96 protein-coding genes, 2 tRNA genes and 1 pseudogene (1 of these 99 only partly in view) are annotated in these 115,343 nt (G+C 52.1%); 46 read left to right on the forward strand and 53 right to left on the reverse strand.

Annotation, left to right across the window (positions count from 1 at the left end; all coding sequences use genetic code 11):
• Nucleotides 1–280 carry the 5' portion of an AfsR/SARP family transcriptional regulator gene (locus ACOQPM_RS10180; protein WP_420629149.1) on the reverse strand. The gene continues 2,897 nt to the left of window position 1, outside the view, so 280 of the gene's 3,177 nt are visible here — the first part of the coding sequence; it begins with the start codon at nt 278–280; its stop codon lies beyond the left edge, outside the window.
• A gap of 205 nt (nt 281–485) precedes the next feature.
• Here ACOQPM_RS10180 and ACOQPM_RS10185 point away from each other — a divergent pair, with 205 nt between their 5' ends.
• The 4 genes from ACOQPM_RS10185 to ACOQPM_RS10200 all read left to right on the forward strand — a co-directional run bounded on the left by ACOQPM_RS10185 (nt 486) and on the right by ACOQPM_RS10200 (nt 3,438).
• Entirely contained in the window at nt 486–1,076 is a 591-nt protein-coding gene (locus ACOQPM_RS10185) for a hypothetical protein (protein WP_420629150.1), read from the forward strand.
• A 71-nt stretch (nt 1,077–1,147) separates the two neighbouring features.
• Nucleotides 1,148–1,699 carry a GNAT family N-acetyltransferase gene (locus tag ACOQPM_RS10190; protein WP_420629151.1) on the forward strand — a complete coding sequence of 184 codons (552 nt, stop codon included), beginning with the start codon at nt 1,148–1,150 and terminating at the stop codon, nt 1,697–1,699.
• Between the two features lie 14 nt (nt 1,700–1,713).
• Nucleotides 1,714–3,138: an FAD-binding oxidoreductase gene (locus tag ACOQPM_RS10195; RefSeq protein WP_420629152.1), complete on the forward strand. Its 1,425-nt coding sequence runs from the start codon at nt 1,714–1,716 to the stop codon at nt 3,136–3,138.
• Nucleotides 3,139–3,153: 15 nt separating this feature from the next.
• On the forward strand, nt 3,154–3,438 hold the full coding sequence (locus tag ACOQPM_RS10200) for an ATP-binding protein (protein ID WP_420629153.1): 285 nt from the start codon (nt 3,154–3,156) through the stop codon (nt 3,436–3,438).
• A gap of 119 nt (nt 3,439–3,557) precedes the next feature.
• Here the strand turns inward: ACOQPM_RS10200 and ACOQPM_RS10205 are convergent, their stop codons facing one another.
• The 14 genes from ACOQPM_RS10205 to plsX form a co-directional block, all read right to left on the reverse strand.
• Nucleotides 3,558–4,517: a hypothetical protein gene (locus ACOQPM_RS10205; protein WP_420629154.1), complete on the reverse strand. Its 960-nt coding sequence runs from the start codon at nt 4,515–4,517 to the stop codon at nt 3,558–3,560.
• 161 nt (nt 4,518–4,678) lie between these two features.
• Complete coding sequence (locus tag ACOQPM_RS10210) at nt 4,679–6,745, reverse strand: hypothetical protein (RefSeq protein ID WP_420629155.1); 2,067 nt, start codon at nt 6,743–6,745, stop codon at nt 4,679–4,681.
• Between the two features lie 587 nt (nt 6,746–7,332).
• Nucleotides 7,333–8,322: an ornithine cyclodeaminase family protein gene (locus ACOQPM_RS10215; RefSeq protein WP_420629156.1), complete on the reverse strand. Its 990-nt coding sequence runs from the start codon at nt 8,320–8,322 to the stop codon at nt 7,333–7,335.
• A gap of 64 nt (nt 8,323–8,386) precedes the next feature.
• The gene (locus tag ACOQPM_RS10220) at nt 8,387–9,604 is read right to left on the reverse strand and encodes a branched-chain amino acid ABC transporter substrate-binding protein (protein ID WP_420629157.1); all 1,218 of its coding nucleotides are present in this window, start codon (nt 9,602–9,604) and stop codon (nt 8,387–8,389) included.
• Nucleotides 9,605–9,697: 93 nt separating this feature from the next.
• Nucleotides 9,698–10,411: an ABC transporter ATP-binding protein gene (locus tag ACOQPM_RS10225; RefSeq protein WP_420629158.1), complete on the reverse strand. Its 714-nt coding sequence runs from the start codon at nt 10,409–10,411 to the stop codon at nt 9,698–9,700.
• 15 nt (nt 10,412–10,426) lie between these two features.
• Nucleotides 10,427–11,230 (reverse strand): ABC transporter ATP-binding protein, encoded by an 804-nt coding sequence (locus ACOQPM_RS10230; RefSeq protein WP_420629159.1) that lies wholly within the window; start codon nt 11,228–11,230, stop codon nt 10,427–10,429.
• 9 nt (nt 11,231–11,239) lie between these two features.
• The gene (locus ACOQPM_RS10235) at nt 11,240–13,024 is read right to left on the reverse strand and encodes a branched-chain amino acid ABC transporter permease (RefSeq protein ID WP_420629160.1); all 1,785 of its coding nucleotides are present in this window, start codon (nt 13,022–13,024) and stop codon (nt 11,240–11,242) included.
• A complete protein-coding gene (locus ACOQPM_RS10240; RefSeq protein WP_420629161.1) occupies nt 13,024–14,082 on the reverse strand; it encodes a branched-chain amino acid ABC transporter permease in 1,059 nt (352 codons plus the stop codon). The genes ACOQPM_RS10235 and ACOQPM_RS10240 overlap by 1 nt, the downstream gene beginning before the upstream one ends.
• A gap of 179 nt (nt 14,083–14,261) precedes the next feature.
• A complete protein-coding gene (locus ACOQPM_RS10245; protein ID WP_420629162.1) occupies nt 14,262–15,575 on the reverse strand; it encodes a branched-chain amino acid ABC transporter substrate-binding protein in 1,314 nt (437 codons plus the stop codon).
• 360 nt (nt 15,576–15,935) lie between these two features.
• Nucleotides 15,936–16,610: a phosphate signaling complex protein PhoU gene (gene phoU, locus ACOQPM_RS10250; protein ID WP_420629163.1), complete on the reverse strand. Its 675-nt coding sequence runs from the start codon at nt 16,608–16,610 to the stop codon at nt 15,936–15,938.
• An 8-nt stretch (nt 16,611–16,618) separates the two neighbouring features.
• Complete coding sequence (locus ACOQPM_RS10255; RefSeq protein WP_420629164.1) at nt 16,619–17,302, reverse strand: MBL fold metallo-hydrolase; 684 nt, start codon at nt 17,300–17,302, stop codon at nt 16,619–16,621.
• A gap of 14 nt (nt 17,303–17,316) precedes the next feature.
• The gene (locus tag ACOQPM_RS10260; protein ID WP_420629165.1) at nt 17,317–18,054 is read right to left on the reverse strand and encodes a nuclease-related domain-containing protein; all 738 of its coding nucleotides are present in this window, start codon (nt 18,052–18,054) and stop codon (nt 17,317–17,319) included.
• A gap of 8 nt (nt 18,055–18,062) precedes the next feature.
• A complete protein-coding gene (fabF, locus tag ACOQPM_RS10265) occupies nt 18,063–19,340 on the reverse strand; it encodes a beta-ketoacyl-ACP synthase II (RefSeq protein WP_420629166.1) in 1,278 nt (425 codons plus the stop codon).
• A gap of 96 nt (nt 19,341–19,436) precedes the next feature.
• The gene (gene plsX / locus ACOQPM_RS10270) at nt 19,437–20,435 is read right to left on the reverse strand and encodes a phosphate acyltransferase PlsX (protein WP_420629167.1); all 999 of its coding nucleotides are present in this window, start codon (nt 20,433–20,435) and stop codon (nt 19,437–19,439) included.
• A gap of 145 nt (nt 20,436–20,580) precedes the next feature.
• Between plsX and ACOQPM_RS10275 the strand changes: the two genes are divergently transcribed.
• The 3 genes from ACOQPM_RS10275 (at nt 20,581) to ACOQPM_RS10285 (ending at nt 22,274) form a co-directional block, all read left to right on the forward strand.
• Nucleotides 20,581–20,880 (forward strand): ArsR/SmtB family transcription factor, encoded by a 300-nt coding sequence (locus ACOQPM_RS10275; protein WP_420629168.1) that lies wholly within the window; start codon nt 20,581–20,583, stop codon nt 20,878–20,880.
• Nucleotides 20,881–20,942: 62 nt separating this feature from the next.
• Nucleotides 20,943–21,752, forward strand: a complete 810-nt coding sequence (gene arsM / locus ACOQPM_RS10280) for an arsenite methyltransferase (RefSeq protein WP_420629169.1) — start codon at nt 20,943–20,945, stop codon at nt 21,750–21,752.
• A gap of 189 nt (nt 21,753–21,941) precedes the next feature.
• A complete protein-coding gene (locus ACOQPM_RS10285; RefSeq protein ID WP_420629170.1) occupies nt 21,942–22,274 on the forward strand; it encodes a hypothetical protein in 333 nt (110 codons plus the stop codon).
• 92 nt (nt 22,275–22,366) lie between these two features.
• Here ACOQPM_RS10285 and ACOQPM_RS10290 read toward each other — a convergent pair whose 3' ends face one another.
• The 8 genes from ACOQPM_RS10290 to ACOQPM_RS10325 all read right to left on the reverse strand — a co-directional run bounded on the left by ACOQPM_RS10290 (nt 22,367) and on the right by ACOQPM_RS10325 (nt 33,353).
• The gene (locus ACOQPM_RS10290; protein ID WP_420629171.1) at nt 22,367–23,758 is read right to left on the reverse strand and encodes a WD40 repeat domain-containing protein; all 1,392 of its coding nucleotides are present in this window, start codon (nt 23,756–23,758) and stop codon (nt 22,367–22,369) included.
• Between the two features lie 272 nt (nt 23,759–24,030).
• Nucleotides 24,031–26,172 (reverse strand): TolB family protein, encoded by a 2,142-nt coding sequence (locus ACOQPM_RS10295; RefSeq protein WP_420629172.1) that lies wholly within the window; start codon nt 26,170–26,172, stop codon nt 24,031–24,033.
• Between the two features lie 67 nt (nt 26,173–26,239).
• Nucleotides 26,240–27,493: a hypothetical protein gene (locus ACOQPM_RS10300; protein WP_420629173.1), complete on the reverse strand. Its 1,254-nt coding sequence runs from the start codon at nt 27,491–27,493 to the stop codon at nt 26,240–26,242.
• Between the two features lie 16 nt (nt 27,494–27,509).
• Nucleotides 27,510–28,073: a hypothetical protein gene (locus tag ACOQPM_RS10305; protein WP_420629174.1), complete on the reverse strand. Its 564-nt coding sequence runs from the start codon at nt 28,071–28,073 to the stop codon at nt 27,510–27,512.
• Nucleotides 28,074–28,221: 148 nt separating this feature from the next.
• Nucleotides 28,222–28,839 carry a hypothetical protein gene (locus tag ACOQPM_RS10310; protein WP_420629175.1) on the reverse strand — a complete coding sequence of 206 codons (618 nt, stop codon included), beginning with the start codon at nt 28,837–28,839 and terminating at the stop codon, nt 28,222–28,224.
• A 120-nt stretch (nt 28,840–28,959) separates the two neighbouring features.
• The gene (locus tag ACOQPM_RS10315; protein ID WP_420629176.1) at nt 28,960–29,724 is read right to left on the reverse strand and encodes a hypothetical protein; all 765 of its coding nucleotides are present in this window, start codon (nt 29,722–29,724) and stop codon (nt 28,960–28,962) included.
• A gap of 63 nt (nt 29,725–29,787) precedes the next feature.
• Nucleotides 29,788–30,153 (reverse strand): response regulator, encoded by a 366-nt coding sequence (locus tag ACOQPM_RS10320; protein ID WP_420629177.1) that lies wholly within the window; start codon nt 30,151–30,153, stop codon nt 29,788–29,790.
• A gap of 8 nt (nt 30,154–30,161) precedes the next feature.
• Entirely contained in the window at nt 30,162–33,353 is a 3,192-nt protein-coding gene (locus tag ACOQPM_RS10325) for a GAF domain-containing protein (RefSeq protein WP_420629178.1), read from the reverse strand.
• Nucleotides 33,354–33,440: 87 nt separating this feature from the next.
• Here ACOQPM_RS10325 and ACOQPM_RS10330 point away from each other — a divergent pair, with 87 nt between their 5' ends.
• Nucleotides 33,441–35,861: an LVIVD repeat-containing protein gene (locus ACOQPM_RS10330; protein ID WP_420629179.1), complete on the forward strand. Its 2,421-nt coding sequence runs from the start codon at nt 33,441–33,443 to the stop codon at nt 35,859–35,861.
• Nucleotides 35,862–35,924: 63 nt separating this feature from the next.
• On the opposite strand, the gene ACOQPM_RS10335 is transcribed toward ACOQPM_RS10330, so the two are convergent.
• The 3 genes from ACOQPM_RS10335 to ACOQPM_RS10345 form a co-directional block, all read right to left on the reverse strand.
• Complete coding sequence (locus ACOQPM_RS10335; RefSeq protein WP_420629180.1) at nt 35,925–39,128, reverse strand: AfsR/SARP family transcriptional regulator; 3,204 nt, start codon at nt 39,126–39,128, stop codon at nt 35,925–35,927.
• 139 nt (nt 39,129–39,267) lie between these two features.
• The gene (locus tag ACOQPM_RS10340) at nt 39,268–39,762 is read right to left on the reverse strand and encodes a hypothetical protein (RefSeq protein WP_420629181.1); all 495 of its coding nucleotides are present in this window, start codon (nt 39,760–39,762) and stop codon (nt 39,268–39,270) included.
• Nucleotides 39,763–39,849: 87 nt separating this feature from the next.
• On the reverse strand, nt 39,850–40,107 hold the full coding sequence (locus ACOQPM_RS10345) for a hypothetical protein (protein WP_420629182.1): 258 nt from the start codon (nt 40,105–40,107) through the stop codon (nt 39,850–39,852).
• Nucleotides 40,108–40,179: 72 nt separating this feature from the next.
• On the opposite strand from ACOQPM_RS10345, the gene ACOQPM_RS10350 reads away from it, so the two are divergent.
• From ACOQPM_RS10350 to ACOQPM_RS10365, 4 genes are all read left to right on the forward strand, one after another.
• Entirely contained in the window at nt 40,180–42,342 is a 2,163-nt protein-coding gene (locus ACOQPM_RS10350) for a ligand-binding sensor domain-containing protein (protein ID WP_420629183.1), read from the forward strand.
• 124 nt (nt 42,343–42,466) lie between these two features.
• Complete coding sequence (locus ACOQPM_RS10355; protein ID WP_420629184.1) at nt 42,467–42,814, forward strand: hypothetical protein; 348 nt, start codon at nt 42,467–42,469, stop codon at nt 42,812–42,814.
• A gap of 95 nt (nt 42,815–42,909) precedes the next feature.
• Nucleotides 42,910–43,800, forward strand: a complete 891-nt coding sequence (locus ACOQPM_RS10360; protein WP_420629185.1) for a WD40 repeat domain-containing protein — start codon at nt 42,910–42,912, stop codon at nt 43,798–43,800.
• A 1-nt stretch (nt 43,801) separates the two neighbouring features.
• Nucleotides 43,802–45,196 (forward strand): WD40 repeat domain-containing protein, encoded by a 1,395-nt coding sequence (locus ACOQPM_RS10365; RefSeq protein WP_420629186.1) that lies wholly within the window; start codon nt 43,802–43,804, stop codon nt 45,194–45,196.
• 37 nt (nt 45,197–45,233) lie between these two features.
• Here ACOQPM_RS10365 and ACOQPM_RS10370 read toward each other — a convergent pair whose 3' ends face one another.
• The 3 genes from ACOQPM_RS10370 to ACOQPM_RS10380 all read right to left on the reverse strand — a co-directional run bounded on the left by ACOQPM_RS10370 (nt 45,234) and on the right by ACOQPM_RS10380 (nt 46,876).
• Complete coding sequence (locus ACOQPM_RS10370; RefSeq protein ID WP_420629187.1) at nt 45,234–45,656, reverse strand: SRPBCC domain-containing protein; 423 nt, start codon at nt 45,654–45,656, stop codon at nt 45,234–45,236.
• A gap of 81 nt (nt 45,657–45,737) precedes the next feature.
• Nucleotides 45,738–46,091, reverse strand: a complete 354-nt coding sequence (locus ACOQPM_RS10375; protein WP_420629188.1) for a DUF1801 domain-containing protein — start codon at nt 46,089–46,091, stop codon at nt 45,738–45,740.
• A gap of 2 nt (nt 46,092–46,093) precedes the next feature.
• Entirely contained in the window at nt 46,094–46,876 is a 783-nt protein-coding gene (locus ACOQPM_RS10380; protein WP_420629189.1) for a hypothetical protein, read from the reverse strand.
• An 85-nt stretch (nt 46,877–46,961) separates the two neighbouring features.
• On the opposite strand from ACOQPM_RS10380, the gene ACOQPM_RS10385 reads away from it, so the two are divergent.
• The 4 genes from ACOQPM_RS10385 to ACOQPM_RS10400 all read left to right on the forward strand — a co-directional run bounded on the left by ACOQPM_RS10385 (nt 46,962) and on the right by ACOQPM_RS10400 (nt 50,078).
• Nucleotides 46,962–47,213, forward strand: a complete 252-nt coding sequence (locus ACOQPM_RS10385) for a hypothetical protein (RefSeq protein ID WP_420629190.1) — start codon at nt 46,962–46,964, stop codon at nt 47,211–47,213.
• Nucleotides 47,214–47,229: 16 nt separating this feature from the next.
• A complete protein-coding gene (locus ACOQPM_RS10390; RefSeq protein WP_420629191.1) occupies nt 47,230–48,561 on the forward strand; it encodes a hypothetical protein in 1,332 nt (443 codons plus the stop codon).
• A gap of 14 nt (nt 48,562–48,575) precedes the next feature.
• The gene (locus tag ACOQPM_RS10395; RefSeq protein WP_420629192.1) at nt 48,576–48,959 is read left to right on the forward strand and encodes a hypothetical protein; all 384 of its coding nucleotides are present in this window, start codon (nt 48,576–48,578) and stop codon (nt 48,957–48,959) included.
• Nucleotides 48,960–49,244: 285 nt separating this feature from the next.
• Entirely contained in the window at nt 49,245–50,078 is an 834-nt protein-coding gene (locus tag ACOQPM_RS10400; protein WP_420629193.1) for an IS982 family transposase, read from the forward strand.
• Here the strand turns inward: ACOQPM_RS10400 and ACOQPM_RS10405 are convergent.
• From ACOQPM_RS10405 to ACOQPM_RS10435, 7 genes are all read right to left on the reverse strand, one after another.
• Nucleotides 50,028–50,357: a hypothetical protein gene (locus ACOQPM_RS10405; protein ID WP_420629194.1), complete on the reverse strand. Its 330-nt coding sequence runs from the start codon at nt 50,355–50,357 to the stop codon at nt 50,028–50,030. The genes ACOQPM_RS10400 and ACOQPM_RS10405 overlap by 51 nt on opposite strands.
• Before the next feature lie 152 nt (nt 50,358–50,509).
• On the reverse strand, nt 50,510–50,875 hold the full coding sequence (locus ACOQPM_RS10410; RefSeq protein ID WP_420629195.1) for a hypothetical protein: 366 nt from the start codon (nt 50,873–50,875) through the stop codon (nt 50,510–50,512).
• 125 nt (nt 50,876–51,000) lie between these two features.
• Nucleotides 51,001–53,910, reverse strand: coding sequence for a BTAD domain-containing putative transcriptional regulator (locus tag ACOQPM_RS10415; protein ID WP_420629196.1), 2,910 nt, complete (start codon nt 53,908–53,910; stop codon nt 51,001–51,003).
• A 103-nt stretch (nt 53,911–54,013) separates the two neighbouring features.
• On the reverse strand, nt 54,014–54,214 hold the full coding sequence (locus ACOQPM_RS10420) for a hypothetical protein (RefSeq protein ID WP_420629197.1): 201 nt from the start codon (nt 54,212–54,214) through the stop codon (nt 54,014–54,016).
• Between the two features lie 59 nt (nt 54,215–54,273).
• Nucleotides 54,274–54,996: a hypothetical protein gene (locus ACOQPM_RS10425; protein ID WP_420629198.1), complete on the reverse strand. Its 723-nt coding sequence runs from the start codon at nt 54,994–54,996 to the stop codon at nt 54,274–54,276.
• A 6-nt stretch (nt 54,997–55,002) separates the two neighbouring features.
• On the reverse strand, nt 55,003–56,319 hold the full coding sequence (locus ACOQPM_RS10430; protein ID WP_420629199.1) for a hypothetical protein: 1,317 nt from the start codon (nt 56,317–56,319) through the stop codon (nt 55,003–55,005).
• A 261-nt stretch (nt 56,320–56,580) separates the two neighbouring features.
• The gene (locus tag ACOQPM_RS10435; protein ID WP_420629200.1) at nt 56,581–57,018 is read right to left on the reverse strand and encodes a single-stranded DNA-binding protein; all 438 of its coding nucleotides are present in this window, start codon (nt 57,016–57,018) and stop codon (nt 56,581–56,583) included.
• A gap of 239 nt (nt 57,019–57,257) precedes the next feature.
• On the opposite strand from ACOQPM_RS10435, the gene ACOQPM_RS10440 reads away from it, so the two are divergent.
• Nucleotides 57,258–59,756 carry a transglycosylase domain-containing protein gene (locus tag ACOQPM_RS10440; protein ID WP_420629201.1) on the forward strand — a complete coding sequence of 833 codons (2,499 nt, stop codon included), beginning with the start codon at nt 57,258–57,260 and terminating at the stop codon, nt 59,754–59,756.
• Nucleotides 59,757–59,764: 8 nt separating this feature from the next.
• Here the strand turns inward: ACOQPM_RS10440 and ACOQPM_RS10445 are convergent, their stop codons facing one another.
• Entirely contained in the window at nt 59,765–60,811 is a 1,047-nt protein-coding gene (locus ACOQPM_RS10445) for a M20/M25/M40 family metallo-hydrolase (RefSeq protein ID WP_420629202.1), read from the reverse strand.
• Between the two features lie 255 nt (nt 60,812–61,066).
• On the opposite strand from ACOQPM_RS10445, the gene ACOQPM_RS10450 reads away from it, so the two are divergent.
• Together ACOQPM_RS10450 and ACOQPM_RS10455 are read left to right on the forward strand one after the other, a co-directional pair.
• Nucleotides 61,067–62,254: a PIG-L family deacetylase gene (locus tag ACOQPM_RS10450; RefSeq protein WP_420629203.1), complete on the forward strand. Its 1,188-nt coding sequence runs from the start codon at nt 61,067–61,069 to the stop codon at nt 62,252–62,254.
• A gap of 36 nt (nt 62,255–62,290) precedes the next feature.
• On the forward strand, nt 62,291–63,814 hold the full coding sequence (locus ACOQPM_RS10455) for an aminotransferase class V-fold PLP-dependent enzyme (protein WP_420629204.1): 1,524 nt from the start codon (nt 62,291–62,293) through the stop codon (nt 63,812–63,814).
• A gap of 163 nt (nt 63,815–63,977) precedes the next feature.
• Here the strand turns inward: ACOQPM_RS10455 and ACOQPM_RS10460 are convergent, their stop codons facing one another.
• The 3 genes from ACOQPM_RS10460 to ACOQPM_RS10470 all read right to left on the reverse strand — a co-directional run bounded on the left by ACOQPM_RS10460 (nt 63,978) and on the right by ACOQPM_RS10470 (nt 71,265).
• Nucleotides 63,978–65,678 carry a S8 family peptidase gene (locus tag ACOQPM_RS10460; protein ID WP_420629205.1) on the reverse strand — a complete coding sequence of 567 codons (1,701 nt, stop codon included), beginning with the start codon at nt 65,676–65,678 and terminating at the stop codon, nt 63,978–63,980.
• A 319-nt stretch (nt 65,679–65,997) separates the two neighbouring features.
• Nucleotides 65,998–68,904, reverse strand: a complete 2,907-nt coding sequence (locus ACOQPM_RS10465; RefSeq protein WP_420629206.1) for a VWA domain-containing protein — start codon at nt 68,902–68,904, stop codon at nt 65,998–66,000.
• Between the two features lie 177 nt (nt 68,905–69,081).
• Nucleotides 69,082–71,265: a GAF domain-containing sensor histidine kinase gene (locus ACOQPM_RS10470; protein ID WP_420629207.1), complete on the reverse strand. Its 2,184-nt coding sequence runs from the start codon at nt 71,263–71,265 to the stop codon at nt 69,082–69,084.
• A gap of 291 nt (nt 71,266–71,556) precedes the next feature.
• Between ACOQPM_RS10470 and ACOQPM_RS10475 the strand changes: the two genes are divergently transcribed.
• Entirely contained in the window at nt 71,557–72,045 is a 489-nt protein-coding gene (locus ACOQPM_RS10475; protein ID WP_420629208.1) for a cytochrome b/b6 domain-containing protein, read from the forward strand.
• A gap of 14 nt (nt 72,046–72,059) precedes the next feature.
• On the opposite strand, the gene ACOQPM_RS10480 is transcribed toward ACOQPM_RS10475, so the two are convergent.
• The gene (locus ACOQPM_RS10480) at nt 72,060–73,409 is read right to left on the reverse strand and encodes an ATP-binding protein (protein ID WP_420629209.1); all 1,350 of its coding nucleotides are present in this window, start codon (nt 73,407–73,409) and stop codon (nt 72,060–72,062) included.
• Between the two features lie 122 nt (nt 73,410–73,531).
• On the opposite strand from ACOQPM_RS10480, the gene ACOQPM_RS10485 reads away from it, so the two are divergent.
• The 8 genes from ACOQPM_RS10485 (at nt 73,532) to ACOQPM_RS10520 (ending at nt 81,470) form a co-directional block, all read left to right on the forward strand.
• Complete coding sequence (locus tag ACOQPM_RS10485) at nt 73,532–73,897, forward strand: DUF192 domain-containing protein (protein ID WP_420629210.1); 366 nt, start codon at nt 73,532–73,534, stop codon at nt 73,895–73,897.
• Nucleotides 73,897–75,300 carry a LysM peptidoglycan-binding domain-containing protein gene (locus ACOQPM_RS10490; protein ID WP_420629211.1) on the forward strand — a complete coding sequence of 468 codons (1,404 nt, stop codon included), beginning with the start codon at nt 73,897–73,899 and terminating at the stop codon, nt 75,298–75,300. Before ACOQPM_RS10485 ends, ACOQPM_RS10490 begins: the two co-directional genes overlap by 1 nt.
• Nucleotides 75,301–75,776: 476 nt before the next feature.
• Entirely contained in the window at nt 75,777–77,360 is a 1,584-nt protein-coding gene (locus ACOQPM_RS10495) for a hypothetical protein (protein ID WP_420629212.1), read from the forward strand.
• A gap of 29 nt (nt 77,361–77,389) precedes the next feature.
• Nucleotides 77,390–77,836, forward strand: coding sequence for a hypothetical protein (locus ACOQPM_RS10500; protein ID WP_420629213.1), 447 nt, complete (start codon nt 77,390–77,392; stop codon nt 77,834–77,836).
• Nucleotides 77,837–77,939: 103 nt separating this feature from the next.
• Nucleotides 77,940–78,644 carry a MoaD/ThiS family protein gene (locus ACOQPM_RS10505; protein WP_420629214.1) on the forward strand — a complete coding sequence of 235 codons (705 nt, stop codon included), beginning with the start codon at nt 77,940–77,942 and terminating at the stop codon, nt 78,642–78,644.
• A gap of 41 nt (nt 78,645–78,685) precedes the next feature.
• Nucleotides 78,686–78,758, forward strand: a tRNA-Arg gene (locus ACOQPM_RS10510).
• Between the two features lie 73 nt (nt 78,759–78,831).
• Nucleotides 78,832–79,815: an NAD-dependent epimerase/dehydratase family protein gene (locus ACOQPM_RS10515; protein WP_420629215.1), complete on the forward strand. Its 984-nt coding sequence runs from the start codon at nt 78,832–78,834 to the stop codon at nt 79,813–79,815.
• Nucleotides 79,812–81,470 carry an NAD(P)H-hydrate dehydratase gene (locus ACOQPM_RS10520; protein ID WP_420629216.1) on the forward strand — a complete coding sequence of 553 codons (1,659 nt, stop codon included), beginning with the start codon at nt 79,812–79,814 and terminating at the stop codon, nt 81,468–81,470. The genes ACOQPM_RS10515 and ACOQPM_RS10520 overlap by 4 nt, the downstream gene beginning before the upstream one ends.
• A 14-nt stretch (nt 81,471–81,484) precedes the next feature.
• On the opposite strand, the gene ACOQPM_RS10525 is transcribed toward ACOQPM_RS10520, so the two are convergent.
• Nucleotides 81,485–82,360, reverse strand: coding sequence for a hypothetical protein (locus ACOQPM_RS10525; protein ID WP_420629217.1), 876 nt, complete (start codon nt 82,358–82,360; stop codon nt 81,485–81,487).
• Between the two features lie 380 nt (nt 82,361–82,740).
• On the opposite strand from ACOQPM_RS10525, the gene ACOQPM_RS10530 reads away from it, so the two are divergent.
• From ACOQPM_RS10530 to ACOQPM_RS10570, 9 genes and pseudogenes are all read left to right on the forward strand, one after another.
• Nucleotides 82,741–83,379 carry a nitroreductase/quinone reductase family protein gene (locus tag ACOQPM_RS10530; protein WP_420629218.1) on the forward strand — a complete coding sequence of 213 codons (639 nt, stop codon included), beginning with the start codon at nt 82,741–82,743 and terminating at the stop codon, nt 83,377–83,379.
• Nucleotides 83,376–84,167 (forward strand): bifunctional hydroxymethylpyrimidine kinase/phosphomethylpyrimidine kinase, encoded by a 792-nt coding sequence (gene thiD / locus ACOQPM_RS10535; protein WP_420629219.1) that lies wholly within the window; start codon nt 83,376–83,378, stop codon nt 84,165–84,167. Before ACOQPM_RS10530 ends, thiD begins: the two co-directional genes overlap by 4 nt.
• A 154-nt stretch (nt 84,168–84,321) precedes the next feature.
• The gene (locus ACOQPM_RS10540; RefSeq protein ID WP_420629220.1) at nt 84,322–84,858 is read left to right on the forward strand and encodes a GbsR/MarR family transcriptional regulator; all 537 of its coding nucleotides are present in this window, start codon (nt 84,322–84,324) and stop codon (nt 84,856–84,858) included.
• Nucleotides 84,859–84,867: 9 nt separating this feature from the next.
• Nucleotides 84,868–85,394, forward strand: a pseudogene (yjjX, locus tag ACOQPM_RS10545) (inosine/xanthosine triphosphatase).
• Nucleotides 85,395–85,529: 135 nt separating this feature from the next.
• Nucleotides 85,530–86,750: a DNA double-strand break repair nuclease NurA gene (locus tag ACOQPM_RS10550; protein ID WP_420629221.1), complete on the forward strand. Its 1,221-nt coding sequence runs from the start codon at nt 85,530–85,532 to the stop codon at nt 86,748–86,750.
• 19 nt (nt 86,751–86,769) lie between these two features.
• On the forward strand, nt 86,770–87,393 hold the full coding sequence (locus ACOQPM_RS10555) for a hypothetical protein (protein WP_420629222.1): 624 nt from the start codon (nt 86,770–86,772) through the stop codon (nt 87,391–87,393).
• A 14-nt stretch (nt 87,394–87,407) separates the two neighbouring features.
• Nucleotides 87,408–89,141 (forward strand): ATP-binding protein, encoded by a 1,734-nt coding sequence (locus ACOQPM_RS10560; RefSeq protein WP_420629223.1) that lies wholly within the window; start codon nt 87,408–87,410, stop codon nt 89,139–89,141.
• Nucleotides 89,119–89,787, forward strand: coding sequence for a nucleoside deaminase (locus ACOQPM_RS10565; RefSeq protein WP_420629224.1), 669 nt, complete (start codon nt 89,119–89,121; stop codon nt 89,785–89,787). The genes ACOQPM_RS10560 and ACOQPM_RS10565 overlap by 23 nt, the downstream gene beginning before the upstream one ends.
• Nucleotides 89,788–89,819: 32 nt before the next feature.
• The gene (locus tag ACOQPM_RS10570; protein ID WP_420629225.1) at nt 89,820–90,608 is read left to right on the forward strand and encodes a lysophospholipid acyltransferase family protein; all 789 of its coding nucleotides are present in this window, start codon (nt 89,820–89,822) and stop codon (nt 90,606–90,608) included.
• 30 nt (nt 90,609–90,638) lie between these two features.
• On the opposite strand, the gene tyrS is transcribed toward ACOQPM_RS10570, so the two are convergent.
• The 3 genes from tyrS to ACOQPM_RS10585 form a co-directional block, all read right to left on the reverse strand.
• Nucleotides 90,639–91,916 carry a tyrosine--tRNA ligase gene (tyrS, locus tag ACOQPM_RS10575; RefSeq protein WP_420629226.1) on the reverse strand — a complete coding sequence of 426 codons (1,278 nt, stop codon included), beginning with the start codon at nt 91,914–91,916 and terminating at the stop codon, nt 90,639–90,641.
• A gap of 300 nt (nt 91,917–92,216) precedes the next feature.
• Entirely contained in the window at nt 92,217–93,494 is a 1,278-nt protein-coding gene (locus ACOQPM_RS10580; protein WP_420629227.1) for an MFS transporter, read from the reverse strand.
• Nucleotides 93,394–93,618, reverse strand: coding sequence for a hypothetical protein (locus ACOQPM_RS10585; RefSeq protein ID WP_420629228.1), 225 nt, complete (start codon nt 93,616–93,618; stop codon nt 93,394–93,396). The genes ACOQPM_RS10580 and ACOQPM_RS10585 overlap by 101 nt, the downstream gene beginning before the upstream one ends.
• Before the next feature lie 65 nt (nt 93,619–93,683).
• On the opposite strand from ACOQPM_RS10585, the gene ACOQPM_RS10590 reads away from it, so the two are divergent.
• Genes ACOQPM_RS10590 through ACOQPM_RS10600 form a run of 3 tightly spaced genes read left to right on the forward strand, consistent with a single transcriptional unit; the run spans nt 93,684 to nt 94,873 of the window.
• A complete protein-coding gene (locus tag ACOQPM_RS10590) occupies nt 93,684–93,938 on the forward strand; it encodes a type II toxin-antitoxin system Phd/YefM family antitoxin (RefSeq protein ID WP_420629229.1) in 255 nt (84 codons plus the stop codon).
• Nucleotides 93,935–94,360: a type II toxin-antitoxin system VapC family toxin gene (locus ACOQPM_RS10595; RefSeq protein WP_420629230.1), complete on the forward strand. Its 426-nt coding sequence runs from the start codon at nt 93,935–93,937 to the stop codon at nt 94,358–94,360. Before ACOQPM_RS10590 ends, ACOQPM_RS10595 begins: the two co-directional genes overlap by 4 nt.
• An 18-nt stretch (nt 94,361–94,378) precedes the next feature.
• Nucleotides 94,379–94,873 carry a DUF427 domain-containing protein gene (locus ACOQPM_RS10600; RefSeq protein ID WP_420629231.1) on the forward strand — a complete coding sequence of 165 codons (495 nt, stop codon included), beginning with the start codon at nt 94,379–94,381 and terminating at the stop codon, nt 94,871–94,873.
• Between the two features lie 50 nt (nt 94,874–94,923).
• Here the strand turns inward: ACOQPM_RS10600 and ACOQPM_RS10605 are convergent, their stop codons facing one another.
• From ACOQPM_RS10605 to ACOQPM_RS10630, 6 genes are all read right to left on the reverse strand, one after another.
• Complete coding sequence (locus tag ACOQPM_RS10605; protein ID WP_420629232.1) at nt 94,924–97,392, reverse strand: hypothetical protein; 2,469 nt, start codon at nt 97,390–97,392, stop codon at nt 94,924–94,926.
• Nucleotides 97,393–97,482: 90 nt separating this feature from the next.
• Nucleotides 97,483–97,556, reverse strand: a tRNA-Met gene (locus ACOQPM_RS10610).
• 45 nt (nt 97,557–97,601) lie between these two features.
• Nucleotides 97,602–98,747 (reverse strand): site-2 protease family protein, encoded by a 1,146-nt coding sequence (locus ACOQPM_RS10615; RefSeq protein ID WP_420629233.1) that lies wholly within the window; start codon nt 98,745–98,747, stop codon nt 97,602–97,604.
• Nucleotides 98,748–98,749: 2 nt separating this feature from the next.
• On the reverse strand, nt 98,750–98,986 hold the full coding sequence (locus ACOQPM_RS10620) for a hypothetical protein (protein WP_420629234.1): 237 nt from the start codon (nt 98,984–98,986) through the stop codon (nt 98,750–98,752).
• Between the two features lie 252 nt (nt 98,987–99,238).
• Nucleotides 99,239–100,171: a thioredoxin-disulfide reductase gene (gene trxB / locus ACOQPM_RS10625; protein WP_420629235.1), complete on the reverse strand. Its 933-nt coding sequence runs from the start codon at nt 100,169–100,171 to the stop codon at nt 99,239–99,241.
• A 161-nt stretch (nt 100,172–100,332) separates the two neighbouring features.
• Nucleotides 100,333–100,893: an HD domain-containing protein gene (locus ACOQPM_RS10630; RefSeq protein ID WP_420629236.1), complete on the reverse strand. Its 561-nt coding sequence runs from the start codon at nt 100,891–100,893 to the stop codon at nt 100,333–100,335.
• A 258-nt stretch (nt 100,894–101,151) separates the two neighbouring features.
• On the opposite strand from ACOQPM_RS10630, the gene ACOQPM_RS10635 reads away from it, so the two are divergent.
• Nucleotides 101,152–102,927 (forward strand): hypothetical protein, encoded by a 1,776-nt coding sequence (locus ACOQPM_RS10635; protein ID WP_420629237.1) that lies wholly within the window; start codon nt 101,152–101,154, stop codon nt 102,925–102,927.
• Between the two features lie 89 nt (nt 102,928–103,016).
• Here ACOQPM_RS10635 and ACOQPM_RS10640 read toward each other — a convergent pair whose 3' ends face one another.
• Nucleotides 103,017–106,019, reverse strand: coding sequence for an AfsR/SARP family transcriptional regulator (locus tag ACOQPM_RS10640; protein ID WP_420629238.1), 3,003 nt, complete (start codon nt 106,017–106,019; stop codon nt 103,017–103,019).
• Nucleotides 106,020–106,380: 361 nt separating this feature from the next.
• Here ACOQPM_RS10640 and ACOQPM_RS10645 point away from each other — a divergent pair, with 361 nt between their 5' ends.
• The 5 genes from ACOQPM_RS10645 to ACOQPM_RS10665 all read left to right on the forward strand — a co-directional run bounded on the left by ACOQPM_RS10645 (nt 106,381) and on the right by ACOQPM_RS10665 (nt 113,155).
• Nucleotides 106,381–106,569 (forward strand): hypothetical protein, encoded by a 189-nt coding sequence (locus tag ACOQPM_RS10645; protein WP_420629239.1) that lies wholly within the window; start codon nt 106,381–106,383, stop codon nt 106,567–106,569.
• A 517-nt stretch (nt 106,570–107,086) separates the two neighbouring features.
• A complete protein-coding gene (locus tag ACOQPM_RS10650) occupies nt 107,087–108,262 on the forward strand; it encodes an amino acid ABC transporter substrate-binding protein (protein ID WP_420629240.1) in 1,176 nt (391 codons plus the stop codon).
• 203 nt (nt 108,263–108,465) lie between these two features.
• Nucleotides 108,466–110,088, forward strand: a complete 1,623-nt coding sequence (locus ACOQPM_RS10655) for an ABC transporter permease subunit (RefSeq protein WP_420629241.1) — start codon at nt 108,466–108,468, stop codon at nt 110,086–110,088.
• 1,634 nt (nt 110,089–111,722) lie between these two features.
• Entirely contained in the window at nt 111,723–112,304 is a 582-nt protein-coding gene (locus tag ACOQPM_RS10660; protein WP_420630528.1) for an amino acid ABC transporter permease, read from the forward strand.
• An 86-nt stretch (nt 112,305–112,390) separates the two neighbouring features.
• Complete coding sequence (locus ACOQPM_RS10665) at nt 112,391–113,155, forward strand: amino acid ABC transporter ATP-binding protein (protein WP_420629242.1); 765 nt, start codon at nt 112,391–112,393, stop codon at nt 113,153–113,155.
• 67 nt (nt 113,156–113,222) lie between these two features.
• Here ACOQPM_RS10665 and ACOQPM_RS10670 read toward each other — a convergent pair whose 3' ends face one another.
• A complete protein-coding gene (locus ACOQPM_RS10670; protein ID WP_420629243.1) occupies nt 113,223–115,142 on the reverse strand; it encodes an ABC transporter substrate-binding protein in 1,920 nt (639 codons plus the stop codon).
• Nucleotides 115,143–115,343 lie beyond the last annotated feature (201 nt).

Genomic DNA, 115,343 nt, shown 5'->3' on the forward strand with positions numbered 1-115,343 from the left:
GCGCGGCGTTAGGGTCAATGCTCACCTGGTTTGCATCAGCCAGCAGGATGGGCGTTTGCAACTTCTTTTTAAGCAACGACAGCTCCCGCCGCAAATTATTACGCGCACTATCGGGTGAAAATTCCGGCCACAGCAGGCCAAGCAAGGTTTCTCGGCTTTGCGGCCGTTGGGTCATGGCGAGGTACGCAAACAGGGCTAGCCCTTTGCGGCGTCGGAAAGGAATGGGCTCGTTTTTGTGGGCAATGCGCGGTACACCAAACAGAAATAGTTCGAGCGGCATGGCGCATTTTACATGAGTTTAGGGGGAATGAAAAAGGGCGAAATTCAGCTTGCTAAACATTTAACAGGGCGAAGGAATGTTTAAGGAATGGGAAGGGAACGGCCGTTTTGTAACGTGTCCATCAACTTAATCAAAACGAGGTGTGATGCACAAAATAGCAAAACACACCCAAAATTCCCAGCTAGGGAAAAAAGGATGGTAAATCATGAACTTAAACAAAAACCGCTCTGTAAAACTTGGTGTGCTTGGCCTGTTGGTCGCTGTTATGGCCACTGTGGCTTTGCTGGCATTTGGGCAAGAGGTCTTCGCACGCCAACCGGCAATGCTTGAATTTGATGTTGCGGAAGATATGAACCGCTTCATCTTTGACCAGGATGTTGTGTACGAAGATGGTTATCCGGCAGACGGCAGCAGCTTCATCACGCGGGGCTATATTTACCCGGCAGGTACCTTGACCGACAGCAACGGCGTTAATCCAGATGGCTCTCCCGAGTTTCCCGAAAAAGTAATTGGCGAATGGATTTGCCAGGGATACATGATCAATGACGCAGGCCATGCAACCGAAGGTGTGTGGGTTTTCTCAACGCAATTCTTCCAGTTTGGCAACGAAAATGGGGCTGAAACCCTGGTAACCACTGGGTACGAATTGGCCGACATTGGCGAAGCTATCTCCCGCGCCATCACGGGTGGCACGGGCGAATACAACGATGCACGTGGCGAAAGTGAACAAACGCTGCTTGGCTTGAATGCCTCTGAAGGCGTGAACCTGCGCGTCAAGATTATGCCGAACAGGTAAAAATTACAGGCAGCAAGTTGCAGGTTGGGAATCATTCACGGCCTGCAACTTGCAATCTCAAGGAAAATATCATGACTATTTTAATTAGACATTTACAAGAAGAAGATGCAACGGCCGTTCATGAAATGTGTAGCAAGCAATCCGTAATCAATGGCACGATGCGCCTTCCCTATCAATCGTTTGCCTACACAAAACAGCGTGTTGCGCCCGTGAATGGTGTCGTTCGGCTTGTCGCCGTAGCAGATGACAGAGTCGTCGGGTATGCAGAACTCATTACTTATCCAAATGTGCCGCGCCACCGCCATTGCGGTGAGGTGAACATGATTATGGTGCATGAAGATTGGCAAAATCATGGCATTGGTCGTCAATTGATGGCGGCGCTGCTCGACTTAGCCGACCAATGGCTTCAGCTAACGCGCTTGAGCCTAATTGTATGGACGGACAATGACCGCGCGATTCATCTTTACAAGCAAATGGGCTTTCAAATTGAAGGCACCATGCCTGAATACGCCTTCCGCGCCGGTCGCTACATTGATGCGTTCCAGATGGGGCGTTTGTCACCCAGCCGTGCTGGCGTTCTGCATCACCGCGAACACAAAAACCAGCTTGAAGTTGTTTGGTGAAGGAGAAAAATCTAATGACAGTTTATTTGGAACAAGAACGTAAAAAAGTAAGCGAAACGGCCGTAATCAGTTTTGCACATGCACTAAAAGGTCGTTTAATTCGCCGAGGTTATTCAGAGTATGATGAAGCCCGCGCCGTATGGAACGGTATGATTGACCGCTATCCGTTAATGATTGCCCACTGTGCGTCGGTGGATGACGTGGTAACGGCCGTTAACTTTGCCCGCGAGCAAAAACTGCCTGTAGCCGTGCGCGGTGGTGGGCATAACGTTGCCGGGCATGCTACCTGCGACGACGGTCTCGTCATTGATCTGTCTGGCCTTAAGCAGATTGAGGTTGATGTGGATCAGCGCACAGCTCGTGCGGGTGGTGGCGTTACCTGGGGTGAGCTGGATGCCGCTACACAGCCATTTGGCTTGGCGACACCCGGCGGCGTATTTTCTGACACGGGCATTGCTGGCCTAACGTTGGGCGGTGGCTATGGTTGGCTGCGGAATATGTATGGCCTAAGCTGTGACAATCTATTGGCCGCAGAAGTTGTAACCGCAGACGGCCGTATTGTTCACGCCAGCGAGACGGAAAATCGAGAGCTGCTTTGGGGGTTGCGCGGTGGCGGTGGTAACTTTGGCATCGTTACCTCATTCACCTTCCAATTGCACCCCGTTGGGCCAGAGGTAATGTTTGTCTTTGCCCTGCACGATGGCAGTGGCGACAAGATGAAGCATGGTCTTGAATATTACCGTGAGTACACGGCATTCGCCCCCAACGAAGTGAGTACCCTGTTGGCTTTGGGCAAAGTGCCACCAGAAGAACATCTCTTTCCTAAAGCGATTCACGGCAAACCGTTTGTGCTGATGGGTGGCTTGTATGTTGGGTCGGTAGCAGATGGCAAAAAAGCGTTGCAGCCGCTGCTCGATTTTGGTGAACCGCTCATAGATTTTAGTGGCCCCACAACCTATATTGAAGCACAGCAGGCCTTCGACGAAGATTATCCCGACGGGATGCGCTATTATTGGAAGTCGCTCAACTTGTCTCATTTGGATGAGGCTGGCATTGAGACGATTGTGCGCCATGCTCAGCAACAGGTCTCTCCGTTGAGCACGGTGGATGTATGGCACATCGGCGGGGCGATCAGAGAATTTGGTGCAGAAGATGGTGCGTTTAACGGCCGTCAATCGGCCTTTTTGCTCGGTGTGGAGGGCAATTGGGAAGATGCGGCTGACGACGCAGCCAACATTGCCTGGGTGCAAGACATCATTGATGCCATGGCACCATTTTCAGATGGTAGCCGCTACCTCAACTTTGCCGGGTTTCAGGAAGAAGGGGATGCAATGATGCGGGATGCGTATGGGTCTCAATATGCACGACTGGTAGCCCTCAAAAAGCAGTATGACCCTACCAACTTCTTCAGCCTGAACCAGAACATCAAACCAGAATAGTTACACAAGAAAACAGTGCCTCGTAATTGGGGCACTGTTTTTGTGAATTGTTTGTGTACTGGGTACGGCCGTTATGCCATATTCCAGTTAGAAGCCAATGGCTACGGCATCCCCGCCGACGAGCTGCCCCACCTCTTCGACCGCTACAGCCACGTAAAAGGCCACCGTCACCTAGCCATTGGCACCGGCCTCGGTCTGGCCATCGTCAAAAGCCTCATCGAAGCCCACGACGGCGAAATCAGCGTGGAAAGCGAAGAAAACGTCGGCAGCACCTTCACCTTCAAGCTCCCCCTTACCTAATTTGGCACATAAGCCGCCCTAACGCCTAAATCAGCGGCCAACCGGAACGGAGGTTGGTCCGTCTGCATTTTTGTTTTGCATTTTTTAATGAAAATATTCTCATAAAAACATAAACCGAATTAATTTTGGCCTGCAGCATTTTCGATGTCAATTATGAATCGAACTGGGGATTGTGCGAAATCGATTTTTGCCTTCTGCCGGCTGCTGCGCACTTCAATCAAGACACCTGCGAGAGATGCAACAGCGCCAATAGCACTAGATATTGGAACCGTTGCTCCAGCTACTGCGGCCAAAACACCTGCTGTAGCACCTGTTAAAAATTTATCAGACGCAACCGCCTGAATTGCTGTCTTAACAAGTCCCGCTCCATGTTTTTCGACTGCCGCTTTGTAATCTTCCACCATTACTCCCAGCTTGTCTTCAATATACGATTTGGGCATTCCATCGAAATTTTCAAACATAAAGGTTCGCAAGCGTCGAAGTCTAAGTGCAGATTCCTCATCAGTTCGGATGTTCAAAATTTGGTTCCACTCAAGGCTTTCTGCGTCAATCAAATCGAGATTAGCAAGAACAATACATGGGTCAGATCCTTCAAGATTTGGAGTATTGTCGTTATCGATTTTTAGAGTCAGTTGCTCTACGTTAGAGCAAGTTAAATTGAATCCATTCTCCATGTGTAATATCCATTGTCTAAGTGCTCTTTCGTAAGCATCGACATCGGGCCAGACATGCAACATTAAGGCTGAGAAATTTGGACTAACTGCTTTGGACAACTTTTCTAGTTCAATAAACGCTGGTTTAGCCTTTTCAAAATCGTCTCCACTCGCAGCCATGTCACGTATAAGCAGAATAATCTGGTATATATACCATTGGAATACACTAATAACAGGTGGAATTTTAGTACCCTTGAGTTCTTTAGGCGCAAATTCAGGAAGTAGATGGTGTAGATATTCAGCTGAGGGAAGAGAGTCCTGATAAATCTTGGGTGCAAGAGGAAATACGTATTTATACAGAAGTGCCGCTGTTTTAACAGAAATGTTTTTGTGAGTCACAGCGATGTCTTTAGAGTGATACTTCATTTGTAGCCTCCCAACAATCTATTTAGTTAGTCTCTGTGTAACAAACTCGATCGCATAACGCCCGCTTCACCTGCCGCTAGGTCAGGTGCAAGCCCTGTTAGGCGGTGCTGGAAACGTTATCAAATAAAAGTAAGCTTGCCATTTGCAAGTTTTAATGTTGTTTAATCCTTTAACAAACTTTGAACAACAACGCTACGATTTCTAAATCCTGTGATAGTCGTTAATAATGGTTTTAGTAAGGCTATAGAAGAAGTTCCCCACATTATAGATTTAAGATAATCAAAAAGTGTTCCAAATGGTTTATCAATATATAAGACTGTCAATCCTGCGAGAATTGATATTATCGCTAATACAATTACAATTATTGTGTCTGTTGCTTCCACTTCCCTAAGAATTGCTGTCTCCATTTCTTCATAATTTGCTTCCTCTATTTTTTCAATAGGTTTTTGATCAACAGATTCAAATAATATCCTAATATCTCTTGTCATAACCCAATTTTTTAAGAAGGGATATCCGAGGTCAATATCCTTTACTTGAGGGAATAATTCAAGGCGATCCTTGAAATTTATTTCCGGAGGCATTTGAAAATTTGGCGAAGGCACACTAGGATTTGATATGCTTTCCAAGTCCCGCAACTTAGAAAATGTAGTCCACCATTTATTTATCATTGTCTTGAGATTAACTTCCTCATCAATTAAATCTGTTTCCCAAAGCAAGTCTAAAATTTGGTTAATTTCGATTTCAATCTTATCTAATTCAGTAGTAAATTTACCTTGATTATTATCTCTTATTTCTTTTAATTTTTTATAGGCTTCATCCAGCTTTTCGCATAAACTTAGCCATTCTGAAAACAAATCTCTTGCTCTCGCAATTTGATAATAATTTGGAAATTCCTTTTTCCTTTGATCAAAAAAGGTTAATGTTTTTTCACCAAAAACTTTAATATCAATTTTTCTTGCTTCAATCAGCCTCTTCGAATCTATGGCAAATTGAGGATGTTTATTTTTATATTTTGTTCTCATCCATTGAGGCACTTTATTCAAATCATTATCCATAGACTCCAAATAAGCCTTAATATCTTTAACATTATCTAAGAATTTTTGCCAATTTTTATTAAGAAAAATTAGTTTTTTAAATTTGCTTTTTAATGATTTGAATAATTCACTTTTCGTATTGATCTTATTCCAGCGATCATTCCTCAATTCATCTAAGCTGCTATTTAATGAAGTTGTATATATTGTGAGATCGTCTGCATAGCTAAATTCCGTTGAATCACCTTTTTTTGCGTCAAGATCCTTAAAGATTCGACTTGACTCTGAAGTTAGTAAGCGTTTTTCTCGGTGGCTATCAATATATATTTGAAATCCAACAGCGAGTATTATTCCAAACAATATTACGAGAGTTGGAAGCCAAACACTATCCTTCCTTATTAAAGTAACCGTCACTTCGCCCTTTTTGTCATCTAAAGGAAGAATATCTATTTTTCCTGAATATGTGCCAACATTCGTTGGCTCTTCAAAATTCAATAGAAGGGTATCGGCATTATTAGGATTATTAGATACCGAGATATCAACCGATCCTCCCCAATCAGTTGAGAGTGTTCCTATTGAGCCATCAGGAATGTTAAAGGGAGTTTCAGATGTCTTAACTGGCAATTGATTGGTGAGATTCCTAATAAGCCAAGTATTATCCTGTATCATCTCATAATCCTGTATCATCTCATAACTTGGCCAAAGCCTATAACTCCTGATTGTCCAAGTTGACACAAGAGGTTCTGGGTTGGAAAGCTTGTGATCTCTAACATTTATAGTTATCAAGTGATGAAGAACACCCCCCTCTTCTACGCCGACACTCAGATATCCTTTATACGTACCTGATCTTAATTGGGTGACATCAAAATCCTCAACGATGGTTAATTCAATGATTGATATTCCAGAAGCGGAGATTGTCAATTCGCTTTCAAATGCAAAAATCTCATCATTTGGAAGTTCATTATCAGAATTATTAAAAATCTGAAGTTCTTCTAAATTGATTGTTAACTTTTGCTCCTCAGATGTGTTGTTTAAGAGCTTTAAAATTAAAGGCTCGGGGGCTTCATCTTTTGGAATTTGCCAAGAAGTAGGGGCATCTGAAACTAAACTGATTTCAGTTTCCTCTGCATTGATTATAGGAGCAAGAATCAATAGAAATACAAAACATAATAACAGCGACTTTCGAATAATATACATTTTCCCTCCAAAATTTTGTTAGAAAATCTTTCTTGATAAAACCTAGAAACCTTTATTTTCAAAATTTGAATAGCCAGATAATTGGTGATTTAAACGAATTAGATAGTATGAAAAGTAAAACTGATCCAATTATGTCCGCCGTTCAGTCGCTTAAGCTGCGCGCTCGTTTCCTTTGGCGCGTCAGCTTTAAGCCTTTGTTAGGGTGGCCGTTTTGGATTTAGAATATTCACCATAGTTTTTTCATCGTATAAGGCTACCGTTTGGTTGGTTCTAACGTTGGCTTTACCTAACCTGCCGACAGGTCAGTCGCAAGCCCCGTTAGGCGAGGTTTTTATAGATCAGAATGAAAATAAATCAGGGAACTGATCTCAACTCAACACAAGGATCTTAGGCGATAGATGTGATGTTAGTGGATGCCGTGAGCGGCCGTTTCTTTTAGCACGTCAGCTTTAAGTTGTTGTTAGGACGGCCGTTTTGGTCTGTGTAGCAGGGTTGATTCACGAAAATGTTGTTTATGATGGCAAACTTTGCACGAACTATCTTAGTTGCTTGCGTGTGCAAAATCGGTATCCGCAAGCCGTATAACTTTACAAATTCGCTTCTGTGCCCAGGTTGTGCGCGATGGCGTTGGCCAGGGCGATGCGGCCGGAGATGGCGTCTTGGGCGGCGTTGCCGACCGATTTGAAGAAGGTAATTTGCTGTGGGTCGGTGCGGCCTGGCTTGAGGCCAGCGACAATTTCGCCTAGCTCGGCGTGGATGTGATCTTGGGTAATGAGGCCAGCTTGTAGCGGCTGGATGAGGTCGCCCGCTTCTTCCCAGGCGGCTTCGCGCTCATCTACCACGACGAGGGCGCGTTGGACGGTTTCGGCATCCACTTCTTGCATGGCGGGGGTGTAGGAGCCGACGCCGTTGATGTGGGTACCGGTAGCCACATCTTTGCCGTTGAAAACGGGCTGGTTGCTGGTGGTGGCGGTGCAAATGATCTCTGCGTTGCGCACGGCCGTTTCCGCATTACTCATGATCCGAATCGTGTCAGGAACAGGGCCGACGCCCCGCATCTCCCTTGCAAAGGTAACCGCATTTTCATGCGTGGGGCTGTACACGCGCACTTCCTCAATGTTTCGCACGGTGCAGACTGCCTCTAGCTGGGTGCGCGCCTGCACCCCGCTGCCTAAAATCGCCACGACGCTGGCATTGGGTCGCGCCAGCAAATCTGTCGCCGCACCAGACCCCGCGCCCGTGCGAATGGCGGTGAGGGTGCCGCCTTCCATCAGCGCCAGTGGACGTCCTGTTTCTGCATCCAGCACCAGAACGGCCGCATAAATTGTCGGTTCGCCCCGCGCATTGTTCTTGGGAAAAATAGAAACTACTTTTACTGCCAAATCATTGCTTTGGGCTAAAAATGCGGGCATCACCAGCGTGGTGCCGTCTTGCGAGGCCACATCCACCCGACCGCGTAGCGGCACGACGGCTTGCCCGGTAGAAAGCTGGGCAAAGGCTTGCTTCATCCCCTCAATTGCTTCGGCCATTGGCAGGGCACGGCGAACGTCCTGTGCGGAAAGAATACGCATTTTCATGGGGGTCTCCTTTTTGAATGGGCGAGGCAGTTGGACGTAAGGTTGTTTCCCAACTGCCTCGCCCCTACCCGTCAAATTGCCAAATGAGAGGCGGCGGCCAAAAGGCGTCGGTGCGTACGGCCGTATCCAACTCATACACACCGTACGTTGAGGCGGCACAATCTCCGGTGGGGGTGCAGCGTAAGTTGCCCGTAAGCCCGGCCAGTTCCAGCGTGGTCAAATGCTGGCGCAACGCCTCCCGACCAATAATGAGTGAGCCGTTCTGCCCGGCAATAGCCACCTCTTCAATAGCGGTTAAAAGGAGCTGCGTTGCATCGTAAGCGTACGCTGGAGCCGCATTAGTGGGCAGCGTTTCGTACCGATTCACCCAGGCCGCCTCAAAATTGTCGTAGGCCGACCCTGACAGTGACGGGCCAGTCACATAAATTGTGGTAGAGAAATCCCCAAGCTGTCCGGCAAATTGCGTGGTTCGCAAGCTGTCGCTACCCAGCAGAACTGAGCGATTCAAGCTATTGTTGTTTGCTAGCTGATTGACAATGAGGGTTCCTTCTGGCTCAAAAAGGGCCAGGTAAATCAGTTCCGGGGAGCTATCGGCCGCTTCGGTAAGCAAGTTGGCCACATCAGGTTGGCCAAGCGTTAGCGTTCCCCGGTAGATCACGTTACCGCCTAGCTGCGTGAAGGTTTCAGCGAATTGCTGTGCCAGGAGGCTGTTAAATTCGGAACTGTCAAAGAAAACGGCCGTTTCCCGCACCCCCAGTTCTTCATAAGCAAAATGGGCAGCCACGGTTGCCTGGTGCAGATGGCTGGGGATGGTGCGGAAGAAGGCTAGATTGGGTGCATTTGCCGTCAGGCTGGGGGCGGTGCTGGCAGGGGAGATGAGCAGCCAATCGTTACGACGCACAGTGGGCAAAACGGCCGTCGCCACATCAGAGCAAGCCGGGCCAATAATCCCCACTAGATCCGATTCTTCATCAAGCGTTTGGACTGCTTCTAGACCCACGTCTGGGTCGCAACCAGAATCCAGCAAGAGCAGTTCGATGTTGTGGTCTAGCAGTTCCCCACCCCGGTTAGAAAGTGCCAAATTGATGCCGCGTGTTAGTTCTTGCCCCCAAACGGCCGTTTCGCCAGAGGTGGGCAGCAGGGTGACAAGCTGAATGGGGCTGCCCGGGCGCACCACTGCACAGCCCAACGCATCCTCACACTGAATCGGATCGGTTTGGCAACCAATTACCAACCATAGCAACCCCAAACATAAAAATAGCCAACGACGTCTTACATCCATAAAAACTAAAAGCCACAGAGATCACAAAGAAAATAGAGGCAAGGAGCGTTCTCAAAAATCTCTGTGTACTCTGTGGCCAAAAAAATTTAACGCTTACTCAATCCCCAAATACGCTTTTTGCACGGTGGGGTCTTTTTGCAGCACATTAGCCTTATCGGTAAGAACAATCTCGCCCGTTTGCAGCACATAGCCACGGTTGGCAATTTGTAGCGCCATATGTGCATTTTGCTCTACCAGCAAAATGGTCATGCCGTCTTCGTTGATCCGCTCAATCGCCTCAAAAATGACATCTACCAATACTGGGGCTAGCCCCATGGATGGCTCATCCATGAGCAGCAAACGCGGTTTGGACATCAGTGCCCGCGTTACGGCTAGCATCTGTTGCTCGCCACCAGACATAGTGCCAGCCAATTGGGTGCGCCGTTCCCCCAAGCGAGGGAACATCTCATACGATTTTTCAATGTCGCCCTTGATATTTTCCTTGTCGTTGCGATGAAAAGCGCCCATCTCCAGGTTTTCTTCTACGGTGAGTTTGGCAAACACGCCGCGCCCTTCTGGTACCATGGCAATGCCCCTGGAAACCCAGGCGTGGGCAGGCTGCGTGGACACATCTTCGCCGTCAAAGATGACATTGCCGCCGCGTGGGGTCATTAACCCGCTGATGGTGCGAAGCGTGGTGGTTTTGCCTGCGCCATTCCCGCCGATGAGGGTGACAATTTCCCCATCTTCTACGTTGAGACTGACGCCTTTGAGGGCGTGGATGTTTCCATAGTAGGCATGGACATCGTTAACTTCAAGTAGTGGCATAAGGTTTCTCTCTAACTATGCTTGTGGTTCTGTGGCGGTTAAGGCGGCCGTAGCCCCTTTGCCCAAATAGGCTTCAATAACTACCGGATTGCTTTGGATTTCATGGGGCAGACCTTCGGCAATTTTACGGCCGTAATCCAGCACCGTCACTTTTTCTGATATCCCCATGACCACCTTCATGTCGTGCTCAATCATCAAGACGGTAATCTCTAGCTCGTCTCGCAGCCGCCTGATGAAATCTGTGGTTTCGGCCGTTTCGCGGGGATTCATCCCGGCGGTGGGTTCGTCTAGCAGCAGCAGTTTGGGGCGCGCGCCCAAAGCGCGGGCAATTTCCAATCGCCGTTGGTCGCCATATGGCAAATTTTTTGCTAGCGAATCCCCCATGCCCTTCAAACCGACAAATTCCAGCAGTTCCTGGGCGCGACGCACCGTATTTTCTTCTTCGCGGCGCACGCTGGGCAAGCCCAGCAGCGCACCAATCCAGGTGGATTTCAGGTGCGGTTCTTGGCCTACCATAATGTTTTCCAGTACGGTCATATTGTTAAACAGGCGAATATTCTGGAAAGTCCGGGAAATGCCCATTTGGGTGATTTCGTGCGATTCTAGCCCCACAACCGATTGCCCGTTGAATGCAAGCGTACCTTCATCAATTTGGTAAAAACCGGTGAGGCAGTTGAAAAAGGTCGTTTTCCCTGCGCCGTTGGGGCCAATGATGCTAGCAATCATGCCTTTAGGCAGGACAAAATCAAAATGGTCGGTGGCTACAAGCCCGCCAAATCGCTTTACTACTTGGTTTGCTACAAGGATGTTGTCACTCATGATTTTCACCTACGATTTAGCGGTGACGGGAACGGCCGTTTCGTCATCCCCGTTCCCCTGAATTTCACGCCGATGTACTTCTGAGGGCCATAACCCTTCCGGCCGTACCAACATCATCACAATGAGGGCAATGCCATACAGCAGCAAGCGGAACTCGGCAAATTCGCTCAGTAACTGCGGAATGCCCACCAGGGCAAATGCCCCCACAATCACGCCAGGGATACTGCCCAAGCCACCCACAATAATCAAACTCAACACGTTCACCGAGATGAGCAGCTCAAAGCTGGTAGGGAAAATGGAACCAAGTTTGGCGGCAAAGATAGCCCCAGCCAATCCGCCAGAGGCGGCACTCAGCGTAAAGGCCAGCACTTTCGCATTGGTCGTGTTAATGCCCATTGCTGCGGCCACATCCTCATCTTCTCGGATGGCCATCCAGCGCCGTCCCGTCCGCGAGTTGTTCAACCGCCGCGACACGAACAGCATGAGCAGTGAGGCCAGAATGAACAGGTAATATAGCTGTGGCGGATTCCCAAAGATAATTTCGCCTTCGCCATTGGTTGCCAAGATGCCTAGCTCAAACCGCCCTAAAAAGTTGTTGATCGGGTCTAGTACCACCCCCATTGCTTGCGCTAAAAAGCCGCTAATTTTGGCAGCGGGAATTTGCAAAATGCCCTGTGCGCCTCCAATAAATGGCTTGAGCGCGTCTGACCGAGCCAGTACACGAATGATTTCGCCAAAGCCCAGGGTGGCAATGGCCAGATAATCGCCGCGCATTTTTAATACGGGCAGAGCCAGCACAAAGCCGGTAAACATGGCGGCCACCACGCAGATGGGCACCGCCAGCCAAAATGTCCACGGTTCGGCCACGCCAAAATCGCTGTTGGAGGTGAGTAATGCCATGATGTAGGCGCCCACGGCAAAGTTGGTGACATAGCCTAAGTCTAGCAGACCGGCCAGCCCAATGGCGATGTTCAAGCCCAAGCCCATCAAAACAAAACGGCCGACTTCGTTGAAGATTTCACTCAGGTAGACTCCTAGCAAAGAGGGCAAAATCAACAAAAAGATTATAAGCAGCGAGATGCTAATGCGGCGGCTGTTTTTTTGTTGATTGGGGGTAAAGTTTTGGCGCATGGTTTGGTAGCGAGTTTGCCCACTTTGCTGCCACCAAAAGAAAACGGCCGTTAGCACCACAAACAGCACCACAAACGGTACCCACTTCAACCCTGTGCTGCCAAATAAGCTCCGAAGCGCGTCATTGCTCAAGCGCGGGCGCAAAACACCAATCAAAATGTCAGACATAATGCCACAGCCAACGCTCCACGCCAGACCCATGAAAAGCGGCCGTCTAAATCGGTTGGGTAATAACGCCAGACCAACCCCCACAAGCCCCAGCCCACCAAAAACCAGCATCAACAGCAAACCACCGACCACCACGTTTTCATTATTTAAAGTAAAAATCGCAATCAAATCAGGTTTCACATTGATGAATGAATCTCTGATGGTTTCCCAAATCAGCGTAATTAGCAAAAGGACAAAAATGGGAACCCCGGTCAAAATGCCAGCCACACCACCATGTAGTAGCCTGCTGCCAAAAGCGTCTGCTTCCAGCCGGGATATTACTAAAAAGCCAGCAATCAAGGGCATGCCAAACAACAGCAATTGACCCAGGGTAATCAAATCTGTAATAACAAAACGCTGATTAAACGCATCAATAATGCCAATCATGCCCAAGCTTAAAGTAACAGCCCCGGCAATCAATCCCATGTTTACGGTTCTTCGCAGTTGCTCGTTCATTATGCTTTCTTCTCCGATAGCCGCTCACCAATAATGCCTTGTGGACGGAAGATGAGAACCAAAACCAACATGGTAAAGGCGATCACATCTTTAAGCTGATGCGAACCGGCAACCCCCAAGCCCTCTAAAAACAGCGGTGGGCCAATCGCTTCAATTACACCTAAAAATAGCCCGCCCAGTGCCGCGCCGGGGATACTGCCAATGCCGCCCAGCACAGCGGCCGTAAACGCCTTGATGCCGGGAATGAAACCCATAATAAAATTTAGTTGCCTGAAAACAATTGAATAGAGTACGCCAGCAACGCCAGCCATCGCTGCCCCCACCATGAACGTAATCGTAATCGTACGATTCACATCAATTCCCATAAGCGTGGCGGCATCCTTGTTCTCGGCCACAGCACGAATGGCACGGCCTGTTTTGGTGCGCTGTACAAACTGCTGCAAGCCAAGCATCACTAACAAAGAAGTGACAATTACAGCAATGTCTGCCTTTTGGAAATCCAAGCCCAGGAACTCAACCTTGCCATCAAACAGTGCAAACTCTGGAAAGGGAATAAGAGAGGAACCATAAAGTCCACGGAAATAATATTGCCAGAAGAAGGAAGCGCCAATTGCAGTGATGAGCGGCACAAGCCGGGGAGCATTACGCAGCGGACGGTAAGCCACGCGCTCTGTTAACACTGCCACCCCCATTGACATTAGGATAGAGCTTATAAAAATGGCTAAAAGGCTTAATATTGGGTACCGGGCAGTAAGGCCAGCATTTTCAAGCGGTAGGGCAACCAGGACAGTTGAAGACATGGCTCCAGCCATAAAAAATTCGCCGTGAGCAAAGTTAATCATAAAAAGCACACCATATACCATGGTGTAGCCTAAAGCGATTAAGGCATACAAGCTTCCCTGTGACAAACCGGACACAAAGAAATCGAGCCAATCGGAAATGGTGTAATTATTTCCCACGCCGAGAATAAATTTACCAAACATGCCCCAGACCACAATGCCGATAATGCCAATACGAAAAAACCAAAGAACGAGGTCAATGTAGTTAAATCTTTTCAAGATTGCGTCCCCTTCTTCCTTACATTTAGCAAACAGCCTGTGAGTTGTATCACAGGCTGTCTAGAATAAAACGTATACAAACTGTAAACGAGCAGCTAACAGGCATAAAATCTGCCAGATGTCGTCTTAAAAATGAAGCCCAGCTTGATAACCAAGCTGGGCTTCACAGTGATTAACGATTACTCGTTTTCGTAATTCCAGACTGCGTTGAAGGAGCCGTCTTGAACTTGGCTCACGGCGATTTGTGGATCTGCACAGTCGCCATTCTCATCACAGGAGATGGTGCCGGTGATACCTGCCATACCATCGGTAGCGGTCAAAGCGTCTAGCAGTGCCTGACGGCCGATTAACATCGTGCCATCCTCGCCAACCTGTGCAACTGCTTCAATAGCATTCAACAGCATGTTGGTAGCGTCATAAGCGTGGGCGTGGAATGGAGCCGTCGGTTCTGTGCCATACTCTGCCTGGTAAGTTTCCAGGAAGGCGGTGTAGATGTCGTTGCCAAAGCCCAAATCTGGCCCGGAAACATACATACCGGTAGCTGCGTCACCAGAGGCATCAAGGAAGTCTGGGGATTGCACACCGTCGGCGGCTGCCAACACAATACCTTCTAGGCCATCAATTTCCTGAGCGGTTTTGGTGATTAGGGAGCCTAATGGAATGAATACCGGGTAGTAGATGATCTCTGGCCCGGCCGCTGCGATAGAGGTCAACAGCGGTTCAACGTTGGTTGCATCGGCTGCTTCTGCTTCAAAGGCAACAACCTCGCCGCCCAATTCAGTGAACGCATCGCGGAATACAGAAGCCAAACCTTCGGTGTAGGGGTCACCATCATGTACAATGGCCGCTTGAGTCAAGCCCAATTCGTTAAATACGTACTCAGCCATCGCCCGACCCTGAATCTTGTCATTGTGGGCGGTGCGGAAGTAGCAGGATTGGCGTGTTTCTGGGTCAGTCAGTACGGGCGCTGTGTTGGATGGAGAGATCATGGCGATACTTTCCGCGCACACAATTTGAGACATGGGTACACCAGCACCGGAACAGCTTGTGCCAATAACCCCAACAATGGATGGATCGGAGGCGATCTTCTGCCCAGCTGCCTGACCGCCTTCAGCGTTACAGCCATCATCTTCGGTTTGCAGCTCAATGGAATGGCCATTGATTTCGCCACGGTCAGCAATAGCGATTTCTACACCGTATTGCGAATCTAAACCGAGCGATTCGTTTGGCCCAGTGATAACCAGAGCAGAAGCTACCCGGATGGGATCGCCAGGAGCAATCTCAACACAGCCAACGGCATCCTCACAGACGAGCTCTTCCATCATCTCTTCATCCATTGCTTCGTCTTCTTCGTCCATAGCCTCATCGCCAGAATCAGCAGCGGTGTCCCCAGAATCTGCTTCTGGTTCGGCATCATCACCACTGCCACCACAGGCAACGAGCACCATGGTCAGCAACAACATCAATAAGGTTAACCAACTCAAACGTTTCATGTAATTCTCCTCCTTACGGAAAATTATGGGTAATGTATCTGTTTGCAGAATTGCAAACATCTACTTACACAACGGATAAAACCAACGCAAAAAGGCTTGCGCTGTTAACAAAATTAGGTGGCTGCTTTGGTCATTTAGCTTGATTTATATTGATTTTGGGCAACTATCACTTCCTCTTCCAAATATTTACCAGGGTGATTTGCTCATATAGTGGTTCAAAATTCTATTGGCAATGCTTATAGTTGTCAACCAGACAGTTGCTTTCAAATTCTAGGCTTGGTGTCATGCTCAAATTACCAAGTGTGTGGCAATCAAGTAACGGCCAAGAAGTTTGCAGGTTTTTTCCAAAGATTACGCAGCTCACGCATCCAGCGTGGTTGGGGTTTCTACAAATTCACCAGTGCACATAAAGATGACGCGTTCGGCAATGTTTGTGGCGCGATCACCAATTCGTTCCAAATTGTGCCCAACCCACAGTAAGAACGTGGCACGGCGAATGTAGGCGTCTTCTTTCATCTCTTCTAGCGATTCGCGGAACAGCTTGTTGTATTGTCGGTCTATTTTGTCGTCTCGCTTGATCATGTTCAGTGCAAGTTCTGGATCAGCCTGGATGAACGCATCAATCCCTTGCCGAATCATATCGCGGGCGCGTTTGGCCATTTTGGGCAGCTTGTGAAGCGTATCTATTTCGTCTTCCCCTTCCATACGCTCCACTAATCGGGCAATGCCTGAGGCATGGTCGCCAATCCGTTCTAGCTCGATAGCCAGGTGAATGGCGGCAATGACCGTGCGTAGGTCTGAGGCAGCAGGGGCTTGCGTGGCCAAAATTTGCAATGCTTTCTCTTCGACCTCGAACCGAATCTGGTTAATGGTTTCATCGTCGGCTACGACTTGATTGGCGAGCGCCACGTCGCGGTTTTGCAGGGCAAGCATGGCGCGTTCGATGCTTTCATCAGCAGCACTGCTAAGGCGTATAATGTTGTCTTTTAGTTGTGCTAAATCTTGATCTAATATAGTGCGACTGGATAATGTCATGATTTTTCTTACTCCTGGCGTAGGGTATTAAAAAGTTGCATGATTTGATCTGAGGTGTGATTGGTGGATGGTGAGCCGTGACCGGTGGCGATAACGGCGGGAGAAAGTTCTAGTAGGCGGATGGCAGAATGGCGTGCGGCCGTTTTATCGGCAGTGATGGCTGGGCGAGTGAGGTTGATACGGCCGTTTCGCGTGTCAATGGCATCACCAGCAAACAGTACACCAGCTGTGGGGCTAAAAAACGAAAAATGATCCAGCGTGTGGCCTGGCGTTGCTAACACCTGCAAACCACCCAGAAATGGTAGCGTCTCCCCATCTTTGAATACAGAGATTTTTTCCTGCGGTACCGCACCGTACTTCATAAACGTATCAATGATCCATTGAACAAGCATGGGCATGTGCTGAGGTGATTTTCCTTGACTGATAAGCTGTGCTGAAGCCGCCCCAGCCATAATTTGAGCCCCCGACGTATTGTAAAGAGCTGCCAAACTACCAACGTGATCAATGTCTGCATGGGTAATAAGAATATGGGTCAGGTCGGTTGGCTGGTGGCTCAACTGGCGTAATTTTGTAAAAATCTTGTCTTGCTGCCGCGGCGTACCGGTATCAACCAGCACCACATGTGGCGCATCAATAATCAGATACACGTTGCTGCTTGTCTCTAGCCAATGGATATTGGGCGCAATTTCCATAGGAACCGTGCGATTTACACCTCAGCCTCAACAAACTCAGGTTCGTCGAGAAGATGCGCGGCTTTTTTATCGAAGGCGGCCTGGATGGCGGCAAAATCTTCTTCCGATATGGGTTTTTCTCGTCTTTGCTGCCGCAAGTACCCTTTTATTTTGGTGTAGTGCATGGCGGGGATGGTTGATTTCTTGAGGTCAAGATTTTTATTCCCTTTGGCGGTAAACACAATCATGGCACCAATGGGAACTTCTTCAACAGAGGGTGCATTTTTGTTCAAATAGCTGGCGATGGCTTCAACACTCAGTTCTGCTTCACGCGAGGGATTGCCGAGCCGTTCCTGGGAGAAAAAGCGACGCAGCCCCAATCCGGTCTGTTTCCATTTGTCACCATCCACGGTAATGGAACCGCTTTGGTATTTGGTAACAAAGATGATAATGCCAGAGGGGATGAGCAACACGTGGGAAGCGGGGAGGAGGTAATGATAGATACGGCCGTTCCGCGCCACCTTTCTTAGCACCTCATCCAGCAACTCATCTGGCCGAGGGTCACGCACATACCGGTTGCCCAAATAAATGCCAATCTGGGACAACATCCAGCCAAAAAACAGAGCCACCAACTGGTAAAAAATCAAATTGGTGGCATCCGGCAGAAAAAGAATGAGCATACCCGCCAGCAAGATACCCATGCCCAAGAAGCTGGTAATCTGGCTAGCGCGCTTTAGCCGAGCAATTCGTTGATCGTCTCTTAAAATAACCATAACAAAATTTACACATTTTTATCATATTTGCCCAAAACCAAACAGGCATTTTGCCCGCCCAGGCCAAACGAATTAGACATTGCCACCTGCAAAGGGGCAGAACGAGGGCCATTTGCCACGTAATCCAGATCGCATTCTGGGTCTGGCGTTTCGTAGTTCCAGGTGGGGGGAATGATGCTCTGATTGAGTGCCAGCGCGCAAAAGATGGCTTCGATGGCTCCCGCGCCGCCCATAGCGTGGCCAAGCACTGACTTGCTGCTGCTGATGGGTACCTCATAGGCCCGTTCGCCAAACACCGTCTTCACCGCAAATGTCTCCGAAGAATCATTCATCGGCGTGGAGGTGCCGTGGGCGTTGATGTAATCCACATCGTCTGGCTGGAGGCAGGCATCCTGCACCGTCCACTGCATGGCGCGTACAGCCCCAGCCGCTTCTGGGTCTGGCTGGGCTACGTGGTAGGCATCGGCGGAGGCCGCGTACCCTTTTAGCTCTGCGTAGATGCAGGCGTTGCGTGCTAGGGCGTGATCTAGCCGCTCGATGATGAGTACGCCTGCGCCTTCGCTTAGTACAAAGCCATCCCGGTCTTTGTCGAAGGGGCGGCTTGCTTTTTCTGGCGTATCGTTGAAGCCTGTGGAGAGGGCGCGCATGGCTCCAAATCCGGCAATGGCAGCTTCGTGGATCAGCCCCTCCACGCCGCCGGTGATCATCATGTCGGCCCGGCCGCTGCGGATCAGTTCCATTGCTTCGCCAATTGCCTGGGTGCCAGTAGCGCAGGCGGCAGTTACCGTACTAATTGGCCCCAACGCTTTGGCCAGCAAACTAACGTGGTGGCTGGGCATGTTGGGCAAAAAGCCCGTCATGGCAAAGGGGCTGACGCGGCTGAACCCTTTGCTCCGCAGAATTTTCAGGTTTTCATCGGCCACTTCAAAGCCGCCCACACCTGTGCCCACCAGCGTGCCGACCCGCTCCGGGTTGGGCACAGGTTCTGGCAGGCCAGCATCATCTAGTGCCATGCGGGCAGCCGCAACGGCAAGCTGCGAGGCGCGGGACATGCGTCGCGCTTCTTTGAAATCCATATACTTTTTGGCAACAAATTCTTTGACCTCGCCAGCAATGCGAGAAGGTAGTCCTGAGGCATCGAAGTTGGTGATGGGGCCAATGCCGGAACGGCCGTTTAATAAACTGTCCCAGCTCTCTTCCATGGTGTGTCCTAGCGGGCTCATCACGCCGATGCCCGTAATAACAATACGCGGTCTGCCTTTGGCATCCAGAAATTGGTTATTCATGGTTATCTGCTCGTTTTCGGTGATCAGTAATCCGTATTCAGTGAGTCGGTAATCAGTTGGTTTGCCGATCACCGATTACGGATTACCGATAACTGTTTATCGATCACCGGAAATTCCAGTCGTAATTGCCTCGACCACATGATTCTCTGCCACGCGCCGGGCTTGCCCGATGGCCTGCTTGATAGCGTACGCATTGGAACGGCCGTGGGCAACAATTACAACCCCGTTCACCCCCAACAGTGGCGCACCACCTACCTCATCTGGGTCCAGATGGGCACGCACGCGCTTGAAAGCTGAGCGCGTTAGCAGCCCACCCAGCATCGAGATTGGGTTTGCTGTTAGCTCCTCACGGATAATGCCGGACATATAGCTGGCGATGGATTCGGCCGTTTTCATAATTAAATTACCAGTAAAGCCATCCACCACGCCCACTTCGGCCGCGTTTTGCATAAACTGCTTTGGTTCAATGTTGCCCACATAGTTGAGGCCACTTGCTTCCAGCAGTGGAATGGTCTCTTTGATCAACTCATTCCCTTTGCCCTCTTCTTCGCCATTAGAAATAAGGGCCACGCGCGGATTTTTTATTTTGAGTACCCGCTCCACGTACAGGCTGCCCATAATGCCAAATTGCAGCAAATAGTCGGGGCGGCAGTCGGTGTTGGCACCGTTATCAATGAGCAAAGGCCGATGCTTAGTGGGGAAGATGACACCGAGCGCAGGCCGCTTGATGCCCGGAATGCGCCCCAGCCCCACCCGGCGCAGCATAGCCACGGCCAAAATAGCCCCCGTATTGCCTGCTGAGACAAACGCATCTGCCTGCCCATCCTTTACCAGCGACAGCCCCATGTGCATAGAGGAGTTGGGCTTACTTTTTACAATTTTGGATGGCTTGTCTTCCATTGTGATGGCTTGGTTGGCATGAACAATCTCCAACGACAGGCCGCTGCTATTTTGGACGGCCAGCCGTGCTTTGATTTGAGCCTCGTCCCCCACCAAAATAATCGTGTCGCCAAATTCGCGGGCAGCGTTTACCGCTCCGGCCACGTCTGGGGCTGGATGCTCGTCACTTCCCATTGCATCAACAACAATCCGCATCTTGCTCTCTCGCTTTTTAGAGGTAGATGGCGGATTCTAGCGGTGGCAAATGGTTAAGTCAAACGGGGGAAACGGCCGTTTGACAAAATTAAATCATCGTTTATAATGCCATCATATTGACGATCTTCGATATGATGGCGAGACGATGATAGACCCAATTACCTTTGGCAAAGCAATTGCCGACGAAACCCGACAAAAAATCATGAATCACCTCTGTTGCCAATGGCTGTGCGTGAGTGACGTGGTTGATCAGTTGGGCGGCGTATCGCAGCCGACGGTGTCGCATCATCTGGCCATTTTGCGCGACGCTGGGCTGGTGCACACCCGGCGCGAAGGCAAGCAAATCTTTTACTCCCTAAATCAGGATGCGGTTGCCTCTTGCTGCGGCATTCTGATGCAAAAATACGCCCCTCAAGTGAGCATTTCTAATATAGCCGTTCAGTAGGCTCCCTTTTGCAAGGGAAAATTTTTTACCCAGACATATAGACAAATATCAATGTGAGGTGAATGATGACAACAAAAACACGTACGAACGAAGAAATTCATGAGGCAGTGCAGGATAAATACGGCCGTATCGCCCAAGACTTCCAGCCGGAGCTCAAAGTACTCAACGATACCGCAAGCTGCTGCGATCCAGCGTCTGACACAGATTATTGTGGCAGCGACCTGTACGATGTGGACGTGAGCCAACTGCCTGCAGATGTTACCGGACTTTCGCTTGGCTGTGGCGATCCCATTGCCATTGCCAGCCTGGAACCGGGCCAAACGGTGCTAGATTTAGGCTCTGGCGGCGGCATTGACTGCTTTTTGGCGGCAGAGCGCGTAGGGCCAACCGGGCAGGTCATTGGCGTGGACATGACGCCGGCGATGCTGGAAAAAGCAAATCGCAACAAGGCCAAGCTGGGTGTAGAGCATGTGGAGTTTCGCCAGGGGCAGATTGAAGCATTGCCGGCAGCTGACGACAGCGTGGACGTGATTATTTCTAACTGCGTGATCAATTTGAGCCCGGACAAAACGGCTGTATTCAAAGAAGCGTTCCGGGTACTCAAACCGGGCGGGCGACTGGCCGTGTCTGACATGGTGACGCGAGGCAAATTCACCGCGCAAGAGCGAGCCGATATGTCTGCCTGGGCAGGCTGCATCACTGGCGCGGAGGATGTGGCAGATATGGCCGCCTGGATGCGCGGCGCGGGCTTCACGCAAGTTTCCATCCAAAACAAAGAAGAGGTTGGTCTGGAATTAGCAGATGTGGAACCGCACGTTGGCTCAGCCCAAATTTTTAGTGCGCGAATTACGGCCGTGAAGCCAAACCGCTAGTGAAATCCGGGGATAGCTCACATCATTACAGCAAATGATTACAGTTGTCATGCCTGCGAAGACAGGCATGACAGTTTCTAAAAGCGCAAGTAATCTCTGAGCTATCCCAAAACCAAACAGTAATCTCAGATTACGGCCGTAAAGGCACCAAATAGTTTGTAGGTAGCTTACTCAGATAATGGAGACAGCATGACCGTACCAATTGATATGCCAATAACAGACATTCCCATCGCTTGTGACCTAACAGATGAGGCGTTGGTGAACCGACGACAGAGCATTTTTGCGTCATTGTGGCATCTTGTAGAAGAAGAACACGAACTGAATGATGGCTACGCTTTTCGCTTTCCTGGCACAGAAGAAATTGCTCAAGAAGTGATAGCTTTCTCACTAGCAGAGCGACAATGTTGTGCTTTTTTTCAGATAGAGTTGGTTTTTACGCCTGGGCAAGAGGCAATTTGGTTGCGTTTGCGGGGTGGAAGCGGCGTTAAGAACTTTATTAAATCTGCTTTGACCGTAAGTTGATCAGAGGTTGGCTCAGGTTTGAAGTCACGGGCGTAACAACAAAATGTGACAGTCATTTCGCAAAAATGACTGTCACAAAACACCCCTCCAGTTTAGCGAATTTGCCACACAAGCAGCTGCCCGTCCCGGCTGCTGCCGGCTAATTGGGTGCCATCTGGTGACCAAGCGAGGCTGTAGATCATCTTTTCATGCTCGGAGCGGTTGACGAGGGAACGGCCGTTCTCCGCATCCAGCACCACCACCTCGCCATCATCTGACCCCCCGGCCAGCTTACTACCGTCCGGCGACCAGATAAGGTAGCGTAAATCACTTTTTGCTGGGCTGTCGAACGTCTCTAGCAGTTCCCCGGTGGTCGCGTCCAAAATGTTGATGGAGGTGATGTGATAGTAGGCAATTTTGCTGCCATCGGGCGACCAGGCCAGGCTGTCCATACGGCCGTTTGGCCGCCAATTGGCCACTTCTTTCCCCGTTTGTGCATCCCAAATGATGATGTAGCCCCCGCCGACAGCGTAAGCGACTTTGCTGCTGCTAGGCGACCAGGCTAAATCTTGTCCCACGCCGCCCGCGTCAGTTTGCAGCGTGTGCAGTGCTGCACCGGTGTCGGCTGCAAAAAGCTGGATGATTTTGTTGCCAATATCGGCGGCAATGGTTTGTCCATCGGGTGACCAGTGCAGGGTGTAGGCTGTTGTGTCCATAGGTAGAGTCAGCGTTTGCAGCACGCTGCCATCGGCTGGATCGACCAGCAGCAACTTCTCTGGCAGGCTCACCCCCAGCGCCGTTTCCTGCGGAGAGATGGCCAATGAGACAATCCGCTCCTCAAATTGGGTGATGACCGTGGCCGTTTGCCCAGACCATTGTTGGAGACGGCCGTCTTCATCCCCACTCAGCAGCAAGCCAGACGACGGCTGCCAAACAACATCGCGTACCGGCGTGCTGCCCGCCTCTGCCAAAACCACACGACTGCTGCGCGACAAAATGCCGCTCACCAGCCCCAACCCAGCGGCAACCACCAGCAGGCCAATCGTCACGGTAGAAACCAGCGACCAGCCAGGAACGTGCATCCCGCGCTGCACCCAGCCTGCCAAACCGGTCAGCCCGGTGAAGATAAATAAGCTGCCCGGCAGTGCGGCCATGATGCCAGCCAGCCACTGCTGGTCACGTGCACCAATGGCCAACGCCAGTGCTACCCAGCCAATGCCCAGCAGCAAATTGCCATACCCGCCGACGAGCGCCAACGGCCGTATCGGTAGCCGCGACATGATTGCCAAACCCAGCACAACGATGGCTGCTGGCAGCAAAATGAGGGTGAAGAAGAAGGCGAAGCCTGGCCCCAAATCAGCAACGCCACTGGTGGGACGCTGTGAGGCGGGGATGAAGGCCAGCCCGGCAATGAGCAGTGCCAGGCCAATGAGTAGGGCGGGAACTGCCCCGCCGATGAGCAGGAAACGGCCGTTTGAACCGTTGCTAAGTGTGGTTGTAGTCATCTGGTTTCTCCTGTGCAAACCAGAGAAAATGTTTTGAAAAACGAAAGGCGATTGTTCTATGGTTTGCCAAGTAAAAGCCAAATTTACCCTCGATCTAATTCAAGATACCTTTTGGCTTTTACATGAAAAGCAAGTTGTTGTTTCAAGTTGTTTTCAGGATACGAATTGTGCGTGATGAAAGCGTGATTGAGGGGAACCCCCTCCCTAGCCCTCCCCCAAAAGGGGAGGGAACTGGCTCCCCCTCGCAGGGAGAGGGTTGGGGTGAGGGTGAATCAGTTGGTTGGCACCGGTGACCAGAACAGTAGCGTATCCCAATGCTGCCCGCGTAGTTCGCCGTTGGTGACGGCCGTTGGTACAAAATCTGGTGCGTCAGCCACGTAGAGGTTGGCTGGGCTTTCTGCATCAAAGAAAAGCAAGGTTGTTGTGTCTGGCACCATTTGTACCTTTCGCACCTCTCCTTCCACAATGAGCTGCACGCCTACGTTTGGATTGTTGCGATCATAAAGCCACAATCCTTCTGGTTCAGAGGCTCGGTCGTGCCAGGCGTATATGCCCCAACTGTAAGAGTTTAGCGATATCTCCGGGGGCAGGGTCACATCCTCTGGCCCGAAAACTTTGCCGCCATCTTCCGGGAAGATGAGCAGCCAACTGTCCAGGGTTTCATAGTAGAATGCGCTTAGTGATGGATCCCAATGGAGGGGTGAGATGTGGAGGGGGGATACGGCCGTAACTGGCGAAAAACTGCCATCAATTGGCGAAATGAAAAAGACGCCATCATTTTCAAAATCCTCATCACCACAGCCCGCCACCGAGCCATCGCTAAACAAAATCGTTTCACTGGTTGGCGCGTAGGCGATGTATTCGCCGCCAAAGGTGTGAGGCCACAGCGAGATGGTTTCGCCCGTGGCCACGTTGATGGCCCGCAAATTTTTGGCGCAGGGGAACTCTTCTGAATGGATGAGGATGGTGTGGTCGCCCTGCCAGCCCAAAATCGTTTCCCAACTGGATTCCGGATCGTCGTGAAGGGTCACCACGCCACCGCCATCGGCACGGGCTGACCAAGCGGCGGTCACTTTGGCCACGCCGGAGCCGAAGCTGAACAAGATGCCCTGATGGAAAATGTACTGGCCGTCCGGCGACCAAATTGGATTGGCGGCGTGGGCAGGGCCGTCGGTAAGCTGGCGCACCTGGTCATCTGCCAGGTCGTAGATGTACAGGTCACTGGTGGGGCCGTCGTATGCGCCAATGAAGGCAAGCTGGCTGCCATTGGGCGACCAAGCCATCGGCCCGACGGTGTAATATGCTTGGCAGGGGTCACTGTCCCCATCTACGCCCAGGCAATCCAACGGGGCATCTGGCGGCACAGAGATGTCGCTGATGAGCGGGGTGATGGTGCGCTCGGTTTGGCTGCGTAGTTCAATTAGTTTGAGGATGGGTTCTTCGGCAACGGCCGTAACATACGCCAACCATTGCCCATCTGGGGAGATTTCTGCCAGCAAACTGTTTTGGCCGTAAGCCACCAAATCATCTGAAAGCTGGGTGATGGCCGTGCCGTCGCCGTTGGCGGCAAAGATGCCGTTGAAGTTAGCCATCACAATCCAGGGCTGATCTTGTTGCAAGCCAGTGGCGATAGGAACCAAAGTTGCCGTTGGCTCTGGAATTTTGGTTGCTTCAACCTCTACAATCGTGTCTGGTGTAGCGGTTGCTCCAACTTCTACTTCGGGGGTAGCCGTTGGTTCTGGCGTAATTTCAATGGCGGGTCCAATTTCCACCGTAAACTGTGCGCCCCGCTCGTAAGATTCCAATTCACCTTCGGCAGAAATGACGATTTGCATGTGGCGATAGCTGTTTTCTGGCAGCATCCCGGCGGGTTCCTGCACCCACATCGTCACTTCAACGTCGCCGCTATCGCGCGTGGTGACGGTGGGTGTTGAGTACGGCAAGGCTCCCGGTTTCAGGAAATCCTCATTTTCTCTGCGAATGACGCTAAATTCTGCCATGAGTCCGTCTTCTGCCCAGATTTGCGCCAATCCTTCCCGATTGGCGGGATCGTCCCAGCCGTTGTGCAGCAGGGCGGGCTGGGTCATTTCAGAAACGGAGCCGACTTCATCAACGACAATCGCTTCTTCAAACATGCAGCCGTAGTCGTAGGCAAAAGTACCCACGATGGCTACATCATTGAGGTCGCGCACGGGCTTGAAGCAGTACTCTCCTTCATCCACTCTGTCGCGGGTGATGGCTTCATACGCTTCGTGAATGCCTTCGCTGGTGGTGAGGTCGTAACGGCCGTTTCTCGCACCCCCATCATCGTCATCGTCAGACGGCCGTGGGGTGGGTGCTGCGCTGCCAGTGCAGGCAGCTAGCAGGGCGAGCAATAGAAATATGGGAAATAGAAAGCTTGGCTGTTTGTTCATGATATTTGGTAAGTGAGTAATTGGGTAATTGGGTGACTGAGCAATTACTCAATTACCCAAATACAAATTACATAACTGGTTCTGCTAAAGGTGCTGCGCCATAAGCGGCAGCGGCAGGATTGGTGGCAAAAGGCGGCCGTTGGGCGTTGTACGTTTGGCGTGGGGCAAAATCGTTAATTTCCACCCGGCCACCGTCCAAATTTAGCCCCAAAATGGCGCGAACTTCATTTTGCCAATTGGCTTCTGGCTGGATGGCATCGGCATCCACTGTTTGTACATTACCCACCGCCAGCGGCAAGCCAGGATCAATAGAAACATTGCCTTCGGCCTCATCTACGTGCGGCACATCCTCGATGTCGTCCACGTCCAGCGGCTGCTTGCGCCCGCCTGCGGCCACAATCATGGCCACGGCGTCGGTGTACGGCTGGCCGTGCATCAGCCCGTTGCCAACGAAGTTGTTGTTGTTCACAATCAGCGGCGGCATCTTCAGGTTCAGTGCCAAAATCGCGCCGCCAAAGTTGGTATAGAAGAGGTTGTTGGTGAGCTGGATTTCATGGGCAGCATCGGCCGGACCAATTTCCAGGGCGGCGGGATTGCTGGTGTTCACATCTGGATTCAATGCCCAGTTTAGCAGGAAGCTGCACCGATTGACGACGATGCGAGCGGGTTTGTGGCGGAAGCGCGCGCTGTCCAGCTTAATCGGAATGATGTTGTTGAGGAAGATGCAGTTATCGTACCGAATTTCGGCGGCGTCGCTGGCGGCGCGGATGAGCGGTTCCATCATGCGGTGGGGCGAGTTCATGAAGACGCAGTTACTAAACTGGAGCAAATTTGTCTCAAAGTACATCAATTTGAAGAATGGGTGCGTGCAGGAGCCGTGCCCCATCAGGCTGTTGGTTTGGGCATCGTAATTGTTGGAGTTGCCAGTATCAATTACCAGGCCATCTATGACTAATGCCGCCAATTTGGAATTTTTGGCGAATTTGAAGATGGGGGCACTGCGCTCGCGGATGGTGATGATTTGGCTGGGGGTGTGGAATGGATCCCGGTTGGTGAAGCTGCTGTTGTAGCCGCCGAGGATGTGGAGACGGCCGTCCACATTATCAAATTGCGGCAACTCGTAAGCACCAGAACCGAGGTCGCCGTCATATTCGCCAGCGGCTACTTTAATTTCGACGGTGATTTCAGTGCCTTCATTGAGTGCTTCGGCAGCTTTGCGAAAGGCGCGGGTGAGGCTTTTAGCGTACTCAGCCTGCATGACAGCGGCTGCTGCCTTGCCTGTGGGTTTGTCTACAGTTACGAGGATTGTTTTGGTGGTCATTGTTTTCTCCTTGTGATCAAATTGATTTTTGTTCTAAAAATGGGAATTGATAAGTCAGTTCGTTTAGGTAATGGTGATGGCGATTGCTCAAATCTTTTTGGGCAGCGATGGCGGCGGTTAGCAGCGGCAGTCGCGCTTTGATTTCTTCACGCAAAACGGCCGTTGCCTCAATAATTCGCCCTTTTTCCCGCTGTAAATCTGCTTTGCCCTCTTTTTCAAAGCCACGATCTATGGCATAGAATAGCTCATTAAAGTTGCGAAACGAGCGAACGATTTGCACTAGAGCCTCCTGTTCAACAGACATTAGTTCTGGCGGTGGTGTGAAAGTAGACGGCCGTATCAATTTGTTGTTGGCATAGTTCCAGCCAGTGATGGCAAAGGGAAAATCTGCCTTGTCAGGATACAGATAATATTTCAGGCGACCCAGCGGCGTGTCTAACTCCTGGCCTTCGTGCGTGGGTTGCAGAGAACGGCCGTTGTGGCGCAAGTCGCCATGCTGCCCTTCGCTGCGCGTACCCGCATTGGCATAGCTAATGTGCAATATCCAGTTCTCTTCTTCAAATTGGCGTTCGCTGTTCATCAAATCCGTTGCTCACTATCGTATTTGCAATTAGTGTAGCGCCCCAACGTGATGAAAGCGTGATGTTGCGGTTTTCGGTGAACGGTTATCCGTAATCCCTAATCGGTGAACGGTAATCGGTTGGTGATGACTGATGACGGTTTACCGATTACTGATCACCGACATATGTCCAGATGGACGTGCCGTCTGCGCCGATGAACCAGATACGGCCGTTTCTGTCTGCCTGCACCGTTTCGGGGCGTATCTCGTCTATGTTCATCGGAACGTGGGTGATCTCGCCGTTGCGGTGGCGCAGCAGGCCATGATATTCTGGCCAATGGGGGCTAACCAGCCCCTGCCACGCCAAAAACCACATCTCATCCCCCAAGCCAAAGCTAACATCATCGCCAGCCACGAAGGCAAATGTTTGCCACTGCTCATTTTCCCAACTGTACAAGCCTGCTGGCGGCGACGACGCGCCGCCGATGCGATCTGCTTTGGCCCACATGATGCCTGTTTCATCCAGGTGCAGGTCGGAAACGTAGTTAATCCAGGTGTCGGAGGAGAAAAATTGGCCAGGGTCTGTGAGGGGAAGCTGCGTCCAACCGCTGCTGGGGTCGTAGCGCAGCACGCGGTGTTCGCCGTCACTGAGGCTATTTTCCAGGCTCGCCACCCAGATGCGGCCTTGTGGATCGCGCACCAAATCTAGCACGCAGCGACCCGCTGTCTCGCCTGGCCCAGCCCAGGATTCGCCATCAAACCAGCGCGCGCCATCGCCATCGCGCAAAAAGTAAGTGTCAAATTCAGGGTTAATTAGCAGGGAAGGGCAAGCACTCGCCCAGATGTTGCCAAAGGCATCCCGCGTGACGCTGGTGAAGGAAAGGTATGGATCGTAATCGCCAGACTGCTATAGTGCTTCTAAGAGTGGCGCGTAGCCAACGTCTTCACCGCGCAGGGTTTCCCACTGCTGGCTGGTAGGGTCAAAGCGGTGCAGTCCGTTACGGCCGTGGGCAATCCACACGTGCCCTGCATCATCCACCGCCAAATCTTCGATCTCATCCTCTGGATTGGTCAAGCTACTCGTATCCAAAGCTGGGCCGACGCCTTGCCACCCTTCATGTTCGCCAAAATAAGCCAGCGTGTCGCCGAGCCAAAACCAGGTTCGGGTTTCATGGTCGTTGCCCAGAATGATGGCGTGATGGGGCTGTGCTTCTTGCCAACTGCCGTCTGCAAAGGTGTAGAGAGAAGTCGCGGTCGTTACCCAGGTGCGTCCGGTAGCTGGCGATACCCACAGTTGCTCGATTGGCTGGCTGGGGAAGGTGGTGTCTTGAACGATGGAATAGGGAACGGCCGTTTCTGTTGGTGCTGCGGTTGGTTCAGGGGTAGCGGTGTTGATGGGGATTTTGGTGGAAACGGCCGTTGGCTCCTGCGTTGGCGTAGGAGTTTCGGTAGGCAATGTGGTGGCCGTTGGTTCGGTTGTTGGGGTTTGGGTGGGTTGGGTTTGAGAAATGGTTGGCGGGTTAGTGGGACTTGTGCTGAGTGAAGTCGAAGTAACGGCCGTTGCTTCCACTTCCTGGTCAGGTATAGGCGTGGGGGCTATTTCCGCTGTTGGTGTGCAGGCCACACCCAGCCAAAATAGTGCAAAAAGTACAATTCCAAATAATTTTTTCATCCTGTCACCACTCCTTTGTGTGCGTTGGTGACAGAAATCTAGCTTGCCCGCGTTATGGAACCGTTATGAGGGCGGTAAAAAAGCAGCTAACTTTTCAAACAGCAAATCCTCATTCAGTGGCTTGCTCAGGTAATCATCGCAGCCAGCTTCCCGCGCTCTGGTCTCGTCGCCGCTCATGGCGTGTGCCGTCAGGGCAATGACGGGAATATGCTTAAGCGCATCATCTGCCTTGATTTGCCGGGTTGCTTCCCAGCCATCCATCACTGGCAAAGACATATCCATCAAAATGAGGTCTGGTTGCTCCAAGGTGGCCAGTTCAACCCCCTCCTTCCCATTACGAGCCACAACCACAGCGTACTCATCTTCTAATAACTGCTCTAGCAAATCTACATTAAATTCAATATCTTCAACAATCAAAATCTTCTTCATAATTAACCTTAAGACTCCAGTTTGACAGGCAAAGTGAGCGTAAAGGCTGAGCCTTTTCCAAGCGTACTCGTAGCCGTGATGTCGCCGCCCAGCAGGCGGGCGAGCTGGCGGCTGATAGAAAGACCCAGCCCTGTGCCGCCAAATTGGCGGGTGCTGCTGTCGTCTGCCTGCTTGAAAGCTTCAAAAATAACTTCCAGCTTTTCAGGCGGGATGCCTATGCCGGTGTCCTGTACGCTAATTGCTACCTCAGTTTTCCCGACAGCCACAGCCACCTGGATCGCACCTTCATAGGTAAACTTCGCGGCATTGCTGAGAAGATTGAGCAAAATTTGTTTCGCTTTTTCTTCATCGGATGTGATGAGGATGCTATCTCTCGTGATATTTTGGTAGATGACGACATCGGGTTTGAGCAACGGCCGTATCGTCATCACACATAATTCCACCAAGGCGATCAAATCAAACTCAGTGCGCTGCACGTCGAGCTGCTGCGCCTCGATTTTGGCAATGTCCAGCACCGTGTTGATGAGCGACAGTAAATGGTCGGCGCTTACCAGCACCTTGTCCAGATTGTCTAGCTGCTTTTCTGGCAACGCCTCTTGGCCGCGTCGCTTCACGATGCGCGTGAATCCCATAATCGCGTTGAGCGGGGTACGCAGTTCGTGGCTCATGTTGGCCAAAAAGCTGCTTTTGGCTTCGCTGGCTGCCTCTGCTTCCAGGCGGGCTGCCTGTGCTTCGCTATAGAGACGGGCGTTTTCCAGAGCAACGGCCGTTTGCTGCGCCAACGCCTGTACAAAATTCAAGTCATCTTCACTAAATGGCTCCCCGCCCGTGCCGCGCCAAATAGCCATCATGCCGCTGACCTGGCTACCGGTGAAGAGCGGGGCGGCCATCAGCTTCTCTTCCACATTTTCCGGCGTGTCGGGGATGGTGCCCGCGCGAGGGTCGCGGGTGGCATCGTTCACAAATTCGGCACGCCCCTGCTGTGCCAGATGCCCAATAATGCCCACGCCCAGCGGCACCGGATGCGCCAAAATCCGGTCGGCGATGGCACCTTTGGCAACTGTGGCTCGCAAAACTTTGCCAGACGCATCCGGCAAATAAACTGCGCTGGCGTCGGCGTTGAGCAGCCGTTGGGCGTGCTCGGCAATTTGTTCCAGCACCGCATTCAAATCCAGCGTGGCGGAGATGTCTCGCCCGACGGCGTTGATGGCCGTTAGCTCCTGGGTGCGCTGTTCGAGGGCGGCGGTGCGCTCAGCAACGCGCTGCTCTAGCGTGCTGGCCCAGGTGGCGTTTTCTACGGCAACGGCCGCTTGGTTTGCCAATACCACCAGCAAATCGAGATCGTTTTGGGTGAAACGGCCGTAAATCCCCAACAAATCTGCATACAAAAGCCCCACCAGCTTGCCCTGTGCTATCAGCGGCACGCAAATGATAGATCGCTGGTTGGTGATGTCTGCTTCGTCGCCGATTTCATGCAGGATCGCCTGCCGTGAATGAATGGCCTCTTGTAAGGCGGGCTGGATGCTGTCTAGCCAGTTGGCGTCTGGCTGGGTTGTGTTTTCGGCTACCAGTCGCCATTCGTTTGAATCATCCAGCAGGTAAAGCGCGGCGCGGTCTGCACCGCACAGCTCCACAATTTCCCCCATGATGAAGCGGGGCAAATCTTGCACCTGCCGCCGCGCGTTGATGCGTACCCCAATGCGTAACATCCGCTGAAGCTGCTCTTCGATGCTGTCTTGCCGGGTGAAGGTTTGGGTGAGGGGTGTTAACGGCCGTTGCTGCGCCACCGCCTGCGCCACCCACTCTTGCAAAATAGCCGAGTTTGGCGCGGCGCGATTCAAATAGTTGCGCCGCAGCCCCTCATCCCCCAGCTTATCAATGCCTGCCAGCATCAGTGCCTGCGCCTGTTCCAAAACGTGCCAGCAGCGGGCAGGATCAGGCTGCGGCGCAGCGGAAACGACCAAATAGTGATACCACCACGCCCAGGCGGCGGGATAATCTGCTTGGGGATGGCCTTCCTCTAAAATGGTGATGGCTTGTTGGGTGGTGGCAACGGCCGTTTGCCAATCCCCCAAATGCAGCTGCACCAGCCCTAACCAGGCCAGCGCCACCGCCCGATCCCCATGAACGCTGCTGCCCAACGCCTCTGCCCCCACTTGCAAACGCTGCTGGGCGGCCACTAAATCCCCCTGCGCCACCCGCGCCTGACCCAAACCAAAATTGTAGTAGCCGATTAGCTCTTGGTGTCCCATCTCCTGCGAGATGGCCAGCCCCTCTGTAAATGCTTGTTCTGCCTGATCAACCAGTCCCAGTGCCAGACTGCTGCGCCCTAGCACGTCCAGGCTGTAGGCTAGCTCGTTGCGTGCCTCATTTTCGCGGGCATGGGCAATGGCGGGTTGAATGTAATCCAAGCATTGGCCGTACAGTCCCAAATTCAGGTAGATGAGGGCGAGGTTGTTGTAAATGATGATTTGCTTATGCCGCTTGCCGATGATTTCGTAAATGGCCAGGGCTTGTTCGTAATAGGTACGCTTTTGCGCCAGGTCAAAGGAGAGAACCCCCTGCATGTTGCGGACATCTCCCTCGCCAGAGCGATCCCCAATCTCTTGGCAAAGCCCTAATGCCTGCTCTAAAAGTTCATTGGCTCTATCCAGGCTGCCTTTGCGCGTCCACACCCAAGCAAGCTCGCGCAAGGTGCGGGCTTGGCCTGCTTTGTCTTCTGCTTGCTGGTAAAGTTGGTATGCTTGGTCAAATTCGCGTTCAGCATCTGGAATTTCGCCGCGCCGCTTGTGGATGCGCCCCATGGCAAAGTGGCCTCTGGCTAGCAGCGCACTGTCGGCAACCTGGGTCGCCAGCAGCATGGCTTGCTCCACATTTGTTTGCTCCATCGCTTGCTTGCCCAACACCCGCGCGGCAATAGCCATTTTCAACAAGGTTGCCATCTGGTTGCCCACATCCTGCTGGGTTTGGGCTAGAGAGAGCATTTGCTGCAAATCGGCCGTTTCTTCCACGTGCAGCCCTAGCGAATGATACGCTTGGGCACGCCAGGAAAGGAGTTGAAATTGTTCATCATCTGAATGGGATTCAGTCAGGGTGTGGGTAACGAGAGCAATGGCTTGTTGCCATTCAAATGTTTGGATGGCTGAGGTGATTTTTTGGTGTGAAACGGCCGTTTCTTCAGGAGCATTCTTCGTCATCATCCGGATCATTATACCAATGAAATCACGATTTCATCACACACGGTAGGTATGCTATGGGCAAACAGATATGAAAAGGAAGTTAACCCGATGCACAAACAAACCTTGCCCTTGCTCATTTTTTTGCTGCTGGCTTTTATCGTAGCCTGCACTCCAGATGCTGCACCCACACCCCGCCCGGTTGATGATGACGACGATGGCGACCGCCCCCGCACCGAGGAGGTGGAACCAACCCGCGCCGTTGAACCGACCGTGGCTGTAGATACGGCTGCTGCCATCCAGGGACGCTGGAGCTACACAGAAGCCGTGGATGAAAACTTCTCTGCCTCCTATAGCTATTTTTTTGAAGATGGCGAACTCTCGTTTGAAGGGTATCCGCCACGCTTTTGGTCTGGGAATTACGAAGTTGTAGAAGAAAGTTCAGAGCAAATTGTGCTAAGCCTCACCAACATGGATGAGGAAGGCGAGCCACTCGACGACCGTTTGATGACCATAGACATAAATTCTGATGGCACGTTGCTGATTGATGGTCAAGGCTCATACGCATCACTAACCACAGCGGCCACGCAGACGCCAGAATCCTATATTGAGCATGAACCGCCGCCAGAATCGCTTACCGTTTCTGCGGCGGACTTCCCCACCTTGCCCAGCGTACCCAGCCGTCCGCTGGTGCTGATGGATCACGTTGGCGGCGCGGCCAAAGCGGTGGCACTTTCTGGAGATGTGGCCTTTGCGGGGGAAGGGTTGCGGGTAACGGCCGTTTCCCTCACGAACCCCACCACTCCCACCGTACTAGGCCGTTCAAAGCCGCTGGGGGGCGTGGTGCGCCTACTGGCACTGTACCTGGATGCCGCTTACGTGGTGGCCGAACCGGGCTGGATTGACGTGCTGGACGTGAGCAATCCTGCCCAAATTCGGCGCATTGCCCAGCTTTCCATCGAGGGCGAGGTGCAAAGCATGGTGGTGATGGGTGACTTTTTATACACAACGGCCGTTGCTGATGACAAAACCACACTTACCGCCTGGGACATTAGCGGGATGGTTACGGCCGTTCCCACCGCCACCATCACCCTGCCCACCATCTCACCCACCCGCCTCACCACCACAGGTGAACTGCTCATTGTGAGCCAATCTGAGCGGATTGACATTTTTGACATCACGCAGCCAGGGCAGCCAACCCTTGTCGGTGAGATCAGCAGCTTTGATGGCTTTGCCGTGAATCCAGCTCTGCCCCTAGCAGACGGCCGTTTGCTGCTAGCCAATGAATTTTTCCACCAGTTCAACATCGCCAACCCAGCAGCGGTTGAAGCCATCAACTCTGCGCCGCTGGGCGACTTTTTGACGGGGGTGGATTCGCCGCGTGGAGGTGGGTTTGTGACGATGGTGGGGGATACGGCCGTTGTCATAGACAGAGGCTCCTATTTTGCACCGGCTGGCGCCTCGCGGCTGTGGGCAATTGACACCGCCACCGCTGAACCGACGGCGCAGCTTGTGGCCGAACTGCCCTTCACCGCCAACGCCGTCACGTTTCAAGGTACGCTGGCGGTGGTGGCACATGAGCGCGGCCTCAGCCTGCTAGACTTGGCCAACGCAGCCTCTCCGGCGGTGTTAAGCGAATTAGTCTGGCGCAGTTCGGTGGATTTGGGCAACGAGATGGCGGGCTTTGCCGTCGGTAGCACGTCGCCCAGCCAACTATTCAGTTTTGATCTTAGCGATTTGGAGACGCGCCACAGCTTCCTGTCGCTGCAAACGCCCAATCGGTTTAGCGATGTTTACCAAAATACGCAATTTATTATTGACCCAGACCGAGGGCTGATTCAACTGGATGTAACGAATCCGACAATGCCGCAGGAAACGGCCGTTATTGACCCCAAAAGCAACACGCTGCACCTGGCTGGGCAGTGGCTGGATACGACTGGCGACGGGCTGCAAACGTTTGAACCAAACGACGACGGCATCCTGGAACAGATTGCCGTCTGTGAGGAGTGCTACGAGGGCGCGATTCACAAAATATTGGTCACCGGCCCAGATACGCTGCACCTGATTGGGCCAGACGGCATTTACATTGTGGGGGTTGCTGGCCCCGGCTGGCTGGTGCCCCACAGCTTTTTACCCGCCGATTTTCCCGTGCTGGATGGCGTGGTGCGCTGGCGAGAAAACGCAACCTATTACCTCGGTACGGAATGCCGCTTTGCCCAAGCGGACTGTGCCGAAAGCACTTTGTGGGCGCTGCACACGCTGCGGGCGCATGAGCCAGAAGTGAAAAACGGGCTTACCGTTCCTGGCAATGCCCGCAAGCTGGTGCTGTTTGAAGGCTTGCTGTGGGTGATGACGGTGGACGGCCGTTTCATCCCCCACATCCTCACCGACCCGTTTGCACCCCAAATGCTGGGCAAAGGCATCCAGCTACCGCTAGACACAACCCTGATACAAACCGAAGTCGTCGGCGACAGGCTCTTCATCTCTCACCCAGACACGGGCATCCTGGTGTACCAAATGGCTGAAGAGTAGGATGTAATAATGAATTGAGAATAATTAACAATAAATTGTGAACTGGGGTTTCATTCACCATTCTCAATTCATTGTCCACAATTCATTATTTTTGCTAAATGTTTTGGTCGCGAGTTGGTGGAGGGTGTGCATGGTGGGTTTGGCGGCAACGGCCGTTTCCCACACATCATCTGGCAACTGGGCGCGCAACGCCTCACACTGCTGGCGGTGACGTTCACGGATGAGCGAACCTTGCAGGTTGTAGGCCAAAAACGGGGCTGCTTGCGCTGGCCGATTATCTGCTAGCAACAGCTTGGCAATGTACATGAAAAACTGCATCGATTGCGATGTCGGCGAGAGCCAATCCATGAGCGGTACCGCTTCACGTATCATGGCATACGCTTTGGGAATTTGCTGCATATCCACATACAGACTCGCTAAAATGCCGCGAATGTTGGCCCGGCTGGTCATTGCTTCTTCCGCATCCAGCCGCGCTTTGACCCACAAAAACTGCTCCTCCGCCAGCGCATACTCCCCGGCGTGTTGGTAAGCACCTGCCAGGTGAACGGCCGTTGTCAAGCGGCGGCGGGCAATATGGTAGCGGGTAAAAATGGTAAGCGCATTCCGGTAATAACCTATCGCTTCCCAATGCTGGTTCTGCATATCATAAACCAGCCCCAGTAGGTAGTTGGCGGCGGCAATCGTTTGGTCGGCACCCATTTGCTCGGCGGCGCGGGCATAAACGTGGGCGCAGCGGGCCATGTTGTCGTGGTCGCCTGCGTTCAGGTAGGCAAACGTCAGCCGCTCGTACAGCCCCGTGCTGATGTCGGCGCGTCCCAACGACTCGGCCAGCGCAACCGCGCCAGACAGCATTTCAATCGCTTCCGCGTAATGGCCAATGTTTTCGAGGGTACGGCCGTACCGACTGCGACAAAGCGCCAGCACCGCCCGATCGCCACTTTCCTCCGCGATCTGTAAACTCTCTTTGTATAATTTTCGGCTCTTTTCAATTTCGCGGAACAAAAATGCGTACAGTGCCAAATTGGTTGTGGCGATGGCCCCCTCCGCTTTGAGATGGTGCTGCTGCGCCAGAGCCAACGCTTCATCCAGCAGCGGACGGCTTTCCACTTCCCGGTTGTTCTCCACCATCCAGTTGCCCATGATGTTGAGCAGTTGCACCCGCAGCGGAACGTTGGCTGGTTTGTTTGGGGGAAGGTTGGTGAGGAGACGGCCGTATCGCTCCAACCCTTCCACAATTAAACCCGCCCGCTCAGAATACAGCGTCAGCGTGGGCAAGGCCGCAGCCAGTGCCACCGGCTCATGCGCCGCCTGCCACGCCCAGGCTGCGCGAATATTTTCCAACTCTGTCGTAATCGTCTCTATCGGTGCTGGATCGAGCCTGCTTTGCAGCGCGTGGCGCAAATCGGCCAAAAGCTGCACGTAAGTTTGGGCATGGGCTTGATGGGGCAATGCCGCTGCCCGACTGGTAGCAAACTGGCGCACCGCCTCGTGCAGCCCAAAGCGATCACCTTGCCGCTGCACCAGTGCCTTATTCACCAGCTGCAGCAAGTTGAGCAGCGACGCCCCCGCCACCTGCTGCGCCGCCTCGCGGGTAAAGCCTCCCTGAAACACCGCCAGCTTGCCCATCGTCTCCCGCTCTGATGGGCTGAGCGTTTGCCAGGTGTACTCAAAAATCGCCTGCAAACTGCGGTGTCGTGCCTCAAACTGCTGCGAATCGGTGGCAAAAATGGCGAGGCTGCTGTTAATTTCGGTCGCAATTTCTGGAATGCCCAGCAGCGGCACCCAGGAAGCGGCCAGTTCGATACTGAGCGGATGCCCCAGCACGCGCTGGCAAATGAGCTGAATGTCGGGGCGATCGCCATCGGCGAAACGGTAGCGAGCGTTGGCGCGTTTAGCAGCCGCCACAAACAACTCTTCTGCATCAGACAGCGCTTCGTCGCCCGTTTTTGTTTTAAGCCCCTCCACAGCAAACAGCCATTCGGCAGCAATGTCAAACGGCTGGCGCGAGGTGGTGAGCAGCTTGATGTTTGAGGCTGCCTGTGCCAAATCGGTTAGCCAGCCGCGCTCGTGCAGCAGCTCTTCGCAGTTGTCTAGCACCAGCAGCAATTGCTTGTCGGCCAGGTAGTCGATGAGCTGTGCGCCGGGGTCGCTGTTGCTGGCAAAGGGGAAGTTGAGTGTACTGGCGATGGCGGGCAGCATGGATTCTGCCCCCACCAGCGAGACAAACCAGATGCCGTCAGGGTAGCTATTTTTAGAACCCGACCGAATATTTGCCACAGAGGGTTTTAAGGGGAAGGGTTGGTTCTCAGATTTCTCTTTTTCCTCTGTGGCTTTTTCAGATAGATTTTTGCTGTCTGCGCCTGCCACTAGTTGCTTGGCGGCGGCGATGGCCAGCCGCGTTTTGCCTGCGCCGCCCAGACCAACGAGGGTCAGCAGTTGGCAATCCTCCTGCTGGAGCAGGCCGTGAATTTCTTGCAGTTCCGCAGAACGGCCGATAAACGGGGTTTTCTCTTTGGGTAAGGTGGACGGTCGTAAATTGTAGGTGGGATGCTGGCTGGGCTGGGCGTCTGCTTTGATGTCTGCCAACAATGCTTCTGTCTCTGTCTCTGGCTCCACGCCGAGTTCATCCCACAGAATTTTACGGCATTGAGCATACACCTGCTGCGCTTGGCTAGATTGCCCCGCTTGGTGCAGGCAGCGCATCCAACTGCGGTACGCCTCTTCATGCCACGGGTCTAGCTCAGTTTGGCGTTGGGCGTAGCGGGCGGCTTGTTGGGGGTTGGTTGCGGCCGTTTCCACCACCAACCTCTCCAGCAAGCCCATCACCTCCCGGTGCAGCGACTCTCGCTGGATGGTGAGCCACTCTTCAAACAGGGTGCTTTCTTTGACGATGAAGTGGGTGAGCAGGCTGCCTCGGTAATGGGAGACGTCGTTGTTTTGAACGGCCGTAACGTCCAGCCAGTGATCGCAGTTGGGGTTGAATTGCACCGTTTGCCGGGTGATGAGCAGGTAGGGGGGATTGGCTTCCTGGTTGCCAATGCTTTTTTGCAGTTTGCTGAGCGTTTGTCGGAAGTTTTGACGCGCTTTTTTGTCTTCCACGTCCGGCCAGAGCAGCGTGGCCAGCTCGCCGCGCGTGTGCGGCTGGTTGGCTTCCAGTGCCAGGTAGGCCAACAGCGCCCGTGTCTTGTCAGAGTAAAGATCGGTAATTGGTTTGTCGTCTAGAAATAGTTCAAATGTGCCCAGCAAGAACAGCCGCAGCGTTGCCATGAATTGTACCCCTCACAAAATCGAGGGTATTTTAGCGGCATTTGGCGGTTTCTGATAGTTTTTTGCCACAGAGATTTAAGAGGAAATGTAGCCGCAGATTCTTTCTGCGCTCTTGTGGCGCGGAAAGAATCCGCGGCTACTAGGCGTAATCGTCAAATAGGGCGGCGAAGAGGTCGCTTAAAATCCAGAAGCGGGCGGCGAGGTATAAAACGAGACCGTAGCCAAAGCCGATTGTTAGGCAAACGGCCGTTACACCCAAAAACGATTCTCCAGCCACAACTGACAATACCAGCCCAAACAGCGTGCCAATAAATGCGGGAATGAGCAGCAGGACGATTTTACCTGGTGGCGAACTGCTTTGCTGGTTGGCAGCTTCTAATCCTGCGGTGAGGGAGCCAGTTTGCACTGTTTTCTTAGCTGCGCCGAACGTGGTGGCGGCAACGGCCGTTCCGTACCAACCCAGCAGTGCCAAAACCAACGCCGTCGGCAGCATAAAGAAGCCGAGGACGGGGGCAATTTGTGAGTTGGGAGCCAGCAAAGCGGCCGTGGGCAAGCCAATAATCAAGCCGCCAAACAGCAAGCTACCCAGAAGAATCAATAAACCTAATTGTTGAGAACAAGATCGTTTACGCATGTTTGTTTACCTCCATTTTTTATCAGCAGATTTCGCAGATTGAACAGATTTTTATTTCTAATCTGCGAAATCTATGCAATCTGTGATTCATTTTCTCGTTGAAAGCTTTTTGCCAGAATTAGGTGTTTCGATGTCTGGGGTGATTGCCTCCAGATAAAGCAGCAGCTCCAGCAAATCGGCAAAGCCCTGGCGGTCGCCATCGGGGATGGGCTGCAGGGAAAAGCGCCATTCGGTGGCAACGGCCGTCTCCTGCGGCCAAATTCGCAATAGAAAAGATTTGGGTGCTGCTTTCATGTTGATGAGTGTACAGAACGGCCGTAATGAAAACGTGATCTCTCCTGTCATGACGCTTCCATAACGCACAAAATCTACACTGCCAGCATTACATTGAACCCTTTATCGAATTGGAGAAGCAGCATGAAAACAGACACGAACTTGCGAATTATTTTTGTACTGATGATGGCTATTTTGCTAGCGGTGGCAGCCTGCGGGGGCAACGATCCCGTCGAACAAGCCACAGACAGCAACGATGAGGTGACCAATCAGCCAGAAACGGCCGAAATCACCGAAACCGACGAAGATTCCGAGGAGCCTGAGGTTGAACCTGAAGCAGAACCTGAACAAGAACAGGAGACCGTTGAAGAGGTTGTTGAAGATGAGGACGTTGCCGAAGAACCTGAAACCGTTGCAGAAGAAACGGATCAGACAGATGATGATTTATATGAAGAACTGGACGTGGCAACGGCCGTTCCCACCATTTTCAGCGACCCAAACGAGGTGCGCGGCACGGCTTTTTTCGGCGAGACGCTGTGGGCGGCAACGCTGGGTGGCATGGTCGCCTGGGATTTACAGACTGGTGCGCCAACTGTGTACACAACGCTCGACGGCCTGCCGCACATTGGCGCACACGCAGTTACAGTTTGCAACATTCCCGAACCGACGCTGATCGCCGCGACGACGCATGGGCTGGCAACTTACGATTCCGCCAGCGACAGATGGCTCGATGGCGCCTATCTGCTGGACACCAGCGAGGGCACAGTTGGCCCCAGCATCTTCAATGGCACCGCCCGCATCAGTGACGTGGTGTGCGATCAGGAAAACGGCCGTCTCATCATGGCCTACAACGATGTTACCGTGCTGGATTTAACGGATGGCGTGGTGACGAGCTACACCAGAAACAACGACGGCCTCGCCTGGGGCGCAGTCGAAGATATTGAAGTGATCGGCAGCGACATCTGGGTTGCCTCCGGCTTCAAGGGCGTTTCCGTGATTCACAGCGACGGCAGCGTGACGGTACATAACATCGAAACCGGCTTCCCCGCCGACAAAGTGCATGACATCGAAGTGGAAGCCAACGGCACGATTTACATGGCTGCCGATGAAGGGCTGGTTGTGCTGAACACAGATGGCTCAACCCAGCTCATCACCCAGGACGACGCGCCCAACATGCCCGCGGGCGCAATTTATTCGCTGGAATATTTTGCAGGCCAGGGGATTTTGTGGCTGGGCATGACCAATGCCCTTTGCCCCATGGACATCGCCGGGACATTTGAATGTACGGCCGTCATGCAGCGGGAAGAGGGAATGCCAGAAGGTCGCGTTTATGGCCTCCATGCCACCCCAGACCGTACTTTGTACTACCACACGCTCAACAATGGTGTTGCTCGTTTTAACCCCTTCACGCAGGAAGACGGCCGTTGGACAAACTACATGGCTCCAGCACTCATTCTAAGCAACTTTGTCTCCGCCCTGGCGCAGGACGATGCCTACTACGTCTGGATTGCTGGCGATGGCTTTGTCCGTCGCTCCGACCCGAACGGGCAGGTGGCTGAAGAGGTGCTGGGCTTTTTTGGCGACAACGCGCTTTTAGCCCATGGTAATGGCGGCGGCATGTGGTCATTAGGCGACCGCACCCTGTTTTACCTAGAACCGTGGCAAGAAGAATCCATGCGCTGGAACAAGGAAGATGGCCTGCGCGATGCCCATCAGGGCGGTCTGGCGCTCGATGATCAGTTCCGCGTATGGGTTGGCAGCGAGGGTGGCGTGAGCATCTTCGACAGAAGCACATTTAGCACCGTGGATACAAGCCAGGGCTACCCAGATGCTCGCACCCACGCCCTACTGTGGGACGGCACAACGATGTGGGCCGGCACGCACGCTGGCCTGGTTCGTCTGACGGACAGCAGTGCAGAGTTGGTGCTGGCAGAAGACGCATTGGGTAATGACCCGGCGGTGCGGGCAATGGCTTTTGGGGAGGACGGCCGTATCATCCTCGCCGGAAACTTTGGCCTAGCAACCTTCGACGGCCAAACCGCCACCCTGCTCAATGAAGACGTGAAATTTGTAACTGTGGCCGTAGCCCCTAATGGCGACATCTTCGCAGGCAGCGTCAGCAGCGGCACGGCTGGCCTGTACCATTTTGACGGCAGCACCTGGACGCATTTCACCACCCGCGACGGCTTGCCCTCCAACAGCGTTCGCACCGTTCTCGTTTCGGTAACGGGCGAGGTTTGGGTTGGCATGGGCGACACCAACCTGGGCGGCGGCGTCTACTTCATGCGCCACGCTCCCCAAAATTAACAAATAACAGATTTCGTTGGGTAGGGGCAGACCCCCGTGTCTGCCCACGCTGGGCGCACACGGGGGTACGCCCCTACCAGTGGCATCAATTTCTTGAAGCCCGTCATTTTTACGGAAGAACGAAATGAACAGTAACCAAAATCAGCCATCGGCAAATATTGGCAGCGCAAGCTGGGCAGTGGCGCGTTTGCGGCAGCAGCATGAGCAGCTTGAGCCGCCCCTTGTGAACCAGGTCGTCATTGGCTCACCAGAAATTCATCCCCGGCATCTAAGCATTGCTTTGGCCTTTCGGGATGATGCCGCGCTGGCCGAGGCCAAACGCAAAGGGCATTTCGGCCTTCTGCGCCAGGATTTGCTCAAGCTGCTGGCTGAGGCGGGGTATCCAACAAACTTTTTGGCGGCTTGCTTTTTAGATTTTGTGTCGGAAACGGCCGTAAATGAAGCAGGCGGCCCCTGGATTTACTTTCGTTAGTTTTTTAGCCACAGATTTCGCAGATTTTGAACATCAATCTGTGTAATCTGCGAAATCTGTGGCCAGGTTTTTATAAGGACAATGAGGTGAATGAATTGCTTTCAATTAAAACGGGGCATCCGGTTAACGGTGTGGATATTTCGGCAGACGGCCGTCTAATTTTGCTAGGTGGCCGCGATAAACAGATGCAGCTTTGGGATGTCGAGACGCAGGCGGCTGTGCGCGCTTTTCCCTTCTCTAACCCGGTGCAGGCGGTGGCGCTTTCTCCAAATGGCGAACTGGCTGCCGGGTCAAAAATATACCGTGGAGGTTTTATACCCGTGTGGCAGGTTCAAAATGGTACGGACGCGCCACTTTACCAAATTGATGATACGCATCATATTGATTTGGTTAGCTGCTTGGCCTTTTCAACAGACGGCCGTTTCCTCATCTCCGGCGGCCATGAACCAGAAGTATGCGTTTGGGAAGCAAACTCCAGTAATCTGCGCCACAAGTGGGAAGGCTACACACCCCCGTCTGCCGTCACTTTTTCACCAAACGGCCGTTACGCAGCGGCGGGGTATGGTGGGTCTGGCAACGGCCGTATCATTATCTGGATGCTCAAAACAGGCAAGGAAAAATCGGACATTAACACCGGCAAGCGGGGCGGCGTACGTTGCCTGGCTTTTGCGCCCGATAGCAAGCATTTTGCCGCTGGCTGCCGTGATCTGACGCTGCGGTTTTGGCGCATGGGGCGCAAAACGCCGCTTATCCAAACGACCCTTGGCAGAGCACCCCGTGCCCTCGTGTTTTCTGGGGATGGAAGCCAGATGTTTGTCGGGTTGGCGAATGGTATGATTGCTGTGCATAACGTGGTTGATGGAACGGCCGTTTCTGAATGGAAAGCACATTACACCACCGTTACCAGTCTGGCCATCTCCGCAAATGGTACGCGGCTAATCTCTGGTTCAGAAGATGGCACTGCCAAAGTGTGGCAGGTGAAATAAGATGAAACGCCTAGTCGGATTGGTTGGTTGTCTAACATTCTATCTGCTGTTTTTGATTGCGTGTGGCAATGGTGAACCTGTAGCTGATCAAATTGAATCTGCACCAACTTCAGAAACGGCGGCAGTAGTTGCCACGCATACTGTTGCCCCCGCTTCGCCAACGCCGTTGGCAACGGCCGTTCCCACAGCAACGGCCTCACCCACGCCGCCACCAACTGCTACAGCCACCGTCATACCATCATCCACACCCATCACCCAGCCAGCAATTGGTGAATGGTCTCATCTGGAGGTAATCACCCCGGAAAATGTGGCACAGTTGGTGGGAATCGGCGTTTGGGATGCGGCTACCTTGCCCAACCTAAACCATACCATCAGCCCAGACGGCCGTTGGCTTTTAAGCTACGACGACCACACCTTGCAAGGGTGGGATTTTGCAACAGGCCAAGAACGCTTTTTGATTCAATTGGAAGATGCCCAACGGCATCTGGCACTGTCGCCAGACGGCCGTTATCTGGCAACGGTGCATGATGACGGCCGTATCCACCTGTGGAACGCCGCTGATGGTCAGCATCTAACGACGATTGATGCCCATTCAGAAAAAGTCACCACCCTGGTGTTTAGCCCGAATAGTCAACGGCTGGCTTCGGGCGGAGATGACAAAACAGCGGCCGTTTGGGACGTGGTAACGGGGGAGCTGGTGCAGCGATTTAGCACCGACTTTGCCCCCGGCTTTCTGCAATTTAGCCCGGATGGCACTCATTTGGCAGTGAGTTTGCCCATCACGCTATTTGCCATTGAAACGGGGCAGGAGGTGGCTCGGTTTGAAGAGGCATGGGAACTAATTTTTGGTGAAGACAGCGAATTGGTTGCCATTCGGCGCAACGAGTATGGCTACTCCTCGCCTGTGCAAAGCGCATTGCAATCGCCAGCCCAGCAAATACCGCTGTGGGAACTGGATGGAGATTACATTACCCAATATTGGCTGGATGAAAACGGCCGTTACCTGACTATCGGCTACGTGAATACGCAACCCCTTGCTGAAGGAAATCCACCCACCCACCATTGGCTGCTTTGGGATATGGCTTCCCGACACATTCACTTACAGTTTGAAGCTGATGAGCAAGTTGATCCGCTGGGCTTTTCGCCAGACGGCCGTCTCATTGCATCCGGCTCGCTTTCTGGCACAGTTGAGCTGTGGGATGTGGCTAGTGGCGAATTGCTGCTGACGCTCAATCACCACACGGAGCGGCTCATCGGCATGGTCGGGGTTCCCATCTTTCGCCAAAACAGCGTGGATGATATGCGAGGGTTGGTTTTTTCGGAGGACGGCCGTTTGCTCATAACCGCCGCCCACGACGGCACGATTCGCTTTTGGAGTGTACTGGCTGCGCCGTAATTGGAGATTGACAGTCCTAAATCTCCAATCCCAAAGTTTAGCCCTTCTCCGCTTCCTGCTTCAAACCCGCTGCAAATGCCTGAAAACTTTCAGTTAAATCGGGGATAGTCCTGCCAAAAATTGGGAGCAGCAAACCACTAAAAATTTCTTCCGTACGAAAAAAAACCTGCCCATCTTCACCTGCTGTGAGCGTGTGGGTGCGCTCAGATTTGAATAAGCCCAACGGCATTCCGCCAGTGAAAACCATCTTTTTGCCCGGTTCAAAACCAGCTACCTTAACGGCAAACGCTTGGTCTGGGCTGAATTTGGTAAAAAATTTCACCTTTTCGCCCAAAGCTAGTTTGCCCTCCACGCGCACCATGCCGGGGTCCCAATCTGGATAACTAGTGGGATCAACTAAAATGTCCCAAACTGCCTGCACTGGCGCGTTAATTATTGTCTTTGCACTGTATGATCTCATCTGATTCCCTTTATTGCTTTCTTAGGACTGGCAGTTCTGTAAATAGATTTTATCTCAAAGTTGCCAAAGGACTGCCAGTCCTTACCTTTGCAAGGTTTGCCGGACGTAATCTTGCAACGCTTCGCGGTTAAAATCTGTCGAGGTGATGCGAACGGTGCGGGCTTTTTTGCCGTCGCCTTCCAGCAAGCCATAAGCATCATCAAGCGAAACCCCATCGTGGAAAATGAGAGAGATTTTGCCTTTGCCCACCACCGTTTGGATGTGGTTTTTGGTAGTACCGTAAACCAGGCAGTTTTTCCACTTGATGCTTTCATTAAATTCCGGGCCAGCTGCCAAAATGCAGGCGCGAATCTCTAAAAAAAGCGGGGCGATTTCTTCGCTCAGGTTATCAATATAGTCGTTCACAATATCGTTTTGGGATGGTTGGTAGTTCATAATTACATCCTATCATAGTCGCCGGGCAGTTCATTGTAAGAAACGGCCATAAGATTATCTTGCAGAATTGAAGTCGCTTCAAAGTAGGCCAAGGGGGCTAATCCGGTTAGCTTTTTGAAGGCGTTGTTGAGGTGGGGTTGGTCGTAAAAGGAATCGTCGCTGACGTATTCCACGATGCGGGGCATTTGTGCACCGAAATCGCATGTTTGCCCCAAGAAGATGTGCATATTTTGGATGGCCTGTATCTCTTTGCGGCTCAGGCCAAAGACGGTTTTGTAAAGCCTGCGCTTGTGGCGGGGTGAATAGGCAGCGAGCCAATCGGTTTCTGCCAACGTGGGATGCAGCATGGGGGCAATTGTCTTTTTGACTTTGTTTTGTTCAACTGTGGTAATAATTTGCTGCGTGAATGTTTTTAGGTCAGACGGCCGTTCCCGCAACCAGTTAAATGGCAAAAAACAATTAGCAGGCATCTCCTTTTGCCAAAAGAGTTCCGCAAATGGCAGGGTAAATCTGGCCCCAAAGAGCGTGAGCGGCGTTTGCAGGGTGAGGTCGAGGCGATCAGTGTGCAACGCTTTTAAGCATTCTTTTGGTAGTGTTGAATTGCGATTTTGCCTGGAATCACGGTAAAAAATTTCTCCCTCTTGAACCCAGAAAAAATCAAAGAACAGCTCCGGGATGAAGATGTCGGTTAGGTTGGTTGGGGAATCGGTGATGATTTGCAGCCGCCAGCAAAAGAGTAGCTCTGGGATGGTGGGTTGGGTTTGTTTCTGGAATGAGATTTTCATTTTGAATGTGTATCACGATTTCATCACGTTGACAATGTATGCTGTAGGTAACAAGCTGAAAAAAGCCAATAAATGGAGAAACAAGATGTTATCGACTGTAATGCAACCGCAACATGAACAAATGCAAGATTGCCCGCACCTTTGCCAACCCATCACCGAAACTTTTATCTATGACAATCCAAACTATGTGCAATTATCAGGCCGCTTACGCACCGAGCTTGACCAGCTTCAGCTATCGGTTGCTGAGGTAGCGGCGTGTGAGGATATGCGGGCTTTGTGGAGTGAAACGGCCGTTACCATGCACACCACTTGCGAATTTGTAACCATTAGCTGCTGAAGCCTTGGAGTTCCTAATGAAAATTGGATTTAAAACGATTTGGCTGTTGTGCGTAGCTTTCCTCGTGATTGGCTGCACGGCCACCACGCCCACACCACGCCCAAACAATGACGATGATGACGATGGCGATTTTAGGCAGGATGATGACATTGACGGCTACGATCTGACGGAATCCTGGGAATTTCTACCGTTTTACGGCGCAATGCAGTTTGATTTGCATGATGCAGAGACAGACTTACCCGTTCCTGACGCAATCTTACAGATAGAAGATATGCCTTTTGCCAATGAGGACTTACTGGCGGATGCAAACGGCCGTATTACCTTCGCGCAGTTAGAAAATGGCATCACCTACGTTGGGGATGGCCCGCCACCGCCCACCTTTCACTTCTCCGCCCCAGGCTACACCCCACGCCAGTTCAGCGTGGAAGAGCTAGCCGCCTTGTCTGGGGTCGATCCATACGAGGATGAAGGTCTCCCTTTGGTTGATTATGAAGATGAGTTTGGCAATGTGTACGAACTGCCCCTGTATGCGTTTGCCATTCAGCTAACGTGTGCCGATGGCAACTGTACGGCTGTTACGCCCACGCCCACAGAAACAGCCACCGCGGCCCCTACAAAAATACCGCTCCCCACGCTTGCCCCCATCCAAACGCCCCTGCCAGAAGTTGCCAACGGAGCCATCACAGGGCCAGACTACAGCTTTGAGAACGTTCGCTTCACGCTTGATACGGCCGTGATGCCCGCACTTTATCCAGAACTGTCTGAAAGTGGCGACCAAATCACCTTTTTATTTGCCAAAGATGGCTACTGCGTGATTGAGGGCTGCATCAAAATTACGCGCGTGGATTTAGAGCAGACGTGGCAAGTTGAGCTGATTCCTGATGTGGAAACGGCCGTCACCAACCAAGATGAAAATTACCAGTTCACAAACCGAGGCGCAGCCCTGCTGCTGCAAGCCAAGCTGGCTTATCCACCCGCGCCGCAGGTACAGGGCGTTCGCGCCGTCACCATGCACGGTCAGGATTTGTTCGTGGCCCACAACGGCGGTATCAAATATGAGTTCCGGGGCCTGACGGCGGATGGTACGTATTTTGTCCAGGTTTTTGCGCCGCTGACGCTGCCCTTCTTACCAGATTCTGGGGCACCGAACCAGCCAAACCAGCCCCATTTTGCCGTGCCCATGCCAGAAACATTGCCTACCGACCACGCAGAATTGGCGGCCATCATGCACGATTACAACGCACAGGTGGCTGAGATATTGGAGGAAACGGCCGTTGACACTTTCACGCCCAATCTATCCTTGCTAGACGCTTTTATTGCTTCGCTACAAATTGATACAGATAGTTAATTTTGAGGTTTATTATGACGCCCCAAGCAGTTCTTGCCGCCATTATTTTAATGTTTATTAGCAGCTTTATTGTTGCCTGTGCCGAGGTGGACAGCCCCACAGCACAAGCCGAGCAGAAAATCCAAGGCAGTTGGTCTTTTTCAGAAGCGGTTGATGAAGATTTTCACGCTTCTTACAGCTACACCTTTGAGGATGGTTTGGTGCGCTTTTCTGGCTACCCACCGTTGGAATGGAATGGCCGTTACCGCATCCTCCCCGCCGAAAACAACCTGATTACCCTGGAACTATTCGATCTGGAAGATGAAGACGGCCCCCGCGACAGCTACACCCTCGACCTGGCGGTTGATTCCGTAGCCGATGCCATGATGATTGGCAACAAAGGCCCCTTTACCCGCTGAACCGCAGATTCGGAAACTTGAACCAGTAAAAGTTGAATGGCAGACTAGCTACGGCATAAAAGCGGCACGACGCGATCCTGACCAAAGCTCAGACACGAAGACCCGCCCAAATTAGAGGAAACATACTTGCTATTTGGATTCAAATGCTCTTGATAATGCAAAAATCAAAGATTCCACATAGCTATTTTTAACCTAAGTTGCTACCTTAACAGTCAAAAATGGTGAAGTCCATGAAAGCCAAGTAAAGTGGGTTTGAACCACCAAACCATATTTACGAGGACAATCATGGACGAACAAATTGTAGCGATTTACACGCTGGTTAACGACCTTTTGCGCAGCCTTGGTCATCATGAAAATAGCCAATGCCGCATGAATGATTCAGAGGTCATCACCACAGCACTTGTGGCCGCTCTGTTTTTTGGCGGCAATTATGAACTTGCCCGCGCTTTTTTGCGGCAACGCCGCTACATCCCAGCGATGTTGAGCAAAAGTCGGTACTCGCGTCGTTTGCACCGAGTGAGCCATCATATCGTGACCTTTATCGAGATATTAGGCAATCACTGGAAAGAACTGTGTGATGATTCCATCTATGTGATCGATACCTTTCCTATTGTGGTGTGTGACAATTGGCGCATTCGCCGCTGTCGTCTCTATCGAGAAGAGAAGTATCGCGGCAAGATTGCGAGCAAACGCCGCTACTTCTATGGACTCAAACTACATTTGATGGTCACCAGTCAGGGTCAACCAGTTGAGTTCTTCCTAACACCGGGTTCTGAAAGCGATGTGACTCACCTGCGCTCCTTTCAGTTTGACCTACCGACGGGTTCAGAAATCTATGCAGACAAAATCTACAATGATTATGCCATGGAAGACTTAATCAATGAGACAAGACAGGTGAAACTATGTCCTGTACGCAAGAAAAACAGCAAACGGCCGTATCCACCGTGGCGCACTTATTGGATAAAACTGCATCGCAAGATTGTGGAGACGACAGGGTCATCCATTGCACGCAGGATGCCGAGGAGCATTCATGCAGTCACAGCCGCAGGCTTTGAGCTGAAAATCGCATTATTTGTTCTGGCTGAGAGTGTCAGCCATATTTTTAAGGTAGCAACTTGAGTTATTTTTAATAGCAGATTCCATAATATTTTTAAATAGTCTTAATCTCGGCTCTTGTTTAGCTGCTCCCTTTATCTCATAACTAAGTTGCTTTGAGATAGAAAGAATGTTTTCATTCATAGCTATTAATATTCTTGTTGCTTGTGGCATACCTTCTCTTGCTTCAGGATAAACACTTCTGCTTAGTATTGAGCACTCGAAAATGAGCTTAGATAAAAAAAGTTGTTTATGAAAATCGTCCAGTTTGTTAAAATGATCTTGTATTTCTTTAAGCTTCATTGTCCCTTAAAATCCCCTTGCTTCGGCTAGCCAACAACCTTTCTCGGCTGCGGCTCGGCCTCTGGCAGCGTTGAATTTTCAAATTTTAGCAGAAGTTGGATGGCAACGGCCACAGCGCAGACACGAAGACCCTCCCAAAGCAGGAGGCAATATTATTCATTTGCGTATACACCACAATCCCATGATTGGAAGCGATAGATGTAGCTGCAATATGATCGATCTCTGGATTGAAGATCAAAGCTAAGCAGAAACCCGTCTATTCCATTCACACCATATAAAAAATCATCATCACTTACAGTTTTAGGTATATCAGCCAAGTAAATAGGGACAAGATCATCTAATTGACCCGGGAGTTGATCATGATCTTGCTCATATGCGGTAATAGCTTGAATTATGGTATCTCCTCGTTGTTTGTTTTCTTGGACTTCGGAACCCGAACTTCTGCACGAGGAAAGAATTGCTAAGCAACAGACTATGGTAAATAATTTCCTTATTCTGGTACGGTCTTCTGCTAGCATGTAACTTTCCTCGGCAACACCTCAGCCTTTGGCCGCATTGCCTACATAATCACGTTGAATATTCAAACTTTAGCAGAAGTTGGGTGGCAACGGCCACAGCGCGTATTTACGACTTCAAATTTAATTCAGGTTAGGAGGCGGGCGAGTGCTTTTTGAACGGCCGTTTCCACCTTCTCATACCGCACATTCACATCATCTGGCAAGCTGCCCAAATCATCCCAGCCGTACCAGTTGGCAGCACGATTTAAGGTCGCAACTGCCTGGCTTGCTGTTCGGGTGCGCTGGGTGGCCTGCAAAATTTGTGCCAACAGGGGGCGGGCAGCTTCCGGAGTGGCTAATGACTCGGGGGTGAGTCGCAGCAACGCCTCCGCCACGCCCCACAAATCCCCGATGGTACGGTACGTTTGCAGGCTGCTTTGGTAATGGGTAACGGCCGTATCCACATCCCCCCCCGCCAAAGCCACATCCCCCAACATCAGTTGGCTAAAAGCGATCCCCCGCTGGTCGTCCAAATCGCGGCGCACCGCCAGGCTGCGCCCAAACAGCGACGCCGCCTCATCTGGCTGCTCCTGCCGCAGGGCAATCTCCCCCAAAAATGAGAGGGCAAAGGCGCGAGTGAGCAGATTGCCCGTCTGGTTAGAAAGCAGCAAACTTTGCTGGTGATGCTGCTTGGCCTGCGCCCAATCGCCACCTTTTTGTGCCACCTGCCCCAAAATGTTGTTGGCAATGCCTGCATAAAAATCGTCCTGCTGGGTGGCGGCAATTTCCAATGCCTGCTCCGCGGCGCGCTGGGCTGTCCGAAGTTCGCCCAGGTCGTGGCAGGCTGCGGCGAGGAAGCAAAATGGATACAGCATCTCCCGCTGGTGGCCTTGTGCATGCAGGATGGCCAACGCCGACTCCATTTTTTGCCGCGCACTGTCCCGTTCTCCCAAATGAAAAGCAAACCACGCCTGCCGCGCGATGAGTCTGGCCCAGATACGGCCGTTCTCCTTCTCATACCGCGCCCCTTCCACCAACTCTGCCGCCGCCGCAAACTGTTCCGCACCCTCGCGCAGCCAGCTTTGGGTGTCGTAAAAGTAGTAGAGGCTTTCCAACGCCGCATCCAAATCGGCGGAGGCTTTTTGGGCGATGGTGTGCTGCCACGCGGCGCGCACGTTGTCAATCTCCCGACCAATCTCGGCCAACGCTTGCCGCTGACCATCCTGCTCTAACGCTTGCTGCTGCTGGGCCAGCAAGCGTAGGAAGTAGCGGCTGTGGCGACTGTGTACCTCCGCTTCCTCGCCCGCGGCTTGCAGCTTTTCGCTAGCAAACAGGCGCAGCGGCTTGTGCAGGCTAAAACGCGCCAGCCCGGTAGTGACAATGCGCTGGATGAGCGATTTTTCGGTGAGGGCGGCCAGCGTGGGGAAGCGAATCTCGGCCACGGCCTGGGCTGCCTCACGGCTAAAGCCGCCCCGGAAAACGGCCAAGCGGCGCAACGCCTGCTGCTCTGGCGGGGTGAGCCGCTGCCACGACTGGTTGAAGACGGCGTGCAGACTTTGCTGCCGCGCCGGAATGTCCGGGTTGGAGGTCGTGAGCAGATCGAGGCTGTCACCCAGTTCGGACTCGATTTCGGTGGGGTTGAGAACGTGCAGCCAGGAGGCGGCCAGTTCCAACGCCAGCGGCAATCCAGCACAAAGTTGGCAAATGTGGGCAACGGCCGTTTCGTTCTCACTGTTCAGGCTAAATCCGGGCTGTACCCGCTGCCCGCTCTGGCAAAATAGCTGCACTGCGTCTGAATTGGTAAGCGCAGACGCATCGGTAGGCAGTGCCAGCCCCGCCAGCGGATAGACCCACTCGGCCTGTAGCTGAAGCCGAATGCGGGAGGTGGCCAGCAGCTTGAGTTCGGGGCACGCTTGCAGTAAATCGGCCAGCAGTTGGCGCATGGCGGCGGCATTGGCTCCGGTGAGCAGTTGTTCCACGTTGTCTAGCAGCAGCAGAAACGGCCGTTCTGCCAAATAATCTGCCAGTCGTGCCTGGGGCGTTTGGCTGCCAGAGAGTGAGATGCCGAGTAAATCCGCCAGTGCCAGGGGAACGGCCGTCACTTCGTCCAATCCGTCTAGTCCCACAAACAAAACCTTGTGCGGCAAATCTACCTGCCCGGCCGCTTCGATGGCCAGCCGCGTCTTGCCGCTGCCGCCTGCGCCCACGATGGTGAGCAAGCGACAGCCAGGGTCAGCCAGTCGGGTTAATATGCCGTCCAGCTCGTTTACGCGCCCCACAAACGGGGTCGTCGGCACGGGCAAGTTGGAGCGTCCCGTCTCGCTGCTGAGGCGAATTTCGTTGTAGAGCGAGCGTGTCTCAGAAGTTGGCTCGATGCCTAGCTCATCGTTGAGAGTGGTTTCGCAGGCGGCAAACTGATTCAGCGCAGCGGCCTGGTCGCCCTGGGCAAAGTAGCAGCGCATCAGGCTGCGGTGGGCTTCCTCTTGCCACGGCTCAAACGTCAGCCAACGCTGCGCCGCCTTAATGGCTTGCGGATATTCGCCCCGGTGCTCGTGCTGCGCCACCAGCAGATTTAGTGCAGCCAGTAGGTCGCCTCGCAGCATTTCTCGCTGCATCAAAACCCAATCGTCAAATTCGGCTGAATCTGCCAAAAAGAAGCCGTCCAAAAAGTCCCCTCGGTAGGCGGCGACGGCTTCGGCCGCGCCGCCGCTTTTGTTGAGGGCATCTTCGAATGCGGCGAGATCGGTTTGTAGGGGAACGGCTGAGCTTAGGTGAACAGTCTGGCGGTCGGCCAAAATGAGGGGTGGGTCTGCTTTGGTATCCTTGAGGGCTTTCCGCAGGTGCAGTAACGCCTGTCGCAAACTTTGCCGCGCCTGCTTCTCTGGGGATTCCGGCCACAGCAGGCCAGCCAGCTTGGAGCGGGAGTGCGCTTGCCCTTGCTCTACCACCAGGTAAGCCAGCAACGCCCGCACCTTGTCGGAGTAAAAGTTGGTGACGGGCTGCCCATCCAGCGTAACGGAAAATTCACCCAGCAAATTGATGGTAAGTTGAGGCATGGTTGATAACTTTGATTGTCGCAAGAACGTGTAGCTGGTCTGATCGAGCCAAGCGTGGCTCACATTATAGTCGGCTGGGGAGATGGGACAAAGGAAAGAATGATTAGCGAGCCGGCCGTTTGCTAGGCTCTGTGGGCGACTGATTGAGGAAGTTCAGCAAGGCATCAAATTCTGTAAACGTGTGTTTTTGTCCGGTGGCGACGTGAATGAGTGTGATGCGCGTTTGCGGCACACCAAAGTCATTCACCTGCCACAGCCGCAGCAAGTACGACTGGTATCGGGTTTGCTCAGTTTCATTTTTCATGTGCCACCTGTGTTGCTCCCAGACTACAAAAGTCTCAAAGACTTTTGTAGTCTGTCACATTATGCGTAATGAATGAACAGCAAAATCCAGCTCACGATGACCCAGGCACCGGGCAGTAGTGGCACCAACGCCGCTCGCAAAGCCAGAACCGGTTCGCCTCGCCCGGCATAGACAAAGCTGAAAATGAGGGCAGGCAGCACAACAACGGCGTAAACCAACATGCTGATGTAGGTCATTGGCTGTTCTTCGGGGGCAATGCTGAGCATGAGTAAGCCAAAGCTAAAGAGCCAAACGAGGCCAAGAATAAAGTAAATGACGGTAGCGATGATGGGGGTAAGGTAGCGACGAAAGCCGGATTGTTCTGCGGTTTGATTTGCTGTGGTCATGAGATTCTCCTGATGATTTTCTTGTAATACTTGTGTGTTGTTTTGTGAGGCAATCATATTCATCTGCCGTGATGAAATCGTTATGCCGGATGTGTGGGTGGTGCAGCCTGTGAGCAGAACGGCCGTTACCAACAGTAACCCCAGCCGAGGCCAATTTACCAACTTCTTGCCGCCCCAGAAGCCCACTATTGGCAGCAAAATCATGATGGCAAAGCCAAACCAGCTAATTTCATAAGCTACACCGAGCCGGAAAGGATTGAACAGTTGCACAGTGGAAGCAAATGTATGGCGATAAACCGGGTCTGGCACAACGGCATACGCTTGCACCGGGATAATTGGCAAAATGAGCGCAATCAGCAGCACAAATAGCCTGATAAGAAATCTTTTTAAGCGCATAGCAATTTACTCCGTGAACCGCCACAGCCCAGTTTCATCGTCCACGGTGACGACAAACCAGAAACGGCCGTCCGCATCCACCGCTGTATTTGTCCAGGCTGTACTAAAATTTTCGAGTGCGAGTACCAATTCATCACCCACAATTTGATAAGTATTTCCCGCCAAAAACACCCAATCGTTCCCATCCCCATCGGCGACGTTGGTGACGGGGCCAAACTCAATCTCGTCATCTGCCAGCAGTGTCCATTGGCCGTCATCCAGACGAAAGTAATCTTCCTGAATGTGGCAGTGCCCTTGAATGCACTCAGAGAAGTTGGCTAACGGCCGCCCCTGGGCATCAAAATCCAGGCTGGTGAGCAAACCGTATGCGCCTTCCGGTTCATCATGGCGTATCCATTCCCCGCTCTGGCTGGATTGGTAGAGTGTATTTTCAGAAAGTAGCCAAATGTTGCCGTCATCGCGGGCAGCAATCGCCCAGATGCAGGGAGAGGTATCGTTGATGGTGGTCGGTTGCCATGCGCCATCGCGCAAAATGGACAACCCGCCGCCGCTGGGGTTGCCGGTTAGGAAGTTGCATTGGCCAATCCAGATTTCGTTGGTAGGCTGAATGTAAGCCACGGCGAGAGTTGTGTCCCAGTCTGACGCATCGCCGTCGGGCAGGGTGAGGTTTACAGATTCGATGGTGTGTGTTTGCCAACGGCCGTCTACCAACTGCCGAATCGTTGTCCGTGCCGAAAGCCAAATGCTGCCTTGATCATCTTCAACGATGGGCTGTTGGTAAACCGAGGTTGTTACTTCCCAACCTGCCTCTGTGCCAAAGGCTTGCCAGGTATTACCATCCCAAGCGGCAATTTCTGCGCCATCTTCGCTTAAAACCCAAACGCGATCCTGGCTATCAAACCCGATGAAACGGCCGTTGTATTCTGGAAGATAAACAGCCCACTCGTTGTCATCAAAGCGCAGCACCTCGTTGGTACTGGCAAAGAAGAGATCGCCCGTGGGGCTGCTGTGCAGCTTTTGCCAGCTACCCGTGATAAGTTCGTCCATTAGGGCAACTTCGGTAAAGGGGCCAAGCTGGCGCGGGCTGGGGGTTGCCGTTGGCATTGGCGTGTTTGTAGGATGTGATGTTGCAGATGGTAGTTGTGTGGGATTTGTGCTGAGTGAAGTAACGGCCGTTGCCGTCGGGGTGCTGGCTTGTGTGGAAACGGCCGTGGCAGGGTCAGTAGGTTCCGGCTCCGGCGTGGCTTCCGGGCGGCAAGCTGCCAAAGCCAGCAGGATAAGCAGCAGTAAGCAAAACTGTTTTGGGTTGGCTGAATAATTCATGATTTGCTCCGAATTTGTGATTGATGAGCAAACCATACAATTGCACCGTTATGAATTCGTCATAACAAAAAGGCTCAACTATGAAATGTGACAGTCACTTCATTGGTGATTAAAAAATAAAACGGGAAATGGTAGGGGCGCATCCCCGTGTGCGCCCAAATTGGGGCAGACACGGGGGTCTGCCCCTACCGAAAACAAAAAAGGGCATGTCCGCTAATTACGAACATGCCCCAAGTTCTGTAAATAAGTAATCGCTGTTGGCTAGAATGGAATGTCGTCTTCTTCCTGGGCCGGTGCGCCGCTCTCGTAGCTCTCGCCGCCACCGCTGTAGCTGCCGCCACCCGTATCATCCCGGCCACCTAAAAAGCGAACCGAATCGGCGCGAATTTCAAAGGAGGCGCGGACTGTGCCATCTTGTCCAGTCCACAGACGCGGGCCACCTGTGTTGCGGTCTGGGGTGATTTGCCCTTCTACCAAAACTTTGCGCCCTTTGCTGAGGTACTCATTGGTTGTTTCTGCTTGCCGCCCCCAAACGCTCACCCGGAACCAGGTGGTTTCGTCAACAGGTTGGCCGGTAGAACGGTCTGTCCAACGCCGATTCGTTGCCACGCTAAAGCTGGTGACGGCCGTTCCATCTGGCATATACCGCATTTCAGGGTCACTCCCCAGATTTCCAACCACAATTATCTTTTGATACATGAAACACTCTCCTTAAAATGATTACAATTTTGGCACGTTTTTGCCTATAAAGAAACGAGAAGTTGGTAAATAGTATCACGTTTTAGACAAATGAAAAACATAGATTTGTGTGCCAATGCGCCCTTAAAATAACAACACTATTTTAGCACAATTGTTCTAATAAATCAATTTTTCCTCCGGTAAATCGTGCCATTTTTGCTCACTTGACCAAATGACAAATACGCTTACCATATATTGTTATGACAAATAACGGCGGGTATAAGCTGGAATATCTGGAAAAATACCAGAAGCGCTCCCCCAAACAGTCTGGCAACAAAAATAAGGGGGACAAAAACAAGCGCGGCTGTCTGGCGCGGGCATTTATTTTGCTGGTGCAGCTTGGCTTGTTGGGGCTGCTGCTGGGCATTCTGGCCTTTGTCGGTGCCTATATTTATTTCAGCAACGAGCTGTCTGATTCCATTGATCAGGTAGTTGCGTATCGCGGCACAGGGGTGGGTGGCACACCTCGCTTTTTTGATCGCAATGGTGAGCTGCTATTTGAACTGACGACCACTGAAAAGCGGCTCTGGCTGTCGTACCCAGAGATCCCCCAATCGGTGATTGATGCAACGGTGGCAGTGGAAGATGATACATTTTGGACCAACTACGGCATGGACCCGGCTGCTATCGGCGCTGCGTTGCTGAACAATTATCGGAACCAGGACGGCCGTCCTGTAGGAGCCAGCACCATTACCCAGCAGCTCGTCCGCCATATCGCCTTCACTTACGAAGAGCGTATCAGCGTCAGCTACGAACGCAAGCTGCGCGAAATTTTCCTTGCCTTTATCATGACCCAGCAGCGCAGCAAAGAAGCCATCATCCAGATGTACCTCAACGAAATTTACTATGGCAATCTGGCCTACGGCATCGAAGCGGCCGCCCAAACCTACTTTGGTAAAGCGGCGCAGGAGCTTAATTTGGCCGAATCTGCCTTTTTGGCCGGACTGCCTCAGTCGCCCCTGGATTGGGATCCGTACACCAATTTTGAAGCCGCCAAAGCGCGGCAAGAGTTCATCCTGGATTTGATGGTGGAGGATGGCGTCATTACCGAACTGGATGGCGAAGTGGGCAAGCAAACCCCGCTGCATATTCAGCCGCGCATTACTGCCAACGAGGCGGCGCAGGACGTGACGCTGGAAGCTGCTCACTTTGTCCTTTACGTGCAAAATGAGCTGGAGCGGCTTTACGGGCCTGATGCGATTGCTCTGGGTGGCTGGCAGATTACCACCAGCCTGGATTTGAATATGCACCAAATGGCAGAAACGGCCGCACGTGACTGGATTGCCTCTCGAACGGCCGTTCACGATGTCAGCAACGCCTCAGTGGTCATTCTCAAACCGGGTACGGGCGAAATTTTAGCAATGGTGGGCAGTCTGGATTATTTTGACGACTCCATTGACGGGCAGGTAAATGTAGCGCTCAGCCCGCGCCAGCCCGGTAGCAGCATCAAGCCCATCACCTACGCCACCGCCTTGCAGCGCGGCTGGTCTACCGCCGATGTGCTGTGGGACGTGCCCATCGAGCTAGATTTGGGCGGCGGTGAAAAAATGGTGCCCACCAATTACGATGGCTACTATCGTGGCCCTGTGTTGTTCAGGGACGCGTTGGCCAACAGCTACAACATTCCGCCCGTCCAGCTTTTGCGGGATGTGGGCGTGCCCAACTTTGTCGCCACAGCACGCAACATGGGCATCGAATCCCTGCGCGAGCCACCTGGCTTTTATGGTTTGGCGCTCACGCTGGGCGGCGGCGAAGTGCCGCTCATCGAGATGACCCACGCTTACGCTACGCTCGCCAACCAAGGGCAACGGCCGCGCCTCACTTCCATCCTCAAAATTACAGACAGCCGGGGCAACGTCATTTTTGACGCGCAGCAAAATCAGCTACCCGCCGTCAACGCCATTGATCCCAAAATTGCCTACATCATCACCGATATTTTGGATGATGACCAATCGCGGGTGGCGGCAATGGGCTTTAACAATGCGCTTGAATTACCCTTCCCGGCGGCGGCCAAAACGGGCACCACCAATGATTTCCGCGACAATTGGACGCTTGGGTACACTCCCGGCGTGGTGGTGGGGGTGTGGACGGGCAATTCAGACGGCCGTCCCATGATCGATTCCTCTGGCTTACGTGGCGCAGCCCCTCTGTGGAACACAATCATGCAATCCATTTATGCTGATCCGGATATGGTACAAAGTTTGTGGGTAAACGGCCGTCCGCCAGCCAACGGGTTCATCCAACCACAAGGGATTGAGCTGCGCCCAGTTTGCTATCCCTCTGGCACCGGGGGCAGCAGCTGTACCGCCGGCCGGAATGATTGGTTCATTGTGGGTGCGCCTGTGCATGGTAATGCTCGCATTAGCTACAACCCCAACATGGGCGAATATTTGGGCGCGTGGACGCTCTCCACCATGCCCTTGCCTTCCGAAGAAGCCCAGCGCATTTTGGATGCCCAGCCGGAACTGAGCAACGGCAGTAAAATCCCCCGCCCCACCGAATGCGTTATTAACACAACCAGCCCCCCAGAAAACGCCACCGTGCGGCTCTACCTACCTGTCCCTCCGTTTTACCCGGATGAAGTGAAGGCAAGACAGTGGGCGCAGGCGACCGGGTTCCGCATGGCACCTCCCTCAGTTTGCCCGCTTAGCGTCTTGCGCGGGTCGCCTACCAGCACCCCAAACAGTGATGGTGAATAATTCGGGGATTATCCTTCAAAATCCTTTACAAATTGCACCAGCGTGTTGAGCATGTTGTCAAACACAGAAAGCCGCGCGACTTCGTAGCCGTGGCTGTTGGCGCGTACTTGTCCCATGCAGGCAATCCGCTGTGCGCCGCCTGCGTAGTAAACCAGGCTGGCATCGCTGGCAGCACTTTGGTAGACAACAGGCTGTAGCTCTGTGCCTGCGTCCAGCACAGCTTGGCAAAATGCTTGCAGCAGCGGCTGGTCGTAATGGGCCAACCGATCCTTGCTCCAAATGGCGGGACGGCCGTCCAAAACCAAATCACTCTCTGGCGGCATCGGCGCACCGTCCACGCTCACAAAAATCTCTGGCTGCTCGCGCAAAGCAAGTGATTTGGCACCATGCCCACCCACTTCCTCACTGACGGTAAAGGCGATGATGGTGGGATGATACGGCCGTATCCCCTCCACCTTCATCCGCTCCAACAGTCGCAAAAGCGCCACCACGCCCATCCGGTCGTCAAACGTCCACGCCGCCACCAGCGGGTCAGCGGGGTCGCCAAACAGCACCGGGCCGCGCCGCTCGCGGGTGGGCACGCCTGTGGAACCGGGGCGCACCCCGGCTACTTTGAGTTGATCCGCTGAGAGCCCTGTTAGCACCCGCACATCATTCCAGGTAACGGCCGTCTTCGCTGCATTGGCCGTGTGGGTAGACCCCATGGACAGCACACCAATGATGGTTTCCACATCGCCCAAAATCTCTACCGGGCCTTCGCCCAGCTTCCAGGGGTGCAGCCCGCCGCTGTTGCTCACTTGCAGGCTGCCGTCTAGGTTGATTTTGGTCACGACCATGCCGATTTCGTCCATGTGGGCGGCGACCATGATGAGGGGGGCTTGTGGGGAATGGCCGTCCAACCGCACAATCACATTTCCCATGCCATCCTGCTCATGAGCGATGCCCCAACCCGTCAATTTCTGACGCACAACCGCTGCCAGTGCCGCCTCACGCCCGCTGGGTGCAGCCACTAAAAGATCGGAAAATAGCTGAAGTGTTGAATTAAGATTTGTCATGACAAGAATTGTATCAGCTCTTTTTGGGGAGTGACTAATCTTGTATAGGTGACAGTCACTTTTTGTTTTGCCCGGATATTGTCAAGGCTGAAGTGACTGCCACCTCGAACTTAGTCATTCTCTCTTTTTTGGTTGCCCTGCCGTTTGCGTTCCCAACCGGTATAATATTCGTTACGACTCGCCTAGCCGATCTTAACTTGAACACATCCAGTAGTTCCACATAGTGTTTAAGTCCTTTAAAGAAAGGAGAAATAGATGGATAAGCAGAATCAAATTGATGAGGAACGGCCGTTTCCCCGCCTGCTAGGTGTCTTTGCCCATCCAGATGACGAAACTTTTTGCATTGGCGGCACATTTGCACGCTACATCAAAGAGGGGGCGGAGGCAATGGTCGTCAGCTTTACGCGTGGCGAAGCGGGTCAGATTCGTGATGCCCAAGCTGCAACCCGGCGAACGCTAGGTCAAGTCCGCGCCAACGAATTACAGGATGCCTGCGCTGCTTTAGGCGTACAGCATGTCCTTTGCTATGATTACGGCGATGGCAAGTTAAAAGACGTTTCTCAAGATGACTTAATTGAGCCAATCGTTAAGCTAATTCGGGAATTTCAGCCAGATGTTGTTTTCACTTTTGATGCGTTTGGCGCCTACGGCCATCCAGATCACATCGCCATCAGTGCTGCTACAACCAAAGCGTGCCAATTAGCTGGCTTTAGCGAACAATTTTCTGAACATCTCCAAAAGGGGCTTGTGCCATTCGCGCCGCCACGTTTATTTCATGCTTGTTTTCCCCAAAGTGGACTCTTGCTGCTAGACCTGATTGTGCAGTGGCTGCAAAACTTGGACACTCGTTTTCGCGGCAGCGAGGATTTTATGCACGGTCTTATGCTTTTTGCCGACGAATCAACAATGCTTGGCTACGCGAGTGATCATATAAAAGTGGAATGGTATCCGTCAGATTTTTATATTATTGAACAAGGTGAACCAGCGACAGCACTTTATTTGCTGTTATCGGGTAGCGTCAACGTTTTGCGTGAAGATGAAAATGGCAACCTCATGTTGCTGGCAACCTTGGGGCCAGGCTCTTTTATAGGTGATACCGGCATAGCGTACGGACAGCCGCGCAACGCGCACATTGTAGCAGTCAGAAATGCAACCTGCCTGGTCTTCTCCCCCGGCAAGCCCACCAATTTTGCGGGTCGTGGCGAGGAGGCGCAATTTGCAGCCGAGGAGACGGATTCGAATGAGACACAGCAAATGGCAACTATGTGCATAGATGTTTCGGATTTTATTGAACAGAAAATGATGGCTCTAACCAAACATCGTACCCAATATCCTGTTGAACCAGATATTTTCCCACCAGATTTTTTGAAAGCGTTAATGGGACGCGAATACTTTGTTCAGATCGAGCAATCTCGCGGTCTGGAAACAACACTGTTCCCTTAAACGATGGGATGTAAACTGAGCCATGAAGGAGTAAGCATGTCTACAAATGCCACAACAAGCCAGCAGTCTGCTTCTGAATATACGGCCGTCCAGAAGGCGGCTATGTATGAACAATTTTTGAAAAACTACCCAGAGTATGGCAACACAATGTTGCTAGATGAATGGCGACGGACGGAATACGGCCGTCTCGACACCACCAACCAAATCTACCTGGACTACACCGGGGGCGGCCTTTACGCAGAAAGCCAGCTCGACGCCCACATGGCCATCCTCAAAACGCAAGTGCTGGGCAACCCCCACTCCGCCAACCCCACCTCGCTGGCCATGACAGATATGGTGGAAGGCACTCGCAGCTATATTCTCAACTACTTTAATGCCAATCCCAATGAATACATTGCTGTCTTCACCATGAATGCCAGCAATGCTCTCAAGCTGGTGGGCGAGGCGTACCCGTTTACCCCTGGTAGCCACTACTTGCTCACCTACGACAACCACAACTCCGTCAACGGCATTCGCGAATTTGCCCGCAACAAAGGGGCTGAATTCAGCTATGTTCCCCTAACCACGCCTAGTTTACGCATAGATGAAGCTGCCCTGAATGAACTGCTAGCGGCCGGCGATCCGGCACAGCACAACCTGTTCGCCTTTCCGGCGCAATCCAACTTTTCTGGTGTGAAGCATCCGCTGGAGTTAGTGGAGCTTGTGCAAAAGCGAGGGTGGGACGTTTGCCTGGATGCGGCCGCTTTTGTACCCACCGGCCAACTTGATCTCAGCCAAGTGAAGCCAGAATTTGTTACCATGTCGTTTTACAAAATGTTTGGTTACCCTACTGGGCTGGGGGCGCTGCTCATCCGCAAATCGGTATTGGACAAGCTGCGCCGCCCCTGGTTTGCGGGCGGCACGGTGAACTTTGCCAGCGTGCAGGCGCAGGGGCATTATTTAGCCCCTAACGAAGCCGCTTTTGAAGATGGCACGGTGAATTATCTCAATATTCCGGCCATCAAAATTGGGTTAGCCCATTTGCAAGAAGTAGGGATGGAAACGATTGGTGAACGGGTTCGGTGTCTTACGGGTTGGTTAATTGATGAGCTGATGGGGTTGGTGCATGAAAACGGCCGTCCCATGATACGACTCTACGGCCCGACCAACACAGACATGCGGGGCGGTACAGTAACGCTGAACTTTTATGATCCAGACGGCCGTTTGCTAGACTACCGCCGCATTGAAGAGCTAGCCAACGAACAGGGCATCTCCCTGCGAACTGGCTGCTTTTGCAACCCCGGCGCTGGCGAAATTGCAGAAGGGCTCACCCGTGAGGACATGCTCGCTGGCCTCGCCGAATCGGAAGATATGACCCTGCCCCGCTTCATGCAGCTCATCCAGCATCGCGGCAACAAAAGTGCCGGGGCTATTCGTATTTCGGTTGGGCTGGCCACCAACTTTGCCGATGTGTACCGCTTTATGCAGTTTGCTGCCAGCTTCCGCAATAAAACCAACCTCAATATCGGCAAGGCAACATTCGACATTGCCTCCTGCCGCGTCATCCGCGATGGTAGCTAGGAGCGGTAATCCGTATTCAGTTTTCAGTAGTCGGTGGGAGTGACTCGTTCCACGCTCTGCGTGGAATGAAGGGTAGGACGCTCCGGCGGTCCGGTACAAAAAGGCGACTACTAATTTAGCAGCCGCCTCACAATAGTTATTCAAATTTGGGTAGATTCAGGTGCTATTCTTCAAAGCTGGTTAAACCAACCCAGGAGTAGCCACCCACCCAGGAGTAACCACCGACCCAGCTATAACCGCCAACCCAAGAGTAGCCACCTACCCAACTGTAACCGCCAACCCAAGAGTAACCACTTTGCCAGACATCTTCCTGCGTCCATTCATCCCAATCGGTGTTGCCAACCCAGGAGTAGCCGCCGACCCAGCTATAGCCACCTACCCAAGAGTAACCGCCGACCCAACTGTAGCCGCCAACCCAGGAGTAACCACCGACCCAAGAGTAGCCGCCAACCCAGGAGTAACCACCGACCCAAGAGTAGCCTTCGGCATCGGCCAGCGGCTCGCCATTTTCATCCACCAGAATAAATTCACCATCCCGGTAGACAACGGGGCCAACGTATGGCTCGCCAGAAATCATGCCCGCATTGGCTTCTCCCTCGGCTGGGTTCAGCACGGCTGTAGGTGCCCAAACGCGTCCCGCCCCCTGCTGGAAGATGCTCCAGGCCAATGTGCCGTCTTCATAAGCGGCTGGCTGCGCCGAGGCCATGAGTGCATACTTAATCTGGTTGGGAGTCATGTCCGGATTTTCTTGAATCATGAGCGCGACGAGACCGGTGGTAACGGCCGTTGCCGATGACGTCCCCGCAATTTCATAATAATTGCCCGTTACGCGCAAATCCTGGTTCTCTTGCGCCCAGGCAGAGTGGGCGGGAGCGTAGGTGAGCATGTGTGCGCCAGGAGCCACAACATCCGGTTTTACAAAGCCAACTTCCGTGGGGCCAGCACCGCTGAACGGGGCAATGTAATCATCGCTGGGATCATCAGGCGTGTAGTTATCGGTAAATGCACCGACGGTAATAACAAAGGGATCGTTGCCAGGGGCAGCGATTGTCATTGCGTCTGGCCCTACATTGCCAGCGGCGGCTACCACCACAATGCCTGCATCCCAAAGCATTTCCACAGCCTGGTTAACGGGGTCTGCCCAATATGGGCTGCTAATGCTTCCCAACAAGGATAGATTCACCACGCGGATGTTGTATTCATCCTTGTTTTCCAGAATCCAGTTTAGCCCCTCAATGATGTCTGTGTAAGTGCCTTTGCCTTCAGCGTCCAGAGCGCGAACGTCAATGAATTTTACGCGGGGCGCAATGCCAATAAATCCGTCTACATCGCGGGTGCTATTACCAATGAGGCTCGCCATCATGGTGCCGTGCCCGTGAGGGTCTAGTCTCCATGTACCGTTATCGAGTGCATCATAGCGAGCAACGACCCGGCGAGCGGCCCAGAGGCTGTTGGCGATGCCGGTGTCTACAATGGCAACCCCAATTTGCTGCCCTTTGATGCGTTCGGCCCATACCTCATCAACGCCCATAACTTCAGGGAAGGTAGCATCAACTTGATTGATATGTCTTGCGGCAGTCGTGCCAGCAACATTGGCTTCTTCATCCTGATGAATGGCCACGGTACGGCCGTCGGCTGCGATGGCGTTGAGTGCGTGTTCCGGTACGGTGGCAGAGACGGCATTGATGATGGCTAACTGTTCGTTAAGCTCGCCTCCGTATGCTTCTACAATGGCAACGGCCGTATCCACATCGCCTGCCTGAACCAACACAGAAACACGTTCCGTGCCGCCGGATACAAAGGGTACAGCCAGCAACGCAGTCAATAAGAGTAGCAAAGCTGCAAGTGAGAATTTATACTTCATTGAATTAACTCCCCATATGCACAAAGCATTTTTTGTTTTGGCTCAACTCTTGAAAAAGAGATGCTATGTGCGTTCTGCTTGTTTATCGTGCCTTTTGGCACTTGCTATCTTTTGAAAAATAATTCGCGCAAAGTATGCGTGAACGAGACGTGAAACTCAATAGGAAAATAGGCAGGTATGCCCGCAAATCGTTACCAATTTACCGTCAAGATTCCAGGATTAACTGTCTGGCGGCTTCTAATGTTTCATCTACGGCCGTTTCCGGGTCATTCAGGGCAATAATTTGTGGCGTGAAGCCAACCAAGCCACTGGAGTATTGTTATGATTCTTGGTCTTGTTGCTGCTTTTTTTGCAACAAGCGAGCGGCCAGGGTGCCGCTTGCTGTCGGTTTTTGCGGTTTTTTTGCAGGTGGGGCTGGCTTGTTGGGGGACGGCCGTTCCCCTTCCTCCCGCTCTTTCTGCTGCACTATCACCGTCGGTTTGGCTTCTTTTACGGGTGGGGAGGCTGGAGAGGCGCTTTTTTCCGCACGCTGTTTTGCTTCAAACAGGCGGGACACTTGCTCTGTGCGTGGGGCGGGGGCAACGGTTGCGGGCCGCAAACGGCCAAACGTGGCTGCCCAAGCTCGTTCCCAATCGCGCCGGGTGATGACCAAGCGGCGCACCGCAATGTCTACCGGCAGCAGCAGCACCGCCAGCAGCGTGAGCCAGGTCCAGATGGGGCGGGTGGTTGCTTCTGAGGGGAGGGTGTGGTCGAAGACGGCTGTTTCCAACCCCGCCAAATCCTGCCCCCCTGTTAACGTCGCGACGTTTTCCAAAAGCTGGGGATTCGTTTCAAATTCGCGGTATTCCGGGGAGTAGCCCAGCACCCAGCCGCTGGTTTGCCTCACCACGTTCTCTTCTGTGCCGTCAGAACCAGCCACGCGGATGAAGTAGGCGCCGTCTGTTTCCGGGGCAAACTCCGCTTCGTAGCGGCCAGGTGCTACCTGCGCCAGCGTCACGTTCTGGACGGATCCGTCGGGCGCAACCACGTTGGCTTCCATGGTTAAATTGTTGAGGAAGTTACCGTTGCTGCCGCGCGCATCCACCGTCAGCGTGGCTTGCTCATCGGTATAGGTGATGACGGTTTCCACGTTGCTGTCTCGGTCTTGCGAGATAGTCCAGCGCACCGTTTGCGCCCAAAATGCGGGGAAGCCGTCCCACTGCACCCAGTCACGGCCCCAGCGGCCGGTGGCGTCAGAAGTCCAGGCGATGGCGCGGCCCAAACCATACTGCCACGCCGCCAGCACCGGGTCACCCTGCTCTGAGTTCAAAATGACCTGGGCGGTATCTTTGGGGCTGGTGCCAACGTAGCCGTAGAGGGGTGGAACGGCCGTAATCCCCGCCAAAATCGGGCTGTTGCTCACCAAACTGGGGAAGAATCGTTCTTCGATTAGGTAAGTCCGCTGGATGGAGGTAGTTTCCTGCGTAAAGATTTGGGGCAAATTGGCGGCTTGATCGGTGAAATGGAAACGGCCGTTGCCCCACTGTGCCACCTGTTGCAACCAGGGTACGTCTGGGCCGTTGCCGATGGAAACGGCCGTGACCGTCACCCCTTCCTCTACCAGCGAGGCAATGAGCGGCTCAACCCCCTCTTTTTGCTCCGAATCGGCGCCATCCGCCAGCAAAATAATGTGCTTCACCTGGTTTGGGCTATCTGCCAAAGCATCAGCCGCTGCTTCCAAACCCGTCCGCACGTAAATACCCCCCCCTCCTGCGCCAATCTGCCGGATTAAATTGATAGCTTCTTCTCGCTCACTCGCCGGCAGCGGCCCGATTGGGTTGTCTGGTCGCGTATCTACCGGGAAGACGGCAATCTCGTCAAAATCATTCAGCAGCTCCACTACGCGCACTGCCCCTTCCGCAGCCAATTGGATCTTGGTCACGCTGCCTTCTTGCGCCCCCATGCTGCCAGAGCGGTCAATCACAATCACAATACTCACTGAGGGAAACCGATCCTGATCCTTGATTTGCATCTCGACAGGCAGCGTCTCTTCCAGCGGCGTGCGGAAGTAGCCACCCATGCCGTAGCTTTGCGGCCCGCCCACCGCAACCAGTCCGCCGCCCAGGTCGCGCACATAGCTTTGCAGCACGTCCATCTTGCGCGGCGACAAATTTTTAGCGTTCACGTTTACCAAAATGATGCTGGCATAATTGCTTAACTCTGCCAGGCTGGCGGGGAGATCCGCGGGCGTGGTGCGATCTACTGTCAGCCCAGTTGCCTCCAGGGCTAACAGTAGTTGGGGCGATTCATCTGGCTGTGGCGTACCATCGTCGGCGACGGTGCCGTCGTTGGCTACCAGCAGCACGCGCGGCGGGCCGGTAATCTCGGTGTAGGCAGCCAGCTCGTTATTTTGAAAGAAGGTGTCGTTGCTTGGGGTAAGCTGGACGCGATACCGGGCAAATTCTTGCTCCAAAGCCCGTAGCCGGACGGCAAAATTATTGGCACCGCGCCGTAGCTGCACTGCTTCCTCGTAAACGACGCTGCCGCCAGACAGCACGCGCAGGGTGGCGGGCATGTCGGCGCTGCTCTCGGCGGTGATGTCCAGCCGGAATGTTTCCCCTTGGCTAATGCGGGTGGGGGCGCTGACGCTGGTGAGCAACGCTTCAGCGGCGGTGGCTTCCCGCCCTAGCAGCACATAGCTGATTTCCACGCCGCTGTTAGCTGCTAGCCGGGCGGCTTCATTGGCGTCGCCAACGGTGGCCGTGCCGTCACTCAAAATGACTAGGCGGCGAGCCGAGCCAGCCGGGAACAGGGCCATCCCCAGCCGGATCGCTTCGGCGATGTCGGTTTGCAGGGCTTGTGGCACGGAGCTAACGGGGGCGAGTTCGGCCAGCCCGCTCATGGGGCGTTCTACCAATGCGTTGGCTCCAAAGAGGATAACGGCCGCTTGGTCATTTGGCGTCATGCTTTCTAGCGAGGTGCGGATGTAGGATTCGGCCGTTTCGGCCTGGGCAGGGCTAATTGAATCTGAGGCATCAACAAGGAAGACCACTGCCAGCTCATCGGCAGCGCGAACTAGCTGCGTACCCGCCAGGCTGAGGATGAGCAGCATCATGATCAAAATGCGTAGCGCGAGACTGACCCAATCGCGCCAGCGCCGCCCCACAGCACGGCGGGGCTGCCCCAACCAGAAAAAGTAGGGAATAGTGAGGAGCAGCAAAAGGGCGAGTGGCGTGGTGAAGTTCACAGTTCAGTAATTCGGTAAACGGTAATTAGTAATTGGTTGAGGGCATTATAGGGGATGTTGTGGGTTTGGGGAATTCTTTTTGACGGTTGTCTAATGTGCGATTGTTCAACGCGAAGGTGCCAGCCGCCAGGTGGATGAACATTTATTCTCTGTTTTCTCTTGGTTCTCTGTGGCTTTTTAATCTTCGAAGTGGAGGGGGAGGTAGATGGTAAAGACGGAGCCTGCGCCGTATTTGCTTTGAGCATCTACGCGACCACCGTGAGCCGAAACGATAAATTTTGTTAATGCAAGCCCCATGCCAGCGGAACGGCCGTTGCCATTTGCCTTCAACTTTGCCAGGCCAGACCAAATCTCTTCTAATCTTTCCGGGGGAATGCCCACGCCTGTGTCCACCACACGCAGAAACAGATCGCTGCCTACCAGACCACATTCCACCTGCACGACGCCGCCAATCTTGTTGAACTTGATGGCGTTGTGCAGCACATGCTGGACTGCTTCTGATAGCTGGTCTTCGTCACCGAGTACGGTGGTATGCGAAGTGGTGGTTGTAAATTCTACAACGACGCGCCGTGCCTCAGCCATAGCGCGCAGGTTGCGGACAACCTGTTGGGCAATTTCATCTAGCTGCACCACTTGAAAGTTAAACGCATTTCGCATCTGGATACGGCTAGAGATGTTGATGAGCTTTTCGATGGGCAGCTTAATTTCGCTTATTTGCTGGTCAATTTGGCTAGCCAGCTTCATTGTGGTGGCATCCTCTTTGGTTTGTAGCTGTTGGACTTCGCGGGTGAGGGTGTTAAACGGCCGTCTCAACTCCGGCGAGATCAAGTCTACAAACTGAGAATAAAGGGCTACCAATTCTTGCAAATGCTGCTTGTCGCGGGTAAGCGTCTGGTTTTTTTGGAAGACATACTCATTAATTTGGCGCAGGCTGGTAATGTTTTGCGCCTGAGCCAACAGCGGGCTAATTTGTCGGGCCATCTTATCTAGCAGGTCGTAATCCGGCTGGTCGTAAGTGCCGCCAGACGTTTTTAAACCCAGCGCCAAGACCCCAATGAGACTGTCGCCTGCATGAAGCGGTTTGTACAGAACACGCCCCCAGCTTTCCAGCAGCATTCGTTCTGCTTCTGGCATATCGGCAAATTTTTCCAGCGTGTCAATGTCGTACTGCACCAGCGGCACATGGTTTTGGCGTAAAAATTGGTTTACAGGGCTGCTTTTGCTTAAGGGTAAAGGCTGGAGCGTGCGATTGTCCAGAGTGGCTAACGGCCGTAAAACCAGCCTGCCCGCAGGCCCATCATCTGTTGTAAACAGCCATGCCTCATCTGTTGCCAGATTAGCCTGCACCAGCCGCAAAAAAAGCTGCCCCAACTGTACCGGCTCTGGCAAATTGCCAACAGCATTGCTGAACTCCTCAGTCACAGCTTCCCGGCCTAGCGTGCCGGGCAAAAAAATACGGCGAGAGAGTCCTGTAATAAAACGACTGACAAGCGTGAACAGCCCCACGAATAGAGCTGCTGCCACCAACAACAGCAGAATTTCGCCGTTTTGGGGCGTGTTTTCAGGTAGATTGCGAACCGCACGTACCAACAGGGTTATGGCTCCCCAGGTAAGGCCAAACACAATGAGCCCGCTCACTATCCGGCTAAGAAGCTGCCGCAGCGAAAGCTGTAAATCGGGCAGGGTGGTGCTGGCCAGGCTGATGGTGCCAGTGAGGGCAGCCAACATCATCACCAAAACGCCTGCTTGCTGCCAGCCTGTTTGCCCTAATTGCTGCACCGAGCCCAGACTGCTGCCGATGGCTAGCAGGAGTACTACCACCAGCCAATATTGCACCTGGTTCCGAAACAGTGAGGGCGGCAGATTGCTGTTGAGCTTTTGCGTCAGCATCCAGGTGGCAACAGCAGGAAGTACCCAGCTAGTAATCCAAACAGAAGCCCAAATATCAAATTGTCGGATAGATTGGCCAAGCAAGATGAAGTCAGGAAAGGCGTTGGGCCAAATGTTGGGGTCCAGGGGGATGGATAGACCCCAAAGCAGCAGGCTGAGCGCGAGCCCAATTCGGCCGAAGCCACGTGGGGTTGGCAGGAAGGTGAAGGTAGTGTAGAGAAGCAGAACTGCCGTTAAGCTCAGCGCATAATTGCCCACTACCCCCCAACTGTAGATCAGATCTACAGAAAAGTTGTTGCCGCCAAAAAAGCGAATAACGCTGCTGGCCCACACCGCTGCCGACAATAATGTAAGCGACCAACGCAGGAATAACGGCCGTCTTTTTAGACGCGCTCGCCATAGGTAAACGATCATGCCGATAAAGCTCAGGGGCAATGTCAAAAGGATTAAAAATTGCTGCGTCAGCGTCATACGATCAGGTCAAATCCTTGCAGTGGTTTGCTACAGTTTGCGCCATTATACCAACTTTTCATCTTACAAAATTTGGGAAATTGGGATAAATCCAGGGAAATCCATCCTATAACCCAACATATCCCAAATACCCATTTGGGATAAATTTGGGATAACAAACCAACCCGTCGCCAAAACAGATTTAAGCTGCATTTAACCCAATTTAAGTTCTTGTTTAATCACACATATCCCAAATTCAATATGATCAGAACCATAAATTTTGTAACGATTGATAAACAAGGATTGAAAAAAATGAGTACAGTGGCAGTCAAAAAGAAAAGAAAGACAAGCCCCGCCAAGCGCAATCTAATTTGGGATATTGTCATTAGTTTAGGATTTCTAGCTGTATTTAGTCAGGAAATTACCGGAGAAACCCTGCATGAATGGTTGGCTTTAGCCCTGTTTGCCGGGCTAATTACCCATCTTGTTTTGCATTGGAAGTGGGTTGTAAATGTTACCAAACGAATATTCAATGCAAAACTCAATCGTAAAACCCGGATGAGCTATGCTGTCGTTTTAGGGTTAACGATTTCCTTCATTTTTATGGGTGTTTCCGGGTTGCTCATTTCTGAATCAGTAATGCCGACTTTAGGGTTTCAAGTTGGCAATGAAGCGTTTGAAGACCTGCATGAAGCAGCCAGCAACGCAACGCTAATTATGGTTGGAGTTCATCTGTTGCAACATTGGAAATGGATTGTGACAAATAGCAGAAAGTATATTTGGGGACGCTTCATCAAGTGATTGATAGTCTGACTCTATTTCAAAATGTAATGCGTTCCTTTTTTGGAGCCAATTTTGAGTAGGATGCCGCGATCAACCAGATCAACCAGATCAAGCCGGAGCGTTTCGGCGGAAACATCGGGGCATAGCTTTTGGTATTCACGGTTGGTGATGGAGCCATTTTCGCGCACGTAGGTGAGGGCACGGGTTTGCCGCTCGTTCATACTTTTGGTCCATTTGGGCGTGGGTTGTCGCTGCCGCTTGTTGTGTAGCGTTACCGTAAACAAGTGCGGTGTGGCTTTGAAATCTGGCGGCTTGTGGCCAGCCTGAACCATCTCTTCGATCATTTGGTCAATGCCTAGCCCCAGCTCTTCAATGTAGCCCCACTGGTAGAGGCCGTTTACCAGACGTGGATTGCGTGAAAAATGCTCTTCCACCAGATTGTCTAATGTCATGTAACCTGGCAAACCACCGGGGCTAATTATCTCTAGTCGGTTGGCATACATGCGAATTTCGATGCGTCGCCCCTGAATGCGGTAGTCGCGGTGAGCCACGGCGTTTACCAACGCTTCGCGCACGGCAAAACGGGGATACTCCAGCAGCTCTTCTCGCTCAAGTTGGTTCACGGTGGCTCCAACACGCATCTCTTCAAAGATGATGTTCCAGGCGCGTTCGATGACGCGGGCAACGGGGCCATTGATTTCGTCCCGACGGCCGTATCCAATGCCACCATCTTCGCCACGCGGCTCTGTGCCGGGGAACTTAACAAAAACGATGCCGCTTTGCGGAAAAAACATTTGCGGATTGCGGGCAAAGAGCAAAATGCCAATGGTCGTGGGGTGTCCATTTCGGTCTGTGGCCCCAATTTCAAATAGCAACTCGCGGGTGGAAAGCGTGCGCGCCTGGCCGCGCTGCTCACGCCGGGCTAGGTAATCTTGCACAATGTTGGTGTCCAGGTCGGTGTAGCGTGCACCAGGGACGATTTCGGTTTCGTATTCGGCCGTATTTTTGCTGTTGGCCAAGTTGCGTACTTCATCGCCGGTGAGGGGGCGGTTGGCGGTACCGCTGCGGACGAGCACACGGCCGTCGTCCAACGTGTGCAGGTCGGTGCTGCGTGGCACGTCAATGCCAATGAGGGTTCCCTGAGGGGTTTCCACCTGCTGCCATCGGGTTGGCACTGGGGGGCGGCACAGCCGGGCGGCTTCCAGCAACGCGCCTTCTGCCTCTTCTTCCCAGATTTCGTTGACGGGACGGCCGTTTTCATTCAGCCCCAGCACAATCAACCCACCGTCCCCATTGGCCAGCGCCACCAGGCACGCTGCCAACGCCTCCACATCTGCTTCTGCCAGAAATGCCAACCGCTGTCCAGGCTTTTGTTTTAACATAACGTTATTATAACAGAAGTTGTGGCGATTAGTGCCACAAGATGAGCGGAGCCTCGCAAAATATGCGTTCCCGCACCTGTTTACCTTGTCACCCCCTTACCCCTTCACTATACTTCCAGCCGATGGGTACACGACAGATTATTCATGTAGAAAGCGGCGAGATTCTCATTCCGCAAGCCAAATGGTGCGATAGCTTTAGCAGCAAGCTGCGCGGCTTCACCTTTCGGCGCACATTGGAGCCGCAAGAAGGCTTAGTGTTGGTAGAAGCCAAAGACAATCGCGTAAATACTGCCATCCACATGCTATTTGTCTTTTTTGATTTGGGCGTCATTTGGGTGAATGATGCTGGCGAAGTTGTGGGTACTGTTGTGGCGCAGCCCTGGCGACTCTCTTACATGCCACCTGCGCCTGCCCGCTACGTTATTGAAGGCCAACCGGAGCTGGCGCAGCGGGTAAAAGTGGGCGACCACATTCAATTTGTAACCTGATGAAGCGTATTGGACTCTTTTTGTTATTGATTTTGCTGCTGCCGCTCTCCGTGCTGGCGCAAACGGCCGATCCCACCCCCACACCCAACCCCGACGAAACCAGCGACCCTATTCCCCGCGTTCACACCGTTGCTGAGGGTGAAAATCTAACCTACATTGCCAGCCTGTATGAAGTGACTGTAGACGAATTGCTGGCACTGAATGGTTTGCCCAATGCAGATAATTTGTTTGTGGGGCAGACGCTCACTATCCCCGGCGGCGAGGGGGAAGCGGTGGCTACCGTGTACAGGCTAGGGGGTGGGGATACATTGGCGCAGATTGCGGCCGTTTTCAACACTACCCCCAACGCCATTTTGCAAACCAACCGGATGATCAGCCCCAGCCAGCCCCCCGCCATTGGCCAGACGATAACCGTTGTAAGTCGTACTGGTTCAGCGTTACCGCAATCTGTAACGGGAACGCCGCACGTTGTTGCCCCTGGTGAAACGCTCGTCACTATTGCTGCTCAACACAATATTTCCCCGGCAGCGTTGGCAGTTGCCAACGATCTGCCTTATCTAGCGCACTTGCTTGCCGGGCAGCGGCTACGCATTCCCAGCGATGCGCCGCCGTACCAATATTTAAGTGGCGCGTGGCAGCAGGTGGCGATACGGCCGTTTCCCATCATCCCCGGCAATACAGTTTCCATTTACGTAGAGAATGTGTTGGAAGGACGGCCGTCTGGCCAATTTGGCAACCAGCCATTGCAATTCTTTCCTCAAGAGAATGGGTTTGTGGCTCTGGTTGGCATTGATGCCTTTGCCGAGCCGGGTTTTTTTGAGCTGCGCTTGGAAGGCTCTGGCAGTCGCCCGTGGCGGCCGTTTACCCAGCAGGTGCTGGTCAATCCGGGCAGCTACGCCCTGCAGCAAATCCCCCTCGACGATAACCCGGAACTGCGCCAGCAAGAAGATGAAATGCTGGCAACCATCTACCTGACCAGAAGCGAGACGCGCCAATGGGAGGGGCTGTTTACTGCGCCCGTTACGCCTACGATCGTTACTGCACCGTACGGCGATGCCCGATCTTACAATGGTGCGCCCATCACCATTTACCATTCAGGTGTGGATTTTGCAGGAACCATTGGCACCCCTATTTTGGCTCCGGCCAGCGGGACGGTGGTTTTTGTTGATTTGTTGGAACTGCGCGGCAATACCGTCATTTTGGATCATGGGCAGGGCGTTTTTTCTGCATATTTCCACCTTTCAGAGACGTTTGTAGCGGCGGGGGATGTAGTTGTTGCCGGACAAACCATTGCCGCTGGTGGCTCAACGGGTCTTTCTACAGGGCCACACTTGCATTGGGATTTGCGCGTACATGGCGTGCCTGTGAACGGCTTGCAATGGCTTGAGACCCCCTTCCCGTAACCTGCCAGATTTGTAGGGCTTTTCAGTAGTCCAACGCCATCAAAAAACGGACGCGGACGAGCGCAGAAAACGCGGAAACCCAATGATTTATCCGCGTTTTCCATGTTAATCCGCGTCCCATTGGCTCATAATGTGGACTTTTGAAAAACCCTGGCCAGATTTGGGCGAGCATTGGCGTAGGGGGGGCAGACTGGTATAATCTTGCGTTGTGCATTTATCCGGTTTATATGGCCGTAACCAAAGCACCAAATGAAAAAATTCCAAAGCAGATGACAAGTGTAAAATATCACGGCTCATTTTTCTTTTTGTGATTTATGGTGAAAACGGGAAAGTGCTTTGAATTAGGAAGATGATCGCTCTCCCGTTTTCCCTAAGTAAATCACTATTTTGCAGGTCGGCTTACAAAAAATTTCTTTGTGTGATTTACAACACGACACCTAAAAATCTGACTTTCTCTGCTTATTGAGGAGATTATTGTGATTCAGCCCCGAACCCAGACTGAAGCTTATTGGGGAGCGGATTTTGCCCTAACAGATACTGACATAGAACAAATTTATAACCACTTTTTAGAGGTGGAACGGCCGCAGACGGCCGATGAAATCACCCACATGATCATGGCGTATCGCGTGGCAGAAGAAGCCAGCCAGGTCAAGAAGAAATTGTCGGGTCGCACCATTTACCAGCCCAAAAACAGCTACGACGTTGGCGACAAGCTGGTGTTCCCTGCCCTGCAATTTGCCCACGGAGATGTAACGGCCGTACGCGATGGCTACAATCCGCACGATGGGCAATTCAAAGTAATCACCGTGACGATGGATAAGGCTCCCCGTGACTTTGCTGCTGCACTACAGCCAGACCATGCGCTAAATGCCGACAATGGCAATGCAGTAGAAAATATGTTGCAAGTAGATGTGGATGAACTGGTAGCCAAGTATGGTGATTGGGTGAAAACGGCCGTTGCCCAGGAACTGGTTGACCGCGCCGAATTTGTAAAGCTGGGGGATGTTTGGTTTGTGAAGCAGCTCATGGCTGAAGTAAACACCGGGCATTTGCATTTGGCCGAAGCGGTGCTAGAAATGAACGAAGGAGGGCCGCTGCCAACCGAAGAAATTGTGCCACATCTGGACATGGATTCTTCGCTAGACCCGTCAGTTCAGCATTTTTCGCTCAATTATCACTTGCTAGAAGACCCCCGCTTTGATGAAGTGGCTCCCAAAGATGAGGTTGCCTGGTTCCTGAACCGCTTGGAGCCAGATGAAGTGCGTAAAACGCCAGAACGGCTACACTACCAGCCCATTCCTCATGACCGAGCATTACTTAGTCCCCAACTGCTGCTGCTAGAGCGGGAGCTGGATGATGAATGGTCTGCTCTTGAAGCGCCAGCCTCCCCGCAGCCCGTGGTGTTTACGTTGATGTTCCCCCACCGTCACGCAGGGGTGATTCCGTTGAGTTCGCGGATACGGCCGTTGTTCCCCCCTAGCAACTCTCCGCGTCAGCGCGTTGTCTTTATTGATGACCAAACGGAAGAGGAAGTCATTGGCTGGGCGGTGCAGGAAGCCCGCTACATTTATGGCTTAGGTGACTGGTACGAGAAAAATGGCATTCCCATTGGGGGCTTTGTTCACATTCACCCTGGGCCAGAACCGGGTGTACTCAGCCTCGGCTTTGATCGCCGTCGGCCACAGCGAGAATGGATACGTTTGGCAACGGCCGTAGATAATCGCATCCAGTTTGAACTACAGCGCCGCTCTGTGGGATGTGGCTTTGATGATCTGATGATTGTGGGTACCGATGTCGTTGCCGCCATAGACGCCCTGTGGCGACGCGCCGAGAGCCAACAGCGCACCGTCTCCTCATTGCTGGCCGAAATCTTCCCCAAACTATCTGAACTCACGCCGCAAAGTGCTGTTCATGCCAAAACACTGTACAGTGCCATCAACATGCTGCGCCGCGTACCGCCCGGCCCGCTATTTGCCGAATTGGTACGTCACCAGGCGTTTGTGCCGGTAGGGGATCATTACTGGCAGTTTGACCGCAACCGCTGGCAAGATGGTGCCTGATAGCAACTTGACCGATATGGAGAAAGACCTTGGCTAAAAGTCCACGACCAAAACTCAATCCGTCTATGCTCAAGCGAGCCACGCCGGATACCCGCTTTTACATTGATTACGACTGGTGGGATAAATCTGACCTGGATCTGAAAACATATCTGCTCACCCGCCTAGACATTGGCGAAGACATTAATCTAGAAATTGATGCCGATGAAATGGATTTGGTTGATGCCGAAACAGGCGAAGTGAGTCGGGTAGATGGCTTTCAGTACGTAGTTCAGGCGTACTTTAGCCAGGTGCCAGATGATTTTGTAACGCGCACCTCGCTGGTGGACGCTGTTTTTTGCGTGTTGCTGGCCAATGCCAACAAGCCAATGACCGCCAGAGAGATTGCTGAAAAGGTGCAGCGTTCGCCCAGCACCATTGTGAAAACGATGGGCGGCCCCAAAATTTACCAGGGCGTGCGCCCTGTTTTGGATGAATAATTTTTTATTGAGGCATGTACCACCGTCGAGTTTGGGTCAGCCAAACTCGACGGTTTTTTGTTTTAGTAGATAGTTGCTGGTGAATTGTTAGATGGAGACTGTTGTGAAGGTAGAGGTAAAACTGTACGGAATGTTGCGAGCTAATCGCCCTGCAGAAGCACCAGGCTTGCCGCACCATGCTTTTGAGATGACTTTGCCAGCGGGGACAACGGCCATTCATATCACAGAAGCATTGGGTATAGAAGACGGCCTGGTAACAATTGTGGCCATCAACAACGGAACGGCCGAATTGGACACGATCTTGCAAGCGGGTGACCAAATTAGCCTCTTCCCACCGTCTGCGGGAGGGAGTGCGCCGCTGCGCGTTTTTATTGCAGGGGTAATGCAAGCCAATCGGCGTGACACCCAAATTGAAAGCCAAAATTATCGCCTGCAAATCAGCCAGGCGTTGCGGCAGCACGTTCCCAACGTGCAGATTATTGACCCGTGGGCTGAGAACCCAAACAGCGTTAACTACACAGAATCACAGGCGCGGCACACCTTCCACACCATGACCAACAAGGCCAGCGAGGTGGATTTGCTCATTGCTTACCTGCCACTGCCCAGCATGGGTACCGCCATGGAGATGTGGCAAGCGTACCAAGGCAATACCTACATCATCGCCATCACCCCGTTTGTTCACCATTGGGCCATCCGCTTTACGGCCAACGACATTTTGCCAGATTTGCAGAGCTTGTTTGGGTGGATAGAAAACGGCCGTTTCCAACAGGAAATTGTCCCCACTGCGTTAGCCCTGCGACAAAGTTGACGCCCCAAACGTTGCTGTTTAGAATTGCCGACTAATTACCAGCCCCAGTAGCTCAACGGATAGAGCGACAGACTTCTAATCTGTAGGTTGGGGGTTCGATTCCCTCCTGGGGTGCCTCTCCGAAAAGTGTGCAAGTGACAAGTATGCAAGTAATCAACTGAATCACTTGCACACTCGCAAACTCCTTATGATTTTAATAACAGGTGCAACTGGTTTTTTAGGCCACCATCTGGTTCCCCGATTGGTTGAATTGGGCTATCCGCTACGTGCTTTGGTGCGCCCCAGCAGCGATACGCAATTTTTGCAGAAGCTGGGCGTGGCGCTGGCCTACGCCGACGATATTACCGATGTGGCCGCAATCACGCAGGCGTGTGCGGGCTGCGACCAAATCATCCACGCGGCCGGACTGTTTCGCTTTTGGGGCGAGATGGATGAATTTTGGCGGACTAATGTGGAGGGGACAACGGCCGTTTTGCAAGCGGCCCAAAACCGTCCCCTCAAGCGATTTATTCACATTTCCACAATTGCCGTTGTGGGGAAGCCCCCAACCAATTGCCTTATTGATGAAGTCACGCCCTGCAATCCGCTAGAGCCATACCAGCAAAGCAAGCTGGAGGCCGAAAAACGGGTGCTGGCAGCGCATAAAAATGATGGCTTGCCGACTATCGTCTTGCGTCCCGGTGCGTTCTATGGCCCGTGGGGACGGTACGCCTTCAATCGCCTCTTCTTTGAGGAGCCGCTAAAAGGGTGGCGCATCAAGGTAGACAACGGCCGTCACATCACCTTCCCTGTTTTTGTGCCGGATGTGGTGCAGGGGGTGGAATTGGCTTTAAGGAACGGCCGTTTTGGCCAAATCTACAACATCTGCGGCGAATCGCTAGAGCACAACCGCGTCAACGCCATCGTGAATGAACTAGCGGGGATTAGTAACTGGCGGCTTAACTTCCCCACCTGGATGGTGCTGCTGCTAGCGCGTAGCTGGACTGCGCTTTCAAAATTCACGGGTCGTGAGCCGTTTTACCCCATCAACATGGCCCCCTACGTCTTTCAGGATTGGCACGTCTCTTACCAAAAAGCAGCAAACGAGCTTGGTTTCCAACCCACGCCGTTTGCGGAGGGCGCCAAGCAAACGCTAGAATGGTATTGGCAGCAAGGGTTGTTGAAACGATGAAACTCTTTACCGTCTCCCAAATGATCGCCGCCGAAAAAACGGCCGATTCCCAAGGCAACAGCTACGCCCAAATGATGGAAACCGCTGGGCGTGGCCTGGCCGAAGCCATCATGGCGCGGTGGCCGGTTGAAAACGCGAGCGTGCTGGTGCTGGTTGGTCCCGGCAACAATGGCGGCGATGGCCTCGTGGCGGGACGCTACTTGGCTGAAGCCGGTGCCGATGTTGCCTTCTATCTCTACAAATTGCGTGACCCCGCCACCGATGAAAATTACGCCAAAATTCAGCAAATGGGTCTTTTTGCCGTGGAGGCCAGCTTTGACCAGCGCTTCCGCGTTTTGCGTACCCGCTTGCGCCTCACCGACATTCTCATTGACGGGCTGCTGGGCACGGGCGTCACCCGCCCCATTGGTGGTGGTTTGGCCAAACTGATGCAGCAAACGGCCGTTGGCCTTGCTGAACGCCGCGCTGATTTGGCGGAAGCCACGCATTCTGCATTAACAAACCTTACTAATTTCAATGACAAGGTGACAATGTGGCAAGGTGACAAGGTGATGGTTCAAGAAAATGTCACCTTGTCACCCAGTTACCCGGTCACCATTGCCGTGGACTGCCCCAGCGGACTCAATTGCGACACGGGTGACCTGGATCCGTTGGCTCTATCTGCCGATCTTACCGTGACCTTTGCCGGCCCAAAGCGAGGGCATTTTGTTTTTCCCGGGGCAACGGCCGTTGGCGAACTGGTCGTTGCAGATATTGGCATTACGCCAGAGATGGTAGCTGATGTGCCAATTGAGGTGGCCACACCGGAGTTGGCTCGCAATTTGCTACCCCCGCGCCCCAAAGATGGACACAAAGGCACTTTTGGCAAGCTGCTCATTGCTGCTGGCTGTGAAAAATATCATGGCGCACCGCTGCTGGCAGCGCGAGGCGCCTTTCGCGCCGGGGCAGGCTTGGTAACGCTGGCCGTGCCCACTGCCCTGCGCCTAGGCATTTCCATTGCGCTGCCAGAGGCTACGTATGCAGAAATTGAGGAGGAGGGGTGGTTAACGGCCGTATCCGCCCACCACATCCACCAAACCGCCCACAACTACAACGCCCTGCTCATTGGCCCTGGCCTGGGCGATGCCGATGAGTTCATCGCCACCCTCTTTCCCGCCGCAGGCACCGCGCCAGACGTGCCTATGGTAGTAATTGATGCCGACGGCCTGAACTGTTTGGCGCGACTAGAAAATTGGTGGGAACGTCTCCCTGCCAACTGCGTTCTCACCCCACACCCAGCCGAAATGGCGCGGCTGATGGGCATCCCATTGGCAGAAATGAAAACGCGAGATCGCATCGAAGTAGCGATGGTTCAGGCACAGAAGTGGAACCAGGTAGTGCTGCTAAAGGGTGCTTATACGGTGATTGCTGCGCCAAACGGCCGTGCCACCCTGTTGCCCTTTGCCAACCCGGTGCTGGCCGTTGGCGGTAGCGGCGATGTGCTGAGTGGCATCATCGCCGCCCTGCTAGGGCAAGGTTTGCCACCGTATGATGGGGCGCGCCTGGGTGGGTTTTTGCACGGGCTGGCTGGAAAAATCAGCGGCCAGGATCGAGGTGTCCTGGCCGCTGAACTTGCAGACTTCATTCCAGAAGCAGTCGTCTTGATTCAGACATAATTTCTCAAGGCAGTTTACATGTTTGGTATAGACAGTAATTCAGTTTGAGGGCGAATTCTGTTGGATGACGTTCTTAGCGTCTTGTAAATATCTAGGCAGAATTCCACATGTTCATGAATGCCATGCTCCTCAGGAAATTCATCTATTTCTGGAACTGCTTCATGGGCGGGCTGTAGGGCATTGCTGTTTAGCACCCGCGCATAAAGATGCTGATGTTTGCCATCTAAATTGTCGAGGCTTACCTCATCCTCACATGGATTCCATATCAACATCTCAGGGGAAAACGGAAGCATGAACTTCTCAAAAATTTGGGGGAATACTTCCTGTGGATGATTTCTGAACTCTGTTGAATCTACTATCATGTGGGGAACTGCATGTTTCTCACAGTAACTGATTTTTTTCTGTAGCAATTCCCACCCGGTTTCAATGTGGGGAAAATAAATGCTTTCGCCCACCATCCGTTTCTTCTCAATTCTGGAAGCAATATTCAATCGCGGATCACGAATTAAGAAGATGATAGGCTTGCTGGCAATTTCAAACAAAATTGGAAAATTATCGCCAACTTGATAAGGCATTTCTTTTATGAGTAAGCTGCTGCCAGAACTGTCTTGAATGCGTTCAATATTCAGCAAATCGAGCGGTTTGTTCAATTTATCCACAACTGTTGTCAGGTCTTTGCCGTCGTAATATGTCACCTCAAAAGGTTCATGACTGTAATAACGAATGGTGGGCTGTTCCCAAAACACTCTGGAAAATGCAGTTGAGCTGCATCTTGGGGGAGAAATGATGACATATATTTGTTTGTGTTTGGTTTGCAAGTGGGTGAATAGTTGAATTTGATTTGAATTAGACGAGCGGGGCAAAGCAAATTTTGCTGAGGAGTTGGTCATTGATTTTCCTTTTGTATTGAATCGGGTTTATGGAAAATATTGAAGCAGGATGGCAACAGATCCTGCCATCAAGAATATTTGGAACCTATTTTACACATGGATGTTAACTTAATGTTAACGGCCTGAGTCAAATCCTGATTCTCGCTGCAGTTTCTCATCTAGTATTAGGAACATAGCAAGAAACCGTGGCCTTATTGTTGTTGTTTCATGTATTGTCTCCTTAAAAAATGCTGCTTTGTGTGATTGAGAACGTTTGGGCAATTTCTAAAACAGTGTAAAGGGGTAACGATCAGAAATCGATCAGTTGTTGATGGTTGGCTAGAAGCGTTTGTGAATATGCTAGAATGGTCACGATTTTAGTGAATAAGGTAGGCTAATTGATGGACGAGAGAATTCGGCAGGCGTTGGATACAAATGATACGATTGACATTACCACAACGGGGCGCAAAAGTGGGCTGCCGCGGCGGATTGAGATTTGGTTTCGGCGGGTAAACGGCCGTACCTACATCACCGGCACCCCAGGCACGCGCAGTTGGTACGCAAATTTGCTAGCCAACCCCAGTTTTACCTTCCACCTCAAGCAAACTATTCAGGCAGATTTGCCCGCAATCGCGCGCTTTGTGCTTAAGCTAGATGAACGGCGGGCTATTTTGGCTGATCCGGCGATGGCTTGGTATCAGGCACAGGTTCGCTCGTTAGAGGATTTGGTTGCTGGTAGTCCGCTGATCGAGGTGCTTTTTGTGGATGAGCGGCGAAATCATGAGCTGGCGATGGAACATCTGCCGCCGGAAAAAACCGTACGTGCCACGCTGGATGGCTTGCCAGAAATGCACGAGCTACGTTTTTATGATGCCAGCCATCCCTCTCCGTCTGATCCGGGAGCGTATGTGCAAATTCGGCGTCGGGGGGAGGGGTATGAGCTATTTAAGGGAAATCATGGTTGGAGCAGCGGCTGGAAGCCAGAAACGGCCGCTTCCATCCTAACCTACATGCTCAAGTGCAAACAAAACAGCAAATGATGTCAGAACCAGTCAAGCTCCTCACCATTGGCGGCTCCGACAGCGGCGGTGCCGCAGGCATTCAGGCTGACCTGAAGACGTGGACGGTGCTGGGCGGGTACGGGATGAGTGTGGTAACGGCCGTTACTGCCCAAAACAGCCTTGCCGTGCAAGACGTTACCTGGATGTCCCCCCGATTTGTGCAGGCGCAACTGGAGGCGGTGCTATCTGATTATGGGGCAACAGCCGTAAAAACGGGCTTCCTGGGGCGAACAGAGTTAGTGATTGCTGTGTCTGCAACATTACAAAAATACAAACCGGCACATATCGTCGTCGATCCGGTTCTTGTAAACCACCGTGGCCAACAAATGTTCCCCGACGCAGTGCGACAGCTTTACCTAGCCTACCTGTTGCCGATTGCTGATTTAGTTACGCCGAATTTGGTGGAAACGGCCGTTCTCTTGCAAACGTCCTCGATTGATTCCTACCGTAAGCTGCGCCGCGCCGCCGCCCGCCTGCACCAAATCGGAGCCAAAAACGTGCTCATCAAAGGCTTCCGCGACGGCGCTGAACTGGTAAATGTGCTGTACGACGGCCAAACTTTTATCGAATTTCGGCAGTCGCGCCTCGACACGCACAACACGCACGGCTCCGGCGACACGCTCTCCGCCGCGATTTGTGCCTTTTTGGCGCAGGGGGTGGAGTTGAAAACGGTCGTCTCTCAGGCCCAACAGTTCACCCATCGCGCCATCCAGCATGCCACCGATTGGCAGCTTGGCGGCGGCCACGGCCCCTTGGCAATTTTTTGAGATGGTCAGGGAGAGGCAATCGGAGAGCAGATCGTTTGCTAGGCTAAAATCATGGCCGATTGCCTTTCCCCTACAATTCCGCTTATGTTGACGCACGTTCACAACTTTGCTAACATCAGGTACATTCAAAACGTTCTGAACGCAGGGGAAAACGATGCACAATAACTTAACGGCCGTAAACGACAGTACAGTAGCTGGCTTGGGTCGCCTGGCTCGCTTTTTTGGCTTTAGCGAAGTAATGGGGCGGCTCTATGGCACGCTGCTCATGAGTCCAGAACCGCTTTCGCTGGACGATCTTGCCGATACGCTACGCATCAGCAAAGGCTCTGTGAGCATGAACATGCGCGCCCTGGAGCGGTGGGGCATGGCCACCGAAGTGTGGATGCGTGGCGAACGCAAGAAATATTACCAGGCCGAATCTGACCTGTGGCAAGTTATTCGCAACGTGCTAGACAGCCGTGAGCGGCGCGAAGTGCAGTTGGCCCTACAGGTACTGGGCGAAAGCGTGGAAAAGCTGCAATCTGCCAACGACGAGCTGACCCTGGAAGAGCAGGAATTGGCTAAATATTACCTGGAGCGCATAGACGATCTGCAAGCCTTTTTTGAATTTGCCCAGATGGCATTGGAAACGGTGCTGGGTGGCCAGGAAACCCTCGATTTTGAAACTGTCACCAAAATAGAAATTGGTTGAAGTTTCCCCATGAAAATTGCCGTTGGTTCCACAAATCCCGTGAAAATTACGGCCGTTCGCCAAACCATCACCCGCATCTGGCCGGAAGCTGAAATTGTACCCATTGCTGTACCTAGCGGCGTCAGCGACATGCCCATGACGGACGAGGAGACACGCATCGGGGCGCATAATCGAGCCCTTGCTGCCCGCGACGCGCTGGACGCCGATTTTGGCGTCGGGCTGGAAGGGGGCGTGCATCCCGAACCGTTTGGATTGACGCTGCATGGCTGGGTGGTGGTAGTGGATAGAAACGGCCGTATGGGTATTGGTGGTGGCGGCAGACTGCCTTTGCCCAACCACATCGCCCAAAAGTGCTGGCAGGTACCGAGCTAGGCGACGTGATGGACGAGGTTTTGAACGACCACAACACCAAGCAAAAAGGAGGCGCGGTGGGATCGCTCACCAACGGTCTAGTGCTGCGCGGCGAGACGTTCGCTTTGGCTACGGCGTATGCGTTTGCGCCTTTTGTTTCTCCCGATCTTTATCGGGAATCTTAGACAAGAATTTATACGAAGGTACAAAGGGAGGAAGAAACAAAGAACTTTTTCCTCTTGGTTTCTCTGTTTCTTCGTTCCTTTGTATAAAATTTAGTTTTGTTTACGCCAGTTTGATAAAGGTTTACAATAGCGACCATGACCCTGGAATATGAAAAATTGCTGTCACAAGTAAAAAAGATGGTTGATTCTGCTCTGGCCAGACAGGTAAAACTTGCTTCCCAACAAGAAAATATATCTGAAAAGATAAATACATACGCGGAAGATCGAAAGGAGCTTAATCGAACCTTGGATTTAGCTTTAGAGAGTACGGATAATAAGCTGTATGCCGCAAGACCTCATCCTGCCTACGAACTTGAACCACTGAACAAAGGTGTATCTGTCAAAACAAAAGATTTGCCGGAAACGGCCGTAATTATTGGCGCAGATGGTTCCCAAATAATGCCTGACCGTCATGCACCATTCCTCTATTACCTGATCAATGTTGGAATTATTAAATATTTTCATGGTGCTGCAAAAGCCCCCGACATTTTCACCAAGCCAATTCTCCAATTCCCAGATGATAGTTTAGACTCAAATGAGTTGGTTTTTTCTTCTAGCGAAGTAAGTGTAGCTCGTGATTTAGAAGAAATTAGGACGCTCAGCGAAGCTGTCTGCGAAGAAAGCAATGACACAGAAGACATCGTTTTAGGCTTGCTGGATCAAAGATTGCTTTATCGGGGCGAGACACAGGTGGTTTATGAATGGCTAAAAGCACTCCAGAAAGTGGAGCAGCGTTATGAACAAAACAAATCTATTGGTTTGGTTGGGTTTATCACGAATCCAGGAACCAGCGTTGTTATCAATATGCTAAGAACGCTTGATGTTGATCGCATAAATCCTGATACTGGTGAGTTTTTACTTGATCCGGAAACGCTTATGCAAAGCAACATTGGTATTACAGATGCGACGCTTTTTACCGATGTACTTGAGCCCGGCCAAAGAACAACAGTTTTTACAAATATTTCGGAATTGAACACAAGATTTGGTAATCGGGGTCAAGACATATGCTTCTTTTACTTAAACGCTTCAACGAATGCTAGGGGAAGACAAATCTCACGTGTAGATATGCCGTGTTGGCTTGCAAATGACGTAAACATGGTGAACCAGATTCACGCGCTAATTTATTCTCAGTGTAAATTTGATTATCCCTATGTATTGACCCGAGCAGATGAGATTGCCGTTATTTTGCAGCAAGATAGAGAATACTTTGAGAATATGATTGCCATGCAAATGGGCTCTGACTTTGCCTTGCACCGCCATAGCCCCAAACAAATTGGCAAGTTTAATACTCGAAGCGGGCCTTCGCGATATGAATAATTTAGGATAAGTGAAATCTATGACGTTAGTAGATAAAGAAATTGGGCGTACCTTACGGGCTAGTACAGAAGGATTCGTGGTCGGATGTCGTGTAGAGCAGCTAACTTCTTCTTTTGGTGATCTGGTTAAAGCAAAACTAAATGAAACAGATGTAGTCTACGGCCTGATTTATAAAATTGATATTGATGATGATCCGCTTGTTCGCAGGTTGGTGCTGTTGGATGGCTTGGAGCCAGCGATGATCGAAGACCAGCGGCAAAACAGATTGGTGCCAATAGAAATGAGCGTTTTGGCAGTGGGTTATAACATGAACGGCCGTTTGCAACATGGACTTTCCATGAGGCCACCGCTCAGCCTTGATCCTGCATTTTTGTGTTCAGACCTAAATGAAATTAAAGATTTTACGAATGATTTAGGTTATTTGCGCATGATCACGCGGGCCGATCCCACAAAAGTGCCTATTGACCAGCTATTAATCACACACATTCGTAACCTTTGTCAACAGCGCGGGGAACATCAGTGGGCAGCTTCTGCCATTCAAGAGGTTATTGAACTGCTGCGGCACGATTATCAAACGCTCGTGCCGATTTTAGAAACTTTAAGTCATACTCTGCCGCAATTGGCAGACACATCGCAACAATAACTTGGAGCATTAAGATGGAAGAGCAATATCCCATAGGATATATCGTTGGTGGTAGCTTAAAGGAAGGATTGTTTGTCCGCCTGTCTGTCTCGCCTGAAGAAGTTCAAGAGGGGAGTTTTGTGGTTTGTGATAGTGGTAATTGGCGATTTTATGGATTGATCACGAATCTTGCTTTAGGTGCTACGAACCCACGGTTTGCTGACGAACGGCCGTCTCGTATCGAGTCACCATTTATCCGCCAGGCACTCATGGGGAAGACGCTTTATACAACCATCGAAATGTTTCCAACGTTGATGATGGATCGCGGGCCTGATCCTGACATTGACCCGTCTGGTCATTTAGATTGGCAAGATGAGGTTGAAAAAGGGAAGAAAGGCCCTCAACCAGTAAAAACAGTTCCCGCTCATCATGTGTCAGTTCGCCTAGCAGACCGTGCTGATGTTGATACAATTTTCAAAGCTCCGGCCGAAAGCTCTTTCGTTATTGGTCATACATTGGAACAAAAACACCCAATCAATCTTGATCTAAGAAAACTGGTTAAGCGATCAATGGGCATTTTTGGTGCTACGGGAACAGGCAAAAGTTATTTAACGCGCATGGTTTTGGCTGGTGTGATGAACCTGAAAGACCAAGGTGGTGAAAAAGCCCCGGCAACGATTGTGTTTGATATGCATAACGAGTATGCATTTGACATTCCCAATCCAGATGGAACTGGGCAGGCCAGAGGATTGAGTTATTTATTTGGGAATAAGATACAAACTGTTGCCTTAGGCAAAGAGACTATCCGGGGCAACCGACCTGATTTTGACCTATTACTTACGGCAAAAGATATAACACCTGAGGATGTGCTGCTGCTTTCAGGAATGCTTAATTTAACAGATACAGCAGCCTCCACCTTGAGCGCGCTGGCAAGTGATTTCAAAGAAAATTGGTTTACTAAATTCATGGCCATGGTTCCCGGTAAAACAGAAGAAAGGGAAAATGATTCTGGTAAAGTGCAAAAGGTTCCCGCTCCAGATTCTGTAGAGTTTTGGGCGAATGATAGCAATGTGCATCCTAAAGCTGCGGCCGCACTACATAATAAGTTAATGCGGATTTATCGGAAAGAGTATGTTGGAGAAAGGCAAGCCGGTAATCCCATAAATATGATTATTGATGCTTTGCAAAACGGCCGTCACATTGTTTTAAGCTTTGGAAAGCATGATGATGAACTTGATTACTTACTTGTTTCTAACATTCTTACCAGACGAATCCGAGAAAAATGGGTGCAGCTTACTGAACAGAGCCATCTTGATTCAGATGGAAAGAAACCGCGACCATTGGTTATTGCCATTGAAGAAGCACATAAGCTATTAAGCCCTCAGCTATCTAAGCAGACGGCGTTTGGCATTATTGCCCGTGAGCTGCGTAAATATTTTGTGACGTTGCTGGTGGTGGATCAACGGCCGTCTGGCATTGACGACGAGGTGATGAGCCAGCTAGGCACGCGCATTACTGGCTGGCTAGGCGACGAGGATGACATCCGTGCTGTGCTGACGGGGTTGGCTGGACGTGACCAGCTGCGCGGCATGTTGGCCCGTTTACAGGAGAAGGAAGAGGTGCTGCTGCTGGGCTGGGGCGTGAAGATGCCCATCCCCGTGCGCTCTCGCCGCTACGACGAAACCTTTTACGAAGAGATGAAAGGTCGCAAAAGCAGCACCCCGCAACCTTCGGACGATGAACTCGATGAGTGGTTTTCGTACAGTTAAACCTATGCTTTGGCAATCGCTTTCACTTCCGTGGCAAGAGGCCGTATCCCTGGCGTGGGAGGCGTACTGTGCTGGGTCGCTACCAATTGGGGCGGTGATTGTGGATGATAGGAACGGCCGTGTCGTAGCTACGGGTCGCAATGCGCTGTTTGAAGCGAAGTCCGACTCACCATTGCACGGCAGCCGTCTGGCGCACGCTGAAATGAATGCGCTTTTTGCCTTATACAAAACTGATGTGCCGCCGAATCGTTGCACGCTCTACACCACTTTGGAACCTTGCCCCATGTGCATGGGTGCTATTCGCACCGGGCGCATTGGCAATGTCCATTTCGCCTCCTACGATCCGTTTGCTGGTTGCAGCTTGTTGATCGATACACCCCCTTATCAAGCATTTGGCCCGCTGCTTGTTCATCCGCCACAAAATGACAATTTAGCAGAGTTGCTGTTGGTGATAAAAGTGGAAGCAATGTTGCGAACGGGAAAGGGCGGCTGGGTAACTTTTGTAGAAACGGCCGTTCCTCAATCCGAACCTGCAATCAATCTGGGCAAAAAACTGTTTGCCAGCGGCGAATTATGGCAGCTTGGGCGACAGGGTCACTCCGTAAAAGAGATCATGATCTGGCTACAAGACCGCCTCGATATCTGATTCTATCCCCGGTTCAAGGTATAATTTGTGGCATGAATCCTTACTTTCCCGGCGATAGTTACCACACTCCCAACGATACGCCACGCCACTGGCTGGATCGTCTTTTCTTAGGCAGTCGTTTGGCTTTGCATACGCACTTCATTTGGGAAATTATCAAGGCCCGACGGCTGGTAACGCGCAAGGCGTACAATCGCAAGGCGTGGGGAGCTACAGCTTATGCGATTTTTAAGATGGTGGAGCAGTGTAACGGCCGCTTTCACATCACTGGCCTAGATAACATTCACGATTTAAGCGAGTCGGTCGTGTTTGTGAGCAACCATGTAAGCAGCCTGGAGGGCAATGTGCTTGGTTGCTTGCTGCCCCATCATCAGGAAGTAAGCTTTGTCATTAAAGAGTCGCTGACGCGCTATCCTGTGTTTGGCCCGGTCATTGGGGCGCGCCAGCCGATTACGGTGGGGCGTACTAACCCACGAGAGGATTTGCAGAAAGTGTTAACTGAGGGCGTTACAATGTTGCAAAACGGCCGTTCCATCATCCTCTTTCCGCAGCACACCCGCACCCCCACATTTGTGCCAGATGAATTCAACTCGCTAGGGGTAAAGCTAGCCAAACGTGCTGGCGTGCCCGTTGTGCCAATTGCTGTGAAGACTGACTTTTTGATAAACGGCCGTTATCTGCGTGATTTTGGGCCACTTGATCGTCACCAGCCAATTTATATGGCATTTGGACAACCCTTCCGCGTTACAAATAGTAAGCAGGCACACTGGGCAATCATTCAATACATCGAGCGTCATTGGGCGCAGTGGCAACAATCTGCTTAATCAACCCCCTTGTATCTTAGCAACGAGAATCTATTGCTGAACCTGCACCAAATGGTACTTTTTGCGGCCCTTACGCAGGATGATGAACTGGCCATCAATGCTTTGATTGAGCGTGACGGCTTGCCCGGCATCGGTGATGCGCTCGTTGTTGAGGTAGAGACCGCCCCCCTTGATGGAGCGACGAGCATCCCCTTTTGATGAGGCCAGGCCACTGTCTACGAGCAAATTCACCACAGAAAGCCCTTCACCTTCCAGGGCTGTTTTGGCTAGCTTGCTGGAGGGCACATCGGCGAAGATGTCGCGGATGTCGGCAGCTTCCAGCCCATCCAAATCGCCCCCGAACAGGACTTTGGCAGCTTTTTCGGCTTTGTGAACGGCCGTTTCCCCATGAATCATCCTTGTTACTTCCTGTGCCAACCGTCGCTGCGCCTCGCGGCGTTCTGGTGCGCTGTAAAGTTTGTCTTCGTATTCGGCAATTTCCTGCCGATTAAGCCAGGTAAAGTAACGTAGGTAGTTCAGCACATCTCCGTCGTCGGTGTTCAGCCAGAATTGGTAGAAGCGGTACGGCGAGGTGCGATCAGACGCCAGCCAGGCGTTGGTGCCAGCCGATGTTTTGCCAAATTTGGTGCCATCTGCCTGGGTAATTAGCGGAAAAACAAGCGCATGAGCCTTTTGGCCTTTGGCACGGCGAATAAGCTCCACACCAGATAAAATGTTGCCCCACTGGTCGCTGCCACCCATTTGTAAAACGCAGTTATGGTTTTCGTAGAGGTACATAAAGTCGTAGGCTTGAAGTAGCATGTAGCTAAACTCTGTGTAGGAGATGCCATCTTCCCGCGCCAGCCGCGACTTCACAGAATCTTTGGCCATCATGTAATTCACGGTGAAATGTTTGCCAATGTCGCGCAAAAATTCCATCAGGCTTACTTCAGTAAGCCAATGGGCGTTGTTTACAATCTGTGCGGGGTTGCTTTTTACTTCAAAGTCCAAAATGCCAGACAGTTGCTTTTGGATGCGAACCAGGTTTGCCTGCACTTCATCTAGAGAGAGGAGATTGCGTTCAGAGGAACGGCCGCTTGGATCCCCAACCATGCCCGTCCCGCCACCGGCCAAAGCGATGGGCGTATGGCCAAACTGCTGCAACCGCGCCATTGCCATCATCGGCACCAAATGGCCAATGTGCAGGCTGTCACCCGTCGGGTCGAAGCCGTTGTAAAGCGTTACCTTCTCTTTTGCCAGCAGTTCTGGCACGCTTTCTGTGTGGTCGTAAACAAACCCGCGCCAGCGAAGTTCCTCAATTGCGTTCATAAGTCCTTCTCCTACAAAGTTATCCGCAGATTTCGCAGATTACACAGATTTTGCTTATCTATCTCTTTGACCTCTGTGTTCTCTGTGGCTAATCTGTGGCAAAAAAACAAAAAAGACGCGGGGGTTAGCCGCGTCTTGGGTAGTCTGGGTATTTTGGTTCAGTTGTCAGTGACAGCCAACTTCATCCCCACACGCCTGCGGCGTCCGTGTTGCGTAAGTATAGCTGTAGTAATAGCTGAAAAAGTGCAGATTCATAATGGGCGCATGGTAGCATGGGGGCTAGGATTCGTCAAGAATTATTTAGTTTGGTTTGACGCGCTGCATGGCGACCCAGGCTAGCCCCATGAAAAGTGCGCTGAACAGAAAGAGCCAACGGTAGTTGTTGTCTAAGCTATCTACCACTAAGCCGCCTAATGTTGGCCCCAAAACGGCCGCTAACTGTGAAGAAAAGTAGTACAGCCCTGTATACGCCCCGATGCGCCGCTCGTCGCCGTGGTCATACACCAGCGGCAGGCTGTTGACGTTGACACAAGACCAAAAAATCCCCGCCAACACCAGCACCACAATGAACATGACCGCCCCCTGAATGAGAAAGTAACCAGCCAGCATGAGCAATGTTAGCCCGGTTAAGCCGATGCGTATGGCTTGGCGACGGCCGTATTTGGTGCCAATCAATCCTGCTGGAACGGCAAACAAAATAAAGCTTATGGTAATCGAACCCGCATAAATAGAAGCTATGCCAGGGGAAATGTCCAGTGTAAAAACCGCAAACGAGGAGAGTCCTGCTTCTAACGCGTTAAAAGCCATGAACCAAAGCAAGATGCCCAGCAGCACAATCAGGCCGCTTTTGTTGGGATTGCGCCATACAGTTCGTAGGTTTGCCATAACGCCGGGGTCGTCTGGCTCTGCCTCAGTGCTGATTTTCTCTGGTTCGCGCACGCCCAGCAGAGCAACCAGCGCCGCTGCAACCAGCAATATGCCACCACCAATGAACGGAGCCATTCGTCCTAATTCTGGATCAATGGCACTGAACTGCTCAAACAGCAGCCCGCCGCCAAAAAATGCCAGCAATCCGCCAATGCCGCCCATCAGGTTGATGATGCCATTGGCTTTGCTGCGATCTTCTGGCTGGTACAAATCCCCCAGCCAGGCTACGGTGGGCGAGCGGAACAGGGCCATACCAAAGTTGGTGATGAGAATGAAGGCGGCGATGGCAACGGCCGTTTGAGCAAATGGAATTAGCGTAAACCCAACCAGTGCAATCGGCACACCCAGCAAAATCCACGGCTTGCGTTGGCCGAAACGGTTCCAGGTGCGGTCACTTTTGGCACCGACCCACGGCTGCACAAAGACATTGATCAGGTTGTCCCAGGTCATGATGAACAGCGCTAGAGCGGGGCCAAGACCAAAGCCGCGCACGTCTGTGCCTCCCTCAAAGGCAGGATTGCCTGCTTGCAAAAAGATGGGGATATACTGGTTAAAAATAGGCCAGATGATGCTGATGCCTAAGAAGCCAAAGCCCACAATGACTGTTTTTTTGTAGTTGAACGGCCGTTTCGCCGCCGCGCTGCTTGCCATCTAAACCCTCCCAGAAATAGTGCGGATAAGTGAGCAAATGGTAGCTGAATTTTGGTGAATGCAAAGTATTTTGTTGGATGTAGGGAGTTGGGTGGGGAACGGCCGTTTGAGAGTCATATAACATTGACAAGCCTCATAAAAACCAATACAATCTAGACAGTCTAGCTATTAATCTCTGGGAGGTAAAAAATGATAAGCTCGTGGCAATTGCAAGAAGCCAAAAACAAACTTAGCCAACTGGTAGATGAAGCTGTAAAGAGCGGCCCACAAATTATTACGCGACGAGGTGTTGAAGTTGTCATTGTTTTGTCGGTTGAAGAGTATCGGCAACTGAAGACATCCAAAGAAAAGCTGTCCGATTTTTTTCGCCAATCGCCACTTGCAGAAATTGAGCTGGATTTGACCCGCGATAAAAGCCCCGTTAGAGATGAGTTCGTGTTATGAACTATCTGCTGGACACATGTGTCATTTCGGAACTGGCTGCTAAAAATCCTAACCTACAGGTGTTGGCCTGGATAGATAATGTGCCGGATGAGCACATTTTTTTGAGCGTTTTGACAATCGGGGAAATTCAACGAGGGATTTCTAAACTTCCAGACTCAAACCGTAAGGACAGTTTGACTGATTGGTTAGAGACAAATCTATTAAATCGGTTCAGTGGAAGATTCTTGACACTTGATGTCGAAGTGACATTGAGGTGGGGAGATATGGTAGCCAGTTTGGAAAAAATGGGGCGACCCTTACCTGCTATTGATTCACTTTTTGCAGCCCAAGCCCTAACCTATAAAATGACTTTTGTAACCCGAAATGTTAAAGATTTTATAGATACAGGTGTCAATTTGTTGAATCCTTGGCAAGCTAAATAACTAACATTTGAGGTGTAAATGAACCCAAAGCGCATCGAACCAAAGCCAGGGCAAGAATCGGTGTGGGATTATCCGCGACCGCCCCGGCTGGAAGATACCAACAAGCATATCCAAATTGTGTTCAACGGCGTGACCATTGCCGACACGCGCCGTGCCAAGCGCGTGCTGGAAACGAGCCATCCACCTACCTACTACATTCCCCCCGAAGATATTAAAACGGAGTATTTGGTGCCTCGCCACAGCACCTCGCTGTGTGAATGGAAGGGACAAGCACACTATTACGGCCTCATGGTGGGCGACGCGCAGATCCCGGTTGCAGGCTGGTATTACATCAATCCGCACCCCCCGTTTGAATCAATTAAAATGCACGTTGCCTTTTATGCAGAGCCAATAGATGCGTGTACGGTGGATGGCGAACTGGTAACACCACAGCCAGGCAGCTTTTACGGCGGCTGGATTACTAGTGATGTGGTTGGCCCCTTCAAAGGTGAACTAGGTACTGAATTTTGGTAACAGCCACAGAGAATACAGAGATTTTAGAGAAAAGACGGCGAATTTAGAGGTTACTTCACTTCGAAGATGAAGGTGCCGTTACGGCCGTATATCATCTCCATCCCCAGATTTTGCAGCAGCCCAGCCGGATCCATCTGCCCTCCTTTAGCCCCGATGAAAATGTGGGTGATGCCTTGCTCTTGCAGCCAAACGGCCGTTTCCTCCGCTTGCCAATCTGAAATGTTGTTTAGCTGCTCATTGAACGGCCGTACAAACCCAACCAGGTCTGCTTTGTAAGTGTAATCAGCAGGAGGCGTACTGCTTTGCCGCCCGGTGAATGGTACCAACCATGCGCCTCCATCGCTGCCAGACCACGCATTTAGCAGCCAAAGCCAGCTATTCACCGCCACTACCGCATCTTCCGGCACGTTTTCATCTAGCCATGCCAACGCCTCAATATCGGCAGGTTGTGCCAGAACAGTTTGTGGGTTGATAATGTTGATTTGCTGCTGGACGCCGAAAAGAGTAACGGCCGTTCCCAACAGCGAAGCCAACAAAATCCCGCCAAGCCGCAGCGGTTCCACTTGCTGCCAGGGCCAACCCCAAAACGCGCTGCCGATGCTGCCCAAAATGAGCGCCAGCGGTAGAAAAGTGGTGATGTAGTAGCTGTTCAAATTCAGTAGCGGCAGCGCGGGAAAACCAAGATAGTTGCCCGACAATCCCAAAAGAAGCAAGTATGCCCAAATAAATAGAGCAGTTGGAACAGCCGACCATACTCGCCATCGCCAAAATCCAGTCAGGTAAATCCAAAGCATTAAGCCTCCCGCCAGCCACAAAAAATAGCGATCCCAGCCCGCCGTGTAGTAGCTGGTGGGGAAGCTAGTGTAATCTGGTATGCGAGCCGCCAGGGCTGCGCCCGGATTGCTGTTTTGGAACAGGTAGTAAAGCTGCGGCTTGAGGATGAGAATGCTCAAACCAGCTGCTTGCCAAAGGAAGCGGCCGTTTCGCCCCCAACTCAACAGCCAAACCAATCCGGCAAATGGAACGTAGAAGACAAACACCCGAAAATGGATCAGGAATAGGCCAACCGCCAGTAGAGCAACCAACCACCACGTTTTGTGCCAGCCCCGCGCCCCGCGCAGCAGCCGCCACGTTAGCCCCAGCAGCACGGGCATGAGCAGCATCGCCGTAAGCTGCGTGTACCGCCCCCAGGTGGCGTAGTAAGCTGGGAAAAAGAGGGGCAGTGCCACCAAAAAGGCGGCAATTAGCCCAGCGCGACGCTGTCGGGTGAGCAGCCAGCCGCCCGCGTACACCGTCAGCGGCAGCAGGGCGTTGAGCAGCTGCCCCAGCCCCAGCAGCAGTTGGGGAATCTCCCACTTACCTAGCAGCACCAGGCTGCTGCTAATCGTATGAAAGCCAAAATGGTAGGGAAAGCGATCCACCGGCAGGTACGGCGCGTAGCCAGTTTGCGTTATAGTTTGGCCCGATTGGCTCATGACGGCCGTAATCAACCCATGCCGCACTGAATCTACCCAGGGCGGGAAGACAAGGTCGCGCACGGCGAGGAGGCGCACGGCCAGCCCGATGAGCAAGAGCGCGACCAAGATAGAATGTTCTGGACGCCAGTTTTTGAAGGGGGACGGGGTGAAAGGGTGACTAGGTGACCGGGTAACCAAGTGACGGAAAATTACTAGCAACCAACCGCTAGCCACTAACATCCACAACAGCCAGCCGCTAAAACGCCCGCCAATCAAGGAGAATAAATACCAGAGCGTGGGCCAAACGGCCGTTCCTAACGCAAGCGCCACCCCTAGTTTGGCCATCGGGTCGGGGAATTTGTGGCGGAACGGCCGTAGCTGTAAAAGCAAGGTTCCCGGCAGCAGTAATAAGAGCAAGGCCAAAAGCATAATTGCGCTGTAATTCCACAGCAGTTCACCCAAATGGCGCAGCCCATCGGCCCAGGTGAGCTGGTAGCGGCTGGTGAAGTGGAGTTCTTGCACGGCCGTAGCTGGCACAGCATTGTTCAACGGGCCACTGGCGACTGCCAATTCACTATCTTCCAACAAGTCAACCGTGTAGCCCCAGACGGTGACGCGGTTATCGTCGCTGCCGCTGAGTGTGAGCAAGTACGGCCGTCCCGCCGAATCCGCCTGCACCGGGAAGCGCAGCACATACGGCTGGTTGTGCCTTAGCTGGCGCGTCGGCAAAGATTGGGTGACCAGTTGGTTGCCTTGTGTGTCGGAGAGGGTGAGGGTGAAACGGCCGTTTTCTACAGGATCAGGTTCGCCGTTTCGCGCTAGCAGCAGTTCAATCTCGCGTAAGCCATTGTGCTGTGCCACAAAGCGATAGGTAAGCTGCCCATCGCCAGCCGGAGCGGGCGGAACGGCATTTAGCCTGCCCTGAACCACATCGGTTGCCAGGATGGGGCTGGTGATGGCGGTGAGGGTAGACGGCCGGGCTGGTTCACCCGCCCAATCCCACAGCAGCACCAGCCCCACGCCCAGCAAAACCACCAGCCACCTCAACCACTTAATCTCCAATCCATCGATTCTGCTCAGGACAAGCCTCCAATCTCCAGTCTCAAAAGAAAAAGCCGCCCCAATTTTGGAGCGGCCTTTGTAATTCCTGTGTGGCGCCAAGTGGATTTGAACCACTGACCTAGGGCTTATGAGTCCCCCGCTCTGACCAACTGAGCTATGGCGCCAAAAGCGAACGGAATTATAGCCAACTCTGCCAACGGGAGCAAAAATCACCCCAAAATGCGTAGGGGAACCGGCATAAAAATCAGCACGAAAATGATCATTGTCGCAATGCCAAGCCAACGGCGGCGCGGGTCTAATTCTGTCACATCATCCAATGGTTCAGCATATGTCCGTCCAAAAAAGTAGAGCAGCACAATCCAAAGCGTCCAGGTAGCAGTTCCATAAATTAGGTAAGATGCAATTGATAAAGCAACCAATATCACGATGATTGGCATAAATAATTGGCCTGCGCGTCTGCCAAAAAGTGAAAACATGATGTGCCCGCCATCTAACTGGCCCACAGGCATCAAATTAAGAGAAGTTACCAACAATCCTACCCAGCCAGCCCAGGCTACCTGGTTTAAATACACATCGCTGGTTTCACTTGGTAAAAATTGACCAAAAACAGCAAATTTCGACAGATAATAAAAAAGAGAATTCCCTTCCAAAAGACCTGTTGAAGACATAGGCCCAATTTCAGATGTTGCTAAACCGTAAATTAAAATTGGCACAGCAAATACAAGCCCGGCTAGCGGACCAGCGACACCAATATCAAACAAGGCGCGTTTGTTTTTAACAGGTTCCTTCATACGAATAAAGGCTCCTAACGTGCCAAAAAGCGAAATAACAGGAACAGGAAGGGGGATGAAGTAAGGAAGAGAGACGGCCACTTTGTGGTATCGAGCAGCAAAATAATGGCCTAATTCATGTGCCCCCAAAATGAGCATGATGCTTAGGCTAAACGGCCAACCGCGCCAAATCTGGAATGCTTGCTCTACTGTTTCTGCATTGTAAAAGGAGCCTGTTAGCAAGGTGGCAAGCACGGTGGCAACAAACAGGGCAAGGTTAATGCGCCAATCGGAGGCAGATGGGTTAAAAACTTGAGGAATAGCAACGATGGCAATACGGCCGTTCTCCTCCTCCCTCACCGTTGGCGTAAATCCCTGCGCCTCAAAGATTTCCCGAATTTCATCAAAACAGTCGGCGGAATCTACCAAAAAACGGCCGCGATACCGCACAAAGCCACTGTGTGGCTCATCCAGCGTCGTGTCGCCCACTGAAAACAGGTGAGCCATTCCACGACGCATCTTTTCAACTTTTTCCAGAGAAACAACCGGAGGTGGGGCTGTGTAGGGGGAAGGTTGCTGCTGCATAACTATTCGCTGCCGCTCGGAGGCGCGTCAGCTAAATCCTCATCGTCGTCCCCCCAGCTAATAATCCAGATGCAGGCACCGGCTACCAAAATAGTCACCACAATCAGCCAAAACCATTGGCTGCCCTGCAAACCCACGTCACGCGCTTCATACACCAGCAAAACCACCATACCCAGTGCCAAAACAAACCAGGCAGATAAGTTCGGGTGATTTGTAATCCAATTCTTTAAACCGTCCATGTGCTATTCCTAAATACGGTCATACCTGCGAAGGCAGGTATCCATCTATTGTTTTTGAAATGGATTCCCGCCTGCGCGGGAATGACACTTGTAGCCAAAATTGTTGATGCACCTGATTATAAAGAAAAATTGAGCAATCAGGTAATGACCCAACTGCTCAATTACAAAATATTCATTTGAAAGATGCCAGACACTAGTCAAAGGGTTCTTCGACAATAGTGATCATACGACCAGTGCTTGGCATCAGATTGCTTACTCTTGGGCAGCCAGCCACTTCTCCAGCTCCATGGCGGCTCCGGTACCTTGCCCCACAGAGGTGGCAATCTGGCGGAAGTGCGAATCCTGGATTTCGCCAGCGGCGTAGACGCCGGGCACGCTGGTGCGGTATCGTTCATCGGTGATAACGTACCCTTCTTCATCCATTGCCAACTGACCCACCAGGAATTTGCTATTGGGAAAATGACCAATGAAGATAAAAACGCCATCTGTTTTCAGTGGCTTTGTTTCACCTGTTTTTACGTTGCGGGTTTGCACACCTTGCACCACGCCATTGCCCTGAATCTCTTCTACTACAGTGTCCCAGACGAAGGAGATTTTTTCGTTGGCAAAGGCACGATTTTGCAAGGAAGTACCAGCACGCAGTTCGTCCCGACGGTGAACAACCTCTACCTTGTTGGCAAATTTAGTCAAGAAGATACCTTCTTCCATGGCGCTATCGCCACCGCCAACCACGACGACATCTTTACCCCGAAAGAAGAAGCCGTCGCAGGTGCCGCAGTAGCTTACGCCCCGGCCAACGTATTCTTGTTCACCGGGAACGCCCAGATGACGCGGGGATGCACCGGCAGTGACCACAACGCCATCGGCTTCGTATTCATTGCCGTATGTTTTAATGTAGAAGGGTGCGCCCTTGCTGAAATCAACCTCGACAACTTCATCATACTCAAAACGGGCACCAAAATGCTCAGCTTGCTTTTGCATGACTTCTACCAGCTCTGGGCCAGTTGGTGTTTTTTCTTCTGACCAAAAGCCGGGGTAATTTTCCACTTCATGGGTGAGGGCAATCTGGCCACCAATTTGGGTGCCAGCAATGACGAGTGGGTTTAATTGGGCGCGGGCGGTGTACATAGCGGCCGTTAAGCCTGCGGGGCCTGAACCAATAACAATTACGCGTTCTTTTTGCATGTGAATTCTTCTCTCTGTTAAAAATTTGTTGTCAGAAGCTCAGCTTTTGCCAAAGGTTGAACTTCTCCAAAATCGTTGACTAAAATGGTAACAAAATCTATGTAGTAGATGGGTTTGACCGGGCAATTCTTACATTCTTTTGTTTGGACGCAACGCAGATTTTATATGTTTGCTTGATCTTTTTGTGAGACGAGCTTGTTGTAAATCGCCTGGGCTTGGGGGTAATGGAAAGTGTACGGCCGTTCCCAAAATTCCTCTAGCTGCTTATTGCCTGTCTGCTTTTCATACACCGCTGCCTGCAAAAACATCTCCAGTTTGTCGGCGTCGTGGACCAATTTGGCTTCGGCCGTTTTGTTGGCGTGGAGTTCCTCCCACAAATCCATGAAGGTGGGGGCAAACTCCGTATCTGCCAACATTTCTTGCATCGTCCCCCGCTCCACATCGGTTTTAATGCCGGACGGCAGATAGCGCCAGGCGGGTGTGGGGATGTCGGTGGTGAGTGCTTCTGGTAAATCGTGCAGGGCGGCGATGGCCAGCAGCCGTCCTAAATCTATTTCTTCTTCAACAATCTGGGTCAAAACCAGGGCGACAAACACCACGCCAAAGCTGTGCGCCGCCACGTTTTCGGCATTTGGAACGCCGCGCTGTACCCAGCCTGTGCGGGGCGTGCGTTTAAGTTGGTTGCCATGTAAGAGTGTGTTGAGAACGGCCGTTACATCCATCTTCCAACTATCCTCTGGAGACTTTTGAAGTTTTAGCCTTGAATTGCTGCAAATTCTAAAGGGAGAAACTTCAAAAGTCTGAACGCTTTGCGTCAAAATTGAACTTTTTTGCATAAAAGATCGTCTTTATTGTGTCCAGTTGTTTGCAACTGGTCAACTTTGTGTGCAGAAGCTATAAGAATTTTGAGATAAGATGATGTCAAGCAAACTACAGAAAATATTATTAAAAGTCAAAATTTAATGTGAGGAAAAACCATTATGAACCGTTACAAAATTTTTCGAGGGATAGTAATTCCCCTCATCTTCTTATTCATCATTGGCGGGCTGTTCAGCGTGAGCTGCTCCGCTGCTGAAGAAGCAACACCCGAACCCGATGTATCTGATAGTTCGGAGGACTCGGATAACGATGTTAGTGCAGATGAGGGTGGGGCAGGTGAAGAAACAACGCCTGAGTTACCGCCACTGCCCATACTAGAAGGCAACAGCCAGGCTTCCGGCTTGGGCGGCGGAGGTGCCAATGTGCGACCCCAAGGTGGCGGCGGCGATGCGGCCGTGGCTGAAACTGCCTCACTAGAGATTGCAGATACCAGCTTCATTTACACCGATCCATTTTCTGGAACCGTTTTTTTGCTAAACACCAGCCTGCCCACCGCACCGGGGTTAGCCCCCGTGTTGCAAAATGTGCCCAGCGAGGAGATTAGCCTGGATGAGGTGCGCGAGTTGGCAGATCGCTTTGGCTTCTCTGGGCAAATCTACCAGGAGCAGTACCCGGTTTTTGAGCAGGAAGAAGGTTCTCCGGCTTATGAACCGCCAGTTGTCTACCATCTTTTTGACGGCCAGCGCACGCTTATTATTGACCAATGGGGCGTGTATTACAATGACCGCAGCATCGAGAACGATTATGAGAACCCAATTTCTTTTGAAGCGGCCGTTCCCATTGCCGAAGCCTTTGTACAGGAGCGTGGTCTGCTCGACTTTGAGTACGAGGTGATGCAAATTTGGGGAGCCGATGTGAACTTTGTCCGCACTATTGATGGCCAGCCGACCAATCAGCCGGAAATGACAGTGGGGGTTAGTCACGACGGCCGTGTTTACTTTGCCAGCTACCAAGTGCTGCGTAATGCCGAAATGATGGGTCGCTACCCGCTTATCACCGCGCAGGAAGCGTGGGAAATTTTGCAAAGTGGCGTGGTAGACAACAATATTCCGTACATGTACGCTGCCCAACCGGAATTGGCCATTGCGGAACCTGCTTTCATTGAGGGACCAGATGCAGACTTGTACCAATTCTGGATGCGTGAATTTGCACCAGGGGATGAAATCCATTTGTACGAATGGCCTATCGTCTTTTTGCCGGTAGATGAAGGTGCGGAGCCGCGTATTCAATTACGCAACTATCGCGTGCAGGCAGATGCGGCCACGCTGAATGCTCTAACCGGGCATGTGGGGCAACATATCCACATTTGGGGGCAGATTGGACCCAATGGCGATACGATTGAGCTGGCTGGCTGGGAACCGATCTCTGAAATCTTTGAACCGGCAACCTCTGGGGCGGGCATCATTAACCGAAGTGGCGACCAGGTACTGTTTACAGATAGCAGCACGGGCAACAGCTTCATCGTGCCAGATGCTCCGACTGATCTGGAAGATGGCACCGAGGTTTACCTGTTTGCCTGGGCTGCCCGCGACTTGGGGCTGGAATATCCAGTGTTGGATTGGGAAAGCATTGACAAAATTGTGAACTTCCCGCCAGATGAGGAGTTGCTGCCCGTAGAACCGCCCGTTGAAGAAGGGCCGATTGGCGAAGAACCCGTATTTGAGCCATTCGCTTACGAATCGTTCACCGTCAATGAGGTGTCGTTGGCTTACTATACCACCTACAATTGGCCAACTAATGACAATGGCGAGGTGCGCTATGATGGGCAACCGACGATTATTGTTCAGCCAACGTGGAAATTCTCTGGAGAAACCGATACCGGGGAAATGGTGGAATTCTTTGTACAGGCAACGCAGCGGGATTACGTGAATCGGTAAGGTTGATTGTAGCCGCAGTTTCTTACTGCACTCTGGTGGCGTGGAAAGAATCCGCGGCTACGTACCCGACAACATTTACTGGTTTGTGCTTAAGCGTACGGTCGTAAAACCTCTGCAATCACCTCAGCCAACGCTGGCAACTCAAGTGGCTCAACGGCAACATCCATTTTGGAAAGCTGTTGTGCCGCTTTTTCTTTGGTTTCGCGGGTGCTAGCCGGGTGGTGGAGAGCTAGCTGAAGCAGCCGAATGGCCAACGGCCGTTGCTCATCTGCAGCTAGCAACGCGGCTAGTCCTGCCAACGCATCCAGCGCCAGCGGCTGCGCCTGAATGGCCTGCGTTATTCGCAACGCCTCATGAAAAGCGCGGCGAGACGCATCGGCATCCCCCAACAGATAAGTCACTTCACCCAGGTTCACCAGCGAAATAGCTATGCTACGCCGATTGCCCAACGCTTGCTTAAGGATGAGAGATTCTTCGTGTAGTTGTCGAGACTCGGCTAGGTTCCCCAGTTCCATGGCAACCACACCAGCATTCCCCAGCGTGGCAGCACGACCTGGTTGGTGATTGATTTCTTTGAACCGGAGCTGGCTTTCTTCGTAATAGTTACGCGCAGTGGTAAAATCTTGCTGGGCATTGGCCAGGTTACCCAGGTTGTTAAGGGCAACGGCCGTTCCATACTGATCCCCCAACTCTCGCCGCAAAGACAGGCTGGCTTCATACTGTGCCTGGGCAGCCTCGTACTCCCCCTGGCGATGGGCTAGCGTACCACGTAAATTGTGGGCAAATGCCAGCCCCGGCTTGTAATTAATCTCGCGGGTTAGGGTTAAAGCAGCTTCGGCAGCAGCGATGGCTTGTTCATAATTGCCCTGAAAGCCCAAAACGATGGCCAGATAGCTGTGGCATAGGGCAATCTCTTTGGCGTTTTCGCTAGATTCCAGATGGGCCAACGCCTGTTTCAGCAGTTGCTCTGCTTTTTCAAACTGCCCCAAAAAGGTGGAAAAACGGCCGTAACGCACTTGCAGACGGCCGTAAAGCGGATTGGTCTTGCTGCCCTGGTTCATTTCCTCTAAAGCAGCCATTGCCCAGCCAAACGCGGCTGCACCATCCTGGAACCAGCCTCGTGATTCATACAAAAAGAAGAGCGACACCAATGCCTGATCAATAAGCTGCATAGCCTGTGCTGCTGCATCTGGCGCGTTTAGATTTTCCAGAGCTGTCACCGCCCAGCGCCAGGCAGTTCGCACATTTTCAATTTCAGGCGATAGTTGATCAACGGCTTGCTGTCGCTGATCAGTGTGCCAACGATTTTCCTGGGTGTGGAGCAGTCGCAAATAATATTGGGCATAACGCGCGTGGACAGTTGCGGCCAGTTCTGGCCAGATGGCCAGCCGTTCGGCGGCAAATTGGCGCACCAGCTCCAGCATTTCGTAACGGCCGCTTGCTTCCCGGTGTAGCAGCGACTTATCGGCCAGCGTGGTCAGCGTCCAAAAAGTGGTTTGGGCCACTTGCCGTGCCGCCTCGCGGGTAAAGCCCCCTCGGAAAACGGTAAGCTGTGCCAGCACCTGCTGCTCTGCTTCCGTAAGCAGCGCCCAGGAATGGTCGAACACCGCTTGCAGGCTGCGGTGACGGTCTGGCACATCCCCGGCGCGAGTTTGCAAAAAATCCATATCTCGCGCCAGTTCGCTGGCAATCTCAGCACAGCTAAGTTGCCGCACCCAGGCCGAAGCCAGCTCGATGCCCAGCGGCACGCCATCCACCAACTGGCAAATTGTGGCAACGTCTAGCTGGTTTTGGGGCGTTAGGGCAAAATTTGCCTGGGCGCGTTGGGCTAGCTGGGTAAACAGTTTTAAGGAATCGGCCGTTTCTGCCGTACGGCCGTTGGGCAACGGCAGCGGCCCCACTTCAAATGTCCACTCGGTTTGCAGGTTGAGCCGCTCGCGGGAAGTGACCAGTAGCTTCACGTCTGGCAACGCCTGGATCATTTCTGCCAGCAGTTGGCTCCCTTTTTGCAGATGTTCAAAATTATCTAGCAGAAGCAGCATCTCTTTGGCTTGCAGGTAGGCCAACAGCTGCGCTTTAGGCGATGAGGCGCCTGTAAAGGTGAAGCCAATCGCCTCGGCAATGGCAGGTACAATAAAGTCTGGGGCGGGTACGGCGGCCATTGGCACAAAATAGACGCCGTTCAGGGTGGTGCCAACTGCCGTTTTGGCCAGTTCCAGCGCCAGACGGGTTTTACCAATGCCCCCAGGCCCAACCAATGTCAGCAAGCGGCAAGACGGCCGCACCAACTGCCCCTGAATTTGCTTTAGCTCCTCGGTGCGCCCCACGAAGGGGGTAGTGGTTACGGGCAGGTTGTGGCGGCGGATGTCTATCGCAGACCGAATTCGTTCGTACAGGGTGGTGGTTTCTGGCGAGGGATCAATGCCTAACGCCTCTACCAAAATGTCGCAGCAGGTTCGGTATTGGCGCAGTGCCTCGGAGCGCTGGTCGTTGCGCGCCAGCAGCAGCATCATTTGGCGGTGCGCCCATTCGCTTAGCGGGGAGATGGCGAGCAGCCGCGCTGCGTAGCGGATGCCCTTTTCGTACTGTTGATGGTCTAAATGGTGCTGCACCAGCCGCCGCAGCAGGTGAACGGCCGTGCGCTGGTGCCGCTCCCGCTCCAGCGATACCCACTCTTCAAAGCCGCGGCTGTCCCGAATATCGAACCCAACCAGGAAGTCAGCCTGGTACAAGATGATGGCTTGCTCCCAGTCGGCCACGTCTTCGCTTTGGGCCAATGTTTGGAATACGGCCGTATCCAACCAGTGGGGGCTTTCGGTTTTGAAGGCAACCCTTTGGCGGGTGATTTCTATATAGGGCTTGAACTTGCGGCGCAGCCCGGACAGCAAGGAGCGCAAATTGGCCATGGCTTGTTCAGAGGGGCGGTCATCCCAGAAAAAATCGGCCAGGAGCTCACGGGAGTACGGCCGTTGCGTACTTACCAAATAAATCAACATTGCTTCCGACTTGCGGGAAGCTAGGCCGCTTGCCTGTTTGCCATCAATTTTAATTGTTGTTTCCCCAAGGAGGGTTAGCTCTAGCCTGTTTGTCATCGGTGATGTGTCAGGTTTTAGTAAATGGATCGTTTTCGGATCGTTCTAAAAGTAAACTCACTAAATAGAAAACGATTAGGGAAGATTTTACTCAACATATTTTCTGCGGTTTGCTGTAAAAGCGGGAAAGTTTTTGAAAATAAGAAGAGCTATTTCTCCCGCTTTTACTTGAGCAAATCACAACAAAGAAGGTTCGTTAAAAATCTTCTTGTGATTTGCTACATCATTATAGCCCACTCTAATGATGAATGAGGGGACGGATAAGGCTCTCTTTGCCTGGTATCGTCTATCGAAAGGTAGATCATCAGTTTGCAATGTCATAGTTTGGCGGTGCCTGGAACTTTCGCACGAGAAAACGCTTATGAATAAAAATTTGCAACATTATCACGCATATTTATTACGCATCTGGCGCGAGGAAGAGGGGATGCCCTGGCGTGCCACGCTGCAAAATCCGCATACGGGCGAACAGGAAGGGTTTGCTTCGGTAGACCAGCTTGTTGACTTTATTCGGAACAAAACGGAAACTGCTGCCCAAGACGAAGGAAAGTAACCGTTTAACTTGGATGTACCCGACTGTAAGACGGCCGTTTCCCTTGCAAGATACCCCAAAAACGGCCGTGCCTCACCAGCCCCCCACCAAAACTTGCTCATTTGCCCAGCCTCGCTATACTAATTAACTTCTAATGCAAGGATTTTGTCACTAAAATGACCCGCATTTTTTGGGAAGAAAGAAAGCGATTCAACAAAATAGGCACTGTTGTCTATTGGGCAAATTCATGACAAACACGTCAAATTCACGTTAGTCTGCCAACTGAGAAGCTATAAAAAACCACCTGATTATGGGTTCAGGCGGTATTTTTGCTTATCTGCTGCCAATGCGGGAGCGTCCCTGATAATAAAATTACGCTTCCCAAGCTTGCATAGCACAGTGAGTGTAGACGCACAGGTGGTTAATATAGCCAAATCAATATTGTGAATAAGGAGGTGGTTAGATACATTGAAATGAAGCTGAAAAGCACCCTGACTTAAAAATTTTTTGTTAAGCTTACACTTGGAGGAGAATCCATATGAACAAGAAAATTGTTGTTGTAGCATTGCTTATGCTGACCCTGGCTCTGGTAGCTTGTGGCGGTGGCGAACCAGAAACTGTTACCGAGTTTGTAGAAGTTACCCGCATCGTCGAAGTTGCTGGCGATCCAGAAACGGTTGTAGAGACCGTTACTGAAACTGTCACCGAAACCGTTACCGAAACTGTCACCGAGCAGGTTGCGGTAGAGTTTGCAGGCGGTGGCGACACCCTGGCTCAGGTTCAATCTCGCGGTACGCTGAACTGTGGTGGTAATGCCAATGTTCCTGGTTTTGGTTATCTGGATCCCGATACCGGTGGTTTCAGCGGTTTTGATATTGACTTCTGTAAAGCAATTGCAGCGGCCGTTTTGGGCGATTCTGAAGCAATTGAAGTAACCCCCACAACCGGTCAATCCCGCTTCCCCACGCTGCAGTCTGGTGAGGTTGATGTACTCATTCGTAACACCACCCACACCTTCAGCCGTGACACAGCTTTGGGCTTCGACTTCGCACCTATCACCTTCTACGATGGGCAAGGCATGATGGTTCGCGCCGAAAGCGGCATCACCACCCTGGCTGAACTCGAAGGCGCTACCATTTGTGTGCAGTCCGGCACCACCACAGAGAAGAACTTGTCTGACTACATGACCTCCATCGGCGTTAACTACACGCCGCTGGTTGGTGATGATGCTGTGGCTACCCGCGACGCATATGATTCCGGCGCGTGCGACGGCTTCACGACAGATAAATCCGGTCTGGTTTCTCAGCAGATTTTGCTGGCTGACCCGTCCGCACACGTAATTCTGGACGAGGATATGTCCCGTGAGCCGCTGGGTCCTGTTACCCGTCACGGCGACAACAACTGGAACGACATCGTGAGCTGGGTTGTGATGTGTACCGTCAACGCTGAATTCCTCGGCATTAGCAATGCAAACGTAGATAGCATGTTGGGCGGTGACGATCCCGTTATTCAGAACCTGCTAGGTGAGACTGGCGATCTGGGTCAGGCATTGGGCTTGGGCAACGATTTCTGTTACCAGGTTATCTCCCAAGTTGGTAACTACGAAGACATCTACAATGCGAACCTCGGCCCTGATACGCCATTTAACCTGGCACGGGCCCGCAATGCACTGTACACCGATGGCGGTATCCTCTATCCGACGCCATTCAAATAAGATTTTTCTGATTTGATTGTTTGAGTAAAGCACAGCCCGGCACATTGCGTGTCGGGCTGTCTTGTATGTAAATCACATAGAGAGTCTTTATGTAAACTGGTTTGCGAAATTGTGATTTGCTTAGGGAAAACGGGAGAATCATCGTTATCTAAATTCAAACTACTTTCCCGTTTTCACCTATAACCTAAAACAGGAGAACGCCCATGTCGGACATACCCAGCAGTTCCATACGGGGCAATGAACGGATTCCGCCCTGGCGAGACGGCCGTATCATTGGGATTTTGCTCCAAATAGCATTCGTCATATTTTTCCTATTTAGCGCCCGATGGCTACTTGTCAATATCAATAACAACATAATCGGCCTAGGCGAAGCGCAATTTATTTGTCGAGACGGTACATCTAGCCTTCGCTGTGCCTTTGACTTTTTGAGTGCCGATGCTCAGTTCGATATTCAAGAATCAGTTATTGATTATGAACCTTCTGATTCTTTCTGGCGGGCCATTGCAGTTGGCGCGCTCAACACGATGAAAATTGCGTTCTTTGGCATCATTCTCACCACAATTTTGGGCACCATTACAGGTATTGCCCGATTGTCCCCCAACTGGTTGGTAAGTAACATTGCCAAATGGTACATTGACCTGATGCGTAACACCCCCTTGTTGCTTCAGCTATTTTTCCTGTACTTTGTTGTATTTCTGGTGGGGTTACCGCTTGTGGGCGAAGCGATTCAACTAGGGTCTGTTTTTGTAAGTCAGCGAGGTCTCAATTATCCCTCTCTGATTCCCATGTCCTCCTTTGCTACCTGGGTTGCCTTTATTGTGTTAGGCATTGTTCAGGCGCAGCTCCTGTGGGTCATCCTGGGACGGCGCGAAGAGCAAACGGGTCAGGAATCCAGCCGAACATTTTGGGTAATTCTTTCCTTCCTGATAGTGGTTGTCATTGGCTGGTATGTGGCTGGCAATAATAGCAACAACGAAGCGATGCTGGTTGCCCGCGCCGACCGAGTTCGCGAATTTGACGATATTCCGGCACTGATTGAACGTCGTCTAAGCATTGGAGATTTGTCTGAAATTGATGACCTCATTGCAACTGGCGAACTAACACAAGAAGCAGTGGACGAAGCCCAATTTGCGATTTGTACCCTACAAGATTCCCCATCAGAAATTAACTTAACATCACAACTGCGCCGGGCAAATGTGCCATTTTCAGTGAGTCGCAGTGACCGTGCCGATCAGGCGATTGGAGAATATGCAGAGGATGGCTGTGATGCTTTTGTGGCAACAGCTGCCGTTGTGGCAGCCGAGCGTGATTTGTTAGAAAACAGTGCCGATCAGCTTGTTGTTCCCCTGCCAGAAACGCCCGTTCGCATCTCCACACCCAAGTTAGAAGGGTTCAACTTTGTGGGTGGTTCCAAAATGTCGCTGGAATTCTCAGCCATTTTGTTTGGGCTTGTTTTATACACCGGGGCTTTCGTCGCTGAGATTGTTCGTGCCGGTATTTTGTCTGTCTCAAAGGGACAAACAGAGGCCGCCAGAGCGTTGGGTCTTTCTGAAACGCAGCGGTTGCGCCTTGTTGTGTTGCCACAGGCGTTACGGGTTATTATTCCCCCGCTAACCAGCCAATATCTGAATCTCACAAAGAACTCCAGTTTGGCGTTGGCTGTCCTCTATCCTGATTTGTACCGTACCATCAACACAATTATCAATCAGTCAGGTCGTGCCATTCAGCCAATTGTGATTTTGGCTTTAACCTATCTGTCGTTTAGCCTGTTCATTTCATTCTTCCTGAACTGGTATAACCGCAGAATTGCGCTGGTGGAGAGATAATCATGACGACATTACCCCAAAAACAAACGCGCTTTGACTTTTTGCCTGACGATTTTCAGGCTCAGATTAACCGTTTCGTAACAGAGCAGATTACCCGCTCATGGATTTTGACACTTTGGTTGATCGTTCTCACTGCCTTTACGCTAAATACGGTTGTTAACCGAGTACAGGCTGCGCCTATCTCTACCATTTTGGTTTTGGTGGCTTGGGTGGTGACAGTGGCCTTGGTTGCCATCAATGAGCTACGGCACAAGCACAATGCGTTATCGCTGTGGCTCAAAAATAACATGTACAACAACATCACCAACACTCAAATTAGCTTACTGATTGTGTTGGGGATTATTGCTGCGGTGATTGCTTTTTACAACTATGCTTGGGTCAATGCCAGCTTTGTGTCGGTGCCAGCAAAGGATTATAAGGCAGAATTGATCGACGCTGGTGGCAGCGAGTACTGTTTTACAATGGGTGGGGTGGATACAGATGTATCGGCAACTACCATCGTGGAAGACTCTGCAGAACGCTGCTTTGCTACGGCCGATCTCGCCGCGCCCCCCAGCAATTTGGCTGTGGGCGAAGAGGCTTCCTCTTTTTGCTTCGATGTAAGCCCAGATGATCCAGAGAATGGCATTACGTGTTTTGCCAGCACGGCCGAAAATCCACGCTTCTTTGATGTGGAGCGGGAATTTACCGGGGCTAACTGGGGCGCTGTGGAAGCAAACCTGCTGACAATGATGATCTTCCGCTTTAACCGTGACGAAACGTGGCGGATTTGGGCAGTGATCATTTTGTTGGTGGTGCTTTTTGTACCCACAACATTTGTTTACCGGGATAGTTTCCAAAATAAGCGGCTGCGCCAGATTCTGACCTATCTTTGGTTGGCATCGCCAATTGTTGTTTATCTGCTCCTTCGCGGGGTGAATCCCGTGCCGTTTGAGGTGGATGGGTTCGGTTCAGTCACGCGTGGCATTTGGGATAACACCTTTGCCTGGACTGGTTTTATTGAAGAACTGGAAGAGGCGGGGCGCATAACGTATGTAAACGGCCGTCCCCTTGAGCGTCTCGGCGATGGCGTCTTACAACCCATTTCTAACTGGACACGAATTCAGGCAACCCTTTCTGGTAACCGGAATTTGCTTGGCGTGCTAGGTTTCCTTGTTTTCGGTGGGCTTGCTTTCTTTATCAACCGACGCTTCCCGCAACAGGAACGCGAAGGGGAACTCACCATATTTGGCCGAACGTTATTGCGACTATTGTTGATCGTTTTTGGCGTTTTGGCCTTTTTAGCCCTCATACAAGTGTTCAGCATGATCATTGGTTCATTTAGCTACACTAGGGAACTGATGGTTGATGGCGTTCCTCAGGAAGTGACTCAGCCCATCTTCTCAGATATTGACCCAGACGTGAATTGGGGTGGTTTTTTACTCACCCTCATCATTACCGTCTTTGCCATTGTGGTTTCCTTCCCCATTGGCCTCTTGATGGCTCTTGGGCGTCGCAGCACGATTCGCGGTATTCCCGCTTGGCTAACGTATGGTGCAGCACTTGCCATTGCCATTTGGGGGTTCATCAACAGCACACCGCAGCTTATTGAAGATGCTCGGAATACCGTAGAGTTGGCTTTGGCTTACTGGCCTGTGTTGGTTTTGGTAATCGCCTTCGCCTTCCAGAGGACCTTCAAGGGCAATGTGTTGGCTGCATTTAGCACCATTTACATTGAATTTGTGCGTGGTGTGCCGCTTATTACCGTTTTATTCGGTAGCATTATTCTGTTCCCGATTTTATTGCCCCCTGGCGTAGAAATACTGAATACCTGGCGCGTGTTGTGGGCTGTGGCTCTCTTCGCGGCGGCGTATTTGGCAGAGAATGTGCGTGGTGGTTTGCAGGCGATTCCCAACGGACAGTACGAAGCGGCCGATTCTCTCGGATTTAGTGCGTACCAAAAGTATCGGCTCATCATTTTGCCACAGGCTTTGCGCGTGGTAATTCCGGCAATCGTTGGCCAGTTCATTGGTTTGTTCAAAGACACAACGCTGGTGGCTATCGTCGGTATGTTTGATGTGTTAGGCGTGGCCAACGCCATTGCTGCTCAGGAAGATTGGTTGGGCGTTCGTCGTGAGCCTTACATTTTCTTGGCAGTACTTTACTTTGTCGGCTCGGCAATTATGACTGCTTACAGCCGTCGCCTGGAACGTCAAACCGGCTTGGGTGAGAGATAAAAAGATAGTGGCGAGGGGTTAGTGGCTAGTTGCTTTTACCAACCACTATTTGCTAACCACCAGCCACTCCTTCTTAGGAGAGAAAAATGACAACAGCAGCTACGCTATCGCAAGTAGAAAACGTAATCGTTTGTAACAATATCAACAAATGGTATGGTGATTACCATGCGCTCCGGGATGTGAGCCTAACCGTAAAAACAGGTGAGGTGATTGTGATTTTGGGGCCATCTGGCTCTGGCAAATCAACATTTATCCGCACACTTAACCGTTTGGAAGAGCACCAAGGCGGTGACATTATTGTGGATGGCATTACGCTCAGCCACGATGTGCGTAACATTGCCGAGATTCGGCGGGATGTGGGGATGGTGTTCCAGCAGTTTAACCTGTTCCCGCACCTGACGGTGTTGGAAAATGTGACGCTGGCTCCGATTCACGTTCGTAAATGGTCGCGTGAGCGCTCTGAAGAGGTGGCGATGAAGTGGCTTACGCGCGTGGGCATCCCAGAGCAGGCAGGTAAGTATCCTGGGCAGCTTTCTGGTGGTCAACAGCAGCGTGTGGCCATTGCCCGCACCCTGGCGATGGAGCCAAATATCTTGCTGTTTGATGAGCCAACCTCGGCATTGGACCCGGAAATGATCAAGGAAGTGCTGGACGTGATGCGCGACTTGGCGCGGTCTGGCTACACCATTTTGGCGGTCACGCATGAGATGGGTTTTGCTCGTGAGGTGGCGGATCGGGTGATCTTCATGGATGCAGGGCAAATTGTGGAGATTAACACGCCGGAGGATTTCTTTACTAACCCGAAGAATGACCGGACGAAGTTGTTCTTATCGCAGATTTTGCATCATTAATTCCGGTATTCGGTGTCCAGTAATCAGTCAGTATAGAATGGCCGTTTCTCACGAGACGGCCGTTTTTTTATTGTTGGAACCAGTGCAGGCGAGGGCGGAGCCGGGCGGCTTGTTCGGGGGGCGTGTTGGTTTGAACGGCCGTTAACATCTCCCAGCTAAATAAATGTTGTTCTTCAATTAAAACCGGGCGGCTAAAGGGGAAGGCGGAGCGCATAGCGTTGCCCAAATCGTGCGGCAATCGGCCCCAAAATTGGCTACTGGTTGCCACCGAGGGGCGGGCGGGTACAAAGCGGAACCGTGCCGACGGCGGTTGATTTGCCAGAAATTTGAGCCACTCCCAAGCGGCATACGATCGTTCCGACCCCGACGTAATAAAGCCACCATCCACCCACAACGGCGCGATCCCATCGAACCGGTTGGAGCCAGGGAAGGGAACCACACCCATTGGATCCATTTGCACGCGTAGTTCATAAAGCAAGGGTGAATCCACCCAAATAACAGCCCGGCGGCGAGCCGATTGCCAATTAGAGAGGATGCCAGCACGCTCCATGTCGTTCATTTGCGTGAAGTCTGGGAGTTGGCCGGGCTGCCCAGCCAGCGCGTTGTACCAGCGCAGCGTGGCGGCAACGGATTCCGGCGTGAGCGGTTGGTCACAGCGGACGGTGGCTTCTTCACAACTGTTGTTCCAGTTGTAGGCGTATGAAAAGAGTACGTCTGGCCCCACATCTAAAAAGCCCCACTCTAAAAGGCCATTTTGTGAATCTGGCCCGAAGGAAACGGCCGTCATGTCTGCTTCCATCTCTTCCCATGTCCAGCGGAGAGTTGGCTCTGGCTGTTCGGCCACGCGGTAGGCACTTTTGTCGTAAAAAATGACGTTCATCCGGGCCGCGAGGGGCATAAACCACATGCGATCTTGCCACCAGGCACCTTGCCATACCTGCTCATAAAAGTCGGCGCGGTCAAAATCGGGGTCTGTTTGCATCATGGTGGTCAGGTCACGGACGGCCCCTGCTGCCAGAAATTCGGCCGTGGGCCTTGTGCCAATGATGTCTAGCGTGGCCAAATCGTTGGGCGTGGGCTTGGAAAATCTCAGCGGAATCAACTCGATGGTGATGCGTGGATTTTGAGCCATGAATTGGGCGGCAACCATTTGGTAAGCCATCATAGGGTAATCTGCTTCGGGGATGCCAAAGCGGAGGGTGACCTGGCCGAATCGGTCTGTAATACGGCCGTCTACCAATTCCCAAAACAGCTCCGACGGTGCACCATTTTCATCTAACCCGACAAGACGCGGGGAGGGGAAGGTGAGCTCATCAGCTGCGCCCGTTTCCTGGAAGTGGGGGGCGATGGTGATTGTGAACGGCCGTTCCGCTGTGGGACAATTGGCGACGCACAGGGTGAGAATGCGCTCGGTGATCTGGTCTCCAATTTGCTCAGCCAGATCGGTGTCGGTTTGGGTGTAGCGCAGGCGACCCCACGCATAATCGGTGAAGGTGAGGCTGCCCCAGTAGCCCGGCGCATCTGGCTGGCGGATGAGGCTGCCGTCTGGCTGAATTTGCCAGAAGCCGACGCGCTGATACGTGTCTGTGCCTTCGCGCCATTGCAGATTGGCCCAAATGTGGTCTTCGTGTTGTTCGGCGTGGGTGATGACGGGATCGTGGTGGTATAGACGGCCGTTTAGCGGCATCAGTTGGGCAGAAAACCAATCTGAATCATTCGCCTGGAAACTGAAAAAAAGATCGCCATCCCCACCCAGGTACGCTTCTCGTTCAAAGTCAAGCGCATCCTGCGCCCAACGAACGGCATTTTCTTCAGCATCGGCTAACTGTGTTTGGGCTGAGCGCCATAGCCCAAACACAGCCCCCAGCACAACCACGATGAGTGCCAGCCAGAACCAGGGGAAGGCATTGCGGGAAACGGCCGTATCTGGCGCAGGGGGTAGTTCGTCCTCTTCTTCGCCAATTTGCCAATCGAAGCGATCGCTCATCTCTCACCGCCAAGGGGGTATGCCTACTTTAAGTTGAATCGGTGACAAGAGTATAAAACAAATTTGACCTTTACGCATTATTCCGGGCGGCGCAATTAGGGCTTTTCAGTTTTCGTACTTTTAGTACGCGGACTAGCGCAGATGACGCGGAAACCTGCTTCTAATCTGCGCTTGTCTGCGTTAATTCGCGTCCCATTGGCT

Source organism: Candidatus Leptofilum sp. (genome assembly GCF_965223525.1).
GTDB lineage: Bacteria > Chloroflexota > Anaerolineae > Promineifilales > Promineifilaceae > Leptofilum.

Excerpts from the sequence above, each read along its gene's own strand:
- ACOQPM_RS10185 (WP_420629150.1), top strand. The coding sequence starts at position 486 with ATGAACTTAAACAAAAACCGCTCTGTAAAACTTGGTGTGCTTGGCCTG.
- ACOQPM_RS10190 (WP_420629151.1), top strand. The coding sequence starts at position 1,148 with ATGACTATTTTAATTAGACATTTACAAGAAGAAGATGCAACGGCCGTT.
- ACOQPM_RS10195 (WP_420629152.1), top strand. The coding sequence starts at position 1,714 with ATGACAGTTTATTTGGAACAAGAACGTAAAAAAGTAAGCGAAACGGCC.
- ACOQPM_RS10205 (WP_420629154.1), bottom strand. The coding sequence starts at position 4,517 with ATGAAGTATCACTCTAAAGACATCGCTGTGACTCACAAAAACATTTCT.
- ACOQPM_RS10210 (WP_420629155.1), bottom strand. The coding sequence starts at position 6,745 with ATGTATATTATTCGAAAGTCGCTGTTATTATGTTTTGTATTTCTATTG.
- ACOQPM_RS10215 (WP_420629156.1), bottom strand. The coding sequence starts at position 8,322 with ATGAAAATGCGTATTCTTTCCGCACAGGACGTTCGCCGTGCCCTGCCA.
- ACOQPM_RS10220 (WP_420629157.1), bottom strand. The coding sequence starts at position 9,604 with ATGGATGTAAGACGTCGTTGGCTATTTTTATGTTTGGGGTTGCTATGG.
- ACOQPM_RS10225 (WP_420629158.1), bottom strand. The coding sequence starts at position 10,411 with ATGCCACTACTTGAAGTTAACGATGTCCATGCCTACTATGGAAACATC.
- ACOQPM_RS10230 (WP_420629159.1), bottom strand. The coding sequence starts at position 11,230 with ATGAGTGACAACATCCTTGTAGCAAACCAAGTAGTAAAGCGATTTGGC.
- ACOQPM_RS10235 (WP_420629160.1), bottom strand. The coding sequence starts at position 13,024 with ATGAACGAGCAACTGCGAAGAACCGTAAACATGGGATTGATTGCCGGG.
- ACOQPM_RS10245 (WP_420629162.1), bottom strand. The coding sequence starts at position 15,575 with ATGAAACGTTTGAGTTGGTTAACCTTATTGATGTTGTTGCTGACCATG.
- phoU (WP_420629163.1), bottom strand. The coding sequence starts at position 16,610 with ATGACATTATCCAGTCGCACTATATTAGATCAAGATTTAGCACAACTA.
- ACOQPM_RS10255 (WP_420629164.1), bottom strand. The coding sequence starts at position 17,302 with ATGGAAATTGCGCCCAATATCCATTGGCTAGAGACAAGCAGCAACGTG.
- ACOQPM_RS10260 (WP_420629165.1), bottom strand. The coding sequence starts at position 18,054 with ATGGTTATTTTAAGAGACGATCAACGAATTGCTCGGCTAAAGCGCGCT.
- fabF (WP_420629166.1), bottom strand. The coding sequence starts at position 19,340 with ATGAATAACCAATTTCTGGATGCCAAAGGCAGACCGCGTATTGTTATT.
- plsX (WP_420629167.1), bottom strand. The coding sequence starts at position 20,435 with ATGCGGATTGTTGTTGATGCAATGGGAAGTGACGAGCATCCAGCCCCA.
- ACOQPM_RS10275 (WP_420629168.1), top strand. The coding sequence starts at position 20,581 with ATGATAGACCCAATTACCTTTGGCAAAGCAATTGCCGACGAAACCCGA.
- arsM (WP_420629169.1), top strand. The coding sequence starts at position 20,943 with ATGATGACAACAAAAACACGTACGAACGAAGAAATTCATGAGGCAGTG.
- ACOQPM_RS10285 (WP_420629170.1), top strand. The coding sequence starts at position 21,942 with ATGACCGTACCAATTGATATGCCAATAACAGACATTCCCATCGCTTGT.
- ACOQPM_RS10290 (WP_420629171.1), bottom strand. The coding sequence starts at position 23,758 with ATGACTACAACCACACTTAGCAACGGTTCAAACGGCCGTTTCCTGCTC.
- ACOQPM_RS10295 (WP_420629172.1), bottom strand. The coding sequence starts at position 26,172 with ATGAACAAACAGCCAAGCTTTCTATTTCCCATATTTCTATTGCTCGCC.
- ACOQPM_RS10300 (WP_420629173.1), bottom strand. The coding sequence starts at position 27,493 with ATGACCACCAAAACAATCCTCGTAACTGTAGACAAACCCACAGGCAAG.
- ACOQPM_RS10305 (WP_420629174.1), bottom strand. The coding sequence starts at position 28,073 with ATGAACAGCGAACGCCAATTTGAAGAAGAGAACTGGATATTGCACATT.
- ACOQPM_RS10315 (WP_420629176.1), bottom strand. The coding sequence starts at position 29,724 with ATGAAAAAATTATTTGGAATTGTACTTTTTGCACTATTTTGGCTGGGT.
- ACOQPM_RS10320 (WP_420629177.1), bottom strand. The coding sequence starts at position 30,153 with ATGAAGAAGATTTTGATTGTTGAAGATATTGAATTTAATGTAGATTTG.
- ACOQPM_RS10325 (WP_420629178.1), bottom strand. The coding sequence starts at position 33,353 with ATGATGACGAAGAATGCTCCTGAAGAAACGGCCGTTTCACACCAAAAA.
- ACOQPM_RS10330 (WP_420629179.1), top strand. The coding sequence starts at position 33,441 with ATGCACAAACAAACCTTGCCCTTGCTCATTTTTTTGCTGCTGGCTTTT.
- ACOQPM_RS10335 (WP_420629180.1), bottom strand. The coding sequence starts at position 39,128 with ATGGCAACGCTGCGGCTGTTCTTGCTGGGCACATTTGAACTATTTCTA.
- ACOQPM_RS10340 (WP_420629181.1), bottom strand. The coding sequence starts at position 39,762 with ATGCGTAAACGATCTTGTTCTCAACAATTAGGTTTATTGATTCTTCTG.
- ACOQPM_RS10345 (WP_420629182.1), bottom strand. The coding sequence starts at position 40,107 with ATGACAGGAGAGATCACGTTTTCATTACGGCCGTTCTGTACACTCATC.
- ACOQPM_RS10350 (WP_420629183.1), top strand. The coding sequence starts at position 40,180 with ATGAAAACAGACACGAACTTGCGAATTATTTTTGTACTGATGATGGCT.
- ACOQPM_RS10355 (WP_420629184.1), top strand. The coding sequence starts at position 42,467 with ATGAACAGTAACCAAAATCAGCCATCGGCAAATATTGGCAGCGCAAGC.
- ACOQPM_RS10365 (WP_420629186.1), top strand. The coding sequence starts at position 43,802 with ATGAAACGCCTAGTCGGATTGGTTGGTTGTCTAACATTCTATCTGCTG.
- ACOQPM_RS10370 (WP_420629187.1), bottom strand. The coding sequence starts at position 45,656 with ATGAGATCATACAGTGCAAAGACAATAATTAACGCGCCAGTGCAGGCA.
- ACOQPM_RS10375 (WP_420629188.1), bottom strand. The coding sequence starts at position 46,091 with ATGAACTACCAACCATCCCAAAACGATATTGTGAACGACTATATTGAT.
- ACOQPM_RS10380 (WP_420629189.1), bottom strand. The coding sequence starts at position 46,876 with ATGAAAATCTCATTCCAGAAACAAACCCAACCCACCATCCCAGAGCTA.
- ACOQPM_RS10385 (WP_420629190.1), top strand. The coding sequence starts at position 46,962 with ATGTTATCGACTGTAATGCAACCGCAACATGAACAAATGCAAGATTGC.
- ACOQPM_RS10390 (WP_420629191.1), top strand. The coding sequence starts at position 47,230 with ATGAAAATTGGATTTAAAACGATTTGGCTGTTGTGCGTAGCTTTCCTC.
- ACOQPM_RS10395 (WP_420629192.1), top strand. The coding sequence starts at position 48,576 with ATGACGCCCCAAGCAGTTCTTGCCGCCATTATTTTAATGTTTATTAGC.
- ACOQPM_RS10400 (WP_420629193.1), top strand. The coding sequence starts at position 49,245 with ATGGACGAACAAATTGTAGCGATTTACACGCTGGTTAACGACCTTTTG.
- ACOQPM_RS10405 (WP_420629194.1), bottom strand. The coding sequence starts at position 50,357 with ATGAAGCTTAAAGAAATACAAGATCATTTTAACAAACTGGACGATTTT.
- ACOQPM_RS10410 (WP_420629195.1), bottom strand. The coding sequence starts at position 50,875 with ATGCTAGCAGAAGACCGTACCAGAATAAGGAAATTATTTACCATAGTC.
- ACOQPM_RS10415 (WP_420629196.1), bottom strand. The coding sequence starts at position 53,910 with ATGCCTCAACTTACCATCAATTTGCTGGGTGAATTTTCCGTTACGCTG.
- ACOQPM_RS10420 (WP_420629197.1), bottom strand. The coding sequence starts at position 54,214 with ATGAAAAATGAAACTGAGCAAACCCGATACCAGTCGTACTTGCTGCGG.
- ACOQPM_RS10425 (WP_420629198.1), bottom strand. The coding sequence starts at position 54,996 with ATGCGCTTAAAAAGATTTCTTATCAGGCTATTTGTGCTGCTGATTGCG.
- ACOQPM_RS10430 (WP_420629199.1), bottom strand. The coding sequence starts at position 56,319 with ATGAATTATTCAGCCAACCCAAAACAGTTTTGCTTACTGCTGCTTATC.
- ACOQPM_RS10435 (WP_420629200.1), bottom strand. The coding sequence starts at position 57,018 with ATGTATCAAAAGATAATTGTGGTTGGAAATCTGGGGAGTGACCCTGAA.
- ACOQPM_RS10440 (WP_420629201.1), top strand. The coding sequence starts at position 57,258 with ATGACAAATAACGGCGGGTATAAGCTGGAATATCTGGAAAAATACCAG.
- ACOQPM_RS10445 (WP_420629202.1), bottom strand. The coding sequence starts at position 60,811 with ATGACAAATCTTAATTCAACACTTCAGCTATTTTCCGATCTTTTAGTG.
- ACOQPM_RS10450 (WP_420629203.1), top strand. The coding sequence starts at position 61,067 with ATGGATAAGCAGAATCAAATTGATGAGGAACGGCCGTTTCCCCGCCTG.
- ACOQPM_RS10455 (WP_420629204.1), top strand. The coding sequence starts at position 62,291 with ATGTCTACAAATGCCACAACAAGCCAGCAGTCTGCTTCTGAATATACG.
- ACOQPM_RS10460 (WP_420629205.1), bottom strand. The coding sequence starts at position 65,678 with ATGAAGTATAAATTCTCACTTGCAGCTTTGCTACTCTTATTGACTGCG.
- ACOQPM_RS10470 (WP_420629207.1), bottom strand. The coding sequence starts at position 71,265 with ATGACGCTGACGCAGCAATTTTTAATCCTTTTGACATTGCCCCTGAGC.
- ACOQPM_RS10475 (WP_420629208.1), top strand. The coding sequence starts at position 71,557 with ATGAGTACAGTGGCAGTCAAAAAGAAAAGAAAGACAAGCCCCGCCAAG.
- ACOQPM_RS10480 (WP_420629209.1), bottom strand. The coding sequence starts at position 73,409 with ATGTTAAAACAAAAGCCTGGACAGCGGTTGGCATTTCTGGCAGAAGCA.
- ACOQPM_RS10485 (WP_420629210.1), top strand. The coding sequence starts at position 73,532 with ATGGGTACACGACAGATTATTCATGTAGAAAGCGGCGAGATTCTCATT.
- ACOQPM_RS10490 (WP_420629211.1), top strand. The coding sequence starts at position 73,897 with ATGAAGCGTATTGGACTCTTTTTGTTATTGATTTTGCTGCTGCCGCTC.
- ACOQPM_RS10515 (WP_420629215.1), top strand. The coding sequence starts at position 78,832 with ATGATTTTAATAACAGGTGCAACTGGTTTTTTAGGCCACCATCTGGTT.
- ACOQPM_RS10520 (WP_420629216.1), top strand. The coding sequence starts at position 79,812 with ATGAAACTCTTTACCGTCTCCCAAATGATCGCCGCCGAAAAAACGGCC.
- ACOQPM_RS10525 (WP_420629217.1), bottom strand. The coding sequence starts at position 82,360 with ATGACCAACTCCTCAGCAAAATTTGCTTTGCCCCGCTCGTCTAATTCA.
- ACOQPM_RS10530 (WP_420629218.1), top strand. The coding sequence starts at position 82,741 with ATGGACGAGAGAATTCGGCAGGCGTTGGATACAAATGATACGATTGAC.
- thiD (WP_420629219.1), top strand. The coding sequence starts at position 83,376 with ATGATGTCAGAACCAGTCAAGCTCCTCACCATTGGCGGCTCCGACAGC.
- ACOQPM_RS10540 (WP_420629220.1), top strand. The coding sequence starts at position 84,322 with ATGCACAATAACTTAACGGCCGTAAACGACAGTACAGTAGCTGGCTTG.
- ACOQPM_RS10550 (WP_420629221.1), top strand. The coding sequence starts at position 85,530 with ATGACCCTGGAATATGAAAAATTGCTGTCACAAGTAAAAAAGATGGTT.
- ACOQPM_RS10555 (WP_420629222.1), top strand. The coding sequence starts at position 86,770 with ATGACGTTAGTAGATAAAGAAATTGGGCGTACCTTACGGGCTAGTACA.
- ACOQPM_RS10560 (WP_420629223.1), top strand. The coding sequence starts at position 87,408 with ATGGAAGAGCAATATCCCATAGGATATATCGTTGGTGGTAGCTTAAAG.
- ACOQPM_RS10565 (WP_420629224.1), top strand. The coding sequence starts at position 89,119 with ATGAGTGGTTTTCGTACAGTTAAACCTATGCTTTGGCAATCGCTTTCA.
- ACOQPM_RS10570 (WP_420629225.1), top strand. The coding sequence starts at position 89,820 with ATGAATCCTTACTTTCCCGGCGATAGTTACCACACTCCCAACGATACG.
- tyrS (WP_420629226.1), bottom strand. The coding sequence starts at position 91,916 with ATGAACGCAATTGAGGAACTTCGCTGGCGCGGGTTTGTTTACGACCAC.
- ACOQPM_RS10580 (WP_420629227.1), bottom strand. The coding sequence starts at position 93,494 with ATGGCAAGCAGCGCGGCGGCGAAACGGCCGTTCAACTACAAAAAAACA.
- ACOQPM_RS10585 (WP_420629228.1), bottom strand. The coding sequence starts at position 93,618 with ATGTTATATGACTCTCAAACGGCCGTTCCCCACCCAACTCCCTACATC.
- ACOQPM_RS10590 (WP_420629229.1), top strand. The coding sequence starts at position 93,684 with ATGATAAGCTCGTGGCAATTGCAAGAAGCCAAAAACAAACTTAGCCAA.
- ACOQPM_RS10595 (WP_420629230.1), top strand. The coding sequence starts at position 93,935 with ATGAACTATCTGCTGGACACATGTGTCATTTCGGAACTGGCTGCTAAA.
- ACOQPM_RS10600 (WP_420629231.1), top strand. The coding sequence starts at position 94,379 with ATGAACCCAAAGCGCATCGAACCAAAGCCAGGGCAAGAATCGGTGTGG.
- ACOQPM_RS10615 (WP_420629233.1), bottom strand. The coding sequence starts at position 98,747 with ATGCAGCAGCAACCTTCCCCCTACACAGCCCCACCTCCGGTTGTTTCT.
- ACOQPM_RS10620 (WP_420629234.1), bottom strand. The coding sequence starts at position 98,986 with ATGGACGGTTTAAAGAATTGGATTACAAATCACCCGAACTTATCTGCC.
- trxB (WP_420629235.1), bottom strand. The coding sequence starts at position 100,171 with ATGCAAAAAGAACGCGTAATTGTTATTGGTTCAGGCCCCGCAGGCTTA.
- ACOQPM_RS10630 (WP_420629236.1), bottom strand. The coding sequence starts at position 100,893 with ATGGATGTAACGGCCGTTCTCAACACACTCTTACATGGCAACCAACTT.
- ACOQPM_RS10635 (WP_420629237.1), top strand. The coding sequence starts at position 101,152 with ATGAACCGTTACAAAATTTTTCGAGGGATAGTAATTCCCCTCATCTTC.
- ACOQPM_RS10640 (WP_420629238.1), bottom strand. The coding sequence starts at position 106,019 with ATGACAAACAGGCTAGAGCTAACCCTCCTTGGGGAAACAACAATTAAA.
- ACOQPM_RS10645 (WP_420629239.1), top strand. The coding sequence starts at position 106,381 with ATGAATAAAAATTTGCAACATTATCACGCATATTTATTACGCATCTGG.
- ACOQPM_RS10650 (WP_420629240.1), top strand. The coding sequence starts at position 107,087 with ATGAACAAGAAAATTGTTGTTGTAGCATTGCTTATGCTGACCCTGGCT.
- ACOQPM_RS10655 (WP_420629241.1), top strand. The coding sequence starts at position 108,466 with ATGTCGGACATACCCAGCAGTTCCATACGGGGCAATGAACGGATTCCG.
- ACOQPM_RS10665 (WP_420629242.1), top strand. The coding sequence starts at position 112,391 with ATGACAACAGCAGCTACGCTATCGCAAGTAGAAAACGTAATCGTTTGT.
- ACOQPM_RS10670 (WP_420629243.1), bottom strand. The coding sequence starts at position 115,142 with ATGAGCGATCGCTTCGATTGGCAAATTGGCGAAGAAGAGGACGAACTA.